The organism is Rhizobium sp. S96 (assembly GCF_030382195.1).
Lineage (GTDB): Bacteria > Pseudomonadota > Alphaproteobacteria > Rhizobiales > Rhizobiaceae > Rhizobium.
In genome coordinates, this window is the sequence record NZ_JAUDRY010000030.1 from 114,653 (window position 1) to 229,995 (window position 115,343).

Consider the following 115,343-nt stretch of genomic DNA (forward strand, 5'->3'; position numbering starts at 1 on the left):
GATCGAGCGCGTCAACGCCGCCCGCTCGCTCGGTGCAAGGCCCTGGCAACTGCTCGTCAGCATCGTACTACCGTCCGCCCTGCCTGAAATCCTGACCGGTCTCAGGATTGCACTTGGTGTCGGGTGGGGGACCCTTGTCGCTGCCGAGCTCATCGCCTCCACACGCGGCATCGGTTACATGATCATGTCGGCGTCGCAGTTTCTGGCAACCGACGTGGTGTTCGTCGGCATCGGCATCATCGCAGCCTGCGCATTTGCGTTCAGCGCCGCCGTTCGGATACTGGAAACCGTGCTCGTTCCGTGGAAAGGAAAGAGCTAGCGGGGAGTTTTTTCCCGCAAGGGGAGCCTCCGATGAAGCAGATGCAGATCTACGCCTTCGACATGAACTGCGTCGGGCACATCAATCACGGCATGTGGACGCATCCGCGCGATGCGTCAATTCACTATACCGACCTCGAATACTGGGCGGATTTTGCCCGGACCGCCGAACGCGGCAAGCTGGACGGGATCTTCCTTGCCGATATCGTGGGCGTCTATGACGTCTACAAGGGCAGCGCGGGCCCTGTCATAGAGACCGGAGCGCAGATCCCGGTCAACGATCCGCTGATGCCGATCTCGGCGATGGCCTATGTCACCAAGCATCTGGGCTTCGGCGTCACGGTCAATACGACCTACGAGCCGCCTTTCCTGCTGGCACGTCGCATGTCGACGCTTGATCATCTGACCAAGGGGCGGATCGGCTGGAACATCGTCACGGGCTACCTCGATAGCGCGGCCCGTAGCATGGGTTTCGACAAGCTGCCCGAACACGACGCTCGCTATGACGCCGCCGAAGACTATCTGGAAATCCTCTACAAACTCTGGGAGGGCAGTTGGGACGACGGGGCCGTAGTGCGTGACAAGGCGCGCGGCGTGTTCGCCGACGCCTCGAAGGTGCGCGCCGTCGGCCATCAGGGCAAGTACTACAAGATGGAAGGCATTCATCTGGCGGAGCCGTCGCCGCAGCGCACGCCCCTGTTGTTCCAGGCCGGCGCTTCGGCGCGCGGGCAGGACTTTGCGGCCCGTCATGCCGAGTGTATTTTCCTCGCCACGCCGACACCGCAGGCAGCGAAGCCGACAGTCGATGCGCTGCGTCGCAAGGCCGTACAGATGGGGCGCGGAGCGGATGCGCTGCGGGTGCTCAGTCTGCTTACCGTCGTCGTTGGGCGCACGGAAAAGGAAGCACAAGACAAGCTTGAGGATTATCGCCGCCATGCCAGCGTCGAGGCCTCGCTTGCCCACTACTCGTCATCGATCGGTATCGATCTCTCGAGATACGGCCTGGATGATCCGATCCAGCAAGCCTCCACCAACGCCAATCAGTCGGCGCTGTCGGCTATCACCAAGGAGGCGCCGAAGCCTGTCACCCTTCGCCAGATCATCGACCAGATGGTGCTCGGCAGCCGCATGAAGCCGATCGTCGGCTCCGCCGAGCAGGTCTCTGATCGTCTGGCATTGTGGATGTCAGAGGGGAACATCGACGGCTTCAATCTGGCGCGCACGGTCGCGCCAGAAAGCCTGCGCGATTTCGTCGATCTCGTCGTTCCCGTCCTGCAGGAACGCGGGCTGTTCAAGGAGGATTATGCCGAGGGACCGCTACGCCAGAAACTGTTCGGCGGCAACGGCAGGCTGCCTTCATCGCACCCTGCCGCGCAGTTCCGCCGCTGATTATTTGTGGTCCAGCCTGTGGACCAACCGGTCGCCGAGCCACTGCATGCCACAGACGAGCACGATGAGGACTGCGACGACGGCAACCATGATGGCCGTTTCGAAGCGCTGGTAGCCGTAGCGGATCGCAAGGTCGCCGAGCCCCCCAGCGCCGATCGCGCCAGCCATGGCCGATGCACCGATCAGGGTTACCAGCGTCACGGTAAAGCCGGCAACGATGCCGGGCAGCGCCTCGGGCACCAGCACTTCCCGAACGATCGTCCAACGATTGCCGCCCATGGCGCGCACCGCATCGATCAGACCGCGATCGACTTCGCGCAGCGACACTTCCGCAATGCGGGCGTAATAGGGGGTCGCGGCAATAGCCAGCGGGACGATCGCAGCCCAGGTGCCGAGCGCGGTGCCGACGATCAGGCGCGTCAGCGGGATCAACGCCACGAGCAGGATGATGAACGGGACGGCCCGGAAACCGTTGACGATGGCGCCGAGGATGCTGTTGATCCAGAGATTTTCGGCAATGCCCCCCTTGTTGGTCAGCACCAGCGCCAGTCCGAGCGGCAGGCCGAAAACCAGTGAGATCAGGCCCGAAGCACCGGTCATCAGGATCGTCTCCCAGAGGGAGCGAAGCAGAAGATTAAACATGATCGGTGTCATAACCAAGCACCTCCACCCGCGCCGAGCGGGCTTTCAGAAATTGCACGACCTTGTCCTCGAGCGCTGGATCGCGCGTCGGGACGGCCACGAAGAACCGCGCCACGGGCTGGTTCTGGATGTGATCGATACCGCCGTGAACCAGGCGGCTGGAGTGCGGCAGGGCCGCGGAGAGATCGGCAAACAAAGCGCCCTGCGCCTCCGGTCCGGCCAGATCGATGCTGAGGATCGCTTCGGTTCCAGTGTCGGGAGACAGACGAGCCGCGATATGCTCCGGTAGCTGCGGGCGGCTGCCGGCAAGCAGGCTCTTCGTGATGGGCGCCTTCGGATCGGCAAACACCGACCACACCTGGCCCTCCTCGACGATGCGCCCGGCATCGATCACCGCCACGCGATCGGCGATGTTGCGTACGACTTCCATCTCATGGGTGATGAGAAGGATGGTCAGCCCAAGCTTACGATTGATGTCCTTGAGTAGCGCGAGGATCGAGCGTGTCGTCTCGGGATCGAGAGCGGACGTTGCCTCGTCGGAAAGAAGCAGGGCCGGTCGCGCTGACAGGGCGCGCGCAATGCCGACGCGCTGCTTCTGCCCGCCCGAAAGGGAGGAAGGATAGGCTTTGGCCTTGTCTGCGAGCCCAACAAGCTCCAGCAGTTCGTGCGCGCGCTTCAGCCGTTCGGCCTTGCCGATGCCGGCGATCTTCAGCGGCAATGCGACATTGTCTTCGACGGTCTTTGCCGACAGAAGGTTGAAGTGCTGGAAAATCATCCCGACACGACGGCGCAGCGGCTGCAGCTCCTTTTCATCGAGACCGGTGATACTGCGGCCCTCGATCTCGATCTCGCCGCTATCGGGCCGTTCAAGACCGTTCAGGCAGCGGATCAGCGTGGATTTCCCGGCGCCGCTGCGACCGATGATGCCAACAATCTCTCCCTTTCGCACCGTAAGCGAGATGCCATCGAGCGCGGCGGTCTTGCCAAAATGCCGTTGCACATTGACGAGCCGAACCACCTCCTCTGGCGCGCTCTGCGGTGGCGCCTCGATCGTGGAGGCGGAGACAAACGAATTCATGGTCCTTCCCTTCGGAAATGCCCAAGGCGGCCCAGGCAAGGAACGCCCGGACCGCCTTGTTCAACGCGCCTAACCCCTCGGCGCGAAATGTTATGATCAGTAGGCGCTGACGCCCGTACCCTTATACACCTTGTCGAACTCGGCTTTAACCGTGTCGTTCTGGTAGGCCGAAACAAGCGTCTTGACCCAGGCTTCCTTCTCGCTGCCCTGCTTGACTGCGATGAAGTTGCGGTAGGGGTTGTCGGCGATCGGCTCCTGGGCGATGCGGTCGGAAGCGGAAAGGCCGCTCTTCAGGGCCCAGTCGGTGTTGACCACAGCGCCGTCGAGGTCGTCGATGGCTCGGCCAACGACGCCGGCGTCGAGTTCCTTGATTTCCACATTCTTCGGGTTCTCGACGATATCGGTCACGGTCGCCAGGATGCCTGTGCCGTCCTTGAGCTTGATGATGCCCTCGTTCTGCAGGACGCGCAGGGCACGGCCTTCGTTCGACGGGTCATTCGGAACGCCGATGGAAGCACCTTCCGGGATTTCGGAAACGGACTTGTACTTCTTCGTGTAGAGGCCGATCGGCCAAACGCCGGTAAAGCCGACATTGACGATATGATAGCCGTGCTGGGCGATCTGGTTGTCGAGGTAGGGCTGATGCTGGAACGCGTTGGCGTCAATTTCGCCGCGCTCAAGCGCTTCGTTCGGCTGTGTATAGTCGTTGAAGACGACAGCTTCGATCTTCAGCCCATTCTTTGCCGCCTGCTCGGCGACGACGCGCCAGACGTCTTCGTCTTCGCCGCTCATGATGCCGACCTTGATCGACTTGTCTTCGGCAAACGAGGCGGCAGGCGCTGCAAACGTGGCCAGCGCGGCTGCCGAGGCGGCGATGGCAACAAGGCTCGCGCGGCGCGTCAGGCTAAGGTTGGAGGACGTCTTCTTGTTCATTGTGGTGTTTCCCGTCTTGTATTGGTGAGGCGAGCCTCGAACGGCGTGATAATTTCAAAAAGGAGCCGGAGAAACCAAGTATGCCGATCTCTATTGCACCGCAGCGTGGAAATACTCTTCCGACGAGTGCGTATATTCACGGCATAAAATTCTAGTTTTTTTGTAGAATATTGCCGTTGCGGGTCCTAGCGCACCGTCTTAGATTATAACCGTTTCCGCCCGAAGCATAATATGCGCATGGATTGCCATCGTGACCGATAATGACATCCCTACCCGAACTGACGCGCCCTTTGCGACCAACGCGGGTATCGGACACCGCCGGCCGGTCGTGGCGATTATCGGAGGCGGCGTTTCGGGCGCCGGGGTGGCTTACCATCTAGCGCTCGGTTTGGCCGATACGCCACCGGCGATCATCGTATTCGAGCCGCGCCGCGAAATCGGGCGCGGCCTCGCCTATGACACGCTCGATCCCGCCCATCGGATCAATGTGCCTGCTGCCCGCATGAGCCTGCTGCCGGACCATCCGGAGGATTTCCTCGAATGGGTCGCGCGCAACGATGCCGTCGCCGATGACCCGGCAGCGCATCGACCGGATGGTAGTCTTTTTCCGCGACGCCATCTCTTCGGTGCTTACGTGGCGGCCGCCTTGCTGCCGCTCGTCCAAAGTGGCGCGGTCCGCCATCGCCGCGCGCTTGTCACCGATGTGACGCGTGACGGTCGGCTCTGGCGAATATCCGACAGCCAGGGTGGCCAGACCTTTGCCGATTTCCTTGTCGTCGCCACCAGCCACCCTTCACCCCTCACCCCGCGCAACCTGGCCGTGCTCAAGGACCATCCACGGTTCGTCGCGGATTCGACGGTGCCTGCGTCGCTCGACGTGATCGGCAAGGACGATCGCCTGCTGATCGTCGGCAACGGCCTGACCGCAGCCGATATTGTCGCCTCGCTTGCACGCAATGGCCATCGCGGGCAGATCACCTCGATTTCCAGGCGCGGGCTCAGATCACGCGGCCATGCGCCGTTTCCGCAGGATCCTTTCGGAGATTTCGAGGCGGCGCCGGCGCACAGTGCCACGGCGCTTCTCCGAAATGTGCGCCAGACGATTGCCGATGCTTCCAACGCGGGGCTGACGTGGCATGCCGTGATCGACCAAGTGCGGGGGCATGGTCACGCAATCTGGCAAAACCTTCCTGTCAGCGAACGCCAGCGGCTTGTCCGGCATCTTCGACCCTTCTGGGACGTACACCGCTTTCGTATCGCGCCGCAGGTGGAAGATGTGCTGAACGAGGCAGTCGACGAAGGCCGTATGGACGTTCTTGCCGCCTCCGTCGGACAGGTCCGGCTTGAGGGCGATGCCATCCATGTGAGCCTGCGCAGGCGCCACGCCGCGCCGGTCGATCGTACCTTCGACGCCGTGGTCGTCACCACGGGACCAGCTCATGGCGGCATTCTCGACAGTCAGCCATGGCTGACGTCCCTGCGTGACAGCGGGCACCTGCAGCTCGATCCGACGGGGCTGGGTATTGCCTGCAATGAGCGGTCGGAAGCACTGGCAGACGGGACGGGTGCAGATGCTTCGCTGCTGATCTCAGGACCGTTGGCGCGCGGTACATTCGGCGAGCTCATGGGCTTGCCGCAGATTACCGAGCACGCGGCCTTCGTCGCCGGCGAGCTTGCCGCCAAGGTGAACGCTGTGAGCCGCGTTCGTTCGTCCAGCTGACCAAACGGTATCATTGCAATCAACCCGGTTCAGGCCACCCGATTCTGGTCGGCGGGCTCACCGCAGCGATGGCGGCGGTTGCCAACTCGGTTGAGGCCCCTATTTCAGGGAATCCGCAACAGGGGATGGAAATGAATAATCGGAATGGTCTTTACTTCTTGGTCGGCGCCTTGCTCGTGGTGGTGATTGGCATGGGGATTTACATCTTTCGCGAGGAGACGAAACCCGCGGGCGTCGATATTTCGATCGGAGAGAAAGGCATTTCGGTTCAGGAGAAATAGCGGAGGCGACCGATCACGATCGCGCACCTTCGCTGAGGCAGGTCACTCGATGTAGTAGTCCTGCCCGCTTCTCTGATAGGTGAGCTTCAGCGTTCCATCGGGCTGAACGACGTAGCGTTCCGATATGCGGTAACCGAACTTGCCGAGGAAGGTGTTGTCAATGACCGTTCCCGGCTTGTAAGGCGAATGTATCACCTTGCCGCCATATGTCAGGCTGCCCTTGATCGGCTGCGGTTCGTTTGCCGTGGTGCAGGCCGCCAAAGGAACCGCTGCCAGCAACGCCACGATCACTGAAACGATGCGCATGTTGAGCTCCCTGAAACGGACGCTGAAATCATTATAATCCAAGTTTGGACCGGGCCATTATTGTTTGCGGTCACGCGACCGATAATCCCACGACGGCAGGAGAAAGGTCGCGGTAACACGCGCCACCCGGTTTCAAGAAATCCGGTCAGGGGTTTGGTTCGGCGAACGCTTCGAGCTCGGGATCGAAATCGACCTCGACGACGTTGTTGAAGACTGCGGTGGCAATCATGATGCCTGCGAAGGCGACGAGATCGACAAGTGTCTTGCTATCGTAGCGCGCCTTCAGTTTCGTCCATATCTCGGCCGGGATGGCATTTGAATTGGCCACGATCGCCTTGCCGAAAGCGTCGAGCAGCGCTTCTTCCTCCGACAGTTCCAGCGCGTCCGGATTGAAGCCGGCATTGATCAGGGCACGGCGAAAGAAGGTGATGGCGATCCTGGAGTTGGTGGCCTTGGAGATGGCGTGAGAGAAGATCCAGATCGGCCGATCCTTGATCGCGGCAAGCTCGCCGCGAAGCGTGAACCATTCGGCGTAGATGCGGTGCGCGGCTGGTGAATGCAGCAGCGTTCGCTTCATGTTGGTCATGCGCCCACGCACGCGGACTTCCTCGTCGTGCGCTGTGCGGATCTCTTCCGAGGCTGTATCGTAATCGATCTGGGGGATCTGGCTCATGCTGTCTCATCTCTGAATGTGCGGCAAAACGGTTGCTCCACATAAGGAGCATCGGTGCGATCTACGCCATTCTATAGGAGGTTCGTCGCCGGTCGGCTAGACCGCGATCGGGAGGATGGAGGGTGGCCTCAGCGCATGGAGGAGCGCTTGGTCGTCTTGCTGGCGGGCGCACTCTGCTCATCGGCCGCACGCATTAGCCGTCCCATCGTCTTCAGGCGCTCGATCAGCTCGCTGCCATCGACGGACGCCCGCGTCTTTTCCAGCATCTCATACTCGCGTGCTGCCTGCTGCCAGTGTTCGCTCCCGTGTCCCTGCGGCCGACCGGCCGCCTCCCAGATCGCATAGGCGCGCTGGTTGATCCAATCGTCTTTGCTGCGAAACATGAATGACCTCGACAACGCAAGAATGAAAATCGATGGATCGAGGTTGGCAAATCGAACTTATCAAGTCGTTACTTCGACAGCATCGATCTCATCTGATTTTCTTCGTAGTTGCTACGAGATCTTCTTCAGCCGACGGCCTGTCGCTGTCCCTCCGGAAGCCACGAACGATAAAGCGGGTGATCGGCAAGGATCGGCAGCGGCGTGGGGCGGCCGGTGCGCTGTGAGTGATAGGCGGCTGTTACCAGTTCAAGCGAATTTCGGGCATCGCCAAGCGTCACCGGCGGTTCCCGGCCGGCGAGAAGGCTCTCATGGAACAATTCGAACTGGCGCGTGTAGCCGTCTTCCTTCGGCTCGTAGCCTGCCAGCGCCTCATCCACGCGCTTCTGGTGTTCCTCGTCGCCGGCGATGAAGGTCCACGGATCGCGGCCCATCGTATAGGGATCGAGGATGCTTTCGGCGACGAGGTCGTTGAAGCAGAAGCGAAGGCGAGAGATCTCCTTGCGGGAGCCAAGCGTCATCGACAGGCTTGCCAGCGAACCGTTCTTCATCTTCACCGAAACTGCGGCCGTATCTTCGACCTCGATCGGATTCACCAGCGTGGTCCCATAGGAGAAGATTTCGGCGCAGGCTCCATGCACATAATTCAGCATGTCGTGCGCGTGGATCGCGTGACCGAGCAGGCCGCCGCCGAGTTCCGTCGCCCATTTGCCACGCCACGGCACCGCATAGTAGTCGGGGCCGCGCCACCAGTGGGTTTCGATCGTCGTCAGGAACGGTGCACCGGTGAGGCCGAGCTCCATCAGCAGCTTCAGCTTCTGCAGGCCCGAGCCGTAACGGTACTGGAAGATCGGCATAAGCCGCGGACCCGCGGCCTTGGCGACGATCTGGCCCATCTCGTCTACTTCGGCGATGGAACCGAACAGCGGCTTCTCGCAGATCACGTGCTTGCCGGCTTCGATTGCCTTGCGGCAAAGCGCGAAATGCGAGCTTGGCGGAGTGCAGATGTCGATGATGTCGAGATCGGCTCTCGCAATCATCGCTTCGACGTCCTGTGTATAATCTGGAATGTTGAACTCCTCGCAGAGCGCCCTTCCCCGATCTTCGTCAAGCGAGCAGAGAACCACAACCTCGTAGAGGTCCTTGTTCCAGGCGAAGCCTGTCAGATGGCGGGCGGCAATGCCTGCTCCGATGATGCCAACGCGAAATTTCCTGGTCATGCTCAGGCCCTCACCTTGCACCCAGCCGTGCGGCTCTCGACTGCGCTTCGAGCGACAGGCGGCAGACCTCGTAGACGTGCTCCTGCGACATCGCCGTTTGCGTGCGATCACGCACGTCTGCAGCGAAGGCGTCGAAATAGTCGAGCTTCTCGCTGCTGCAATCGATGTGCGTCATCTCGGTCCCGTTGACCAGGAACAGGTGATCCTTGCCCGGCCGGCCTGTTATATCGATGTACTTGCGCAGTTCGATATAGCCCTTGGTGCCGAGGATCGTCAGGCGCCCGTCGCCCCAGGTCGGCAGGGCTTCTGGCGTGAACCAGTCGACACGCACATAGCCGGACGCTCTGTCGGAGCGAAGCAGCACTTCGCCGAAATCCTGGAAGGCCGGCTTTTCAGGCATGCCGAAATTACCGATCGAGCTTGCGACCACCTCGCCCGTTGCCGAGCCGGTGTAGAAGAGAAACTGATCGACCTGATGCGAGGCGATATCCACGATGATGCCACCGAATTTCTCAGGGTCGAAGAACCACTCTGGCCGCGTCGGCAGTTGCAGCCGATGGGGCCCCATGCCGATCGTCTGGATGACGGTCCCGATCGCACCGTCCCGGATCAGCTTTCCGGCCTTGACCGCTGAGCGGACGCAGTGGCGCTCGGAAAAGCAGATCGAAAAGATGCGCCCGGTTTCCGCAACGGTTTTCTTGACCTCCTCAAGCTGGGCAAACGTCGTCACCCCCGGCTTGTCGGTCATCACATCCTTGCCGGCTCTCATGGCTCGGACAGCGAGACCTGCCCGATCGCAGGGGATCGCGGCGATACAGATCACGTCGATCGATGGATCGGCAAACAGTGTATCGCGGTCGATCTGCGGTATCTCGGGGTAGGTTTTCTCGAAGTTCTCGCGCAGCGCCGGAACGGATGTCTGCGGGCAATAGCCGACGAACTCGGCGCCGGACGCAAGCAGGCCCTTAACGTGATCAAACGTATGCCCATGGTCGATTCCGACGACGGCAAATCTCAACATGGCAGCAATTTCCTCCTCGAAATCTCCTCACGTCAGGCGCTCCGTCCCGACATCCTCCATGATCAAGACAGACAGCGAAAGGTCGGGTCTGTCAAGGCAGGATTTGGTGACGAGAGGTTGCGGAAATATTGTAAGCCATTGAAAATAAATATTAAAAACTTGTATCTAAATAGTTATTTATTTTGGCGTGCATCGGATTTTGACTAGGCGCCTCATCAACCTTTGACAGTGGCCATATTTCCCATTTTCCGATTGGCAACTCTCAGCGGTCTATGGCGCCCTTACGTGAGTTGGAGTTTGTGGCAACCGATCTACCTGCGTCGAGGGCGCTTGGCCTTTCCTCGCAGTGCCAGAGCACCGAGGACGACAAGTATCGCGGCAGCAAGATAGCCCCCGTGACTTTGCGAACTTTCCGACTTGCCAATGTCTGTCGACTGGGCCAAATCCAAAGGCGCTTCAGAGGATGGTTCTTGTGGTCGTTCGGCAACGTCCGCCGGCTCATCGGCCTTAGCGGTGACAGACGAGGATAGCGGCTCCGCGGATGGAAGTGTCGCAACTTCCGAGGATCGGCCAGCATCTGGGAAGAGCGCCCGCAATGATTCTTGTGTTACGATGCCCGATGGCGTCATGCCGTGCGCGCGTTGGAACCCTTTTAGTGCGGCGACGGACTTCGCACCCCACAGCCCGTCAGGCGCGCCTGCTTCGAATCCTTGCTCGGAAAGTGCCGTTTGGACGTCCCTCACCGGTCGGATTTCGGCGAGCGTAGAGGGCGACCAAAGCGCCCAAACGGCGCAAGATAACAGTCCGGCCGCAAATCTGGTCTGGAATGCCATATTGTTTTCCCACCCTAGCAGCCGCTGACTATACACAGACAACTTCGCGCGCCAATTGTTGGGCCGTTGCTTGCTTAGCTTTGTCAACAATCTGAAGCACACTGACAAAAATCTGTGGATCAACTTCAGCGTTTATATGCTGAAGCTGTAGCAACCGATCTATAGTCACTCTTCCTGGTTGCCCTTCAGGATGACGTTCGTGACTATTATGATTGCGCCGATGTTCCGGCCTTACCTCGACGAAGCACTTGCGCGCTTCTCTTACCTGCACCCTCATGTGACAGTTGCCGTCACGGAGGACGGCGTCGTCCTGGACGGCGCTGATCCAACCGTGGTCGCGGAATTGCGATACACGCTCTATCGGCAGAAGATTCACCGCGAAACAGATGCGTTACGACGATCAGTGATCCAGAGATTGCTGCGATGAATATTGTGCCATTGAAGTTCCGGCAGACTGGTGCCGGGGAATTGATCTTTTGCGACGACGCCGGCGGTTACTTTCGCTCAACGGATGATTTCCTGGAACGTTACGCCACCGACGATCTCAATCCTGCGGATCGAACGTTTCTGAAGGCGAATGGGCATGCGTTCGAGAAGGCCGGCGACCTAGCACATAGTGCGTTCAGCTATCGATGGGCAAAACGCCTGCACGCGCCGGCCGATTTGAACTATGTCATCCTGGTCCCAACCCTCCGATGCAATCTCGCCTGCTCCTATTGCCAGGTCAGTCGGGTCAACCAGAACGCTTCCGGCCACGATTGGGATGAGCAGACGCTTAATGCCGTAATAAGATGGCTTGGTGGACTGACCAGCGAAACCATCAAGATCGAATTTCAAGGTGGCGAGCCACTTCTTCGCTTGGATGTCCTGGAGCGAGTGCGCGCTTTTGCTCGCCAAAGGTTCGAACGAGCGGAATTCGTCGTCTGCACGAACCTTCAAGAAGTGAGCGATGAAGCCTGGGAGTTCCTGGCCCCCCAGGACACCTTCATCAGTACTTCTCTTGATCCGACTATGGCGCTGCACGAGCGTAATCGAACCGGCGGCGGGAAAATTACAGGGCAGTTCGTGCATAACCTAAATCGCGCGCTGGGCAACTCCCCTACCCGCGTCTCTGCATTGCCGACGTTCGACATAGACGCCTTGCCAGAACCCCGCGACGTTATCGAGACATACGCGGCAATTGGATTCCGGTCGATCTACCTACGTCCGGTCAATCACCAAGGATTCGCGCGCAAGCGATTTCGAACACAGAACATCAGTTCCACCTGGAATGACTAGGTACGCCGCTTTGTAATGGCCCTCATCGAACACAACGCAAACGCCGAGGTGCCGTTGGAGGAGTTTTATTTCTCCCACTGCCTGCGGCGCGTCCTGCGCGGAGGCCACGATAATCACGTCGACCTCAGGAATCCCAACATCGTTGGAAGCAGCTATGTGGTGATCGACCACGATGGCGCCTTCTATCCCACGGACGAAGCACGGATGGTCACCCGGTTGGGGCAAATCGATCTCCGCATGGGCAACGTCACTACCGACATCGATCGATCGATCATCGACGTCTTGAACGCTGAAGCAATAAACCTGTTCGACCCGGATTGCGTCCACTGTCCGTACCAAGCCTTCTGCGGCGTAGACGTTATCGACGAGCTCTCACGCTACGGACGGATCGACTTGCCTCGCCACCTCACTGACTTCTGTCAGAGGCATTTGGCCATCTTCGACCTGGTATTCGAACTTCTCTACTCGGAAGACGTGAAAGTGCGCGCTGCGATAGCACTATGGTCGGGTCTGAACTCGGTCGACCCCGAGCTTGCGAAGGTTCACCGATGATCGATCTCCGTATCAAGGTCGAGCCGTTGCCATTCACGGAGCCTCTCGTTGTCAGGCTTCGAGAAAGCTATGCCGCTGATCTTGGCCCCGACGACGCCATCCTGATGGGCGTCGAGGGATCGAGACGGGAGTACGACTATCGTGGCTTCTCGATCACCTTGCATGCGGATAGCAGCCTGAAGCTCGACAACGATGTCATGATGATCATGCCGGGGAAAGGCAGTGCCCGACGGCTGATCAGGGCCGACTCGGCACACAATACGCTACTGATCACCGAGCAGTGCGACCAGTTGTGCGTAATGTGCTCGCAGCCTCCGAAAAAGCAGCACGTCGATCTGTTTGAAGAGCTCGAGACCGCGGCATCTCTTGCTCCTCGCAACGCCTACATCGGACTGTCGGGAGGCGAGCCGCTGCTACACAAGCGCAAGCTCTTCGACATGCTGATGATGCTGTCGCGTGTGCGGCCCGATCTTAAGTTTCATATTCTTTCGAACGGCCAGCATTTCGAAGAAGAGGACGTCGAGCTCTTACAGGAGATCGGCGCTGCGCGAATCCTTTGGGGCATCCCATTGTACGCGCCGACTGCGGTCGCGCACGACGCTCTCGTCAAGAAGGACGGCGCTTTCGATCGACTGCTGGAATCCTTTGCGATCTTGTTCGAGGCTGGTTCTTCGATCGAACTGCGGACCGTGGTCATGCGACAAAATTATCCGGTTCTGCCAGAGCTTGCGTCGTTTGTTGGCATCCACCTGCCCTTTGTCGAACGCTGGGCGCTCATGCAGCTCGAGAACATCGGCTTTGGCCGCATGAACTGGGATACGAGCTTCAAGGATACGTCTGCAGAATTCGAGAATGTCGCGCGTGCGGTCGACATTGCTGCGGCGAAGGATTTGGCTATTCAGCTCTACAACTTCCCGCATTGCTCGATGCCGGAAAGGTATCGACATCTCGCTCCGGCGGCCATCTCGGACTGGAAGAACAAGTTTGAATCCTTCTGCAAGGATTGCTCTTCGAGGCAGAGCTGCGGAGGGTTCTTCGAATGGTACAATCATAGCAGGGGGTTCAAGGGGTTGGGGCCGATATGAAGCGACGCGTATTTCTCATTCCGTCATTGATTGCAGCAGGCTTTCTGCCAGCAAAGACGGACGCAATGCCACTGGATACCATTGTAAAGAAGCCCGATCCGAACTCGATCTTGGAGCGGCTTAAGATCAAACACCTGTATTCGCTGGCCGGACATCGTTCCCATTCGAGCCACAGTTCCCATAGTTCGCATTCAAGTCATCGATCCGGGAGTAGCGGCGGCTATTTTCCGAGTACCACTTACACCAGCCCATCCTATAGTGATCCCGCGCCAGCGCCTCGCTACACCGCTCCCACGTATGCGCCGCCGGCGGCTTTAGCCTCGCCCCGCCCCGCTCCTGCCCCAGCCCCAGCCCCACTAGCTAAAATAAAGCCGCTGCCCGGTACGTCGAACAAGTTCAGGCAGATCGTCATCTTGGTGCAGTCCGGCCTGACGGCGTACGGATACTATGCGGGTGCTCTCACGGGTGTCATCGACGACGACACAAGGGCTGCGTTGAGTCAGATGCAACAGGATAACAATCTAAAAGTGACGGGCACCGTTACGACCGAGGTGTTGGATGCCTTCGGAATCGCGGCGAAATAGGAACCTCAGCCCTCCACTAGCGGTCGCGGTCCGCTTGCTTACCACTCTTCGCAGGACGACCTGTCTCGGAAGCCGTGGCAACCCAACAAATTGGACCGCCGCGGCGATTTCGGGGCGATAAGGTGTCCCGTAGCCGAGGCTAGAATTGCCAATATGGTAATCGCGAACGGGCGCATTGTTCTTCTCCTCAGTATCCGCCTGGGCGAGACATAGCACTGCGGTTTCCGCACAGCGTGCCGTCCGCAGCCCTGTCATAGTAGGAATAGCAATTTCCGGGATAGGGCCGATAGGGCGCGTAGCCGCCGCCACAGTTGTTGTTGGCGCATACAGCAACGGCAGTTCCGACGACAGCCAGTGCGACCAGCGCGGCCGCAGCTTGGTTCTGCTCTTGCACCATCTTGTAGCAGTCGAGCGGGTCAATTTGGCGGCGGGCAAGCTCTTTAAGCAGGTTTTGGTAAAATGCCTGATCCTTTGTCTCCATGAGGGTGCGACAGAGCGCCGCCTTGCTCACTGCCTCTGGCTTCTTGCTAAATTCTGCCTGTGTTGTCGTGCAGCTCGCCAATGCGAACGCGATCGCCGCGACACCAATGCGTCGCGTCCAAATGCCAAATGTCACGGTATAACCCCTCAGTTTCCCGAGGCGAACATCGCAGAATCCAATACGACGTCAAATTGCATCGTAATACATCGTTAATACACGCATTGTTTGAAAAACGCTGTGGGATACTCGCCCTACATCCACATTGCCGCCTTCTTTTGCTCAACGACCGAGAAATCAACGAAGGCCGCTCGAGCCTTGGACGAATTTACCTCGCCGAGGTCCTTTGACAGCCGCGCAATCTGCGCGCTGTTCCTCTTAGACCTCTCGCCGGCGATAATCTCTGGTAACTCCAAGCCACGAATTTCATCAGCGACAGCCGATCATAGTCCCCGTCCGTCATTGAGGTCCGGCCTGCGACATGGTCGGGCCACGCCGTAGCCGTTCGTTGGACGGCTATCGGTTCTTCAACGTGGCTACTTCAGCTTCGAGATCCTTCACCCGAGCGGTCAACGCGTCGATTTGCTGTTGCCGTTCATCGACCAACGGCTGATCCACTGGAAGCACCAGCGTCCGCGTCAGGTTCGTTAACTGGGGCACCCTCACCGTTATCGCCATTGTTATGGTTTCGATTGGCGACACGCTCCGTAGGCTGATGAACTGGGTAAAACTGATGAAGGCTCGCATTTGATCTTCGTCATTCTGGCCCGTTGAAAACTACCTCGCGTCGCTGGAGGCGGTTGGATCAGCTTGATGGCTATCGATGACGAGTTGCCGTGCCCGATCGATCGGCCAAGCATTCGGAAGCTTGCATTCTTCTCCGCCTTTGAACTATCGTGCCGGTGTTCTCAGGGCGGGGTGAAATTCCCCACCGGCGGTATCAGGCCACAGCCTGGAGCCCGCGAGCGCTTCTGGCGTTGCCGGAAGGTCAGCAGATCCGGTGAGATGCCGGAGCCGACGGTATAGTCCGGATGGAAGAGGACATGGCAGGCGCATCACCTTTCGTTGTGAGAGGGTGCGCGTCCTGTCTGTTCGCTCAAGGGATCAGGCCCTCCGGGGCTATGTCGTCACTGCCGGCCCCCGCCGGCAAAACCCTTGAAAGGCATTTCAATGCTTCAAACTGCAACAACCACCCAAAAGCGCATCGCGGTCATCCGGGCTCGCTGGCATGCCGACATCGTGGACAACGCCGTGAATTCGTTTGTCGACGAATGGGGCGTTCTCGGTCGCTTCCCCTCGGACGTTGAGATTATCGACGTTCCCGGCGCCTTGGAGATACCACTCCACGCCCAGGCACTGATCGGCACCGGCAAATATGATGCCGTGATCGCTTGTGCATTTGTTGTCGACGGCGGAATCTATCGCCATGACTTCGTCGCCGGAACCGTCTTAGACGGGTTGATGCGCGTTCAGCTCGACACCGGCACACCGGTCCTCTCGGTGGTACTCACTCCCCACCATTTCCAGGAGTCGGAAGCTCAAATCGACTTCTTCAAGCGGCACTTCGTGATGAAGGGTAAGGAAGCTGCCAATGCCTGCGCGGCAATCCTTGGGGCCCGCGCGAAGCTGCTCGCCAGCGTGGAGTAAAAAGCATCGAACGGCGGCCGCCGCCTGGCCGTCGTTCTCATTCTGGGCAACAGACGTTGTTACAACAAGTCGTTCGACGGAACTGCCACACCACTCAAAATGAATTCCGTGTCCCCCTCTCGGACGGTCGAAACGCCAATCTTCTGAGATTTTAGATCTCCAGGTGTGAGGGGCTTCCACTTCACCCACGTCGGGCGAAACGAGACGGAGCCATCGCGATTCTGACGATCAGGTATCACCAGGATCGCCGAGTTGCGATTGATGATATGCTTTCCAGAAGAATACAGCGCGTCTATCTGGCGGATCAGCGACTGTCCAGCATCGGACTGTGGGCCCTTCGATGCAGCAAAAGCAGTCGCCTCTGCAGATAGGAAGATGATAAACGCCGTTGCCGTGCGCGCAGCCAACGGAGCAAGTGGTGCAGCGGCGGGTCCGAGCATCATTAAGCCGCGTCCACCGACGATGGCAGCAACGGCGGCAAGCCCAATAACGTTTGCAACAAACACGAACTGGGCGCCTAACTTTATTACATTAAGCGCCGATATCTCGCTGAGCATGGTTAGGGTCTGCGCGGTTGAAAATCCAATCTGACCCGGTCTAGGTCGCACTGACAGATAGTCGATGGTATTCGACGTCTGCCCGGTCAGGGCTGCAAACGCGCCGCTCTCGAGATATACCCCGACCGCGCTCCCCTCGAGAATTTGGCGGGCGCATTCGGTTCTCAAAACGTTAAGCAGGTGCGTCGCGACACTCTGCAAAGCGGCGATCAACGCTCCTCCCTGGAACGTTGGCGAAGTCCACTTCAGTGGGGGATGGCGCAGCACGCGGAGATCCGGAATCGAATACGCATATGCTCCTTTCGGCTTGTCGGGATACAGGAGATCCTCTGCGACTCCCAGAAAGAGCGTATCAACTAGATGACCTCTGAGGCCCCAGCCAAATTGGCGGTAGACTTCGTAGCCCTCCTGTCCATTGATTTTCCAATAGTAGTAGATCGATCCGGGCTCTTTTTCCACCGCGTGCAACTCCGCAGTGTTATTGTTCGCGGAAGCTCGCCACACGACCCCCGTTCCATCAAAGGTAGTGTAACCCTGACCCGCTCGCCAGCTCGGCGAACCACAACCAACTTGGGCCATCTTCGCATAGAATTTCGCTTCAGCTCCGGCCTGGCCCATAGGCATGTAAGAATCCGACTTAATCTCCCAGATTTCCTGCGTCGCCAACGCAACGACGTCTGCAAATCCAATGCCTCCAGGAATTGTCTTGCTCGCGCCAGGTATCGAGAACTCCGCGCGTGGCAAGCGAGCGACCTGAGCCATGAAATCCATTTGTACTAGCAGATGCTCGATCGCCCCGTACCGTGTGCGCAGGGCATTTAAGTCGAGCCCCCTCCACCAAGCAATTGTCCCGCAACTCGCTACATTGGCTTGAGCCGGTGAGTTCACCATGATCGCGCCTCAGGCAATCGTTGCGAGATTGCTTGTCACAGCTATGTCGATAGCTGACGTGGGCGTGTATTCTGCCCATTCGGCGATCAGTGCACCCTTCTCGCCCGGAAGGCGTATCACATACCGGCTTCCATTCATTCCATGCTTGTATTTCAGCATGTCGAGCTTGATGGTCGCTGAATCGAGCACTTCCGTTATCGTTGCTTGTTCTTGCCGCCCGTCCCGCAGGGTTGGGTCGTCAGAAACGACGGAATCCACGACCACCTTAGCCCCGACGGAGAGCATGTCGGTTGTATCGACCTGCACGGCCACGTTTGATAGGCCGCCATCTGGTGGATTTACTGCGGTTGTTGAGGTTACGTATACGTCTTCTTCCAGACGGGCCGCCGTCGCCATTGGGTTTGCAGGAGGAATTCCCGGATAATTTCGATCGTCGTACGCAGCGATTTCTTTTGCGATCGTCAAGTACGGCGTTGTGGTAAAACCGTTAGGATCCAGCGTCTCCTGGAAACGAACCCAGCTTTCCTCCCAGCCCTTGCGGATTGTAAGTACGACCCTCGCGCTGCCGGCGCGTAAGAAAGCTTGCCGCGTCGAATCCGGATGGCGGAGCTGTCGAATGAAATCCCAGCTTGAGGGGATATCCCAGAAGTAAGAGTAAAGGAACGTGGTCACGTTCTCCCATTCGATCGCTTGGTTTATGAACCGAACGATGTCTTCATACTGACTGATCGTCGAGATTTCCGAGGCGGATATGCCAAGTTCGTTGCTATCAAACAGCGAACCGGTCTTAACACCGCCGCCGGTCTTAGCCAGTGCGTCGACCACTGCCTGGGGCATGAAAGAGAAGTTGACCCCGAGTAGAAATCGAAGGACGGCCTTCATTATCTCGTCGCTCTCTTCCCGCCGGAGAGTCAGAGTATCGACACCCGTCAGCTTCGCTTCCAGATCGACGATCCGGGTTTGGATCTCTTGTTGCTCGCGATAGAAATCGAGCTGGGCGGCATTTACGAGGATGTTCCATACGTCGGACTTCCATTTCGCAATTAGCGACGCTGAAGGTCTCGTTCGGACTGTAAGGCCGACCCATCCTTTGTCCCCGTTGTGAAAGAAAAGCGGGACCAGGACGCGACCAACCGTACCCTCAAGGAACTTTGTGCCGTCCACGTTGACCAGGAGGATATTTGCGACCCCCAGCGGTCCGGCGCCTTGCCAGTAATACGCCGATCCCATCACTGAAAAGTTCAACTGTGGGCCGGGAATATCTCCAACCTTCGCATCTAGAAGGATTTCTGAGATCTCGTATCCGTCCGGAACATCAAACGCTACCTCACCGAACATCCAGTTCACGTTGGGAAGGTCGAATTTTGCGGAGGGTCTGAGGACCGGTCCACTGCTTGGATAGTCCGGCACCAGCACATGAAACTTGGCCGCAAGCTGCTTAAAGAGCGGCGGATCCAAAGGGTTCTGATACTTATTGTCGAGAATGGTCTCGGAATATGGGAAAACGAACGGGACGAGCCTAGATTGTAGCTCATCAAGTTCCGCATACATTGCCCGCATTGCCGAGGCAGGCTCAGGAATGACGATATCGTAAGTAAGGCGTAAGCCATATCGGTAAAGGCGCACGTTCCAACGGCGCATGAGACTGAAATAGTCGATCCGCATAGGATCGGTCAGGCTGTTGTTTTTCAGTTTTCTCGTGGTGACATTCGCCTGACCGGTCACAGCGACTGTTGAGATTGTCACCTTGTGCTCGGACGTTGAGCGAGACGAAGCCTTCCTCGTTATGCTCGATGCAAACTTACGGCTGTCGGTGGCGGACTTAGACTCACTGCCTTGATCCGTAAAACTGGTTGTAGAAGAACCGTTAATGATCGGAATCCCACCGGTAACCGTCCCCGTGATATTGAACTGGTTTCCGTGCTGGACTTGGCTGGTCACCGACTGCGATAGCTCGGTATTATCAGTCACTCCGGTTTCACTGACGTTTTCGAGGTAGTCCGTTACAATTGAGGTGAATTCCTTCGTAGTCACAGACCACTCGGACTGCGTAACCGATGTCTCCTCGAGAGGCGCGAGGGGAATACTGGCAACAAGCCCTCCCCGCTCGATCCCGGCTGGTGTCATCTCCAAGCGTTCCAGATTGAGCATTCCGATTGGCGCGGCGGTTCCCTGCTTCTGCAGTATGAGGCCGCCAACAATGGCCGAGTTCAACGCCGTTACTAGCTTTCCAACAAGGCCTGCGTCTTGGTTGTGCTTTCGGAGTTCCCCCATCAGAGCGTTCTTTCGTGTGGCCTGAAGAGCGTTCGCGAAAGCCACCAACTCTTCCTTGGGTGCAATCGAAATCGCGTCGGGCCTGGGTCTGACGGCGGGTAACGCAGTTCGCTCGAACGCCGTCAGAAGCTTGACGGTCCGTTGTGAGATAGGAGACTTTTGCTTCTCGGCGTTGTCGGTCGACTTTCCCTTTAGCCGATCCGATACGATCTGGACCTCCCCTGGCGCTAGAGCCAAGTGTTGCATGAACAGTGCCTTAAGAAGTCCGTCGCCGGCCTTCTGTACGCGGACATTGGCCTCAGGCGCTTTTGGCCGCGATTGAAGGGGAACTAGAGTGGCCTTCTCAATGGTTCGTGCCGAGGTCTTTCGCTCAACGGTTTGTGTCGATGCGATCGACGACGGGCCAACTATCGTCTGGCTGAACTCACCAGGATTTCCGAGCCGAGTTTGAAACCGGAGGTTCTTTCGATCCTCTCCAGCTACCGGCCCGCAGCAGAGCCCAACGGCCATATTTGGATCTGGTTGCGCGTCGGCCACGAACGCAAAGATTATTTCATTCTCCTGCTGGTTAATGGCGGCGCGCTTCAGCAACTGAGGTAGTCCAGAAGCGCGCTCAATGTGCGTTTCCTTAACATTGGCGTCGTTGACAGGTAGATTGTCCAGAGTGACGCTCGCGGGTATCGATAGCGCGATCCAGAGATCGCCATCTGCGCCTTCAAACGGGGATGGGCCAGCATCTGGCCAACTAAGCAGATAAGACCAGATCGCCAACTGACGACCATTCTTCTGTTCAAATAGAGGCTGCACACTCAAAAGCTGCAGAAGACATTCTTCCATCATCACTACTCCGCATAGTCAGTGATCGTTGAATGGAAATTTCGCTTGGTCCTTATTAACTCGGACACACTACATCTTCGACGCACGTAATGGTAGTAGGTTGTTGAAGTTTCCGATAATGCAACCCGTGCGATATGGTCGGTTCAAACGCGGCCTCTGCCTGTTTCACAAGCGTTGCGTTTCTTTCTTTGCGTCAGTCAACTTGGCGGCTGAAAGCGACTGTGGCTCCATCAATTCATAATCACCACTCAATACACAAGCGAAGAGCTCCGGATTTGTTTGCGATGACGGTTTCCGGTCGACGCAAGAAGTTTGCCATTGGGCCCCTCAATCAGACGCGTGTGCTTGCCTACGGGAGCGGATGCGTGATCGAGAACTGGCGCGATTTTCATTGGACCGCATGCAGCGATATCAATAACTTAATTGTTCTTGCGGGGACATTGTTAGAGGGCACCAGCAAGGCGCCTCAACGCAGGCGCCAGCCAGTTAGTAAGCCCACAAAAGAGCTGAGTGGCGCAACCGGCCGGTGAAGCCACGCCCCGATAGCTCCACTACACGGTCAGATATCCATCGCATCGGCGCCCTTCTGTGGAGCGGTTACGAGCAGCTTGTCCACGCGGCGCCCGTCGAGATCGATAACCTCGAACTTCCAGCCTGATTTCTCGAAGGTTTCTCCCAACTCCGGAAGGTGCTTTAGTTCCTCCAGAACCAGGCCCGCGACGGTCTGATATTCGATGTCGTCGTCCTTTGGGAAGTTCATGAACTCGACGAATTCATCGATCGGGGTCCACCCTGAGACGAGATAGGAACCGTCATCTCTTCTCTTGATCGCCTGTTCATCTCCTACGCCGTCGTCGCCGAGGACGCCCATTACGGATTCCAGAATGTCGCCGGAGGTTACGATGCCTTCGAAGTGGCCGTACTCGTCGTATACCAGAACCATGTGTTGCGACGACCTGCGCAATGCCTCGATCACGATTGTGGCCGGCGCGAGATCTGACACAACCGGCACTTCCCTAACGAGCGACACGACGTCAACTTGGCCGGATGCGAGCGCGTTGTAGTAATCCTTGACCGAGATGACGCCCACGATCTCGTCTGAGCTTCCACGCCTCGCGGGAAGGCGTGACCTTGCACTCTTCTGGACGACGGCCCGGACCTTTTCGGGGGTGTCCTCGACGTCGACCAGATCGACATCCCTTCTGGGCGTCATGAGCGCACGGGCCGTACGGTCGGCAAGACGCATCACGCCCGTGATCATGGCGGATTCCTCGCTCTCGATCACGCCGGCGCTCTGGGCTTCGGCCAGCACTGTTTTGATCTCCTCGTCTGTGACGCTCCCCGATCCCTTACCCGTTTGACCAAGCAGGCCGAGAACCAGCTTGCCTGACTTGTCGAGGAGCCACACGAGGGGAAGCGCGAACCTCGAAAGGTAGGTCATTGTCGGTGCTACCTTCGCGGCAACTGCTTCGGGAGCGCGTAGCGCCATCTGCTTGGGAACAAGCTCGCCGACGATGAGCGACAGATAGGTAATAAGCACTACGACCGAACCAACGCCCAAGGCATCCGCCCATGCTGCCGACAGGCCTTGTGCCAGGAGCCAGGAGGACAACCGCGCACCGAGCGTTGCTCCTGAGAAGGCGCCAGAGAGAACGCCGACGAGCGTGATGCCGATCTGAACCGTCGAAAGGAAGCGGCCAGGATCCTCCGCCAGGCGGATTGCCAGCCGGGCTCCACGGCTTCCTTGGTCGGCAAGAACCTTGAGGCGGGCCTGGCGTGCGGAGACGACGGCCAACTCCGACATGGCGAGGACGCCGTTGAGGACGGTCAAGAAGATGACGATTGCGATTTCGGTGTACAAGTCGACCCTGTTTGGTTGATGACGATGGTTGAAGGTAGCTGCTCGGCACAAAGAAGCAAACTGCGCCATGAGTTATGACGGTTTTGTGTAATGTCAGTGCGAGCGTTGTCCGTCGACAGGGCCGGCGATGTGCTCGCTGTGGTACTCTGGGTTCGCATGGGATATTTGAGGACCCCGCGGCTCGCGCTCCTGGTTATGGCTTTGCTCGTCACACCCGGGAAATGAATTCTGGTACCGAACCACTCAGGATTGGAGTGCGATGAGACTACGACCCATGACGTCGATGATGTTTTGGCTGCCGGTGGCGACAAGTCTGCTTGCCCCCGCCGCCATGGCGGACGACACATCCTCCCCGTTTGACCTATTCGCCGAAAGGTGCCTGGATCAAGGTCCACGGTACGACCGGACTGTAGCATTCGCCAAGGAGCGTGAATGGGCTGCCCTGGCCGAGGACATCACACTGGGCATCGTGCCCCTCAACGAGCCGACTGCCTTCGATGGCTGGATCGTGCAGACAGGCGGCGACAAGCCGTTCGAGGCGCTGGTCGTCGCGAAGGCTAGCGTCGGCAAGAAGGCGGTCGAGAGCTGCAGCATGGCCTTCGCGGGGATCGGCGCAGAGCAATTCGAGCTATTCCTGACCACGACCAGACATGCCATTCCATCCGGGCAGCAAAGCGGTGCGGTTCGCTCGCGGAAGTTCTTCACCATTGTCCGGGACGGCTCCAAGGAGGCGGTGACTCTCGATCTCCCCCTCTATCCGAACGGCGCCGATGAGGTGGTGGCAAGCATAGTTGCTGAGCAGCAGATCGAGAACTAACCCTGCCGCTCTGGATCTGCGGCCGGTCCGCTTTCGTCCACCAACTCCAGCGCGAAATACGCGTGCGGCATGTCTCGGCTCAACGTCTGGTGTGTTCCCGACCACACGTCCCAACGACTGGGTTTGCAGAATCGGCGGGCCTATCGAACTCACTCAGGCTCTTGGGAGGCAGGATGTCATTGCCGCCCGCCCGCCGGTCTGCCGCGTATTGAATTGCTTCAACGAGCTCTAGATCGAGAACGGGCTTCCGCATTACTCCCAATGTGCCGGGAACTCCGGCCCTTATCGCTCCCGGATCGTTCGTCATGAAAATCACGGCGACATCGGCCTCGGCTAAAGTTCGGCCCACGATGGGTCCGGTCGGGCCGTCTTCAAGGTTTACATCGACCAAGGCCACGTCCACGCCGTTGGTAGCGAGCAGCAGGGCCTGATACATGTTGCTTGCAATACCGACGGAGTGATGCCCCAATTCCTCCACCGCGTCTTGGATGTTGAGAGCTATCAACGGCTGGTCTTCGACTATCAAGACATTGAACGACATGGGATATCTCCTTCTTTTCCCGGTTAGAGCTTAACCCGTGCGCGCGCGATGCGTTCCTTGAAGGTGGGTTCAGTCTTTCCGCTGAGGAATGACACCCTTACTTGCCTGTGCTTTCCCTTCGGTCTATCACTAGGGTCCCAAGAATCTAGACCAACGGAGAAGCTCGTGGCGAACGGGACTGTGAAGTTTTTCAATCAGGACAAGGGCTTCGGCTTCATCACGCCGGACAACGGCGGCCCGGATGTCTTCGTGCATATCTCTGCTGTTCAAAGTGGATCGCTGCGTGACGGCCAGAATGTAAGCTATGATGTGGGCCAGGATCGCAAGACCGGGAAGTCCAAGGCCGAGAACGTACGTCCGGCCTAATCGCGACGACAACAAAAAAAGGTCGGTGCGAAATCGCACCGACCTTTGGTTTGTCTTCCTACCCTTTGCCAGCACGTCCGTGGTCAAAAGGTAGTAGATGTGACATTGCGAGCGGCACTATTTCCAGCGCTCAAAAAGATGCCTCTGTTGAAATCAAGGCAGTCAGACACCGTCCTCGTTGGCGACTTTAAGGTCGCGCCCACCGACCTCGACGTACAAGCCAGAGCGTTGGGAGAACGACGCGCTATTCCATCCGGAAGTCCGCAAGGCCTATGGGAAGCTCGTCGCGCAGGGGTGGCGGACGCCGTTCGCCATCTTCATCCTGACGAGCGCAGCTATACGTTCTGGAAATACTGGCGGAATTCCTTTGAGCGGGATGCTGGCTTGCGGATCGATCATGTCCTGTTATCGCCAAGCGCCGCACTGATGCTTCATAGCGCAAGCGTCCGTCGGGAGCCGCGAAGCTGGGTGCACACGAGCGATCATGCCCCAGTCATGATAGAACTCGACCTTGCGAGCGGGGATGCGGCTCGAATGTGAATAGATTGAGCCGTAAGGTGGCAGGAGCAACGAGGCGGAAATGACGCAACTGAAGCTATCCCTGCAACTCTTCTCGATGAGGGAACTCGGTCCGCTTGATCATCAGCTCCGTGCAGCCGCATCTGCCGGTTTTCACTTCGTCGAGCCACTCGAAAACCACCTGCTGGACAAGGGCGCACTAGCCGACGGGTTGCGCCGCTACGGGCTTGAGGCTCCAACGGCCCACGTCTCTCTCGAGTCCCTCCAGGTGAAGCCCCAAGAACTCATCCATGCGTGCGACGAGTGCGGCATTGAAACGCTCTTCGCACCCCACCCCTCGCGAACGTTCCATGGCCAGGGAGAGCTCGCCTGGAGGAAATTGGGCGTCGACCTTGCCGCGGTTGCAGAGTTGCTGGGAGCCAAGGGAATTGGGTTTGGTTACCACAACAAATCCGCGGGGCTGACCGCAAAGCCTGGCGCGCGTTGCGGGATCGACGTACTGTTTGACGCCGCGCGAGGAAGCCGGCTGCTTTGGCAGGCGGACATCGGCTGGATTCATAACGCGGGTGCCAGTCCTTCGGAATGGCTCCGACGCTATCAGGGCCTTCTTGCCTCCGCTCACGTCAAGGACAGAGCGCCCGAAGGAGCCAACGTTGATCAGGATGGGTGGTCCGACGTCGGCGCCGGAGTGCTTATCTGGCCAAGCTTGTGGCGGGAGGCCATACGTTACGGGGCCCGGACGCTCGTTGTGGAGCACGACAACCCAAAGGATCCTGCGGATTTCGCCAAGCGCAGCTTCGAGTATCTCAGCCGCTTCCTGGTTCCGTGATCGCACAGAGCGACAACCCGGCTGGGGGCTGTGCGGTTGAACTGTCTCCATGGACAATACCTGACTAATTGTGATTATCCGGTCACCGGAGAACCCGAAGGGGACGCCGAACGATGAGACTTGAAGAGGTGGACAGCTCTGCCTGGTTGGCCCTTGAAGACGCGCCGAAGGACCCGCAATCGGCGTTCAGGTTCATCAATCTGTGTTCTGTCGACCGGCGTGGCCGTCCGCAGGCACGCGTCGTTGTACTCCGACAGGTTGATAGGCTAGAGCGCCTTCTCGAAGTTCATACGGATACGCGCAGCCAGAAGTGGTTCGAGCTATCCAATAATCCCATTGCCACGATTCTGGGATTCTGTGCGTCAGCCCGTGTTCAGCTTCGGCTCTCCGGGACCGTTCGTCTACATCCCCCAGGCAGCGATCTTGCTAACTACGCATGGAGCAAACTCTCCTCCTGGACGAGAAGCACATATGCCGGCGGTCCGCCGGGGGACGAACCCAACCGCGATGAGATGAATTCCTTCACGTCGGGCGCAGACGCAGACGGAAAGGCATTCTTCGGCGTCGTACTTTTTCAGGCCGAGTGCTTGGACTGGTTTGAATTGGGGAAGCCCACTAACCGCCGTGCTATCTTCGATTATGACAATGCCGGCGTTCTAACTGCCTCCCGCTGGGTCAACCCTTGATGGCAGCGGGAACCGCACGGCAGCGACGTCGAGGTCTCCACTCCGGAGGGTGGCGGATATTCTTTGGGTGCGACATGACCATGAGTGATCCTCGTATGGCCCGCAGCCCGGTATATGCATAGCACTTATCGCCACCAGCGCCGCGAGGTCGCAGCGACGCGGCCAAGCGCCGCATGAGAAACGGGCTTCTTCGTTCTTATTTTTCATCGTATGGACCAGAAACACTCAACCGCAATCGCCGTGACCGTCGCAATCGGGATGATGTGTCTGTTGCTTGTCACCATTTCAGTCCTGGTTGTATCGCCGGTGTGATGTCAGATCACCAAGACCTTAATCCATCGAGGTCAAAACCTGGTTCAGCACAAAACCGGTGCAGAACGATTCCCGATATGGCTATCTGATGGGACATTCGCGCTCTCGGCGGTATCATCGGGCTCGACACTTCGCTCTTCTTCCCGTTAGGACGTCCTGGTGACATACCCGCAACTTCGATCCGAAGATCCAGAACTTGAGATTGAAACCCGAAGCGGGTTGCCATCGCTGGTGCTGGCGGCTCTTGGTGTCGTATACGGCGACATCGGGACCAGCCCGCTCTATGCGTTCCGCGAAGCTCTACACGCAACGGCGGGATCAGGATCACACCGCGAGAACGTGCTCGGCATCCTTTCGTTGATCGTGTGGGCCCTGACGATCGTCGTCACCGTGAAATACGTGACGTTCGTTCTCAAAGCGGACAATCGCGGCGAAGGCGGGACGCTTTCCTTGATGACGCTTGCGCGTCAAAGTTTCGTCGGGAAACCAACGTGGATTCTCGTTTTGGGTGTAGCAGGCGCTTCGCTTTTCCTCGGGGACGCAATCATTACTCCCGCGATCTCCGTCCTTTCGGCGGTGGAAGGAATACAAGTTGTCGCTCCGGCACTTTCCGCCTGGATTGTGCCGATCACCGTTACCATCATTGCCGTTTTGTTTTTTGTTCAACGGTTCGGCACAGGCGGCGTTGCATCCGTGTTCGGGCCCGTCATGGCGCTATGGTTTGTGGTTCTCGGGGTAAGCGGCGCCGTTCACATTCTAGATGATCTCGAGATATTCAGCGCCATCAATCCACTCCACGGATTGCTTTATGCGTCGCATAACGTTGGACACGCAATTGCCGTTCTTGGTGCGGTATTCCTAGCCGTCACGGGAGCCGAGGCGCTCTACGTCGATCTGGGTCACTTTGGTCGACGACCGATCGTAGCGGCGTGGTTCTTGCTCGTATTCCCATGCCTGCTTCTCAACTACTTTGGCCAAGGGGCGTTCGTGCTTGCGAACCCCGACATGGCCGGTCATCCATTTTTCGGCATGCATCCCGAATGGGCACGCGTGCCGATCGTATGTCTTGCGACTGCCGCTACCGTGATCGCCAGTCAGGCGGTCATCTCTGGCGCCTATTCCCTGGTGCGTCAGGCGATGCATCTCAACTTGTTGCCCCGCCTCCAGATCCTGCATACGTCTGAAAAGCACTCCGGCCAGATCTTCATGCCGCAGGTGAACGCGATGCTTTTCGTATTCGTCGTGGCGCTGGTTCTGAATTTCAGGAACTCCAGTGGATTGTCGGCGGCCTACGGGATCGCTGTTACCGGTGAGATGCTAATCACCAGCGTGCTGCTGTACGTGGTGATGAGAAAGGTCTGGAAATGGCGAGCCGCGAGCACCGCAGTGGTGATTGCCCCGCTCTTTCTGATAGACGCAGGCTTTTTCGTGGCAAATATCGCCAAGTTTCCGGACGGTGGCTGGGTTCCGGTCACCGTCGCATGCGCCATGGGCCTCATCATGCAGACGTGGATGGCAGGACGACGACTGTTGTCCGCTCGAACGCGGGCCGACGAAGTTCCGCTCGAGGGCATTATTCACCGGCTGGCCAAAAAACCGCCTTTGACTGTTCCCGGAACGGCCGTTTTTCTCACGAGCGACGTTGAAGGTGCGCCTACCGCACTGTTGCACAGCCTAAAGCACTACAAGGTCCTTCACGAGCACAACATAATCCTGAGCGTGGTGACTGCAACGGAGCCATTTGTCCCCGATGAAGAGAAGATCTTCCTCGAAAGCTTCAGTCCGCTGTTCAGCCGATTGGTGATCACGTTCGGCTATATGGAAACTCCGAACATACCGCGCGCGTTGGTGCTCGGTCGCAAGCTTGGACTGAAGTTCGATATCATGTCGACCTCATTCTTTCTGTCGCGACGGACCATCCTTCCCTCGAAGAAGGGTGGGATGCCTTTCTGGCAGGACCGTCTATTCATCGTGCTTGCACAGAACGCCGGCAACGCCACAGACTACTTCGGGCTTCCCACCGGGAGAGTCGTCGAACTCGGTCTTCAGACCGCCATCTAGCGATCGTGAGATCCGGCTATCAGCGCTTCCAGATTGCCATTCACCTAAATGGGCCTGACCCCACGATTCCAGCACGTCTTGACAAGACCCATTCGGAAACTCGATGTCAAAGTAAATAGCACTTGGACTTACTGAACAGCTTGAGTTGTCGTTGGCTCATTTCCGGCAATAGCCAAGCTCCTCTTGGCGCCAAAAAATTACGAGTTCCCACCTCCGAGGCTTCCATTCTGGCTGCCTCCCCACGACGGAAACGCAACTCATCGCTCACTCCAATAATCAACTATCTACAAAGCGAGCGGCGGAACGGCTCAAAGTGAGCAGGCTCATCTGCCACGCCGAAAGTTGTTGGCCGCGAGAACGTGATGGTCTGCAATGTCCGGGATCGCCATCAGTTTGGCACGAGGCATGCATGGTAACTTGAGTAGTTCCATTCGTTTGGAGGGGAAAATGACAGTCTTGATCAACGACATCGTCAGTGCCGCCGGACAACTCGAAGCGGCTATCCGCGATGCTACCGTTACCCGCTCGGACATATTGCTCAGTGCCAAGTCCATGAAGGCAAAAGCAAAAATCCTTCCTCAGGTTCTTGTGGAGCAATATCCGGAACTCTCGTCGCTTGAGCGGGAGTTGCGCGGTGTGTTCGAGGCCTGCTCCGACGCAATCGATCGCAAATCGATTAATCCTGTGGTCGCAAAAGCGGCAATTTCGATCGCTGCCGAATATCAGGGCGTCATCGAGGGCCTGAAGCGTTAGCGCACTTGGAAACGGCTGCTAGAGCCGTTTCCAGACCAGAGATACGCAGAACACCTTCATGGTGCAGCCCTTCATCCGCACGGTATCGCCGGAGACGGCCAGAACGCCCGTGAAGGTCTTCTTGCTGTCGGGCTCGACGATGGTGCCGGTAAAGCTGCCGTTCTTGCCCTGGAACGTGCCGATCTGCTGGCCCGCGTGATCGCCTGTCTTCATGGTGATGCAGAAGCCTTGCGCGCACTCATCGATTGCCGCGGTGGTCCCCACCTGCGTCTTCCATATGCCGATGACAGGCTCCTGGGCCACGGCGATGTGCGCGATCAACGCAAGGGGTATTGCGATCGATGCCAGTCGTTGCATGGTTTGCTTCCCCTTCTTGATAGCAGGGTGAAGGCCGCGACCCGACCTGAAGCGCTGCACTATACGCCTCAAGCCCCCCTTACTCCACACAGTGCGCTCTCCCGGCGCGCGGGAATGAAAAACGGGCCCACGATTGTCGTGGACCCGTTCTGCCGTTTGGTTGCTCTCAGCTGAGAGAAGGCGTCAGGCTTCGAGCCATTTCACCTGTTCGGGTGTCAGCTTGATGTCGAGCGCCGAGAGGCTGTCCTCGAGCTCGGCGATGGTCCGCGGACCGATCAGCGGAATGACCGGGAAAGGCTGGGCGATGACATAGGCAAGCGCGATATGGATCGGGCTACGGCCGAGCTTGTTCGCAAGCTCGATGGCGCGGTCACGGCGCTCGAAGTTGCGCTCGGAGTACCAGCAACGCACGATTTCCTCGTCGTCATGCTTGTCGCGTCCGGCGCGGTCGGTGAAGAAGCCGCGGCCCTGGCTGGACCATGCGAAGTTCGGCACCTGCCGTTCGGCCAGCCAGCGCTTCCACTCGTCGGTGGAGGACGTCACGCATCCGGCCCAGATGGGGTCGAGCATTTCGGCCAGCGAGTAGTTGTTCGACAATGCTGCCGGTGCCTGCTTGCCATTCTTGGCAGCGTAGGCCGCAGCCTCGTCCATGCGCTCGCGTGTCCAGTTGGAGCCACCGAAGATGCCCCGGATACGTCCGCGCTTGACTTCGGCGTCCATCGCATCGACGAATTCGCCGACCGGGACATCAGTGTTGTCGCGATGCATGAAATAGATATCGACATAGTCGGTCTTCAGGCGGTTCAGCGACTGGTCGAGCTGCTTGGCGATCACGTCCGGATAGCAAAGCGGCGAATGCGCGCCCTTGCCGATCAGCACGATCTCTTCGCGCGGCACGTTGCGGCTGGTGTGCCAGTCGCCGAAGATGCTCTCCGTCTTGCCGCCCCCATAGACGAAGGCCGTGTCGAAGACATTGCCGCCGGCCTCATAGAAGGCGTCAAGCGTAAGCGAGGCAGCTGCAAAGTTCGGGAAGAACTCGAAGCCGAGGGTCACGACCGAGGCCGGCTTTGAAATGCCGGGGATCTGGCGCTGGGGAATGCTGTTGCCCCGGCGCACGGCGCCGCCAGCAAGATTGCTGGTGCGTTTGGCCGATTTCTCAACGCTGTATTCCAGGCCGATCGACGCACGCCACTGGTCGAGGACACGAAGGTTGCCGATCGAATCCGCCCAGCTCATGCCGGGTGCTGCGAATTCCTTCTGGCCGGCGCGGATGGCATCGCCCGCCGCATCGACTTCGAAGGAATAGAGCCAACGATCTTCCTTGATCTCGATGGTCTGCTGCTCGTTGCCCTTGAAAATCTCGATCTTGCCGACGCCGCCCTTGTGGCCGGAGGCAAACCAGAAGTCCTTGACCTCGATGCGGCCTTCCGAGCCGATGATGCGCAGGGTGTTGTCCTGGTTCGCCATGATCGAGCACGACACTTCGGCCACGATGCCGTTCGGGAATTTCAGAACGGCGGAAGCCCATTCATCGACGCCGGACTGGCCGAGGTGGCCGACGCCTGCAACCTTTTCCGGTTCCAGGAAGGGCTTGTTCTCAGCAGCACCCGCAATCAGTCGCGCCATCGAAACCGGATAGCCGCCGACGTCGAGGATGCCGCCGCCAGCCGTTTCGTTGGCAAACAGCCGGTGTTCGGGCTTGAAGCCGCCCATGTTGAAGCCGAAGCTCGAGCGGATGATCCGCACCGTGCCGATGGCGCCGCTTTTCACCAGCTCGACGATCTTTGCCGTCTGCGGGTGGACGCGATACATGAAGGCCTCGCCGGCAAAGACGCCAGCTTTCTTGGCTTCATGGTAGATGGCGTCGGCATCGAAGGCGGAAAGCGCGATCGGCTTTTCGACGAGCACATGCTTGCCCGCACGAATGGCCTTGATGGCCCACTCGGCATGGCCGGTATGCGGCGTCGAGATATAGATCGCGTCGACTTCCGCGTCGGTCAGCAGTGCCTCATAGCCATTGACGATGCGGGCACCCGGAAAGTTCTCGGCGAGGCCGGCCTTGCCAGGATTGCGAGTGGCGATCGCGACGAGCTTGCCGGTGCGCGAATGGGCGATGCCGTCGGCGAAGGTGCGCGCGATGGTGCCTGGGCCGATAATGCCCCAGCGGATCGGTTGATCTGAGCTCATGGTTAGTCCTCTTTCATTGCTCTGTCTTGGGAAGGGATCTGCGATCAGCGCAGCCGATTGCCGGCGCTGTCGAATACGAAAATGCGTTGGGCCGAGAGGCCTACGGTGAGTTGATCGCGATTGCCCGCTATGCGCGATTCCGGTCGCTCGATAATCAGCTGCTCGCCGCCTGACGTCGTGGCATAGATGTAGCTCGTGTTGCCGAGGTGCTCGGCGACGTCGATGCTGACGGTGAGGTCCGTGTCTCCCTGGCCGGCGTCGAGGAAATGCTCTGGCCGGATGCCGAGCGTGACCCGCATGCCCGCCTCGACATTGCTGGTGAGCGGAAGCTGAACGCGAACCGCCTTGTCTTCGGCAAGGGCGATTGTTGCGGTCGTCGCATCCTTGCCGACGACTTCAGCTTTCAGGAAGTTCATTTTCGGCGAGCCGACAAAGCCGGCAACGAACTGGTTGGCCGGATTGTCGTAGAGATCGAGCGGCGCGCCGATCTGCTCGATGTTACCCGCCCGCAGCACGACGATCTTGTCGGCAAGCGTCATTGCCTCGGTCTGGTCGTGGGTGACGTAGATCATCGTCGTGCCGAGCTGCTTGTGCAGCCGTGAAATTTCGACACGCATCTGCACGCGCAGTTCGGCGTCGAGGTTGGAGAGTGGCTCGTCAAACAGGAAGACCTGCGGCTCGCGCACGATGGCGCGGCCGATTGCGACGCGCTGTCTCTGACCGCCGGAGAGCTGCTTCGGGCGACGCTGCATCAATTCGTTGATCTGCAGGATGTTGGCGGCGTGCTTGACGCGCTTTTCGGTATCCTCCTTCGGATTGCCATTCATGCGCAGGCCGAAGCTCAGGTTTTCCTCGACGGTCATGTGCGGGTAAAGCGCATAGGATTGGAAGACCATGGCGATGCCGCGATCCGCCGGCTCGACGTCATTGACCACCTTGCCGCCGATGTTGATCTCGCCGCCGGAGATGTCTTCCAGGCCCGCGATCATTCTCAGGAGCGTGGATTTGCCGCATCCGGACGGTCCGACGAAGACGACGAATTCGCCGTCCTTGACCTCGAGGTTCGCACCATGGACGATTTCCAGGGCACCGAAGCGCTTGACGACATTTTTAAGTGAAAGTTCAGACATCAGGCGTTCCCCGATTATTTGATTGCGCCGGCCGAAATGCCGGCGATGAAGTGACGTTGCAGGAACACGAAGACGACCAGGATCGGCGCGGTCAGGAGCAGTGCGCCCGCCATGATGCCGCCCCAGGAGACCTTGGTGAGGCCGATCAGCGTTCCAAGCGCCACCGGTGCCGTCATCATTCCGGGTTTGGAGCTGATGAGCAGCGGCCACAGGTAGTTGTTCCAGGATGCGAGAAACAGGATGATCGCGAGCGCCGCCATCGTTGGACGCGACAATGGCAGCGCGATGCGCAGGAAGATCTGCCATTCCTTGACACCTTCAACGCGCGCGGCATCGAAGAGGTCATTCGGCATCATGGAGAAGGCCTGACGCATGAAGAGGACGCCGAGCGAATTGAACAGCGGCGGCACGATCAGCGCGATCCAGGTGTTGGCGAGCTTGAATTCTCGGGCCACCATGATGAACTGCGGGATAACGACAACGGCAAAGGGAAGCGTGATCGTGCCGAGGATGATGCCGATGACGATCGAGCGACCGACGAAGCGGTAGCGAGCCAGCGCCCAGCCGGCCATCGAGGTCAAGAGCACCGAGAGGAACGTGTAGATGGCCGCCACGCCGACCGAGATCGTCATCGCCCGCACGAAGTCAGTGTCGGCCTGCAGGTTCTTGAAGTTCTCAATCAGGTTGGTTGACGGTAGAAGCACGATCTCCGGGCTGAAGATGCCGTAATCAGGCATCGTCGCGAAGACGAACATCATCCACAGCGGAAACAGCCAGATGATGGCCAGCGGCGTCAACACCGCATGAAGCGCAATGGTCTTGATCAGCAGCGCTTGGGACTTGGATCTCATTTCTGCTCCCTCCCGATCCACAGATTGAGAAGCGAGATGACCACGGCGATCACTGCCATCGTGTAGGCGATGGCCGAGGCATAACCGAAGTTCAGCGACAGGAAGCCCTGGCGATAAAGCAGCAGTCCGAGTGTCTCCGTGCCGCCTCCCGGTCCACCGCGGTTGGTGATCAGGAAGGGCTCGGTAAAGAGCTGCATGGTGCCGATCACGGAAAGGACGACGCAAAAGAGAATGATCGGTTTCAGAAGAGGCAAGGTGATGTGGAAGAACTGCTGCGTCGGTGAGACCTTGTCGAGCGTTGCAGCCTCGTAAACATCGCCGGGAATGGATTGGAGACCCGCCAGGATGATGATCGCGTTATAGCCAGCCCAGCGCCAGGTGACCGCGATGATGACCAGCGCCATGGCGGCCGTCGCGTTGTCGAACCAGGAGACCGCAGGCAGACCGACGGCGGTGATCAGCTTGTTGATGATGCCGAAGTCGATCGAAAACATCAGGCGGAAGACAGCGGCGTAGGCGACTTCGCCCACGACGACGGGCGCGAAGAAGGCAAACCGGAATAGGGGGCGTGCTTTCAAGAGCGGCGAATTCAGGAATACGGCCATCACGGTCGCGATCGCGATCATGACCGGAACCTGGATGACCAAAATGATCATCGTGTTGTAAAGCGCGTTGTAGAAGGCCGGGTCGCCGATCAGGCGTCCCCAGTTGACCGACGCGCTGAACTTCCACGGATTGACGCGTGTGTTCTGAAACGAGATCAGAAACGAATTGATGATAGGCCAGACCCAAAAGGTGGCAAAGACAAGCAGATAGGGCGCGAGAAATATGTACGCGCTCCGGTTCCGGATCGGCATTTCATTCTCCTCATAAACGAAACGAGCATCCCGAGGGATGGAGGCCGGGCGCGGCTTTGGCGCCCGGCGTCGTTACTCATTCCGCGACGGGAAGACCTGTGGCCGTGGCGATCTGCTTGGCAGCGTCATCAAGCGCTGCCTTCGCGTCCGGATAGCCACCAGCGAAGTACTTGGTCTGCGTTGCCTTGTAGATCGCGTCGGCATCCGTCTGGAACGGCGTACCGCGGCTCGGCTCGATCTTGGGCAGGGTCGACAGGATATCGGCCCAGACCTTCTGGCCACCCCAATAGGGCTGTGCCTCGTTGACGAAAGGATCCTGAACGGCAGACAGAAGCGACGGCACGAGACCGAAGGACTTCAGCATGCTGACCTGGCCCTCATTGGTACCGAGCGCGTAGTTGACGTAGGTCCAGGCCGCTTCCTTGTTGGCCGAGTTTGCCGCGATCGCAAGCGACGAGCCGCCGAGGTTTGCAGCGTGCGGGCCATCCTTTGTCAGGCTTGGCATCAGGTAGACGCCCCATTTGCCGGACAGATCAGGAGAACCGGAGCGTACGGTGCCTTCGTACCAGCCGCCATACATCTGGCTGGCAGCCTTGCCGGCCGTGTTTGCCTGGATCTTTTCATCCCAGCTTGCAGCTGTCAGCGTTCCGGCGTCCTTCATTTCCTTGACTTTTTCAAGGGTAGCGACGCATGCGGGCTTGTTGATGGTGATCGTCTGTCCGTCGGTCGAGAAGTAGCCGCAGCCCTGCTCGTTCGAGATCATACGGAACCATTCGCTATCGCCGTTGAAGTCGGCCTGAGCCATGACGACACCGGGATTGGCGGCAGAGATCTTCTTGCCGGCCGCGATGAAATCATCCCAGCTCTTGATGGATGCCGGATCGACGCCAGCCTTTTCGTAGAAGTCACGGCGATAGAAGACGGCGACCGGGCCGGAATCCCACGGCATGGCATAGGCGACATCGCCGACTTCAAGCTCGGTGCGCTTGAAGTCCGGGAATTTTGCCTGGATGTCTGCGTTGTAGCCGAGGTCCTTCAGGTTGGCGAAGCAGTCGGGGAATCGGTTCCAGAAGATTTCGGCTTCGAAGTTTTCGACAGTGACGATATCAGGAAGACCTTCGCCACCAGCGGCGCAGGCCGCCAGCATCTTGTCGAAGACCTGCTGGTTTCCAAGGTCTTCCACCGTGACCTTGATATCCGGATGCTGCTTGTTGAAGCCTTCGAGCGTGGACTTCAGCGCCGATGCGGCGACGTTCCAGCTCCAGATGGTGAGATTGGCAGACTCCGCATAAGCGGAGCCGGATGCAAGCAGTGCGAGTGCGGCAGTCGCACCGATAAGTTTGAAGCGCATTGAAAATCCTCCCTTTTCAATTGCCGTCCCTAAGCGAACACGGCTAGACTATCTGGAAGGGAGCCGCTGTCTCCTAAAAAGGGAATGTGGATTTGGCGGAAAGTAAGATCGAAAGAAGGGCTGTCTACCAGCCGGGAGCGAGCAGCATCGAAGGATTGCCGACGGCGCTCCAGATGTTTCACAATCATCCACCGCGGATGTTGATGCCGCATTGGCATGTGCAGGTCGAACTGAACTATATCATCCGCGGCAACGTGCATTACCGGATGAACGGGCACGATATCAGCATGAAGGCCGGCGACATGTGCTTGTTCTGGGGCGGGCAGCCGCACCAGATGGACCAGAGCAGCGACGATGCGATCTATGCTGGCGGCCATTTGCCACTCGTCTATTTCTTCCGCATGCGCTTGCCGATCAATATTTCCAGCCGGCTGATGAAGGGCGAAATCCTCTTCACCTCGGCAACCGACGCCGCGGACATCCAGAATTTTCAGCGTTGGGTGGCATACGCCAAGTCGGGCGATGCCGCGAAGGCTCAGCATGCCGTTGAGGAAATGCTGCTCCGCATCGAACGCATCGTGCTGGAGCCCTATTCCATGTTGGCGCCCAACGGCATGTCGGCGACCGATGATGTTGAGCAGGCTTATCCCCAGTCGTCGCGAAGCGTGGCACGCATGTGCGACTTCATCGCCGCCAACTTCCTGCAGGAAATCGATTCGGTGGATATCGCCCGGGCCGCCGACCTGCATCCGAAATATGCGATGAACCTCTTCAAGAAGACGACGGGCATGACGCTCAGCAAGTATGTGAACCTGCTTCGGCTGTCGCGCGCACAGGCCATGCTGATGAATGATGGGGCCAACGTCCTGCAGGTGGCGATGGATAGCGGGTTCGGTTCGATCAGCGCCTTCAATAAGTCATTCCGTCACATCGCCGGCATGTCGCCGTCCGACTTCCGCCGGGACGCGCGCATCGTATCGCAATATGTTCCGGCGCCGTGAGCCTCTCACGCTGATTCGAAGAGCTTGTAGAGCAATTCCGCGGATGCCGACAATTCGCGGTCCTTGAGCTTCACCAGCCCGAAATCCGGGACGGAGATATCGCCTGCGATCGACAGCACGCGCAGCAGGCCATGCTTTTCCAGGAGCCGGGCAACGGGCTCGGCCAGGATCCCCAGGCGTTGGCTCTGCAGCATCAGGAGCATCGTCAACAGCGCATCGGAGGTGGAGACCACGCTGGCGGGGACGATGCCATGGCGGCGAATGAAATCGTCGACGACATGTCGCAGGAAGGAACCGTGCGGCTGCAAGACCCAGCTTTGTTGACGCAGGTCGTTCTCAGTGATCTCGGCCTTGTCCGCCAGCGGATGGTTGACGGCCACCACGACCCGCAGCGTTTCCTTTCCAAGGGGGATGTGGTCGAACCATAGCGGGTTCATGCCGCTCGGTATGCGGCAGACCGCGAAATCCAGGCGGCGGCTGAGAACGTCTTCAAGCAAGACGTCGCTGCTGCCGACCGTGATGCTGACGTCGATGGTTGGATGGGTCTCGAACAGGCGCTTCAGCGCAGGCGCCACGTAGTCGGATGCCGGGGTCATGATCGTTCCGAACGCGACGCTGCCGCCCTGCCCGGCTGCCGCCACGACCATTTCGTATTCCGCCCGCTGCGCCTCCGCCAGAAGCATCTTGGCGTGGCGAACGATCACCTCGCCCTGTGCCGTCGCTATCAGGCCGCGGTTGTGGCGCTCGAAAAGCTGATGGCCGGACATGTGCTCGAGTTCGTTCAAGGTCCGCGACAAGGCCGGCTGCGATACGCCGAACATTTCCGCGACGACGCCGAGCTTACCGTGCTCGTTCAATGCCACGAGCATCCTCAGATGCCTTAGTTTGAATCCATCCAGTCCCATACGTTCCTCGCTTGATATAAGAGATATGCATACCAAGATACGAAAGACTGATTATACAATCCAGTATCGATCAGCTAAATGCATGACAACAGCGACGTCAACGCAAGGAAACACATCGTGGTTGAGAAGCCCCCCGTCCCGCAAAATCCCAATGCAATTCAGGAAAAGACCGAGGCGCCGCAGCTTCGCTCCAAGGCCTGGTTCGACAATCTCGCGAACCCCGACATGACCGCGCTGTACCTGGAGCGCTACATGAACTTCGGCCTGAGCCAGGAGGAACTGCAGTCGGGACGCCCGATCATCGGGATTGCGCAGACGGGATCGGACCTGTCGCCGTGCAACCGCCACCATCTGGAACTGGCCAAGCGCGTTCGCGAAGGCATTCGTGATGCCGGTGGTATTGCCATCGAATTCCCGGTTCATCCGATCCAGGAAACCGGCAAGCGCCCGACGGCCGGTCTTGACCGAAACCTGTCCTATCTCGGCCTCGTCGAGGTGCTCTACGGCTATCCGCTGGACGGCGTTGTCCTGACCATCGGTTGCGACAAGACGACGCCCGCCTGTCTTATGGCCGCGGCAACCGTGAACATTCCTGCCATCGCGTTGTCCGTCGGCCCGATGTTGAACGGCTGGTTCCGCGGCGAACGTACGGGCTCCGGCACGATCGTGTGGAAGGCCCGCGAAATGATGGCGAAAGGCGAGATCGACTATCAGGGCTTCGTCAAGCTCGTCGCTTCGTCGGCCCCGTCGACCGGCTATTGCAACACCATGGGGACGGCGACGACGATGAACTCGCTGGCCGAAGCTCTTGGCATGCAGTTGCCGGGTGCCGCCGCCATTCCGGCTCCTTACCGTGACCGGCAGGAAATCTCCTATGAGACCGGCCTGCGGATCGTCGAGATGGTTCGCGAGGATCTCAAGCCATCCGATATCCTGACCAAGGAAGCCTTCATCAATGCGATCCGCGTGAACTCTGCCATCGGCGGTTCAACCAATGCGCCGATCCACCTCAACGCGCTTGCGCGCCACGTCGGGGTCGAGCTCACGGTGGATGACTGGCAGACCTATGGCGAGGAAATTCCGCTCCTCGTCAACCTGCAGCCCGCCGGCGAGTATCTTGGCGAAGACTATTACCATGCAGGTGGGGTGCCCGCCGTCATCGGCGAGTTGATCAAGCACGACCTGATCAACACCAGCGCCATCACGGCAAACGGCAAGACGGTCGGCGAAAACTACACCTCATCGATGATCGAAGACGAAAAGGTCATCCGCCCGTTCGAAAAGCCGCTCAAGGAGCGCGCCGGATTCCGCGTGCTGAAGGGCAACCTTTTCTCCTCGGCCATCATGAAGACGAGCGTGATCTCGCCGGAATTCCGCAATCGCTATCTGTCGGACCCGAAGGATCCGGAAGCCTTCACCGGCCGCGCCGTCGTCTTCGATGGTCCGGAAGATTACCATCATCGCATCGACGACCCGTCACTCGCGATCGATGAGAAGACGATCCTGTTCATGCGCGGTGCTGGTCCGATCGGCTATCCTGGTGCCGCCGAGGTCGTCAACATGCGTGCCCCGGACTATCTCTTGAAGCAGGGCATCTCATCGCTTCCCTGCGTCGGCGACGGCCGCCAGTCGGGCACCTCGGGATCTCCGTCGATCCTGAATGCCTCGCCGGAAGCCGCGGCAGGAGGCGGTCTCGCCATCCTGCAAACCGGCGACCAGGTGCGCATCGATCTGAAGAAGGGCACCGCCAATATCCTGATCAGCGACGAAGAACTTGCGTCGCGTCGCGCGGCACTCCAGGCAGCCGGGGGCTATGTCTACCCCGAGAGCCAGACGCCGTGGCAGGAAATCCAGCGCAACTATGTGGGCCAGATGGAGACAGGCGCGGTCCTCGAGCCGGCCGTCAAGTACCAGCGAATTGCCCAGACCAAGGGCATTCCGCGCGACAACCACTAGGAAGAAACCACACGTGCAGTGCGCGCCGGCAAACAGTGTTGGCGCGCACTATGCCCTCCTTCTCTTCGTTGCCCTCTTGATCGCCGGCGGTTGGGAGGCCATCGAGGCTGTTCCGCCCGATCGTCAGAGGTGACCGCTTTTTGATGTTACGACCTTGCCGTGGCGCAGCGAATGTGATCGATTTCGGCGCCGCTGGGTTGGAGGGCGGCAATCCCTTTCATTTGAGAGCGCGTCCATCGCTCGCGTGACGGAATATGCCGATGTCTGATACCCTTCTGGATGCTGCCGCCTCCGGCGCCCTTTTTGTCGGTCGTGCCTGGAGCCCGGAGGCTCGAGGTCCAAGCGTCGTTACCATCCGCGACGGTCAGTTGATCGACATTACAGCCCATGAGGCACCGACCCTCAGCGCACTTCTGGAAATGCCCGATCCGGCCGCCTATGTGCGCTCGGCTGCGGGCCAGCCGCTGGGAGCGCTAACGGCGATCCTGGCCAACAGCACCGGCAACCCGGACACCGGCCTTCCCTACCTGCTCGCGCCGGCGGACCTGCAAGCGATCAAGGCCTGCGGCGTGACATTTGCCCAGTCGATGATCGAACGCGTGATCGAGGAAAAGGCAGCCGGCAATCCGGATCGCGCGGCGGCCCTTCGTCAGCGGGTCGGCACGCTGATTGGCGGCAGCCTCAACAACATCAAGGCCGGCTCACCGGAAGCTGCCAAGGTCAAGCAGGCCCTGATCGACGAGGGCATGTGGTCGCAATATCTCGAGGTGGGGATCGGGCCCGACGCCGAAGTCTTCACCAAGGCGCCGGTGCTGTCATCCGTCGGCTGGGGCGCCGATGTCGGCCTGCATCCGATTTCGACCTGGAACAATCCGGAGCCGGAAATCGTCCTCGCGGTCAACAGTCGCGGCGAGATCAGGGGGGCGACGCTCGGCAACGACGTCAATCTGCGCGATGTCGAGGGCCGCTCGGCGCTGCTTCTCGGCAAGGCCAAGGACAACAACGCGTCCTGCTCGATCGGGCCGTTCATCCGGCTGTTCGCCGATGGCTACACGCTCGACAACGTCCGCAATGCCGAACTTGATCTGAAGGTCACCGGCCTCGACGGCTTCGTCCTGGATGGCAAGAGTTCCATGTCGAAGATCAGCCGCGACCCGACCGATCTCGTCAAGCAGACATGCGGTGCGCATCACCAGTATCCGGATGGCTTCATGCTGTTTCTCGGAACGCTTTTTGCCCCGACACAGGACCGTGACGCGCCGAACCAGGGCTTTACCCACAAGGTAGGGGACGTTGTCGAAATCTCGTCGCCGGGTCTCGGCGCATTGGTCAACACCGTGCGGCTATCGACGCAATGTGCACCCTGGACTTTCGGTATCTCGGCGCTCATGGCCAATCTGGCGAAGCGCGGGCTGCTCTAAGCCCGCAACTGAACTAGCGGGCGGACCGGCGACAAAATTTTATCGCGGCCAGGCGTTGCATCTGTCTGCGCCGCTGTTCTCCCATATATCTATTTCTATAGACGCGGACAGAGTGGAACGCCCATGAAGATGAAAGCTGCAGTGCTGATCGGTGCCATGATTCTCGCCGGATGCACGACGGGCATTGATTACTCTTCGCCCGGCCTCGATCCGATACCGGGAAGCATCATCTATCACGGCCAGCCGAAAACGAAGCTGGCGAAGTCGCCGCCTGGCTCCACATTCCCGCATGATTTTATCGATCAATACGGGCAGCAGGTCGAGGAAACCTACATGATCCTGCCGGACAGGACGCTGAAGATCGTGCATCGCGTGGTCCGTCCGATCCGCTTCGGCATGGATTAGGTGATCACGCTTTTTTTGGGAAGATAGCGCTGGAACGAGAAAAAGGAGCGTTGAATTTAATAAGCTGCTAAGACACAGTGGGCTGCGGCGGTTTGCCGGGAAGACCGTTTCGCTTACTTCCGGCACATGGACACTTGGAATGAACGCAAAGACACCGAACGCTATCGACAGCTATGTAGGCTCTCGTATCAGGACACGCCGGCAATTGCTGGGACTTAGTCAGGAAAGGCTAGCCGAACAGATCGGCGTGACCTTCCAGCAGGTTCAGAAATACGAAAAAGGAATGAATCGCGTCGGCGCAAGTCGACTGCAACGGATCGCCGAAGTACTGGGCGTATCGCCGAGTTTCTTCTTTCAGCAGGGCGAATCCGAGTTCTCGGTCAATTTCGACACGCCTGCGATGGTTGATCCCGTGGCCGAGTTCCTGCACTCGAAAGAAGGGCTGGCACTCAATCGCGCCTTCATGAAGATCAATGACGTGCAGTTGCGCGAAAAGATCGTCGCCCTGGTGAAAGCCATGGCGCAAGCCCAGGATCTCGCACAGGTCGCGTCATCCGACCACACGGCTCCTTCAGCGGATCAGTAGTGGTCTTGCAGGGGCAGGTCTCTGCTCCTGCCCTCACTCGTGCGGTTTTCCATACAAGGCGCTCGAGCGTTCAAGATGCTTGAGGATCGCACTCTCCGAGCCATCGACATCGTGTTCCGCGAGGCGGTTCAGGATTTCCTCATGCTCGACGAGGGTGAACTTTTCCTTGCCGGTCCAGATCAGCATGTCGGTGTGATATTCCCTTAGCCAGGCGAGCATTGCTTCGCTGACCGCAACAAAGAGCGGGTTTCCCGAGATCTGCGCAATACGCGTATGAAACTCCATGTCCGCGCTGATGAACCTTTCGGCGTCCCCCAGCGAATTGCGCTGGCGCTCAATAATTTGGCGCAAATCCTCGATGTCGGTCTCGGTAGCGCGCTGCGCTGCCTCCCGTGCCATCCCCCGTTCGAAGAATATGCGGGCGCTCTTCAGATGCTCCAGGGTGTCGGTGGACCGCGACAGCATGATCTTGGCGGTCAGATCGACCTGTCGGAAGATCGACTGGGCGGTCAGGTTGAGTACCTTTGCCCGCTCTCCATGAGAAATGCTGACCAGCCCCTTGCTGGCAAGTGCCTGCATGGCTTCACGAATCGCCGGCCTGCCAACGCCGAAGCGTTCCATCAGTACCCTCTCGGACGGCATGTCGTCCCCAGGGGCAAGCTCACCGGAGGTGATCATCCGCTCGAGGCGGTCGAACACCTCGTCTGACAACTTGCGGCGAACAATCTGGTCGATGGGTTGGGTCATAGCATCTCGCTGGCTCAAATATCTCCTCCTATCATTTTCCGTGCCGAGGACAAAGCGCCCGAAAATTACGGCAAAGCAAAATTTCGCTTTTCATCATATGGGATACTCATTATACCAGATCATGAGTTGACGCCATGACAATATCACATGGCGAGAGGAGCAACTGGCAGTTCCATGATGATCACACTGACTTATCGCATCGAAACGCCCGGCAGCGTGGAGGCGATGGCTGAAAAGATTGCGAGCGACCAATCCACGGGCACCTTCGTGCCGGTTCCAGGCGAGACCGAGGAGCTGAAGTCGCGCGTGGCGGCGCGGGTTGTGGCGATCCGCCCGTTGGAGGAAACGCACCAGCCGACTTGGCCGGAAGTGGCGCCGGGAACCCGCCTCAACCGGGCCGACGTCGATATTGCCTTTCCGGTGGACGCGATCGGTACGGATCTTTCGGCGCTGATGACCATCACCATTGGTGGCGTCTTCTCCATCAAGGGCATGACCGGCATTCGCATCGTCGACATGAAGCTGCCCGATGCTTTCAAGGATGCGCATCCGGGGCCGCAATTCGGCATTCCCGGCAGCCGTCGGCTTACGGGCGTCGAGGGGCGTCCGATCATCGGAACAATCGTGAAGCCGGCGCTCGGGCTGCGTCCGCACGAGACCGCCGAACTCGTCGGCGAACTGATCGAGTCCGGCGTCGACTTCATCAAGGATGACGAGAAGCTCATGAGCCCGGCCTATTCGCCGCTCAAGGAGCGCGTCGCTGCGATCATGCCGCGGATTCTCGATCATGAGCAGAAGACCGGCAAGAAGGTGATGTATGCCTTTGGCATTTCGCATGCCGATCCCGACGAGATGATGCGCAACCATGACATCGTCGCCAAGGCGGGGGGCAACTGCGCCGTCGTCAACATCAATTCAATCGGCTTCGGCGGCATGAGTTTCCTGCGCAAGCGCTCCAGTCTGGTTTTGCATGCCCATCGAAACGGCTGGGACGTGCTGACACGGGACCCCGGCGCGGGCATGGACTTCAAGGTTTACCAGCAGTTCTGGCGGTTGCTCGGGGTCGACCAGTTCCAGATCAATGGCATCAGGGTCAAATACTGGGAGCCGGACGAAAGCTTCGTCTCGTCCTTCAAGGCTGTGAGCACGCCGCTCTTCGACGCCTCCGACTGCCCTCTTCCGGTCGCCGGATCGGGCCAGTGGGGCGGCCAGGCGCCGGACACCTATCAGCGAACGGGGCGCACTACCGATCTTCTCTATCTGTGCGGCGGCGGCATCGTCAGCCATCCCGGTGGCCCGGCGGCAGGCGTCCGTGCCGTGCAGCAGGCCTGGCAGGCCGCCGTGGCGGACATTCCATTGGAAACCTACGCCAGGGAGCATCCTGAACTTGCTGCCTCGATTGCCAAGTTCAGCGGCGGCAAGGGCGCGTGACAGCGATGGGCAATCTGCTTCTCAGCTATTATGGCGACGACTTCACTGGCTCGACCGACGTCATGGAGGCGCTGGCGTCGAACGGTATCGAGACCGTGCTCTTCCTCGACATTCCCTCGCCGGAGATGCGTGCCCGGTTTAAGGGCGCCAGGGCGATCGGCATTGCCGGGACGAGCCGGAGCGAGACGCCGGAGTGGATGCAGGCAAACCTGACACCTGCTTTCGAATGGCTGAAGTCACTCGATGCCAGGATTTGCCACTACAAGGTCTGCTCGACCTTCGATTCCAGCCCCGGGGTTGGAAACATCGGAAAAGCGATCGAGATCGGTCGCGACATCTTCCGTCAATCCGCTGTGCCCGTCGTGGTCGGCTCGCCGCAGCTGAAGCGCTACACGGCCTTCGGCAATTTGTTTGCGGCTTATCAGGGGCGCATCTACCGGATCGACCGCCATCCGGTCATGAGCTGTCATCCGGTGACGCCGATGGGCGAAGCCGATCTGACCGTCCATTTGTCGAGGCAGACAGCGGTCCCCGTCAGCCTGATCGGTATTCCCACCATCCTATCGAGCGACGCCGATGCCTTGGTTGACAAGGTCGTGGACGCACACCCCGGCATTCTCCTCATCGATGTGGATTCCGACGCGACACAGGCTGCCGCCGGTCGGCAGTTGGTTCGGCTTTCGCACCAGTCGGGACCTTTCGTCGCCGGCTCCTCCGGGGTTCAATACGCACTCGTCAATGCCTGGCGAAGTGAAGGCCTGGTTGCAGGCGAGGCACAGTTTCCCGAGGTTCGTTCCGTTGACCGGCTTGCAGCAGTGTCCGGTAGCGTGTCGCCCACGACCGAGCGTCAGATCCGGAGGGCGCGGGACGACGGCTTTGCGGATGTCGCGCTCGATCCCCTCGCACTTGTGTCCGACGACAGCGAACGCGCGATCGACACGGCTGTCCAGCAAGGGGTCGAGAAATTGAAGGTGGGGCGAAGCGTTATACTCCACACGGCGCTCGGGCCTTCGGCAGATATAGGTGATCACATCGACAAGATAGCCGGCGCCCGGCACAAGCTCGGACGGGCGTTGGGCACGATCCTGCGCCAACTGGTCGAACGGGAGGGGCTTTCGCGCGCGGTCATCGCCGGCGGCGACACGTCAAGTCATGCGCTGCGACAGCTGAAGGTCGATGCGCTCACCACCCTTCTCCCGCTTCCACAAACACCAGGCTCGCCGCTTTGTCTCGCCCACGGCAGCTACCAGCCGACCGATGGCATGCAGATCGCCCTCAAGGGCGGTCAGATCGGAACGGACAGTTATTTCGCCCAGATACGCGACGGAAGGACCAGCTGACATGGCCCCATGGATCGGCACCAGCTTCAAGATGAACAAGACGCTCGATGAGGCGCTTGCCTTCGCCCGACGTCTCGCCGAGACGGATGATGAGCGCGATCCGGGCATACAGCGGTTTGTCATTCCGTCATTCACCGCTGTTCGCGAGGTCAAGCGCGTGCTTGCCCAGACCTCGGTCAAGGTCGGCGCGCAAAACATGCATTGGGACGATTCGGGCGCATGGACCGGCGAGGTTTCGGCGCCAATGCTTAAGGATTGCCAGCTCGATATCGTGGAGCTCGGCCATTCCGAGCGCCGCGCGCATTTTGGGGAAACCGATGAAACCGTCGGCCTGAAGGTCGTATCGGCCGTTCGGCACGGTCTGACGCCACTCATCTGCATCGGAGAAACCTTGCAGGAGCGTCAGGCCGGCCACGCCGACACGGTCTTGCGACGGCAGGTCGAGGCGGCCTTGGCGCGTGTCACCACCCAGCCAGATCCTTCTCCTATTCTTCTCGCCTATGAGCCGGTCTGGGCGATCGGCGTCAATGGTATTCCGGCGACCGCATCCTACGCCTGCGAGCGGCACGGCAAGATCGCCGAAGTGGCCAGGGACGTCCTCGGCCGGTCAGTGCCGGTTCTCTACGGTGGAAGCGTCAACCCGCAAAACTGCGAAGAACTCATCTCCCAAGCTCATATCGATGGCCTGTTCATCGGTCGATCGGCCTGGGCTGTCGAAGGATACCTCGAAATCCTGCGCCGGGCGTCTGCCGCGGCCAAAACCGCTGTGCCTGAAAGCCTGTGAAAGGAAGCTCTCATGAAGATTGCAATAGGCGCTGACAGCGCCGGAAAACCGCTGCTGGATGTGATTGCTGCTCACCTCGCAGGCCGGACGGATCTTGAAGTGCATGATCTCAGCCAAGCCGGCTTCTACGCCGACCTGTCGCAGAAACTCGCACAGACGATTGTCGATGGGGAACACCAGCGCGGAATCCTGATCTGCGGGACCGGCATTGGGGTGTGCATCTCCGCAAACAAGGTGCCCGGTATCCGCGCGGCGCTGACGCATGACACCTATTCGGCCGAACGCGCCGCCAAGTCGAACAACGCGCAGATCATCACCATGGGTGCGCGCGTGATTGGGCCGGAACTCGCCAAGTCGATCGTGGACGTCTGGCTTGCCTCGGAATTCGACCCGCTGGGGTCTTCAGCCGGCAATGTTGGCGCGATCGATCGACTCGATGCGGGAAAACGGGTCTCCTAACTCAAATAGTTGATGATATGGTGATTGACTCATCATACCAGTTTATGCTCCTATCCAGACTGAGAAAAGGTGAGGAAACATGACTACAATTGCCCTCTTCGGCGCAGGTGGCAAAATGGGCTACCGGCTTGCTAAGAACCTCAAGGGGTCACGCTTCGACGTTCGTCATATCGAGGTCAGCGAAGCCGGCAAGGCGCGCCTGAAGAACGACCTCGGACTTGACTGCGTCAGCCCGGATGCCGGTCTCGAAGGTGCCGAGGTTGTCATCCTTGCTGTCCCAGACACTGCAATCGGCAAGGTAGCCGCTGGAATTGTCGACAAGCTGAAGCCTGGCACCATGGTCGTGGCTCTGGACGCCGCTGCCCCCTTCGCCGACCACTTGCCCAAGCGCGACGACCTTACCTATTTCGTCACCCATCCCTGCCATCCGCCGATCTTCAACGACGAGACTGACATGCAGGCGAAGAAGGACCATTTCGGTGGCCTGTTTGCGAAGCAGCACATCGTCTCGGCCCTCATGCAGGGACCGGAAAGCGCTTATGCGCTCGGAGAAGAGATCGCCAAGATCATCTGGGCCCCGGTCATGCGCTCGCACCGGGTGACGGTCGAGCAACTGGCCATGCTCGAGCCTGGCTTGTCTGAAACGGTCTGCGCCTCGTTGCTCGTCGTCATGCGCCAGGCAATGGACGAATGCGTGGCGCGCGGCGTGCCGGCGGAAGCCGCCCGCGACTTTCTGCTGGGCCACATGAACGTGCTTGGCGCGGTCATCTTCAAGCAAGTCGACGGCGTATTTTCCGATGCCTGCAACAAGGCCATCGAGTTCGGCATCCCCGCCCTGATGCGCGACGACTGGAAAAAGGTATTCGAACCGCAGGAGATCGCCGAAAGCATCCGGCGCATCACCTGAACCGGCTTGGCGAGGCAAAAAGCCTCGCCCTTCACCGCCCCAAGGGAGACGGGGCTTATTCACACTCGGGAGGAAACATGACACTGACACGCAAACTGACCCTGGCGGCCTTTGCCGGCGCGCTGGCACTCGGCACGGCCATCCCGGCCTTCTCGGCGGATCTGATCGCCATCATCACGCCGGCCCACGACAACCCCTTCTTCAAGGCTGAAGCCGTCGGCGCCGAAGCCAAGGCCAAGGAACTCGGCTACGAGGCCCTCGTCATGACCCATGACGACGACGCCAACAAGCAGTCCGAAATGATCGACACCGCGATCGGTCGCGGCGCCAAGGCGATCATTCTCGACAACGCCGGCGCCGATGCATCGGTCGCAGCCGTGAAGAAGGCCAAGGACGCAGGCATCCCCTCCTTCCTCATCGACCGTGAAATCAATGCCTCCGGCGTCGCCGTGGCCCAGATCGTTTCGAATAACTACCAGGGCGCCCAGCTCGGCGCGCAGGAGTTCGTCAAGCTGATGGGCGAAAAGGGCAACTATGTCGAACTGGTCGGCAAGGAATCCGATACCAATGCCGGCATCCGCTCGCAGGGCTACAACGACGTCATCGGCGACTATCCGGAGCTGAAGAGCGTCGCCAAGCAGTCGGCCAACTGGAGCCAGACCGAAGCCTACGCGAAAATGGAGACCATCCTGCAGGCCAACCCGGACATCAAGGGCGTGATCTCTGGCAACGACACGATGGCCATGGGTGCGATCGCGGCTCTCCAGGCTGCCGGCCGCAAGGACGTGATCGTCGTCGGCTTTGACGGCTCCAACGATGTGCGTGACTCGATCAAGTCCAGCGGCATCAAGGCAACCGTACTCCAGCCGGCCTACGCCCAGGCGCAGATGGCTGTCGAACAGGCTGACGCCTACATCAAGAACAAGACCTCGCCGAAGGAAGAAAAGCAGCTGATGGATTGCGTCCTCATCAACACTGACAACGCTTCCAAGCTCGAGACCTTCGCGCTGGCGAAGTAATCGGCAGAGAACAGCCGCAGAGGGTTCGGGAAACCGCGCCCTCTGCGGTCTATTTCACATAACTTCGAGGTTCATCGCATGTTGAGGATCAGGGGCGCCCTGATCGCCGCACTCGTGGCGGCGGCTTTGCCTGGCTGCAAGATCATCAAGACGCCGACTGCCGAGGAAAAGGCACAGGCGGCTGCAAAGGACGCATTCGATCCGAATGCGAAGGTCGAGGCGATCTGGCAATCGCAGGCTGTCCCCTATTTCGAAAAGCGCGCCGGCGAGCTCAAGGACGTCGCCGCACTGGCCGCGTCGAGCCCCGACCAGGCTGGAGAAAAATACGGAAATCCAAAGAAGCAGGCGAGCTCGCCCTGGACCTATGCCGTGAAATTCACCGGCAAGGTTGTCGCGGCCGATACGCAATCGCGCGCGGCAACACTCGATGTCGACGCCGATGGCGACGGCAAGGCCGATGCCAAGGTGCAGATCGGCCCGGCTCTGCGCGGCACCGCGCTGCGCGATACGCTCGACTTCGTCAACTTCAACGAATTCAAAAACCAGATCGAATGGGCCCAGTTCGGCAAGGCCTTCAATGAGAAGGCAAACAACGCCTTCCTTTCGGCTGTACCGCGCGATGGACTTGTCAGCAAGACCGTAACCGTTGTCGGCGCCTTCCCGGTGCCAAGCGGCGGCCAGCTGCCGTTGGTCACTCCATCCGAACTGACGGTGGGGCAATAGTCATGAGCAACTCCCCCAACAACGACATCATCCTGCGTCTCGACGATGTTTCGAAGGTCTATTCGGGCATCATCGCGGTCAAGCGCGCCGATCTCGAATTGCGGCGCGGCGCGGTGAACGTGCTTGTCGGCGAAAACGGAGCTGGCAAATCGACGCTGATGAAGATCATCGCGGGCGTCGAACGGCCAACGCTTGGCAAGATCATCCTCGACGGCGAGCCGGTCTCCTTCGACAGCCCGGCTGATGCGCAGGCGCACGGCATCGGCATGATCTTCCAGGAACTCAATCTCTTCTCCAACATGTCGGTGGCCGAGAACATCTTCGCCACACGGGAGATCACCCGCGGTTTGCGCGGCATCGACCACAAGGCGCAGGTCGAAAAGGCCAATGCATTCCTGAAGCGGCTGGATGCCGGGATCGACGCCGGGACGATGGTGGAGGACCTTCCCATCGGCCAGCAGCAGCTGGTGGAGATCGCCAAGGCGATGTCGCTCAACGCACGCATCCTGATCATGGATGAGCCGACGTCTGCGCTTTCGGTGGCCGAAGTGGAGATCCTGTTCAAGGTGATCGCCGAGCTGAAGGCGCAGGGCGTCGCCATCGTCTACATCTCGCATCGCCTGGAAGAGTTGATGCGGATCGGCGACTACATCACCGTCCTGCGCGACGGCCAGATCACCGGCCAGGCACTGGTCCGCGACATCGACACGCGCTGGATCGTGCGCTCGATGATTGGCTCCGATGCCAAGGACTTCGCCAAGTCGGTGGACCATGCTGTCGGCAAGGAAATGTTTCGCGCGGAAGACATCAGTCTTCCCCGTTCGACTGGCGGCCTAGCGGTAGACCATGTCTCCCTGTCGGTCAAGTCAGGCGAGATCCTCGGCATCTATGGCCTGATGGGCGCCGGACGCAGCGAATTCTTCGAATGCGTGATGGGGCGCCACGGGCACTCCACCGGCAAGATCTTCATCGATGGCAAGGAGGTCGCTGCGCGCGACGTTACCCGTCGGATCCGCCGGGGCCTAGCGCTGATCCCTGAGGACAGGCAACGGGAAGGACTGGTCCAGGTTCTTTCGATCGCCAGCAACCTGTCGCTGGCAAGCCTGAACCGCTTCGCCCGGTTCTTCCATATCAATGCGGCGGCGGAGAAGACGGCTATTCGCGACGCCATCAAGGATCTCGCGATCAAGGCACCCAATCCCGATTTCGAAGTCACGTCGATGTCGGGCGGCAATCAGCAGAAGGTGGTGATTGGCAAGGCGCTGATGACCAATCCGAAGGTTCTGCTGATGGACGAGCCGAGCCGCGGGATCGATGTCGGCGCCAAGGCCGACGTCTTCCGCACCATGCGGCGGCTGGCTGCAAACGGCCTCGCCATTCTGTTTTCGACTTCTGACCTCGAAGAGGTCATGGCGCTTTCCGATCGCATCGCGGTTTTGAGCAACGGCCAGCTGGTCGCTGTTTTCAACCGGGACGAGGCGACGGAAGACGCCATCATCGCGGCTTCGGCCAAGGGACACGGACATCAAGGGAAACTCGCGTCATGACGGCGGCTACCACAACCACTTCCTCGCCGACGAGCACGAACGGCTCCGTCCTCCTGACGCTGATGAAGCTCAGGACCTTTATCGCGCTTTTCGCCGTGATCATCTTCTTTGCGATCTTCGCCCCGAACTTCACATCGACGGCGAACATGATCCTGATGTCGAAGCATGTGGCGCTCAATGCCTTCCTTGCCATGGGCATGACATTCGTCATCATTACGGGCGGCATCGATCTCTCGGTCGGCTCTATCGTCGGGCTTTGCGGCATGGTGGCCGGTGGCCTGATCCTCTACGGGATCGAACTGCCCGTTGGCTACACCATTTACTTCAACCTGTTTGAGATCGTGCTCATCACCCTGGCGATTGGCCTGTTCATCGGTCTGATCAACGGCCTTTTGATCACCAAGCTCAACGTGGCGCCCTTCATCGCCACGCTCGGCACGCTCTATGTCGCGCGTGGCCTGGCGCTGCTTTCCTCGGATGGGCAGACCTTCCCGAACCTTGTCGGCCGTCCTGAGTATGCGACGACCGGCTTCGATTTCTTCGGTGCGGGGCGCATCCTCGGACTACCGGTTTCGATCTGGATCCTGATCGCGCTCGCGCTGCTCGCCGCCTATGTCGCACGTTCGACGCCGATCGGACGCCACATCTTTGCCGTCGGCGGCAATGAGCGCGCGGCGCGCATGTCCGGCATCCGCGTCGATATCGTGAAGATCTTCGTCTACATGTTCTCCGGTCTTTGCGCAGCGATCGTCGGCGTCATCATCTCGTCGGAACTGATGGCTGCGCATCCTGCAACAGGCGAGAGCTTTGAACTCAACGCGATCGCGGCAGCCGTCCTCGGCGGCACGTCGATGTCGGGCGGTCGCGGAACGATCGGCGGGACGATCATCGGCGCCTTCGTGATCGGCATCCTCTCGGACGGGCTGGTGATGATGGGCGTCTCGTCCTTCTGGCAGATGGTCATCAAGGGGTTGGTGATTATCATCGCGGTTGTTGTCGATCAGGCGCAGCGCCGTCTGCAGCAGCGCGTTACTTTGATGCAGATGGCAAGGGCAGGTTGAAATGACTGAATTGAAAGGTGCATTGATCGGTTGCGGCTTCTTCGCGGTCAACCAGATGCATGCTTGGAACGATGTCGAAGGTGCGAAGATCGTTGCGATCTGTGATCGCGATGCTGAACGCCTGAAGATCGTGGGCGATCAGTTTGGCATTGAGCGGCGATACAGTGATGCCGAAGCACTCCTTGCAGACGGCGGCTTCGATTTCGTCGACATCGCAACAACCGTCCAGAGCCACCGGCCACTCGTGGAGATGGCCGCGCGGCACAAGGTTCCTGTCATCTGCCAGAAGCCCTTCGCCAAGACGCTTGCCGATGCCAAGGCGATGGTGCAGGCCTGCCGCGAGGCCGGTATTCCGCTGATGATCCATGAGAACTTCCGCTGGCAGACGCCCATTCAGGCGGTTCGCAAGGTTCTCGACGCGGCAGCGATCGGCACGCCTTTCTGGGGCCGTTTTTCCTTCCGCTCCGGCTACGACGTCTTCTCCGGCCAGCCATATCTGGCCGAAGGCGAGCGCTTCATCATCGAGGATCTTGGCATTCATACGCTCGATATCGCCCGCTACATCCTGGGTGACGTAAAGGCGCTGACGGCACGAACCAAGCGAGTCAATCCGAAGATCAAGGGCGAGGATGTGGCGACGATCCTGCTCGACCACGACAGCGGTGCGACGTCCGTCGTCGACGTCAGCTATGCCACGAAGCTGTCGAATGAGCCCTTCCCCGAGACCTTGATAGAACTGGATGGGTGCGATGGAAGCATCCGGCTCAGCCAGGGCTACCAACTCGAGGTCACCAACGCCGACGGCACACGCACGATCGACGTCTCGCCGCGGCTCCTGTCTTGGGCATCGCGGCCCTGGCACAATATCCAGGAAAGCGTCTACGCCATCCAGCAGCATTGGGTCGACCAGTTAAGCCAGGGTGGTGAACACTCTACGTCGGGAGCCGACAATCTGAAGACCTTTGCCCTCGTCGAGGGAGCTTATGAAAGCGCTGCTACCGGACAACGCGTGGATGTCGGAGCCTTGCTGCGATGACGGTTGATCCCTTCGTCCTCTATGGCACGCATCTCGTCGAAACGCCTGCGGTCCGGCTCAGTGCCGGAAAGCTGGAAGCCGATCTGGTCGAGGGCAATCTTCGAACAATCCGTTACGATGGGACCGAGGTGCTGAGGGCGATCTCGTACCTCGTTCGCGATCGGGACTGGGGGACCTACAGCCCCGAAATTTCCGGGCTTCGGATCACCCAGGACAAGGATCGGTTCGAAGTCGTCTATCGTGCGGGCTGCGAAGGGCCGGACAATACCAAACTCGCGATCGATGTCGGGATCGTCGGAACCTCGGATCGCCTGGATTTTGTCGCCGACGCCGTCTCGCACACCGGCTTCGAGACCAACCGCTGTGGCTTCTGCATTCTTCACCCGATCGTTGGGGTCGCTGGCACGCCCGCGACTGTCGAGCGTGTCGATGGCACTCTCCGAGCAACGGAGTTTCCCGAGCTGATCGATCCTTGGCAGCCCTTCAAGGACATGCGTGCGATCACGCACACGGTCGTGCCTGGGGTGACGGCCGAGTGCCGCATGGAGGGCGATACGTTCGAGATGGAGGACCAGCGCAACTGGTCGGACGCATCGTACAAGACCTACGTTCGGCCGCTCGCCCTGCCCTGGCCATATCAGATCCCAGCGGGCGACCGCATTCGGCAACGCACGTCCCTCGTTATCAGGGGCGAGCGTTACAGCCGTCCGGCGGCAATCGCTTCCGATGGTTCCATCCCGCTCGAACTCGGGACGCGCACAGGCACGATGCCCGGCATCGGCGTCGTCGTCACTCCCGAGGAAGCCGGAGCGGTGCTCGCTGCGAAGTCGCTGCTATCGGAGATCGCTCCGCAGGAGATCATCTTTCATTTCGACGCGAATGCCGGCCACGGCATGGAGGCAATCGAACGGTTCAAAGCCATTGCGGATGGCCAGCGCAATCGCTCGACACTGGAACTCGCCCTGCCGTGCAGGCGTTCGCCGGCCGTGGAGACGGCGGAAATCGCCGATATTCTGCGATCGGCCTCGTTCAGGCCCGATGCGATCATGATCTCGCCATCCGTAGACCGCCAGTCGACACCCCCAGGCAGCAAGTGGCCGGACTGCCCACCCCTCGAAGAGGTCTATGGCGCGGCTCATTCGGCCTTTCCCGGCATCCGCATTGGCGGGGGTATGCTGAGCTATTTTACCGAACTCAACCGGAAGCGGGTTCCCGCGGACGATCTTGGTTTCGTCAGCCACTGCACCAATCCGATCGTGCATGCGGCCGACGACCTCAGCGTCATGCAAACGCTGGAGACCCTACCCTTCATTACCCGCTCGGTTCGCGCGATCTATGGCGAGAAGCCCTACCGGATCGGGCCATCATCGATCCCGATGCGCCAGAATCCCTATGGGAGCCGAACGATGGAAAACCTGTCCGGCAATCGCATTCCGATGGCCAACTTGGACCCTCGGCATAGCGGGCGTTTTGCGGAAGCCTTCGCGCTTGGCTATGCGATACGCGTGCTTGATGCCGGGCTGGAGTGCTTGACGCTCTCGGCGCTGACCGGTCCATTTGGACTGGTGGCGGGCCCAGGCGAACCAACAAGACAAGGGGATTGGCGCCCCTTGTTCAATACGGTGCGCACATTGTCGATGCTATCAGGATCCCGCTGGCAGGAATGCGTCTCATCCGCGCCTTCGAAGGTTCTGGCCTTCGCCGTGACGGGTGCGTCGGGGCGAAAACTTCACATTGTCAATGTGACAGCGGAAGAGCAAACGCTCGATTGCGGATCGAGCATCGTCGCTCCAGCCGCTGCGGGCGTGACGATAGGGCCTTACGGCGTGGCGGTTTTGCCGCTTGCGCATTGACCGCCACGGCCCGGCTTGCATCTGGGGTGCCGGAGTTCGAAGGGGAGAATCGGCGTGAAAACCAAGAAGCTCATCAATTCCGGGGCGGATGCCGTCGACGAGATGCTGGAAGGCATATTGGCGGCTTATCCGGAACACCTGTATGCGGTCGACGATGTGCCGCGTGCGATCATCGCCAGGAACGGCCCGCGCCAGGGCAAGGTAGGGTTGGTGATCGGAGGAGGTTCGGGGCACGAGCCGACGTTTCTTGGCTTTGTCGGCAAGGGACTGGCTGACGCGGCCGCGGTGGGGAACGTCTTTGCATCGCCGCCCCCCGATCCAATCATCGCATGCGCGAAGGCAGCTGATGGCGGCTCGGGCGTGCTCTTCATGTACGGGAACTACGCCGGCGACGTCATGAATTTTGACATGGCCGCCGAAATGCTCGCGCTTGATGACATTGAGGCGCGAACCGTCCTGACCACCGACGACATTGCTTCGGCGCCGGCTGACCAGATCGAGAAGCGACGCGGGGTCGCGGGCAACGTCTTCATCTTCAAGGCCGCCGGAGCGGCATGCGATCTCATGTATCCGCTGGACGAGGTCGAGCGGGCCGCCCGTCACGCCAATGCACGAACCTACACCATGGGGGTGGCGCTTTCACCATGCTCACTCCCCCAGACCCTCCGGCCGAACTTCACCATCGGCGAAGAGGAGATGGAAATCGGCATGGGCATCCATGGCGAACCCGGCGTGGCACGCGGACCGCTTCGATCCGCGGATGCAGTGACCGACGAACTGATGGACGGTATTCTGCAGGAGATGAAGTCTCCAGCCGGCGACCGTCTGGCGGTTCTGGTGAACTCGCTTGGTTCGACGCCCCTGATGGAGCTGTACATCATGATGCGCCGGGTCAAGTCACGGCTCGATGACGCCGGGCTCCTGATCCACACCTCCCTCGTCGGGAACTATTGCACCTCGCTTGAAATGGCAGGCGCGTCGATCACCATCATGCATCTCGATGACGAGTTACAACGTCTGATCGATCATCCCTGCGACTGTGCGATGTTTCGGAGGTGATAGATGCCGATCAATACCGATGACCTGCAACGGCTGTTTTCGCTCATCGCAGACGAGATCGCGAAAAAGCGGGACTGGTTGTGCGAGCTGGACGGCGTCATCGGCGATGGGGATCACGGTCTTGCCATGGAAGGTGGTTGGCACGCCGCTGCCACGGCGCTCGTTTCGCTCGATGGCGCCCAGACCCTGCCGACGGCCGCGTTCAACGCTGCTGCAAAGGCATTTCTGAACGCGATCGGTGCCTCGTCCGGCCCCTTGTATGCCACTGCCTTCATGCGCGCAGGCGCCGCCGTCAAGGGCAAGGAGGAATTGTCGGACGACGACTTCCTGACCGCTTTCTGCGCACTATCCCAAGGCATCCAGGATCGCGGCAAGGCCGAGATCGGAGAAAAAACGATGGTCGACGCCTGGAAGCCGGCCGCAGAGGCAGCCCTTCAGGCGCGAGCCAACGGAGAAGCCCTTGCGTCGTGCCTAGACGCAGCCGTCCGCGCCGCCCGTGATGGCTGCGAGGCGACGAAAGGCATGGTGGCGGCCAAAGGGCGGTCCTCCCGGCTTGGTGATCGCTCGCTCGGTCATGTCGACCCGGGTGCGGCGTCAGCGGTAATCGTCATCGAGGCAATCTCGTCGTTTGCCGGTCCGTGACGACGAGTGCCCCATGTAATCGAAGTGTGAACCGCGGCGACAGGCGGCCGTGCAGCGAACAGACGCCGCACGGCTGCTCGCCTACCTCGCAACCGAGCTTCGCGGCGCCGGCAGGAAGGCATTTCGGTCGCGTTCAAGTGAGCGGAATGAACTGCGCAGGGCCAGGAGGTCCTTTCTTGCGATCAAGCCGACCAAGCGCCCTGACAGTGGTTCGAGGATCGGGATGCGTCCGCTGTCGGAGCTGATCATCAGGTCAGCGATAAAGCCGACGGTGTCTTCAGGGTGGCCGGTGGGAAGCGAGCCGTCGAGTGCCACGTCTGCGAGACGCTGCTCCTGAAATTCCTCGTCTATCTGCCAGCGAAGTGCATCCGAGCGTGACATCAATCCCAGGAAGATGCCCTGGTGGTCGATGATGGGGTAGCTGCGATGCTGTGCTCCACCGGCGAAGAAGGCGCAGGCCTCTGCCACGGTCATGCTCGCCTGCAGCGTGTCCACTTTCCGGATCATGATCTCTTGGGCTCGGGTCAGTTCGTAGGGATCGACGCCATATTCGCGGGAAATATGCTGGCCGCGGCGGGCAATCTTTTCGGTGAGGATGGAGCGGCGCAGCAGAAGAACCGTGACGGCATAGGCGACCACCGTTGCGGTGAGCAGCGGCACGAGGGCATTGACGTCGCCAGTAATCTCGACGGCGAAAAAGGTCCCCGTGAGCGGCGCGCGCATTGTGCCGCCCATCATTGCGGCCATTCCGAGCAGTGCCCAGAACCCGGGATTGCCCACGGGCATGACGAGGCCAACGAGCCAGCCCAGCGCCCCGCCGAAAATGAGAAGGGGTGCAAGAACACCGCCTGACGTTCCTGATGACAAGGCAAAAAGCCAGATGACGGTCTTAACGATCAGGATGGAGACAACCACCGAAACGGCAAGCTGGTTGTGCAGCAATCCGTCGATAATGTCGTAGCCGACCCCGAGGGCGCGTGGTTCAATCAACCCGCCGAGCCCGACGACCAAGCCGCCGATTGCCGGCCAAGTCATCCAATGGAAGGGCAATTTCTCGAACAAGTCCTCGATCTTGTAGAGAAGCGTCGTCAAGAGACCGGACTGCAATCCGGACACGATGCCCATCGCCGCGCAAAGGAGAATGCCCCACCACGGCAATGACGACGCGACGTTGGCAGGAAACAGAGGCCCCGCACCGAACAAGAGAGGGCGCCAGCACACGGCAACGCAGGCCGACACGGCCACGGGAATGAAGCTCCTCGGCTTCCATTCGAACAGCAGGAGTTCGACCGCCAGCATCACGGCGGCAATCGGCGTGCCGAAGATCGCCGTCATGCCCGCTGCGGCACCCGCCACCAGCAGCGTCTTTCGTTCAGCGGCAGACATGTGGAAGAACTGGGCAAACAAGGATCCTATGGCGCCGCCGGTCATGATGATCGGTCCTTCCGCACCGAAGGGGCCGCCCGTTCCGATCGAGATTGCCGACGATAGCGGCTTCAGGACCGCAACTTTCGCCGACATGCGGCTGCCGCCAAGAAGGATCGCCTCGATGGCCTCGGGGATGCCATGTCCCCTGATCTTCTCGGAACCGAAGCGCGCCATGAGGCCGATGACGATACCACCCAATACGGGCGCCATCACGGTCCAGACGGACCGCGGCGCCTGCCATGGAGGTATCATCTCAGTAGCGAAATGGCCGAACCAGACGAGGTTGGAGACGATCGCGATCAGACTGACCAGAATATCTGCAGCAAAGGCGCCAGCGGTTCCGACGACGATCGCCATGGCGATGAGGATCAGGACGCGACGATCGGTGGTGAAATCGCCGGCTTGCCTGCGGTCGACGCCGGCGGTGAAGTCCCTTTGCTTCGACAGCTTCCCCTTCGAGGGCTGCGGGTGGGGCATGGTTTCTCCGTGAGAATGAGTTTGGCCGTTGCGGATGAATTCGGACCGCCTATTATATCGTAGTACGATATAAATCAAGCGTGACGGAGATATCGATGAAAAATGGGATCCATGATGAGACAGTGGATTGGGACGCGCTGGCGAACCTGCGCTACAGGATCAGGAAGTTTCGGCATTTCAGCGCGAGGGAGGCGCTGAAGCTTGGATTGGCGCCACAGGAGCACCAGGCACTCCTTGCAATAAAGGGGCATGGAAAGGCGATGACGCTTGCGGTGCTTGGTGAGCGCCTGCTCCTGGATCGCCAGGCGGTCGGTGCGCTGGTCGGCGGGCTGGCAGCCAGGGAGTTCGTCTTCGTTGAAACGCATGGCAGGCAGAGATTGCTCAGCCTATGCAATGCTGCGGAAACTTTGCTGGACCGGCTCTCGCAAGCTCATCTATATGAAATCAGGGAGATGGCACCGGACCTGATGCATGCTCTGCGCGTGCTGCAGGACCGGCGGAAGCTGAGCAGAATCGTATGGATGCAGTGAAAGCGAACAAGAGATGAAGACCGACGCCGAGCTCAGTCACGCCGACTATCAGGCTCTCTCCAATTTGCGGTTCACGCTTCGCCGCTTCATGGATTTCAGCGCCTCGGCTGCCCAGGAAGCGGGGCTTCCGGCGCAGCAGCACCAAGCTCTTTTGGCCATCAAGGGGCATCCTGATCATGAGCGCATGACCGTCGGGATGCTGGCGGAGAGGCTGCTGATAGCACCCCACTCTGCCACCGAACTCGTTGGACGATTGTTCAAGGCAGACCTGGTCGATCGCCGCCAGGACGAAGCCGACCGCCGGAAACAGACGCTCGAGCTGACGGCAAAGGCCGACATGATCCTTCAGCAGCTAAGCCAGGTGCACTTGAGGGAAGTTCGAGAACTTGCACCCCAACTGATCGAGCTTTTGACACGGCTACAAACCTCCGCCGACGAAGCGAAGACGTCGTGACTGCCGGGCGGCTCGACATCATTCCAAGCCCTGAGCGGCGGCGCCAGAGGCTGGAGAGAAGAAGGCCGCGGAGGGGCTAGTAGAAGTTGTTGTTGCCGCCGCGAACGGGTCCGATTCCTGCCGGAGTCGCGTAGGTCGTATTTCCTGCCGACCCTGCCGTCGCGCATCCCGATAGGGACAGAACAGACAATGCGACTACGGCCAACAAAACTTTTACAGGCATGGGTCGTCCTATCGTTGGGGGCAGCTTCAGCGAGGATGATCTCGCAACTTGTGGCTCCTTGCAAGTCTCAGGCTGCAATCCATCGCCGAATACAATTCTGAGGAGCTGCTGAGGGGAGCACCGGCATAAAAGCGATCCGGTGCGGTTTCTCGCCGGCGGGCTTGTTGTCCATCGGCCTCGGGAAATAAAATAGAGTGGCATGCTCGCGCTGCCACTCTAGGGCGTCGTAGCTTACTGTCAGCCAAGTACCTTCGTAAGCGCCCGCAGGAACTGGTCGTTTTCGGCCGGTGAGCCGATGCTGACGCGGATGAAGTTCTCATAGCCCTTCTGTTTCCAGGGTTTGACGATGACGCCGTCGGCAAGGAGCTTTTCGGCAGCGTCTACCGCGTTGGTGCCGCAATCGAAAAACAGGAAATTCCCCTTCGAGGGCGCGACTTTGAGATTGAGGGCAACGAGGCTGGTGGCTAGGCGCTCGCGTTCGTTTCGTGCCAATTCGACCGACCGCTGCAGATGCTCATTGTCCGCGAGCGCGGCGAGCGCTGCGTGTTGGGCAATGGCATTGGTGTTGAATGGCGTACGTACTCGGTCGAAAACCTCGCGCAGCGCGGCGTTGGAGGTGATGCCGAAGCCGATCCTCAGGCCCGCAAGGCCGAAGGCCTTCGAGAAAGTCCTGAGCACCACCCAGTTCTTGTCGGTTCCTGCCAGGTGATCGACCGCCGAGATATAATCGTCGCCGCTCGCATATTCGGCATAGGCTTCGTCCACGACGAGCAAAGTCTCGCTATCGACTGCATCGAGGAAATCGCGAAATGCGCCGGCGCCAATCCAGCTGCCGACCGGGTTCATCGGGTTGGCGAACATGATCATCTTCGGTTTGCGCCTTGCCGCCTCGATCAAGGCCGGCACATCCACGGTGAGATCGCGCAGGACCTCGATGCGCTCCAGCTTGCCACCCATCAGGGCGGCGTAATCCTCGTGCAGCGGGAAGGATGGATAGAGCGTCGTGACCGTATCCGCGGGGCGGACGACGGCGCGGCATATGACGCCGATCAGGTCTTCCGACCCGTTTCCGAGGATGACCTGGGGGCTCGTGACGTTCAAGGCGTCGGCAATCGCCTGGCAAAGCTCCCTTCCCTTCGGGTCGGGGTAGAGGCGCACCAGATCATGGAGCCCGCCGTCGAACCGTAACGCGCCGTCGGGGGCACCGAGCGGATTTTCGTTCGAGCCGAGTTTTGCAATCGACACCGGCTGATAGCGCTGACGGACCTCCTCGAGGGTGAGGCCTGCATTGTACGGCGGTATGCCAACCACCTCTTCACGAATCAGCTTCCGCATATCAGACATTTTCGATCTCCAGGTTGGAACGCCACGCCGACCATAGGAGCAATCGTCCGGCTTGTCGATAATGTATAGACATAAAATCGAAAAGCTGTTTCTATTCGTGAAAATGCCGCAGGAGAGCACGATGACCGGGAATATCTTCAGCCTTGAGGGAAGAGTTGCAGTTGTCACAGGCGCCAGCCGAGGGCTTGGTCAGGCGATCGCGCTGGCGCTCGCCGATGCCGGGGCTGATCTATGCATCACGGCGCGCGATGAAGGCTCGCTGGCCGAGACGCGGCAGTTGATCGAGGCGCGGGGACGCAAGTGCTTCGCCGCCTCGCAAGACGTCAATGACGTGCCCTCCATCGAGCGGGTTCTTGATCAGTTCGCGGCGCTTTCCGGTCGGATCGACATTCTGGTCAACAATGCCGGAATGGAGCAGGTCTCGCCTTCGCTCGATGTCGACGAGGCGCTCTGGGACCAGATTATCGGCACGAACCTGAAAGGCGCCTTCTTCTGGGCGCAGGCGGCCGCCAGGCGGATGTCGACGCAGGCCAACGGCGGCAGCATCGTCAATCTTTGCTCCCTCACCTCCTTTGTCGGCATTCCCACCGCCGTCCCTTACGGCTCGTCGAAGTCGGGGCTTCTGGGCATGACGAGAGCGCTTGCGGCCGAATGGGCATCGTCCGGGATACGCGTCAATGCAGTGGCGCCAGGCTATTTCCGCACGGCGATGACGGAAGGTTTCTACCAGGACAGCGCCTGGCAGGCGCGCATGCTCGAGAAGATCCCCCAACGGCGGTTTGGCGAGGCGACCGACATCGGCGGTGCCGTCGTCTTCCTTGTCAGTGACGCTGCTGGCTATATCAATGGTCATTGCCTTCCCGTCGATGGCGGTTTTTTGGCCTCTATATAAAAAATAGGCAGCAGTGCAAAAAGCGTTTGACATGAATGCACATGTATATACATCTAAAGACAAGCAATAAAAGCGGAACAACAAAGCCATAGCCTGACTCGCAAGGCGGCTGATGGCGCCTTGACATTTAATGCGTGAAAACGAACCGGGACGACCTTGCCCACGCCTCGCGGCTGCGCAATAGGAACCGGATTCCAATATGGTTTACCGCTTGGGCTGAAGGCCTTGGCGATTGCCTCAGTGTGCCTGCCATTCTGCCTCGCCAGTGGCCTCAAAAAGGGTATGTGAAATGACTGAAGTGTCCTTCTGCGAATATTCGAAACTCAGCCCGGAAGAGAAAGGCGCCCTTCTGCGCCGTTCGGAAACCGATATTTCGAGCTTCATAGAAAAAGTCAGGCCGATCCTCGAGGGCGTCCGTACTGAAGGCGATCGGGCCGTTGCACGCTTTGGCCGCGAACTTGACAAGGCAGACCTTTCGGAAGCGAACATCAAGGTCACCGAGGCCGAATTCGATGCCGCATTCAAGCTTGTCAGCGACGATGTGATCGATGCCATCAAATTCGGGATCGAGAATATCCGCGTCTTCCACGAGGAGCAGAAGCCAGAGGCCATGTGGCTGAAGGAAGTGCGCCCCGGCGCCTTTGCCGGCGACCGCTTCACGCCGATCCAGTCGGTGGCGCTTTATGTGCCGCGTGGCAAGGGGTCCTTCCCGTCGGTCACGATGATGACCTCGGTTCCGGCCGTTGTCGCTGGTGTTCCGCACCTCGCGATCGTCACGCCGCCGGCTCCCGATGGCAGTGTCGATGCGGCAACGCTCGTCGCCGCGCGTCTGGCGGGCGTAGACACCGTCTACAAGGTTGGCGGTGCACAGGCCGTCGCCGCCGTTGCCTACGGCACGGAGACAATCAAGCCGGCGCTGAAGATCGTCGGCCCCGGTAGCCCATGGGTCGTGGCCGCCAAGCGCAGTCTGGCCGGCGTCATCGACACCGGACTTCCAGCTGGTCCCTCCGAAGCGATGATCTTCGCAGATGACACGGTTCACGGCGGTCTTGCTGCGCTCGATCTCCTGATCGAAGCCGAACACGGCCCGGATTCATCGGCCTATCTCGTCACCCACAGCCGCCGCGTCGCTGAGGAAGCCCTGGCAGCGCTGCCGGAACATTGGGCCCGCATGACCGAACAGCGGGTGAATTTCTCGAGGACGGTGCTCTCCGGCAAGTGCGGCGGCGTCGTCCTGACCTCGTCGGTCGAGGAAAGCTACGCTTTCGTCAATGCCTATGCCCCCGAGCACCTGGAAATCCTGTCCCGCGACCCCTTCTCCCATCTCGGCCACATCACCGAGGCGGCCGAGATCCTCATGGGACCGTATACGCCTGTCAGCATCGGCAACTTCTGCCTGGGGCCGAATGCCGTTCTTCCGACCAGCCGCTGGGCACGCACATTCGGTCCGCTTTCGGTCACCGACTTCGTCAAGCGCAGCTCGATCGGTTACGTCACTGCCCCTGCCTACCCGCTGTTTGCCGAGAACGCGCACAAGCTGGCTGTCTACGAAGGCTTCTCCTCGCATGCCAACGCGGTCTCGCCGGTGCGCGATGCCTACCTGAAGTTCGGAGGCTGATCGATGAAGGCGGTTCGCCTTTACGATGCAATGGACCTGCGCGTCGAGGAGGTCGAACGGCCCTCTCAACCGCGGGCCGGCCACGTGAACATCGAGGTAAGGGCCGCAGGGATCTGCGGCTCCGACCTCCACAATTTCCGCACGGGACAGTGGATCTCGCGACGCCCGTCGACGGCGGGACACGAGTTCTGTGGTCGGATCTCGGCGGTCGGCGACGGCGTGGAAGGTCTTGCTGTCGGAGACAGCGTCGCGGTTGACTCGCGCGTCTATTGCGGCACCTGCCCGGCATGCGCCTCCGGCCGGACGAATGTCTGCGAACATCTGGGTTTCGTCGGAGAAGTGTGCGACGGCGGCTTTGCCGAAGCCGTCCAGCTTCCCGCCCGGCTTGTGATCAAGCATGAGCCGTCGCTGGACCCGAGGGTGGCCGCCATGGCCGAGCCACTGGCTGTCGCGCTGCACGCCGTTCGCCGATTGAACGCGCCGGCTGGCGAGCCTGTGCTGTTGGTCGGTTGTGGGACGATCGGTGGTCTGAGCGGCCTGCTGCTGTCTCGCCTCCACGAAGGCGAATTGCTGTTTGCCGACTTGAAGGCTGATCGGGCCCGCATGGTTGCCGACATCTGCGGCGGGAGCGTCGTTGATCTGGAACCCACCGGAATTGAAGCAAGGTTGAAGGGCAAAAGGCTGCGCTATGCGCTCGATGCCACCGGCAGTACCCGCGCGATCGGCGAGGCCCTGGGCCTGCTTTCCGGCGGCGGCGTGCTGGCGCTCGTCGGCATCAGCCACGGACGCCTCGACCTCGATCCCAATATTCTGGTGGAGCGCGAAATCGCGATGCTGGGATGTCATGCCTACGAGAACGAGCTTGCCGAGGCCGTTTCCCTCCTGCCGCAGCTGGAAGCTGAACTCCAGCAGTTCAGCGATGTCCTGTCGTCGCTCGATGAGGTGCCGGGCGCCTACCAACAACTGCTCGACGGACAGACCGACAAGCTGAAGACCATCGTTCGGATCGCCGAATGACGTATCGACCGCCTGTAGTTGGGTCTTTTGAGATGGAGCCAAGATTTTGAGTGCACTTTCCGACACTGCCTCTCCGCTCTACGAGAAGGTCAAGGACTTCGTGCTCGGCAATATCGGCAGTGGCAAGTGGGCGCATAACAGCCGGCTTCCCTCGGAAAACGAGCTCGTCTCATCGCTTGGCGTCTCGCGCATGACCGTCCACCGGGCGCTTCGAGAGCTGACATCGGAAGGCTACCTACACCGGGTGCAGGGGGTCGGAACCTTTGTCGCTCCGCCGAGAGCGCAATCGACCCTGATCGAGATCAGCAACATCATCACCGAGATCAAGGCGCGCGGCAGCCGTCATCGGGCCGAGATGATCCTGCTCGAACGCATCGAGCGGCCGGAACCGGAGCTGCTTCTGGCATTCGAGTTCAACAAGAAGCAGTCCGTCGATCATTCCCTCGTCGTTCACTATGAAAACGACGTGCCGGTGCAACTGGAGGAACGCTACGTCAATACGGCGCTGGTGCCGGACTATCTGGCGCAGGATTTCACATCGATCGCCACCTACGAGTATCTCCAGCGCTGCACGCCGATGACGGAAGTCGAGCACCTGATCAGCGCTCTGCCGGCAACGGCCGAACATGCCCGGTTGCTGCGCATGCGCGAGGGCGACAGCTGTCTCGTTCTCTATCGAAAGACCTGGACGGGCCCGACGATCGCCACCGTCAATACATTCACGCATGTCGGCAGCCGCTATTCGCTCGGCAGCCGATATATGGCCCCCGCCAAGAAGAACCCCTGACACCAAGACGTAACGCCCATTCCCATTGAAGAGCAGAGTTCATGACCGACAATACAAGCCGAACCGCGACAATCAGGGATCACGCCAAGAAGCGCGATGGCGTCGCCGAAAAGCTGCTCGCCGGGCTTCTCCATGACCTGTTCCAGGTGAACGCCACCAACGTGGCGATCAACTACGACCAATATAGCCTGAACTCCCTGAACGGCTTTTTCGACGACGCAGACCAGCAATACTTCTTCAAGTTCCATCAGGAAGAGGGCGAAGAGGCGATGAGCGGCGAATACTATCGCGCCGACATCATCGCTCGGGCCGGGCTTCCCGTCGATCAGCCGCTGATGATGTCGACGCTCCCCGGCGAACAGATACTCGTCTACAAGCGAAGGTCGGACCCACGCTTTTCAGACGTGCTGCGCGCGCTCGATGTCGAGCATGACGACCAGACGGCAGAGCAGGCGGTTGCTGCCGAGGAGCGGCTGAACCAGACCGTGCTTTCCGTCTACCTCAAGACGCTGCAACCCGTCACCGAGGTGCAGGTCGCCGGCGAGCCCGTGCACCGGCTGTTCCATGATCGCCTGATCACGGCACCGAACGCCGTCTATCCCGGCGGACGCCTCGCCAGCTTCTACGTGGGGAAGGAGTTCGAGTTTCCCGGCGAAAAGCTCTCCTGGGAGGAATTCTCCGCGGCACGCTTCGTGATCGGCGGCGTCGAATACGAACGGACGATCGGCGAGCTTTTCGACGCGGCCAACAATAGGCTAGCGCCGTCGCGATTGGCCGACGCCGGTGGCGTCACCGCTCATGGCGATGCCCATAATGCCAATGTCTGGTACTCCCGTCACGGCGATCAGGCCGACCTGTCGTTCTTTGATCCTGCCTTTGCCGGCGAGCACATCCCGCCCCTTCTCGCCGAGGTGAAGACGACATTTCACAACATCCTCGCCCATCCCTTCTGGCTTTATGACCCCACGGTCGCCGAGCAAACCTTCAAGGCTACGGCACGCTATGAGAACGGACGGCTGTTTGCCGATTTCGACTGGCGCCTCAGCCCGGTTCGCAAGGCCTTGCTCGACGTGAAGGCTAGCGCCATGTGGAAGCCCCTGCTGCAGGACCTCAAGGCGAGAGGGATGCTGCCCGCCGATTGGCGTGAGGTCGTGCGACTTGGCCTCTTCCTGTGCCCGACACTGGTGATGAACCTGCGCGCTGGCGCCACCACGCACAATCCGACCTCATCGCTGATCGGTTTTTCCGTTGCCGTGATGACCGGCAGCGCGCCTGTTGCCGGCGAGGATGTGATGACCCGCTTCTTTGACATGATCGATCCGGAGCGGAACTGAGATGGCCATCGTCAATATCGATGATCTTCGTGTCGCTGCCGGCCGCCGGCTGCCGAAGATCTTTTTCGACTACATCGACGGAGGCTCCTTCGCGGAGGAGACACACTCGCGCAACCGGACGGATTTTTCAGCGCTCAGGCTGCGGCAAAGCGTTCTGGGAGAGCATGGCGAGCCAGACCTGTTGACATCCTATCTTGGTCGCGACTATCCCCTCCCCTTCATGTTCGGCCCGGTTGGCTTCCTAGGGCTTTATGCGCGTGATGGCGAACAGAAGGCCGCCAAGGCTGCCCATGCCGCCGGCATCCCCTTTGCGTTGTCGACATTTTCCATTGCGTCGCTCGCTGACATCCGGCGCGCGACGAACGGTCCCCTGCATTTCCAGCTCTATGTCCTCGAGGATCGGTCGCTCTGCGACGAGCTGATCGCAAGTGCAATCGAAGCCGGCGTAGACACCCTCTATGTCACCGTCGATACCGCCATTACTGCCATTCGCGAGCGCGATGTTCGCAACGGATTCCGCTCACTCACCCGCGTCACGCCCTGCATGTTCCTCAATCTTGCGAGGAAACCGGGCTGGCTTCTGGATGTCGCGGCGCGCGGCATGCCGGGCGTGCGGGCCGTGGAGCATCGTCCTGAGTTCGGCAAGGGGGCGCTGGAACAGGCGGCCAACCTGTCGCGCGGGATCGACAAGAAACTGTCGTGGAAGGACATCGCCTGGCTGCGCGAGCGCTGGATGGGCAAGCTCGTCATAAAGGGCGTCCTCAGCGGCGAGGACGCAGTTAAGGCACGTGAGGTCGGCGCTGATGGCGTCGTCATCTCCAATCATGGCGGCCGGCAGCTGGATGGGGCGAGCAGCACCATTGCTGCGCTGCCCGGCATCCGCGCCGCTGTCGGCACCGACTTCACGTTGATGCTCGATGGCGGCATCCGAAGAGGAACCGACATCATCAAGGCGATCGGGCAAGGTGCAGACGGCGTGATGCTCGGCCGCGCCTATACCTACGGCCTGGCCGCCAACGGCGAACAAGGTGCTGCCGAGGCCATATCGATCCTTGCGCGCGAAATGTCGATCAGCATGAGCCTGATGGGGGTGAACTCGATCAGGGAATTGAAGGAGAAGGGAGCGGAGTTCGTCTTCAGGGAGTGAAATATCCATCACTTCGGTCGCGCAACGACCGCGATTGGAATAGGGATGTTCCGCCCAAGTCGGCCCGCCACGACAATTTGTGGCAGTGACGGCATTAAGGGTTTGCAACGTCTAGGGAAAATACCGCAATACAAACACGCGTCCGGGAGCTTTTCTTCACGTCCGGGCGCAATAAAAAGACGCGAATGAAGTTGCTGCTTACGCAGCCAGCCAACGTTAATCGTCAGAAAGGGGTTTCCATGAAATACTCGTCGATCAAGAGCAAAATCTCCCGCGCCGCCATCGCCTTTGGTGTCATTGGCGCTCTCGCCCATGCCGTTCCGGCAAGTGCCGCAGATACCATCCCGACCCAGCCGGAAGCGGGCACGTTCAAGCTCGGTATCGAGCCATGGCTCGGCTATGGCCAGTGGCACGTCGCTGCTGCCAAGGACCTGTTCAAGGCCGCAAAGCTGGAAGACGTTCAACTGGTCAACTTCACCGAAGACAAGGACCTGAATGCGGCCCTCGCCAGCGGCCAGCTCGACGGTGCCAATATCGCGACCCACACCGCCATGGCCATGGTTGCGGCCGGTCTTCCGGTCAAGATCGTCTCGCTTCTCGACTTCAGCTTGTCCGCCGATGCGATCATCGCCGGTAGCGATATCAAGAGCGTTGCCGATCTCAAGGGCAAGAACGTTGCCTACGAAGAAGGCACGACGAGCGACATCCTGCTCAACTACGCGCTCGCCAGCCAGGGCATGACGATTGACGATATCACCAAGGTACCGATGCCGGCTGCCGACGCAGGCTCTGCGCTGATTGCAGGACGCGTTCCCGTCGCCGTGACATACGAGCCCTACATTTCCTCTGCGCGTGCCCAGGACAAGAACGTCCAGCTGCTGTTTGCGGCAGGTGAGGATCCGGGTCTCGTCTCCGACGTCTTCGTCGTTCGTGACGACGTGCTGAAGTCCAAGCCGGGCCAGGTTCTTGCCATGTTGAAGGCCTGGGATTTGGCGCTTGCCGAGTACAAGGCAAATACGGCGGACTCCCGCGCGATCATCGCGAAGGCTGTCGGCGCTTCGCCTGAGGACCTCGCAACCGCATTCGATGGCGTCCAGTATTACACCACGGCTGAAGCCAACAAGGCGTTTGCCGGCGACTTCAAGACCAAGACCTTCGTCGACGTCCAGAAAGCCGCCAAGACCGCTGGCATCCTGACCCAGGACGTTTCCGTCGAGCAGATGCTGGATCCTTCGTTCGTCGACGCTGCGAACAAGTAACCACCGCCCCAGGGGAATACCGAATGTCTGCCTCCCAAGGACTGACCTCATCCACCAAGGGACCCCGCGCGCAGTCGCGCGCGGGCGTCGGGAGACCACCGAGCGCATTTCGCATTGGTGACCCGCTCAACGGTCGCACCTATGTCTTGATCGCGCTCACCGTCTTTCTTCTGCTGTTCGTTGTCTGGTGGCTGTCGACCACGACCGGTTGGGTCAAGCCGATCTTCCTGCCTAGCCCGGCCGCGGTCTGGGACAAGATGGTCGAACTGACGCTCAACGGAACGCTTCTGAGCGATGCAGGCATCAGCATCTACCGCATGCTGATCGGCTTTGCGATCGCCTCGGCCCTGGCAATCCCGATCGGCATCATGATCGGATGCTTCAAGACCTGGGAAGCGGCGATCGAGCCATTCGTCGACTTCGTCCGCTACATGCCCGTCGTCGCATTCGTGCCCTTGACCATCCTGTGGGCCGGAACGAGCGACATCCAGAAATTCGTCATCATCTTCATCGGGACCTTCTTCCAGCAGGTGCTGATGGTGATGGACAGCGTGAAGCGGGTACCGCCGGACTTTGTCGGTCTTGGCCGCACACTGGGCCTGTCCGAAACGCAGATTCTGCGCCGGATCGTGTTGCCATCCTCTCTCCCGGGCATCTGGGACACCCTGCGCATCAGCCTTGGATGGGCCTGGACCTGGCTTGTTCTGGCCGAACTCGTCGCCGCAACCTCGGGACTGGGATATCGCATCGTCGTATCGCAGCGCTATTTCCAGACACAGACGATCATCGGTTACATCCTGCTTCTTGGCGTGCTTGGTCTCTTGACCGACCAGAGCATGAAAGCCCTCGAGCGCGTCTTCTTCCGCTATTCGTCGAGACATTGAAAATGATCCAGGAAATGATCGAGCCGAAACTCAAAATCGAGTCGTTGAACAAGTGGTATGTCGGTTCGAAGAGCCGTGTCCATGCGCTCAGCGATATCAATCTGGAGCTCGCCGACAACGAGTTCGTGTCGCTGGTGGGCGCGTCTGGATGCGGCAAGAGCACGCTGCTGTCGATCGTGGCAGGCCTGCAGGGGTTCGATAACGGCGTGCTGCTCACGGATGGCGCGCCGATCGTCGGCCCCGGACTGGATCGCGGCGTTGTCTTCCAGTCCTATACGCTGCTGCCCTGGCTGACGGCGCTACAGAATGTCGAGTTCGCCCTTCAGGCGGCCGGCCATTCAAGTGCCGAATGCCGGGAGATTGCCCGCCATCACATCAACCTCGTAAAGCTCGATCGTTTCGCCGATGCCTTCCCGTCGCAGCTTTCCGGTGGCATGAAACAGCGCGTCGCGATCGCGCGCGCCCTCTCCTATCGACCGAAGATGCTGTTGATGGACGAGCCCTTCGGCGCTCTGGACGCGCTGACGCGCCACCAGATGCAGGAATTGCTGACGCAAATCTGGGAAGAGCACCGGCTGACCGTCCTCTTCGTCACCCATGATGTGGAAGAGGCCGTCTATCTCTCCGATCGCATCATCGCGATGAGCATCAATCCCGGCCGCATCAACACGACCTTCCATGTGGGCCTCGGGCGCCCGCGCAATCAGGACATGATCGCCTCGTCCGAGTTCATCGCCTTGCAGAAGGATGTGCTGGCCGCAATCCGCGCCGGTTCGCAGGGGGCCGACGAGCACTAGTTCGATCCGGGGCAGATCCGTGGGAGGTTGCTCACGGATCTGCCCCGGGCCAAATTGCCGTCTGGCGTCAAGCCTTGAACTTGCCGATCAGGTTTTTCATGATCTGTCCGACATCGTTCTCCTCTCCCGGCCTAGGCAGGGCACCGAGCCATGCAACCGAGCTTGCGGAAAAGACGAAGCCGCCCGCCTCGTGACGATAGACCGTCATGTCGGATCGGCGAAGTGCCGCACGCTCGCTCTCGCCATCGGCCACCCAGAGATCCGGCCTGACCTGGAAGCTTGCATCGAATTCGTCTGCAACAGCCAATCTTACGAGATTTTCCGGCGTGCGCGCCGATCGCAGAATTGCATCGACCTCATAGCCTGCAGCCCCACCGAGAACGCTTCCCTGCTGCCCGAACACGTCGGATGTGACGCCATCAAAGATCCAGGCGAAGTCGGAATGGTAGCTGCCTTCAAGGCGCCGATAAGGGCGTGAGGGGCCGAAGCTCATGATCACATAGGTGACGCCGAAGAGCTGCTGCGGATGATGGCGTCCGCGGTCTTCCCAATTGCCGCCGGGCTCACCGGTGATCGCCATATGGATTTCGCCCGGCCGCCCGGTCCAGATATCGTTCTTGCCACGTCGCAATTCCATCTTGTCGTCCTGGAACGCGACAACCCAGTAAAATCCGTTGCCCCCGAGATAGCCCACGCTCCCGCCCGACTGAACGTAGCGATCAAGCCCCGCCATCATGTCCGACGACCAGTATTCCGGATGGCTGCCGGTCAAGAGCAGCTGATATCTCTCGAGGCTCCCAAATCCTTCCGTGTGCAGGTCATGGTCGGTCAGGATGTCGACGTCGATCGCATGGCGCCCGCAGAATTTCAGGAGCTGGAGATCGACGGGAAGCAGATGCGGGCAATTCGACAGGGGGTAGTGATAGTCGTCGCGCAGTGTCGCGCGCGGCCGCCGGCTCGATGTCAGGCTGACACCGCTGAGGTCGCTATGGGTGTCGTAAAGGCTGAGGAAGTTGTTATCGATGGCAAAGAGATGGCCGCGGTCGCTTCCGTGCCACGGGTAGCGTTGCGGAGGCAGTTGCTCGTCGGCATAGGCGAGATAGGTGGCGGTGGGCAGCAGTACCGCGACCGTCGAGCGGGGCTCGTTGGGCCGGACGAAGAACGGCAACTTCTCGACGCTGTCGCTGGTCGTGATGGCGAGCGCGTAGACGCCCGAACGGGCGTCTGGCGGGATGCTGATGGTGCAATCCGGTGCCCAGTCGAAACCACCGAAATCATCGTCATGGAGAGCGATCGCGTCGAAGTGATCTGGTGCAAGCCTCGGATCGTGGACGTCGCCCGTGAATCGGGCGGAGGCGACTGCGAATGTCGGGGCATTATGGATGGTAAGCGCGGCGTCACCGTTGACGGGGTTCTCGCCCCTTATGGGCGCTAGGGAGGTGACAATGCCTCTGGTCGGGAAATGCCACTCCAGCGTGGTCTCGTCGGTCTCGACAAGAAGACGTCCCAGTCTTGCGTTGAGCGTAGCCTTGTCTTGGCCAGGGGCTGCCCCGATCCTTACATTTCCAGGCTGCGCTTCATCGAAGATCGTGCAGCTGCCGACATTGTCGCCGTCATGGAGCCTGACGGTACAGGAAATGTTCGCCGGGGTTTGCGAGACGGTAATCCTGTACCAACGCTCCTGCCTGATTTTCGCGAGCAGATAGTCGTTTGCGAGCAGGGTGCCGTCCGGCTCGAGACTGAGCAGGAATGTGCCGAAGGAGATAACCGGCTTCGCCTTGGCATTCGCACTGAACGATATCTCGATCGTCAGATCCATTCTCGACGCGCTGCTGATGCAAGGCGGCAATTCGATCCAGGATCCCAGGCTGTAAGCTTGAACTGACAAGGCCGGCTTATGCCGCTCGATCGGCCAGTCGACAACGACTTCCTCGTCGCAATCGAGTGTCACGACCGCAATTGCCGCGTCTGGATCACGGGAGGAGATGAAGGCCCGCGTGTCGGACCCCGCCTTCGCGCTCCAGGGCTCCATGTAGCCCACGGCCGCCATGGCGTTATGGTTCAGGGAGGTCTTCATATCCATGGGCTCACTCTATGACGGTTACGCCTGTGCGGCTCAGCCGTCGATCGCAAACCGCTCCGTATCGAATTCGTCGTCGACAAGATCCAAGTCTTCGTCGTCGGCATCAGGGTCCGCGTCGACGCCGACACCATGCAGGCGAGGCGCCGTCATTTCCATCGCCGTACCCGGCGCACGCAAAGCCCAGGCAAGGAGTGCCTTTGTGGACGTTGCGCCAACGCCGGCCGAAAGCTGCGGCAACGTCGTAGCAAGTGGGCTCGGGGCCGGTGCCATCGGCGCCAGCTGGCTTGTGGCTATACCCCTGCCCTGGCTGGTGATCTGCAGCGCTCCGGTGGCGCTCTTGCCGATGACGAGGCTTGCCAGCATGACCGGTGGTGCCTTGGGCGGCACTGATGCGACCGTCATGCTGTCCACCTGTGGACGAAATGTCGGCAATGGGATTGCCAGAGCGGCAAGGTCAGGCATCTTCGATTTGCCGGTGTCTACCAGCGTTGGTTTCGCTTCAAGCTGCATCGCCAACCCTTCGCGGGCGCGGCTGCGTGGCGTCGGCAACATGGCGGTGACGAGGCGGCTGGGGAGATCGACAGACGGGGTATCAGTACCCACTTCGTCGTCTTCGCCGGTGTTGCGCGCAATCGCGATGGGGCGCGTACGGACGCGCTTCTTCTGGTCCGCGAGAGCAAGGTCATAGCCCGGCAAAGCCCGGCCGTCAGCAGGCACATGCAGCGTGCGACCGTCAGGAAACAAGCGCGCCAGTTCCTGGCGCGACATGCGTGGCCATGCGCGCACATTGCCGACATCGAGATGGACGAATGGCGAGCCCGAGGTGGGGTAGTAGCCGACGCCACCAGCCTGGATCTGCATGGCCAGGCCGCGCAATGTCGCAAGCTTCACGCCCGGAATGTAGAAATCCATCGCCTTGCCGAGCATGTGCTGGCTGCGCTTGGCGACGCCGGTGTTGCGCGACCGATTCCGGAGCATGTTGTTGGTCGAAGGCGAGCGATAGGCCGATACCACATGGATCGACTCCTTCGCACCGCTGCGCTGGTAGACCTCCCAGACGAGATCGAGCAGCTTTGGATCCATCTTGGTCGGTTCGTTCTTTCGCCAGTCGCGCAGGAAGCGATTGATCTGGGCAAGGCCTTTCGGGTCGAACTTTCCATTGCGCTTGAATACGATCGTCGCCTTCTCGCCGGTGTGGGTGAAGAAGAGCTTCAGCGCCCGGTCCTCGGCTGCGGCCTGTGTTGTTCCCGCGATCCCGGCGAAAATCAGCAAGCCGATCAGCGCCATACGATGAGCGATGAGCGAAAGGATGAAGGCCACGGCATTGGCCGGGATCGACAAAAAGGCATGATGCAGGAACACGAGACTCGTCCAGGGTAAAGTGAAATCAGGACGCGCATTGGCAACGCCGGCTTGGCGATAATTATGGTCAACAGTGTCTTAACGGATGGTTTATGGTCGCGGGAATGTGAATTGGGCAGGTCGGCACGCTTGTGATTCCGTAACAGTGGCACAACCGCTGAGGCGTGCTCGATCAACTGCTGCGCGTTGCGGTCGCGACAGGTCCACAAGAAAACAGCTTGGCGCATAACGGCCACAAGTAGCCAGGTAACTGTATGATTAAATGAGATAAAAGGAGAGAGCGGTGCGCGGTGTCGGTCGATTTTGCCGTCAACCTGCTAACTATCGGTTAACTCTAAACTTCTGGACGCTTTTTGCGAATCATGTTCTAGCTTTGGCGGGCAATGACCGGCAAACCGGTGGTGGACCGCTAAGAGGGATGGATGGCGATAGCAAATCGAGTCGAGACAGTCGTTACCGCGAAAGAGGATGCTGGCAGCAAGATCCTGCGCCATGCAAGCATTCTTTCTGGTCAGCTGCAGCAGCTCAGAACGCGCATGTATCCCCCGAAGTCGGAAAAGATGCTGCGGCCGTTCCTGACCAATGAAGTATCGAAGCTGACCTCCATTCCGGATTCGACGCTGAAGCTGATGTCCTCGGAAGGGCGTGGGCCGGTTCCGAGCAGGCTCGAAAACAATCACCGCGTCTATACGCTGGCGCAGATCAACGAACTGCGAGAACTGTTCGCAGCACAGAAGCCTGCTGACGCCTTGCGCTTTTTGCCGCGGCGGCGTCCGGGCGAGCACCTCCAGGTTCTCGCGATCGCGAACTTCAAGGGCGGCAGCGCGAAGACGACCACCTGCGTGCATCTCGCCCATTATCTTGCCATGCATGGCTACCGCGTACTGGCACTCGACCTTGATCCGCAGGCCTCGCTATCGGCGCTGTTTGGCGCCCAGCCCGAGGTCGATGTCGGTGCAAACGAAACGATCTACGCGGCATTGCGCTATGACGAAAATGAGCGTCGCCCGATACGCGATATCATTCGCAAGACCTATTTCGACGGTATCGATCTCATCCCCGGCAACCTCGAGGTGATGGAATACGAACATGAAACCCCTCGGGTTCTGGCGCAGAAGTCGAGCGCCGGCGCGATCTTCTTCGAGCGCCTGAAGCTCGCTCTGTCTGAAGTCGAGAACGACTACGATGTCGTTATTCTGGATACGCCCCCGTCGCTCGGCTTTCTGACGCTGAGCGCGATCTATGCTGCGACCAGCATGATCATCACCGTGCATCCCGCCATGCTCGATGTCGCATCGATGAGCCAGTTCCTGCTGATGATGGGAGACCTGATCAGTGTCCTCAACGAGAACGGCGCCCAGCTTGATCAGGATTTCATCCGCTACCTCGTGACCCGCCATGACCCAAACGATGCCCCGCAATCGCAAATCGTTGCGATGCTGCGTCATCTCTTCGGCTCCGACGTCCTCCTGCCCACCGCAATCGAAAGCACCGCTGTCGAGGCCGCGGGACTGGCGAAGCGCTCGATCTACGAGCTCGAAATGGGACAGATTGGTCGTGACACGCATCGACGCGCCCGCGAGGCGGTCGATGCGGTCAACGAGGGGATCATGCGGCTGATCAACGATAGCTGGGGGCGTCCATGACAAAACCGCAACGCAAATCCCTTGTCGCGAGTTTCGGACTGATTTCGGCGGAACTCGGCGCCGACCAGCCGCCGGCAGCCGACCACCCGCCGGCAGCCGAGCAGCCCGCGACGCCCGCCCCTGCCCCGGCAGCGCGCGTGGGTGCAGGCGTGATCGGTGCGGCGCACCGCGCCATCGATGACATCCGGTCCGAACGGGATCGCCTGAAGGCACTGGTCGAGTCGGGCGGCCTGTCCGTTCGCGAGATCGACACGTCGCTGATCGATCCCTCGCCTTACCCGGACCGTCTTCCCGATGATGACGCCACGAGCTTCGAGGCGTTCAAGCGCTCGATCGAGACCGATGGCCAGAAGGTTCCGATCCAGGTTCGAAAACACCCAGTGTCGCCTGGTCGCTATCAGGTCGTCTATGGTCACCGCCGCTGGCAGGCACTGGCAGCGCTTGGCCGCCCTGCTCTTGCTGTTGAGGTCGAGATTTCCGACACCGACCTTATCCTGGCGCAAGGCATCGAAAACGCCAGCCGCCAAGACCTTACCTGGATCGAGCGGGCGCTGTTTGCGGCGCGTCTCGACGAAGCAGGCATCAAGCCTCGTGACATCAAGGCTGCGCTTTCAATCGACGACGCCGAAATGGCGCGGATGCGCAGCGTCTATCGATCGATTCCGATCGACGTGATCGAGGCGATCGGCCGTGCTCCCAAGATCGGCAGACCGCGATGGGTCGAGTTCGCCAAGACCCTGGCTGACGATGCGACCAGTCTGGCAGCCATCAAGGCGGCCTTGGCTGACAACGATGGCCGCCCCGAGGGGTCGGACCAACGCTTTATCAGGGCCTTGCAGGCCGGCAAGCCTGCAGCGAGCCCGCGTCGCGAACCGACATCGATTGCTGGTGGTAACGGAGCGCCTCTGGGCGCCTATGTTGCATCGGCAAAAGAGGTTCGGATCACGGCCGACGGTGCGCTGGGACCAGAGTTCCTGAAGTTTATCGAGGCGGAACTGCCGGCGCTTGCCGAGCGCTTTGCCCGCCAACGCGGTTAAGAAGATTTACAGGCAGAGCCGTCAGGCTTTGCGCTTTGAAGAAAGGAAGAGCTGCAAAAGAAAAAGGCCCCCTAAACGTTGCCGTCGTGGAAGCCTCTCTCTCTGTGTGACAACTAGAGAATCGCATTTCCCCGAATCCCAGTCAAGCGTTTTTGGCACCGTTTCTGGTGAGCGGATTTCTTTTGCCTTTTGAGGGTGAGAGAAATGCAAGGTGGACATGTGACGACGCCCTTCGGGCGGCGGCCAGTGACGCTTGCCGTGGTAAAACGGCAAACGGCCGTTGCTGAGATCCAGCAGGGCAAGTCGGCAGACAAATGGAAGGTTTTTCGCGACGCCTCCGAGGCCCGCGAAGTGCTTGGCCTGCAAGATCGCAGCCTGGCGGTCCTCGACGCGCTGCTTAGCTTCTATCCGGAGAATGAACTTCGCCAGGATGAGAAGCTCGTGGTGTTTCCGTCAAACGCGCAGCTGGCGCTTCGTGCCCACGGTATCGCCGGCGCAACGCTGCGTCGGCATCTGGCATTGCTTGTCGAGGCGGGATTGATCCTGCGACGCGACAGCGCGAATGGAAAGCGCTACGCGCGCAAGGACAAATCCGGCGCTATCGAGAATGCCTTTGGTTTCGATCTCTCGCCAATGCTGATGCGGGCCGAGGAACTGGCGCTGTTGGCGCAGGATGTGGTCGCTGAACGCATGGCGCTCCGACGGGCCAAGGAGAACCTCACCATCTGCCGTCGCGACGTCCGCAAGCTGATTTCGGCTGCAATGGAGGAGGGGGCACCTGGCGACTGGGGGTCGATCGAGGCCGTCTATATCACGCTCGTTGCTCGTATCCCGCGTTCCCCATCGCTGGTTCAGGTCACCGAAATTCTCGACGAGCTGACGCTGCTTCGCGAAGAAATCCTCAACAGATTGGAATTTCAGGAAAAAACTCAAAATAATAGCACCAATGGTGCTCAAAATGAGTGCCACATACAGAATTCAAAACCCGAATCCATCAATGAACTTGAACCCCGCTCTGACAAAGAGCAGGAGGCGAAGCCGAGCAAGAAGCCGCAGCCACACAGCGAGCCGATAAAGTCGTTCCCCTTGGGATTGGTGCTTCGGGCCTGCCATGAAATCGTGCCCTATGGTCCCGGCGGTTCGATCGGAAGCTGGCGCGACATGATGAACGCGGCCGTCGTTGCAAGATCGATGCTTGGTATCAGCGCCTCGGCCTATCAGCAGGCCTGCGAGGTTATGGGACAGGAGAACGCGGCGGCCGTTGTCGCCTGCATTCTCGAACGTGGCGGCCACATCAATTCCGCGGGAGCCTACCTGCGAGATTTGACGGCACGGGCAAGCCGCGGTGAGTTTTCGCTTGGTCCGATGCTGATGGCGCTTGTGCGCGCTGCCGATGGGGCTGGCCGAAAAATGGGGTGAGGTCGGGATGCTCCGGCCAACGGCCGGGCATTTGTTGACATGGTGCCGCGGATTGGAATGGCGTGCAACAAAGCGACAGGATGCATTGACCTCAGTGGGAAGACTGCTGTTTTGCTCTTGCGACGATCTGAGTCGGGTTGGCGAATTGTAGCGCGATGATGAGCCAGAAGAGCGTGGTGACCATGTAGACGACTGCCATCGCGTCGATGGATTGGCCGGCGCGCACGCCCGATGCGAAGACTGCATAGTAGAGCGAGACGACAAGCGTCTGCGTTTGCGGTCCAGCGATCAGGAAGGTCAGCTCGAACATCGCAAGCGTCCGCACAAGAACGAGGAGCAGCGCCGCCAGCATCCCAGGAAGCAGCAGCGGCATAAGGATACGCACGAAGAGGCTCGTTGTTCCTGCCCCGAATACTCGGGCGGCCGCCTCGATGCGCGGATCAATCTGCTCGATGAACGGTATCATGACCAGGACGACGAAGGGGAAGGACGGCACGAGATTGATCAACACCACTCCCCAGAACGTCCCGCCTAGTCCCAGTTGATAGAGCACTGTCGCAAGCGGGATGCCGTAGGTCAGAGGGGGAATAAGCAATGGCAAGAGAAAGAGAAGAATGATCAGCCGTTTGCCGGGAAAATCTCGTCGTGCTAATGCGTAGGCGGTCATAACACCCAGCAGGCCCGCGATAATGACGACCACGAAGGCGATCTCGAAAGTGACGAGAACGACGTTCGACAGCTGAAACTCCTTCCAGGCGCTGGAATACCAGCGCGTCGTCCATCCTGCAGGCATCCAGGTCCCAAGCCATCGCGTGGAAAACGAGTTGATGATCACGACGCAAATCACAGCAAGCAGATTAAGGATGAAGAGCGCGGAAACGGCCCAGACGGCAAAACGCCAGATCTTGGATGCAAACCCTTGGTCGCGGATCATTTGTTCAGCCTTTCGTGCCACCGGCAGGGCCGCGATAAAACAAGGACCGGCCCGCGAGGACGGCGAGGACAACGACCAGCTCTACGCCACCCATGACGAGGGCTATCGCGGAACCCAGGGAATGATCATATTGCTCAAAAGCGGCCTGATATGCGGCGATCGAAATGACGCGAGTGGGTCCGGCCGGCGCCCCGAGCAGCACTGCTGAGGGGAACACTGCGAACGCCTGCACGAAGGCGAGGCAAAAGGTGACCGCGAGCCCGGGCACAAGGAGTGGAAGAAAAACATTGAAGAACCGCTTACGCGGACCGGCACCCAACGTGGCGGCAGCCTGTTCGATCGCCGGATCGATGCCTGTGATGTAGGACAAGGTGAGCAGGAAAGCGAACGGAAAGCCGGTAATCAGCAGCGAGGCAAAAACACCCCAATAGTTGTTGGTGAGCTTGACAGGGGAATCCAAGATCCCGAGCAGCAACAGGGTGTGGTTGAACCAGCCGCGTGGGCCGAGGAACGTCAGGAGGCCATCGGCGACAAAGACCGTGCCAAGCGTAATCGGCAAAACGAGAATGGTCGTCAGCAGTCGTTGGCGCCGCATCAGGCGGACGCGGAAGGCGATCGGAACGGCGAGTGCCAGGTTGAGGATCGTTACCGGCAGCGCCAGCCACATCGTCGCGCTGATGGTGTTATACTGGAATGGGTCGCTGAAAAACCTGGTATAGTTCGCATACCACGCTCCTTCCTTCGGCGCCAGCGAATCGACGACCCCATAGAGAAAGGGGTAGACGAACAGCGCGATCATGAAGATCAGGCCCGGGAGCACAAGCATGGTGGTGCCGTCGAGGCCGCGAACAGCAAGCCGGGTGCGCAGCGACGGCCCGTTCACGGCGCGGTCCCCTTGAAAACAAGCGAGCGCTCTGCGACCGGTTGCAAGACAGCGACGGCTCCGCGCGGCAAGGCTTCGTCGGCTCGAAAATAGAGGTCGGATCCGTCAGGCGACTTGGCCAGGCCAAAGAACGCACGGCCGCGATATTCCATGCTGCTCACACTTGCAGGGATGCCTTCGCCGCTTACCGCGACCAGGTCTTCGGGGCGAACGCAAAGCACGGCGGCCTCGCCCACCTCAACTGGGGTGCGCATCCTGCCGGTCAGTCTGGCGCCGGCAGCCTCGATCTGTGCCTCGTCGCCTTTAACGGCAACGACTCGGCCCGGAATGCGTGTGCGAAAGCCCATGAAATCCGCAACGTTGAGGTTGACAGGACGCTGGTAGAGCTCCTTCGGCGATCCAATCTGCTCAATGTGCCCCTGGCTCATGACGACGATGCGGTCGGCAAGCGACAGGGCCTCATCCTGGTCGTGGGTGACGTAAATGGTGGTCGAGCCTATCTGATCGTGGATGCCGCGGATTTCAGCACGCATCTCCAGACGCAGCTTGGCATCGAGATTGGAGAGCGGCTCGTCCATCAGCACGACAGGCGGGCGGATGACGACGGCGCGCGCAATCGCCACGCGCTGCTGCTGCCCGCCCGAAAGCTGTCCTGGAAGCTTGTCGGCCTGACTTTCAAGACGTACGAGCGCCAAAGCATCGTTGATCCGCTTGTCGGCTTCGGCACCCTTGATGCCCTGCATGGCAAGCCCGAAGCCGACATTCTTGCGTACGCTCATATGGGGGAACAGAGCATAACTCTGGAAAACCATGCCGAAGCCGCGCTTTTCGGGCTCCAATTGATCGATGCGGTTGCCGCCGAGGCGAATTTCGCCGCCCGAAAGCGCAAGCAGACCTGCGATGCAATTCAATGCCGTCGATTTACCGCAGCCAGATGGGCCAAGCAGTGCGATGAACTCGCCAGGGTCGATCGCAAGATCAATCCCGTCGAGTGCATTGTAAGCACCGAAGGTGCGGCGAAGACCGACGAGCTCTAGACGGGCGTTGTTGCGCGGCGACGGCGCTGCGTTCTGGACGGGCGCGTTCAATGCAAGACTCCATGTATCGAGGCGATCTGTCGTTGAGATTGCAAGGCGCCGGGCGGCGGCCGGCGCCCCTAGTCAATCAGCCCTTCATGGCGCCGATCTTCTCGTCCCAGATACGGAACGCCTCAACGAGCTGCTTTGGTTCGAGCGGCACCTCTAAAGGATTGTTGGCAATCCAGTCGGCATATTCCGCGCGGCCGAACTCCTTGATGACGTCCTGGCTTTCCTGCGGTGCCATGTCGATGGTGACGTCTTTGACGGCCGGGCCCGGATAGAAATAGCCCGCGTCATAGGCGATCGCCTGCTGCTTGGGCTGCAGGATGTAGTTCAGGACATCCATGAGAACCGCAATTTTCTCTTCCGAAACGCCCTTCGGAATGACAGCGTAGTGAGCATCGGTAACCCAATGGAAACCATCGAGCTTCTGGACCTTGGCTTCCGCAGGAACGATGCCCAGCGCACGCGGATTGATGTCCCAACCGGTCGTGGTCGCAACGATGTCGCGGGTCCCTTCACCAAGCTCCTTCATCACCTGGCCCGTTCCGGTCGGGTAGTATTCGATGTTTTCGCCAAGTGCAGCGAGATATTCCCAGGTCTTTGTCCAGCCCTTTGCGGGATCGCGCGGATCGCTGTCGCCAAGCAAATAGGGCAACCCCATAAGCAAAGTGCGGCCCGGTCCCGAGTTGGCCGGGCGAGCATAGAGGAACTTGTTCTTGTTCTGCTTCGCCCAATCGAGCAGTTCCTGGGCGGTCTTCGGCGGGTTCGCCACCTTGTCCGGCATGTATTCGATCAGTGGCCCTGATGGATAATAGGTGATTACGACGCCCTGGTTCTTGGCAAGCCCCTGCATCTTGAATGCCTGCGGCTGAAGGATGCTTTCAAGGTTCGGCAAATCGGATTTGTGGGCGGAGAGATCGACCCAGAGCCCCTGGTCGAAACCGGCCGACAGTGCGTCGGTACCGGTCAATACCAAGTCGATATCGACCTTGCCGGCAGCCTGTTGCGCCTTGATCTTGCCGGGCAGTTCCGGCGCCGGCGCCTTGGTAAAGGCAAAGCTCGACACCCAGTCAGCCTTCTCGGACGCATAGGCCTCGAACATACCTTGGCTCAGTGCCAGGTTGCCCGCAACGTCGGCGATGGTGATGGTAACCGGGCTTGCGGGCTTCTTCGCCTGTGCAAACAGACGGCCGGGCATCAGGCCGGCCACAGCGACGCCTGCCGCAGTACCAACGAATGTTCTGCGCGTAATGTTCATAACGTCTCCTCCCTTTTCGTGTTCGTTTGTCAACGACCATCTCCTCCTGGTCGTAAGCGGTTCGAACAAACCGTCGTCGCAGATAAGGCATCGCTTCATCAACGACGCTTGGCAACCGCCGCAAATTGATATACTAGTATGGTCAAAAGTGTCAACATAGGGATCGGGATGCGTGAGCGCAGTGCCAGTGCAGCTAGGCTTTCAGAGGGTGTCAGAACGCTGCCGGCACGGCTTCCAAAGGTGCGGCGGGTAACCACGGCAGACGCCGTCTTTCACCGTCTCTACGACGACATCCTCGCTCTGCGGATGCCGCCGGGCATGGCCTTGCAAGAAAAGAAGATCGCCGAGGAATTCGGGGTGAGCCGGACGCCGGTACGCGAGGCGTTACTGCGACTTTCCGAAGGTGGCCTGGTCGACATTTACCCGCAAGCCGGAACCGTCGTCTCTCGCATTCCGGTTTCCGCCATCCCAGAGGCGGTGGTTGTCAGGAAAGCCCTCGAAGCAGCCACGGTTGAAAAGGCCGCACGGATCGCGACGGATCAAGATGTCGAACGGCTAGACGCGATCATCGCCCGCCAGAAGGCTCTGGCCGCACTTGGCGACACGTCAAGCTTTCACGAAATGGACGAGGCATTCCACGAAGCAATCACTCAGATCGCCGGCTATCCTGGCATCTGGGCAATTTTGAAGACGGTGAAGGTACAGATCGACCGGGCACGCCGCCTTACGCTGCCAGCCTTGGGCCGGATGGACCATGTCGTTCTGGAACATATCCTGATTCGCAACGCCATCGCAGAACATGAGGTCGAAGGCGCGCACCGGGCGATGATGCATCATCTCGGCGCCGTCATTCCAGACGTTGAGGAGCTTCGCACGCGCTACCCCGATTACTTCTGCTGAACCAGCCAGCCGACCGCGCAGACAGACAATATAACAGACCAGAAGGAAACCGATGCGTAGGGATGGAGGCCCGTTAACGCTTGGCGATGTACGCCGGATGGGCGCGACAACGATTGTCTCCTCGGTGCACCAGGCGGCGATCGGCCGTGCTGGACAGAACACGAGATAGCCAATCGCAAGTCGATGATCGAAGCCACGCCTGCGGACCCGCCGCCACTGACATGGTCGGTCGTTGAAAGCATTCTGGTCCCCCGCCCGCCTCTGCCTCGAGGACACCTACCCATCGCAATGATGAAGTAGACCGGACGGTGGCAGAGGTCGCCCTCGGATAGCTTTTCGAGCAAGAAAACAGGCGAAGTGACTGGAGGGACCGGGCCGTTCCATGGTCATTGCGGTTGGCCACGCGATCTTCGCCGCCGAACGGTCGGATCAGGACTAGGATCACGGCGCTGGCGGGCGGGATCTGAGTAAGAGCTCTTAGGGCTTTCCCGTTGAAAATCCCTCGACGCTGTGAGAGGCTAGAATGGGGATCACGCGTCGCGTTGTCGTCAGACGCATTATTATGTTGTCGGGAAAATTGGAGTGCTTTCGGTCACCTACAAGATGACCGGAAATCCGGCAGGCGTTGCGTCTGGCGTTTCTATATCGGTTCGGAAGCTGTGCAGCTTGGTAAAAACAAGGAGGCAAGCATGCGAATAATGATGAACGTTCTCGGGTTTGTTGTCTCTGTTCCTCTGCTCTCAAGTCAAGGCGTTGCCGGATCTGAAGTTCCAACAAGCAGATCAATTGCGGCTCCACTCGGTTTCAGCTCAGCTTGCGCGAGATATGATTGGTTGTGCCATGGCAGGCGCAGCGGGAAGCTCGACGACGGCCAAGCGCTGCGCGTGTTGCAACAAGTCAATCGCTATGTAAACGCCAGCGTAACCCCGGCCGAAGAGCCCGGAAAATCCTTCTATTGGTCAGCCGGCAACATAGGCGACTGCAAGAATTATGCACTGCTCAAGATGAGGACGCTCATCGGAATGGGTTTCCCATCCAACAAACTTGCCCTGTCTGTCGTTCTCGATCGCAGCGGGAGCAACCACATGGTCTTGTTGGCTCGCTTGAACTCCGGGGATTACGTTCTGGACAATCTCAGCGGCGGCGTCAAACCATGGCACCGCACGGGGTATACCTTCCTCGTCAGTCAAAATTTCAAGCGAAAGGGAAGCTGGCAAGTCACGCTTGCAGGCCCGCGAGCGGGCCAGTTCTACGAAGACTGAATTCACGCGCTCCCTATGCCAAGGCATCGGCTCGAGGAGCGCCGCGATGCAGCGCGCGGCCAAGGAAGCTATACGGGTTTGATGGAGTTGGTGTTGATCTGGGAGCGACTTCGAGCTCCAAAGCAGGTCGATCTCTTAGGCAAAGCGAATGAGAGTCAACCTCGGACTGAAATCCGCCTATGTGCCGGTTTTATCGTATATAAAGTATTGATTTTACATGTGTTTTACACGTCTTCGCTTGTGGAGCGGAAGCGACCTATCGTGACCTGCTCTGAACGAAACAATGAGGAAAAACCACACGTCTCGCAAACCGCACGCAGGGAAAACGACATTGGAACGAACGGTTGACCTCCGCTATCAGATACGTCTTTATCTGCCGCACGTTTGATTATTGCAGTGCCGAGAAGCAATGCGGGCTTCCCCTGAACAGCCCGGAATCGTTCTCGGATAGTTTTTGCCTCGAGAAAGGCAGGGGATCATTAGCACCTATTTCATTGGCATCGACGCCGGTTCATCACTTTGCAAAGCAGCCATTTTTGATCTTTCTGGACGGCAGTTTGCCGAGGCGACGCGGCGCACGCCAATCAGCAGGCCAAAACCAGGCTGGTGCGAGCTTGACCCGGAGATGTGCTGGACGGCTGTCGTTGACGTGATCCGTGACGCGCTCCGATCAAGTGGCCTAGAGCCGCAGCAGATTGGCGGAATAGGCATCTCGGCGGCAATGGTTGGTGCTTGGCTTGTTGATTCCGCAGGCCAAGCAGTCAGACCCGGCATCAATTGGGAAGACAGCCGAAGCCAGGAGATCATTGACCGGCTGACGGCCGCCGACCCGGACGTCGGTTCGCGAATATTCCAGTCCTCCGGCTCGGTCCTGCAGCAGGGATGTACGTTGCCCGTGCTGGCCTGGCTCGTGGAGAATGAGCCCCAAACAATCGCCCAGACTGCTTATGTCCTGAGTTACAAGGACTTCATCCGCATGAGACTGACCGGCTTTGCGGCGACCGACCGCAGCGAGGCCTCCGTTATTCCCGGCAGCGCGCGTGAAAGGCAGCGTAGTGAGGCAATGATCGCTTTATTCGGACTGGAGGAGCACTCCCACTTGCTGCCACCGGTCTTCGATTCCGAAACGGTGCAAAGTTTCCTCAGCAGTGAAGCCGCTGCTCTCACCGGACTTCCACAGGGCCTGCCGGTGGGCATTGGCGCAGGCGATGTCGCTGCGACGGTCATCGGGGCCGGCGGATTGGATGCAAACGGCGCGACGGCCGTCCTTGGAACGACCTGCATGGTCGGCGTTTGCCATGAAAAACCGGTTTTCACGCCGCCGGATGTGGGACTATTGTTCTCGCTGCCTGGCGATGTCTGGTACCGCTCCATGGTCAATGTCGCGGGTACACTCAACCTCGACTGGGCAATCGGCGCATTGGCACCCGACTTGGCCTCCAACCCTGATCGCTATCAACTGCTCACCGCAATGGTCGAGGATGTCCCGATCGGAGCACGGGAACTGACATATCTGCCGTACCTCAGCGAAAGCGGCATTATTGCACCTGTCGTCTCGCTTGATGCCCGCGCGCAGTTTGCCGGCCTGACATCACGGCACGGCCGGCCCGAACTGTTTCGCGCGGTGTTCGAAGGCGTTGCGCTGGCCATGCGCGACCTCCTCGACATGCTGAACTTCGCAGGAAGCGAAGTCGTGCTGACGGGGGGAGGAAGCCAGAGCCCATTCTGGAGCCAGATGATTGCCGACATCCTGCAACGCGACGTCGTCGTGCCCCACGGCACACAATTCGGCGCGCGGGGCGCCGCACTTCTGGTTGCTACCGCGCTTGGCCATTTCCCGGATATCCGGACGGCGTCGCGAGCGGTTGCCGGCAATGCCAAGCGCTACCGATCCAACCCAGCGATGCGCTCCGAATACGAATCCGCGCTGCAACGCTATCGCGGTCATCGGGATCGCTTACTCTCCAAAAACTGAGGCGCCCAGCAAAATTCCGAGTAGGCGCTTGCATTTTCAAAATTGGTCTATACCATTCATTCCTGCGGACTATACCGGAGGGATTGGCTGTGATCGATCAAGAGGCACCTCTCTACATCAAGATTGCAACCCAGCTTGCGAATGACATCCAGGCGGGACGCCTGAAGGCAGGCGAGAAGATCGATTCAGAACGTGTGCTGGCTGCCGATCTCGGGGTCAGCCGCATGACGGCCCGCCAGGCCATCCAACACCTCACCACGCGTGGGCTCGTCGAAACACGGGTTGGCCAGGGCACGTTCGTGACGCATCCCGTTATCGAACAGAAACTCTCGACGTTGTCGGGCTTTACCGAGGAAATGGCGCGCCAGGGCCACAAAACCTCCAGCCTCGTGGTCCTTGCTGAGACCCGTGCAGCGGACAGCTTCGCCATCGAAGCACTGCATCTTCCAAGCAACGCCCAGGTTCACCGGCTGGTTCGCGTCCGTCTCGTTGACGGCGAACCGGTGGCGATCGAAACGACGGACGTCAGCGCGTCCCTGGCGCCGGGATTGATCGAACTGGCTGATTTCAGCCGCGAGTCCCTCTACGGGATCTTACGGGATCATTTCGGGATCATTCCGACAACCGGTGAACAGACCATGATGGCGGCAACTGCCGACGCATCGACGGCTCGTTCCCTGAGCCTCATCGAGGGCAGCCCGGTCCTCAAGCTGACGCGTCTGACGTTCGACAGCAAAGGCCATCCATTTGAATTTGTAAGATCTTTCTATCGCGGCGATTCATTCGTCATGAAGGTGGATCTCAATCTCGGAGCATTAGACGGACAATGACACTGCTGACGGATCAATATTTCGACGCGCTGATTTCGCGCCTGGGCCAGGTTCGGACGGAACTCGCGCCAGCCATGGAAAAAGCCGTAGAGGCGATCGTCGATGCCGCACGAACCGATCATCGCGTCTATATTTTCGGAACGGGTCACTCCCACGTCTTGGCAGAGGAAGCTCACTACCGCGCCGGTGGGCTGGCAATCACGGTTCCCATCCTTGCCGGTCCGACGATGCTGCATGAGGGAGCGGTCGCTGGCACCGCCTATGAGCGCATGCCGGGCATCGTCGCCCCCATCTTCGCCCGCTATGGCATCCGTGCGGGAGACGTTCTCTTCGTGATCTCGAATTCCGGGACCAATGCCGCTCCCATCGAGGCCGCAAACATCGGGCGAGACCTCGGCGCCAAGGTAATCGCCATTACCTCTGTAGCCTATTCCACGGCTTCGGCTAAAGGCGGAACGCGCCTTGCCGACCTTGCCGATATCGTCCTCGACAACGGTTCACCGCCCGGCGATGCCATCCTGGACGTTCCCGGTAGTGATCTGAAAGTCGGACCGATTTCGACGGCAATCGGGGTCTCGATCCTGAATGCCATCCTGGCCGAAGTTGCCGCGCGGCTTTCGGCGGATGGCAACGCTCCCATCTACCTGAGCGCCAACATGCCGGGTGCAAAGGAGATCAACGAGAAGCTGGTCGAGCGGTTCCGCCCGCGCAATCCGCATCTCTGAGACAAGTTCACTGTCAACGAGCAACGTAAAAAAGAGGGAACTGACATGAAGAACAGAATCTTGGGCCTCCTCGCCGGCGCCTGCCTGCTGATGCCGCTCAACGCCATTGCCGCACCCGTGGAGGTTACGTTGTGGCACATGGAACAGCCGCCACACCGCGTCGCGCGAATCCAGGAAATCATTGATGCCTTCAACGCGGCTCATCCTGACATCAAGGTCAAGCAGGAGCCCCAGAACTGGGGTGAGGTTTACGCGAAGGCGCCCGCTGCACTGGCTGCCGGCGCCGGCCCGGACATGCTGTTTGCGATTCCCGACTTCACACCCATTCTCAAGAACATCGGCGCCCTGACCTCGGTTTCCGATTTCGTCGGCGAGCTCGACAAGGAGCACCACTTCGTCAAGAGCGCTGTCCAGTCCTACAGCTATGACGGCGGCATCTGGGCCGTACCGCTTTACAACATGGCGATGAACCTCTGGTACAGAAAGAGTGTGCTCGATGCGGCGGGCCTGAAGGTTCCGGAGAACTGGAGCGACTGGAAGGCGGCTTCTGAAAAGCTCAGCACAAATGGCGTCTTCGGGATTGGATTGCCGGCCAACAAGCAGCTCTACACCGATCAGACGATCTACAGCGTCATGGTCAACGGCGGCGCCACCGAGATCTTCAATGAGGACGGAAGCTTCCGCTTCAACAATCCTCAGACGGTCGCCGCGCTCGACTATTACTCCAGCCTCCAGAAGCTGTCCCCGCCGGACAGTACCTCGTGGACCTGGGGCGAAGCCGAGGCCTGCTTCGTGTCCAAGAGCTGCGGCATGATCATGCAATTCTCCGTGATTTCGAGCTACGACACCCAGGGCGGCGGTGAACCGGCAGACCTCGGCGTAGCCGCGATCCCGCATGCAGACGGCGAAAGCGATCACAACACGATTGCCTATGCAAACGCCGTCATGTTGCTGTCGAAGGACGATGCCAAGCGCAAGGCGTCCGAGGAGTTCGTTCGCTACCTGCTTCAGCCGGAAACCTACGGCAAGTTTCTCAACATGGAACCTGGCCTGTTCATGCCCGTGACGGAAGATGGTGCCAAGTCTGAGAGCTTCTGGAGCGATCCCATGGTCCAGAAGTACAAGTCGCAGGTCGAGACGATCATCGCAAACTCTCAGAACGGGAAGCTGTTCGGTTTCACCAGCGGTCGAACCTTCCCTTCGATTGCGGCCGTCTCCGCACAGAACGTGATTGCCGAAACCCTGCAGATGATCGTGGTTGGGGGCAAGACCGCGGCTGACGCTGTCGCGGCTGGCCAGGACAGAATGATCGAAGTCGCCAAGTAGCAGCTGGGAGGAGCGCCGGATGCAAAAGTCGCGGTTACTCGCCATTGTCTTTGTGGCACCGGCGCTCATCGTCCTGGGAGGCATTCTCGGTTGGCCGTTGGTCTCTGCAATCCTGTTGAGCATACAGGACGTCAGAACCATCGGCTCGACCGGACAATGGGTAGGCCTGCAGAACTACTCGGTCGTCCTGTTCAACCAGAGCTTCTGGATGGCTGTGGTCATGAGCATCATCTGGGTCGTCGCAAATGCCATGGTCCAGACGGTCCTCGCGCTGATCACCGCACTGACCCTCAACCAGAATTTCCCAGGTGTGCGCATTGCCCGCACCTGGGTCATTCTCACCTGGATCGTGCCAACAGTCGTTGTCGTGATCATCTGGCGATGGCTGTTTTCGACATCAGGCGGAATGATCAATCCGCTCCTGACGCAGGCAGGACTGATTGATCGTCCGATCGGCTTCTTCAGCATGCCATGGACGGCGATGGCGACGTTGATCTTCATCAATTCCTGGCGCTGGTTTCCGTTCATAGCGCTTATGATGCTTGCCGGGCTCACACGCATTCCCTCTGATCTTTACGAAGCTGCGCGGATCGATGGCGCCAATGGTTGGCGAAGCTTCACGCGTATCACATGGCCTCTCCTCGCACCGACGCTTGGGGTGCTGACCGTGGTCGGAACGCTCCTGTCATTCAATGTGTTCGACATCATATGGCTGATGACGGCAGGGGGACCTGCGGGCGGCACCCGTACGCTTCCCGTCATCATTTATGAGACTGCCTTCAAGGGCTACAAGCTCAGCGAAGCGGCAACCATGTCTGTGTTGGCGACAATTCTCCTGATGGCTTTTGCACTCTTGGCAAGCCGAACCTTGATGCGGGAAGACGATCGATGAAGCGCCCTTTCACCTCGTCCCTGTTACTCTGCCTTTCGCTGATCGTCTTGACCCTGTTGATCGGACTGCCCTTCTGGTGGGTGCTGTCAGGTGCGTTCAAGCTGCCCCAGGAAATTATCGCCCGCGTGCCGACGATGGTGCCGCACTCGTTCACCTTGCAGCATTTCACGAAGCTGTTGAGCGGGTCGGACTATCCGACCTACATGGTCAATAGCCTGATCGTTGCGACCCTCTCGACCGCCCTGACGCTGGCTCTGGCAGTTCCTGCTGCCTACGCGTTTTTCCGCCTCGCGTTTCCGGGCCGCGAGACGCTCTATCGCATCATTCTGCTTGCCTACGCCTTTCCGAGCATCGTCGTGCTCATCCCACTGTTTGGCATGTTTGCAAAAGTGGGGCTCATCGATACGCTCGCCGCCCTGATCATCGTCAACGTGACCTTTGCGCTTCCCTTCTCCATCTGGATGTTGCGCTCGTTCTTCGCCTCCGTCCCCAAGGAGATCGAGGAGGCTGCCGTCATGGACGGAACTCCGCCCGCCGTCATCCTGCGCAGGATCATGATCCCGCTGATCGCTCCCGGCATCGCGTCGGTCGGCATCTTCGCATTCATCTGCGCGTGGACCGAGTATGTTTTCGCCTCCGTGCTTATTCTTTCCGATGCAAAGCGAACGGTCCCGGTCGGGTTTTCGGGCATCATCGGCCAGTATCAGATCGATTGGGGCCTTCTGTTGGCCGGCGCGAGCCTCGCTGTCCTGCCTGTCGTCATTCTTTTTGCCTTGGTCGGGCGCTGGTTTGTCAGCGGCCTCACCGAAGGCGCCGTGAAATAAAGGACCGAACCTTGGGAAAACTCCAACTCAAGAGCATGAAGAAATCCTTCGGCGATACCGAGGTGATCCGCAATGTCGACCTGATGGTCGAGGATGGTGAGTTTATCGTTTTCGTCGGCCCATCTGGCTGCGGCAAGTCTACCCTGCTTCGCATGATTGCCGGACTGGAAACCGCCGACAGCGGGGCAATCGAAATTGATGGCACCGATGTGTCGAAATCCGATCCCAGCAAGCGTGGGATCGCCATGGTCTTTCAAACCTACGCCCTCTACCCGCACATGACTGTAGAAGAGAACATGGCGTTCGGCCTCGAAATGGCGGGTATGCCTCAGGCGGAGCGTAAGCAACTGGTCGAGAAGACGGCTCGCACACTGCATCTCGAGCCCTATCTCAAACGGAAGCCGAAGCAGCTTTCCGGTGGCCAGCGTCAGCGTGTGGCAATCGGTCGGGCCATCGTGCGCGATCCGAAGATATTCCTTTTCGACGAGCCGCTTTCCAATCTCGACGCAGAGCTGCGGGTGCGGATGCGCATCGAGATCGCCAAGCTCCATGCCGACCTTGGTGCGACGATGATCTATGTCACCCATGACCAAGTCGAAGCGATGACCCTCGCCAGCCGTATCGTCGTCTTGCGCGACGGACGTATCGAGCAGGTCGGAACGCCGCTCGAGCTATACAGCGATCCGGACAACGCATTTGTCGCCGGGTTTATCGGTTCGCCGAAGATGAACTTCGTTCCGGCTACGATGACAGGGCGAACGGAGGCTGGCGGCGTAATCCTGAACGCCCCTGATCTCGGCATTGCGGGTATCGTGGTGATGCCCCGCGATGCCAACTCGGAAATGCCGCAGCAAATGGTGGTCGGTATCCGTCCAGAACACTTTCTGGAGCCCGATACGGCCGGCAGCGTGAACGTTAGCCTGACACCTGAAGTAATCGAACATCTGGGTGGCGTTTCCTACGTTTACACGGACGCCGGGCGCGACACCTCGCTCATTGCCGAAGTCCGCGGCAAGCCGAACCTTAAGGTCGCAAGCGAACTGCAGCTCAGCATACGACCCGCAGATTGCTTGCTGTTCGACGGCCAAGGCAGGCGTCTTTAGTGGCGGATCAGCGGTATCGACGCAATTCGTGACGAGCGAGACGACTGCCTCAGCACCGTGAAGCGCATCGCTACTGCACTAAAGGGACGCGGAGTGAACGGCTTGCGATGTGACGGGGACGATCGTCCCGACACATCGAGCTTATATCCTTAGATGCCATGCCCTACTCGACACCGCGCGATGTAGGGCACCACGACTGGCGAAGGGCTCATTGGCCTACCAATTCGTCACCGAACCATCGCGACGCTTCAGGTGTGGCGCCTCCCAGTACTCGAAGCTTTGCCTGGCGATCAGCGCCTCGTTCACTTCGACCCCCAGACCGGGTGCATCCGGCACCGGATACCATGCGCCGTCAAGACGGGGCTGGACCGGGAAGAAGTCGGAATTGTCGAAGCCTAGATGGGTCTCTGCGGGGCTTGCCCGGGTCTCCAGCCACGCAAAATTCGCGACGGCGGCAGAGAAGTGAATGGTCGCCGCCGTGCAGATCGGACCCAGCGGATTATGCGGCATCATGTCGACATAATGGGCCTCGCTCCAGCCGGCCACCTTCATCGATTCCGTCAGGCCACCCACATTGCAAACGTCGAGGCGATTGAACTGATGGATGTCCCGTTCGATATAGGGGAGGAACTGCCATTTGGATGAGAACTCCTCGCCAATCGCGAAGGGCACATCAGTCATGCGGCGCAGGGCCTCGTAGGCGCCGGGCGTCTCGTCTCGGATCGGTTCCTCCAGGAAATCGAGCGTACCCTTCGGCATCTTCTGGCAGAAACTTGCGGCTTCCGCGACCGTCAGGCGGTGGTGATAGTCGATACCAAGTACAACATCCTCGCCCAATGCTTCCCGGGCTTTGGTGCACCATTTGGCTGACGTTGCGATATGCTCTCTGGGCTCGTAAATCTCCTTGTGCTCATGGCCTGAGGGTGAAAGACGCATGGCTGTCCATCCACGCTCGACAAGCATCTGTGCTTGCTCGACCATTGCTGGCCCCGGTTCCGCGAAGGTCGTCGCAAAGGTCGGGATGCGATCGCGCTGCTTCCCGCCGAGCAGTTCGTAGACCGGGACACCAAGGGCCTTACCCTTGATGTCATGCAGCGCGATGTCGATCGCCGAGATCGCCGCCTGTAGCACGCGACCACCCTCGAAATACTGGCTTCGGTACATTTCCTGCCAGAGCGCACCGATCTTGAATGGATCGCGGCCGCGCAGGAACTCCGCATAATGCTCAAGGGCGCCGACGACGGCCTTCTCGCGACCGGAAAGACCACTCTCCCCCCAGCCGAAAATCCCATCGTCGGTCTCGACCTTCACCAGAAGCTGGTTGCGGATGCCGACTTTGACGGCGTAGCTTTTGATTGCTGCAATCTTCATCTCTAGGTCCTTCCTACCAATGCCAGAGCGTGCCGTCTTCCAGACGGTTTACCGGCAGATAGGCGCGCTGATATGGATATTTCTCGGCAAGCTTCTCATCGATATCGACCCCATGGCCAATGGCCTCACCAGGATGCAGATAGCCATCGTCTAGGCTCCAGGCGCTGGGGAAGACTTCAAGGATCTCGGGCAGGTAGCCCGAATATTCCTGGATGCCGAAGTTCGGAACCCAGAGGTCAAGATGCAAGTTGGCGCCAAGGCAGATCGGCGACATGTCCATGGCGCCGTGGCAGGCGGTGCGCACATTGTAGACGCTGGCATAGTCCATGATGCGGCGAAGAGCCGTGATGCCGCCGGCATGCACCGTCGTCGTGCGAATGTAGTCGATCAGCTGTTCCTCGATCAGCAGACGCGCATCCCAGATGGTGTTGAACACTTCGCCGACGGCAAGCGGCGTTGTCGTGTGTTTGCGGATCAGGCGGAAACCTTCCTGATGTTCGGCGGCGACCGTATCCTCGAGCCAGAAGAGCCGGGCAAACTCCAGATCTTTCCCAAGACGGGCTGCCTCGATTGGCGTCAGGCGATGATGTGTGTCATGCAGAAGTTCGATGTCAGGACCGTGGGCCTCGCGAACGGCTTCGAAGAGTTTCGGGACATGGCGCAGGTATTTCGAGGTCGACCAGACTTCCTCATGCGGAACCGCGTCGTCGGCTGCATTGTTGGTGACGGATTTTTTGCCTGTGCCATAGACATCAGGAAGGCCCGGAATGCCAACCTGCACGCGGATTGCCTTGTAGCCCTGCTCGATGCGGCGACCGACCGCCTCGACTGCCTCCGCGATATCGGTCCCCTGCGCGTGGGTATAGCAAAGCACCTTTTCGCGGCTTGCACCGCCAAGCAGCTGGTAGAGCGGCATGTTGGCTGCCTTCGCCTTGATATCCCAGAGCGCCGTGTCGATGCCGGCTATAGCGGCCATCGTCACCGGACCACGGCGCCAGTAGGCACCTTTATAGAAATACTGCCAGATATCCTCGATGCGGCTCGGGTCTCGGCCGATCAGAAGCGGCGCGAGATGGTCCTTGAGATAGGCGACCACGGCTTTTTCGCGTCCGTTCAGCGTGGCGTCGCCGACACCAGTCAGGCCCTCGTCCGTGAAGATCTTGACCGTGACGAAATTGCGGCCCGGCGAGCAGACAATGATTTTGACGTCTGTAATTTTCATGACTTATCCGTTGGCTGAAACTGTGCGTGTGGGGTCGTAGCGGAACCGGTTATGAATACGCCGGTCGCGTGGATCGGGATGGGGAATGGCGGAGAGGAGCGCACGCGTATAGTCATGCGCCGGATTGTTGACGACCTGGTCGGTCTCGCCGGCTTCAACGATCTTGCCGCGATACATGACTGCCACGCGATCGCACATATAGCGGATGACCGACATGTCGTGGGAGATGAAGACATAGGAGAGCCCAAGCTCGTCCTGCAGCTTCATCATCAGGTCCAGCATCTGCGAGCGAAGAGAGACGTCGAGTGCCGAGGTTGCCTCGTCCGCGATGATCAACCGCGGCTTGACGGCGATGGCGCGGGCAATCCCGATACGCTGGCGCTGTCCGCCGGAAAAAGCATGCGGATAGCGTTCCCGCCAGGCGGGTTCCAGGCCGACCTGCTGCATGAGTTCTGCGACGCGCTCGTCGAGCAGCCTACCCTTCATGCCAGCAAGTTTCAAAGGTTCGGCGATAATCTGGCCGACGGTCTTGCGGGGGCTCAGTGATCCGACCGGATCCTGGAAGATCATGCGGATATCGCGGCGGACATCCTTGAGTGTCGCCTTGTCGGTTGTGCGCAGTTCGACCGTGCTGCCGTCGTTGCGACGATAATCCATGGCGCCGGACTGCGGATCGTAAATGCGCAGCAGGCAACGACCCATCGTCGTCTTGCCGGATCCAGACTCGCCGACGATGCCGAGCGTTTCGCCCGCACGGACGATCAGCGACACATCGTCGACGGCGCGAAGTCCGGAGGGGAAGGTCAGCGATAAGTTCTTTACCTCGAGGAGCGGCGGCGCTTCAACAGGGATCGGCGGACGCGACAGGCGCACTTCCGCCTTGCGCTCCAGCTTGACGACTGAACCGATCAGCCGGCGCGTGTAGTCATCCTGCGGGGCGTGGAAGATCTGCTCGACCGGTCCCTTCTCCATGACCTTGCCGCGATACATGACGAGGACCTCGTCGGCGATCTCGGCAACGACGCCCATGTCGTGTGTAATGAACAGCACGGCCATTCCATGGCTTTGCTGCAGCTTGCGAATGAGGTCGAGAATTTCGGCCTGCGTGGTCACGTCGAGCGCCGTTGTCGGCTCGTCGGCAATTAGGACCGAGGGATTGCATGCGAGTGCCATGGCGATCATCACGCGCTGGCGCATGCCGCCCGAGAACTCGAACGTGTAACGGTCGATGGCGGTTTCCGGGCGCGGAATTTCCACCTGCCGCAGAAGTTCCAGGACACGTTCGCGTTGCTTCTCGCCTCGAATGCCGAAATGGATGCGCAGCGCCTCACCGATCTGCGTACCGATGCGGTGTACTGGCGAGAGCGAGCTCATCGGTTCCTGGAAGATCATGGCGATCTCCTTGCCGCGGACGCTGCGGATCTCCTTGCCGCGCGGATCGAGCGTGGCAAGGTCAGTCTGCGAACCGGCGGGCCGCGTCAGGACGATCGAGCCACCTTCGATGCGGCCGGGTCGATCGACGATCTGCAGGATGGAGCGTGCCGTCACTGACTTTCCGGAACCGGATTCGCCCACGACGCAGAGCGTCTTGCCGCGCTTCAGCTCGAACGAAACGCCATCGACCGCCTTGAATACGCCCGTGCGGGTCGGAAAATAGGTCTTGAGGTCGTCGACCTTGAGGATCGTATCATCAGTCATGGTCATGACACCGACTCGTAGGGATCTGCGGCATCGCGGAGACCGTCGCCGAGGAAGTTGAGGGAAAGCACCGAGATGACGATCGCAGCTGCCGGCGTAAACAGAAGCCACGGGGCCTGCGCCACGGCGCGGATGTTCTGCGCCTCCTGCAGCAACACCCCCCAGGAAATGATCGGCGGCTGCAAGCCGATGCCGAGGAACGACAGTGCGGTTTCCGCCAGGATCATCGAGGGGATGGCGAGCGTCAGCGTTGCGATGATGTGGCTCATGAAGGACGGCACCAGATGGTGGAAGATGATGCCGATCTCGCTCATGCCGTCGAGACGGGCAGCGATGACGAAATCCTCGTTACGCAGGGAGAGGAACTTGCCACGCACCTCGCGCGCCAGGCTCGTCCAGCCGATCAGCGAAACGATCAAGGTGATGACGAAATAGGTCCTGAGAGGCGGCCAGCCGACGGGGATGGCGGCAGCAAGTCCCATCCATAACGGGATCGTCGGAATTGAGCGCAGGAGCTCAATCATACGTTGGATGGCGAGATCGATCCATCCGCCGAAGAAGCCTGAGATGCCACCAATGGTCACGCCCAGCACGAGGCTCATGAAGACGCCGACGAGGCCGATCGAGAGCGAGATCTTGGCGCCGTGAACGACACGCGAGAAGATATCGCGGCCGAGACGATCAGCGCCGAAAATATACATGCTGTCGCCCGGCATCGGGTTCTTCAGGCCGAAAAGCTTGGTCTGCATCGGGACGAAGCCCAGCAGATGATAGGGCTGTGGCGCGGTGACGAAGAAGCCGACATCAACTGGCTTTGTCGGATCGGGTGCGAATTCACGCCGCATGGATTCGGTGTTCAACGTCATTTTGAGCTGGCTGACATGCGGCCGGAAGGCGCCGTCGACGAGCAGTGCGATGCTCTGCGGCGGCGCGTAGGTGAACCGCGCATTCGTGGCATTCGGGTCGAAGGGTGCGACGAAGTCGGCAAATGCTGCGACAAGATACATGAAGACGATGACGACGAGGCTCGCCAGCGCGATCTTGTGTTTCTTGAACTTCAGCCAGAAAAGCTGCCACTGGCCGGCAACGGCCATGTCCCGGCCACTGAGGTTGATCGATGGGCCGGTATCCGGCGGGAGATGTGTAATGTCTGTCATTGGAACCGGATCCGCGGGTCAGTGATGGCGAGCAGGATGTCGGAAATCAGTGTGCCGATGATCGTCAGCACCGAAATCAGCAGGATGAGCGAGCCGGCGAGATACATGTCCTGCGCGAGCAATGCCCGGAGCAGTAGCGGCCCTGTCGTCGGCAGGCTCATGACGACGGAGACGATGATCTCGCCCGATATGACCGCCGGCAGGATCCAGCCGAGCGTCGAGATCAGCGGATTGAGCGCAAGACGGACCGGATAACGGATCAGCAGCTCGAACTCGGACATGCCCTTGGCACGCGCCGTCGTCACATAGGGCTTTGAAAGTTCATCGAGCAGGTTGGCGCGCATGATGCGGACAAGGGCCGCAAGCGAACCAAGACCGATGACGATGACGGGCAGCCAGACGTGCTGGGCGAAATCGATGAGCTTGCCGAAGCTCCAGGGCGCATCGACGTAAGCAGGCGAGAAGAGCCCGCCGACGCTTTGACCGAAATAGGCCGACATGACGTACATGGCCGACAGCGCCATCAGGAAGTCGGGCACGGCGAGAAAGAAGAAGGCGAGGAAGGTCGCGGAATAGTCCGAGATGGAATACTGCCGAACCGCAGACAGGATTCCGATCGGAATGGCGACTGCCCAGACGAAGCAAAGCGTCAGGAAGGACAGGAGCAAAGAGAAGCCAAGGCGAGACCAGATGAGCGCCGTGACGGGCTTTCCTAGCTCGAAGGAAATTCCGAAATCGCCATGCAGGAGGATGCCCGCGATCCATTTGTAGTATTGGAAGTACATCGGCTGATCGAGGCCGTATCGCTCGCGCATCGCGGCGACTGTCCCCTCTTCCACAGCGCCGCCCTGGCTCGCCCAATCGGCCATCAAGGTCGTCAGATAATCCCCAGGCGGCAGCTGGATGATGATGAAGGCAATAATGGAAACGGCAAAGAGTGTCGGGATCGCGAACACCAGCCGCTTGGCGATATAACGGAGCATCTTTTCAGACCGTTCGATTGAATCGAAGGAACGGACCGGCGGGACGACCCACCGGTCCTTGGGAGGACCTCAGTTGGCCGGCTTATCAAAATACCATTGGCTCAGCGTCGGCGCCGGATGCCAGAGGTTGCCGGTGATCGGGATACCGTTGACGACATTCTTCAGGTTCTTCGACACCATCATGTACTTCGGCATGGGGCGCGAGATGCCGATGTTGAGGAAGTTGTCGGCCGACAGATTGAGGAACTCCTTCATCTTGTCGCGCCGGTCGTCATCGGTGACCGCTGCGTTAACCTTGTCATAGGCCGCCATCAGCGCCTTGATTTCGGCCGGGGGCTCTTCACCCGTGGCGTGGTTTGAATACCATTCGCTCCACTTCATCGCGAAGAAGATATCGGCCTTCTGGAAAGGCATGTAGCAGCGCGGATCGGTGTAGACTTCAGATAGGCCACCGACGCAGTTCCAGATATAGGCGTCCTGCTCGTTGGCAGACCACATGGTATTCAGGCGGGCCCGGTCCGTCGTCCGCAGCTGGATGTCGATACCGACATCCTTGGCGTATTTCTGCACCATCTGCATGACGTCGGGATAGGAGAGACCGAAGACGTCCGCGACCATGAAGTTGATGGTAAAGCGCTTGCCACTCTCGTCGAGGCGGAAGCCTTCGGCATCCTTCTTCGGCATAATCTTGTCGAGCATCTCGTTGGAGAGCTTCGGATCGAACTCGGTGTACTGTGTTGCCTCGCGCTCGTTGAAGAGTTCGTGCTCAGGCTGTGTCGCCACCTGCGCCGGAGCTCCCTGCCCGACATAGACGAGATCGATAATCTCCTGTCGGTTGATGGCATGACTGAGCGCTATGCGGAAGTCCTTGTTCTGGAAGAGCTTGCGCTTGACGTCGTCGGTCGAGTTGAGGTTGAGCAGGATGACTGCGTCGTTGGCCGGCAGATCCTTGACGTCGACGAAACGATAGTTGCCGGTTTCCTGGCCATCGAATAGCACCGACTTGAAGGTCGAGTTGTTGATGTGGCGGAAGGCAAAGTCGAATTCGCCGGAGGTCATCTTCAGCGCCATCAGCTGTGGATCATCCAGCTTGGCCCAGGTGATCCCGTCGATATAGGGAAGCTGGTTGCCGTCGGGATCGACCTTCCAGTAGTAGGGATTGCGGGTTGCCACGACCCGATCGCTATCTGCATAGGGAACCGTAAGAACCCACGGGTTCATTGTCGGCAGTTCGAGATTCTGCCAGTAGGGCGGCTGGAAGGTCAGCGAAACTTTCGAATTGAAGAGTGCCACCCAATCGCCAGCCGCCGGATTGGCCTTCAGCAGTGCCGGGATGCCGTCCTTGTTATACTTCTCGTGGAACTGCTGCAGATAATGCTTTGGGTAGATCACCGGAAGATGACCCTGACCATACGCAAGTTGCTGCAGGAAGAGGCCGTACGGGCTATCGAATTTGAACTCGACTGTCAGGTCGTCGATCTTGCGCACCTTTACCGGCTTGCCGGCAACGGTGAACGTCGGATTCTTGGCGGGTGAAAGCGCGTCGTTCATGAACACGTCTTCGTACCAGAACATGATGTCGTCAGCCGTGAACGGTTGGCCGTCGCTCCACTTCAGGCCCTTGCGCAGCTTGAAGGTGTAGGTGGTCGCGTCTTCAGATGCAGTGAACTCCTCGGCCAGGGATGGAACGACCTTCTGCCAGGCCGGATCCCAGCGAACCAGGAGTTCGTTTGCGATGGTGCGGGTCAGGTTATACTGGTCGCCATTGGCGAGGATCGTTGTGCGCAGCGTGCCGCCGTACTTGCCGATACCATCAACCATGGCTTCGACATATGGATGTTCCGGAAGACGGGCGGCAACGGCCGGCAACTTGCCGCCCTTCACCTGCTCATCAAACATCGGTGCCTGTTTGAAATCGACCGCCCAGGCAGGGACCATCGATCCCAGAATGGCAGCACCCAACAGCCCCGTCGACACGACGAAGCCACGCAGCGTTTGCTGGTAACCCATATTTTCTCCTCCTGATTGCCCGGCCCTCTCCGCCGGTTTTCATCCCTAGAGAATGCCTGAAAGCAGCATTCTTGTTGCATGAAAACTTTCAGATCGTACATTATTTGTCAATATGAGTGTATAAATCAATTCGGATCACTCTTGGCAAACGCAGGGAAAGTGCATTAAATGCAGAGTTATGAGGACTATCAGCAGCATCACAGAGCACCCATCCACCGAAAGCGAGGACCTCGTCGATGACGGAGGCAGCTCCATCTATGAACGGCTGCGCGACGACATCATTCATGGCCGAATGAAGGCAAACGAGCGTCTCAAGGTTGCCGAGCTTGCCGCACGCATGGGGACATCCACCAATCCGGTGCGGGAGGCATTACAACAGCTGCGCGGTGAAGGTTTCGTGATCATGATGCCCAACCGCGGCGCGCGGGTACGGCCTATCGACGAGGATTTCGTAAGGGATATCTGCGAGATCGAAGTGCTGATCGAACCTGCCCTTACGCGCTGGTTCGTCGGCGTTGCCACTAAAGCCGATATCGAAGCCCTGGAGCGGATTCAGTCGGAAATCGAGGCTTTGAATTTTGGCGATGAGCTGAAACATTCCAGCCTCGACTTGGAATTCCACCAATTGATGTATGACCGTCACTACAACCGACACGCCGTCGATCTTTGGGTGCGCCATCGTCAGATTCTCTGGGCAATCAGCCGTCGCTTTCCGACATCGCTCAGCCGCCAGACAGGTGTGCTTACGGAACATCGCGAGTTGATCGCCTGCATCAAGGAACAAGACCCGGACGGAGCAGCACGCGCCATCGGTCGCCACGTCGAGGGTTCCGGGCGGCATATTATTGAGCGTATGCGCCTTAATAGGCGGCAATCCGAAACTGGCTAACTGCTCGAGGGGCGGTTCCAGCCTTACGTTGCGCACGTATTCGCAAAGGCGCGCGGCTTGAAACATCTGGTATGCAGCACAGACCCCGAAGGGAGTTGCAACGGGGGAATACGGCTCCGATACATTGAAGCAAAATGCAATGCGCGTCTTCGGATGCAACGGAGCTAGCCACGATGGAGCGAGGCGGATCCCGGATCGTAGCGGCGCTCGCCTGCGTTGGGAGATTTCCGACCGCGGTCGTATCTACACGTTCTAACTCGGCAGGGCGTAAAGTGGCCGACGACGGCAGACTTCACGCCGTTAAGGGAATTTAATGCCGACGACGTCACGTTCACCTTTGACCGGCTGATGAAACCGGCCAGGACTCCGAGTCCACGCGCCGGCTTCCATCACGAGCCTTCACAAAAAGGCATCTGAATTTGATCGGCATAAATATAAAAGCAATATCAATAACTTACGCAATGTGCATTCGCGCGAGGATCGGCAATTAACTTAATTTAATTATTAAAATCAGCACTTATTAGTAGAATCGAAAATGAGCTGGATTTCGCGGTGATGTCTGTGCCATTGCGACTCGACGAAATCGGACAGCTCAAATGAATGAGGCGAAATCGACTCGCCTCCTGCGTACTGGAGTCTGCCATGCGCTTTGTCATCTCGCACTTCGCGATTGCCCTGCTCTCCTTAGCCGTAAGCACGACGGGGGCATTGGCCGCATCCGCAGGTCATGGCCACGGCCATGGCCACAGTCATTCCCATAGTCATAGACCGTCATCTTTTCGAGATAATTCTTCTGGCGACGACAGTGCCAACTTCATTGCCGTCCCGATACTGACCTATCAGCGGCGGCTTTCTACCGTCCTGCAGGAGCTACAAGCCGACAATCAACGCTTGGACGCCGACCGCATGCGTGGCCGTATGCCCGCAGCTGAATACGAAAACCTAAAGAGTGAAGCGACGCAAATCCGTGACGAAGCGCTTGGTGTTGCGGATCGCAATGGCGGTATCGTTCCCGCGGGTCGATATGACGCCATACAACGCCAAGTTTTCGCACTGGGAAGAGCGGTATAGCTCGGCGGAGTGAGTCGCCTATCCGCTTGGCGATTTGGGCCGTGCTCGCATGATTTCCACCAGATGCTCGCTCGCCAGTGAGGGAGGTGTTTGCCGATTCCTCACGGTGAATCAGGCCGAGGTGTCGAAGTTCACTGGCTGGGCGGGGAGTTCCGAAACGTAGCATTTCCCGACTGCGAAGCAGCACATGCTGCAAGAACGATGCGAAGCGCGCCTCACCGTCAGGATTGTTTGGTTTGCACTATTGGCGTTGCCCGTAGCTGCCGCCCTCTTCCGGTGAGGGAGTGCCCGCCTGGCGGGCGCCTGATCGGACAGTTGTTTCGCAAGTGCGCTGTCACGCTGTCCACCGCGATCTCGTCTCTCTTTCTTCGTCTCGCTCACCGCCACGCCGATGATGTGCGCGAACCTCTGCGCAACGACGATCGCCGCGCACGCGGCCGGCTCTATCACAATTGCGAGCGCTTTTTCGACTGCCTGTTGTCCACTACGGCAGGTCGCTCTCCTAGGCACGCGAGGCTCCGCGGCGAACGACAGTTGATGCGGCCAACAACGCCGGCACCTATCCGACGGCGGCACATGGCGATCGTCTTCATTTTTAGCCCCACTAAAAAAGTCGCTTGACAATGCGTTGGCTGCCCATAGATTGAAGTAATACTAAAAAAGAGGGGTAGGGTTTGAAAGAGATCAAACCAGATGCCGCATCGTCAACGGCTGAGTTGGGCTTGGCGCCGCTGGGTGAGCGGCTGCGAGCTCGACGCAAGGAATTGAAGCTGACTTTGCAGGATGTAGCCGACAAGGCTGGCTTCTCTGTTGGCTTCATTTCGCAGATTGAACGCGGCATTACCGTCCCCTCGCTCGTATCCCTGGTCGCAGTCTGTCGCGCTCTTAATCTCGAGATCGGGAGCTTTTTCCAGCAGCCGAAGGGCAATCCGGTGACGCGTCATGACAACCGGCCGGTCTATGGCCTAGCAGGCGACGGACAACGGGCGGTCACTTATGAACGGCTGTCCGCCTCCTTCCCCGGCAACGTGTTGCACTCGACCCTTATCCACGAGCCGCCCGGCTTCCGAAGCGAGCCGATGAGCCACGAGGGTGAGGAGATTTTCTTCATAGTCTCGGGCGAACTGACGCTCGAGCTTGATGGCGATCGGATCATCCTGGAAGCAGGCGACACGGTCCATTTTCCCTCCACCCGCATCCACGCAACCTGGAACCACACGACCGAAACGACCACCATCTTCCACACATGCACAATGGATGTATTCGGCGATGGAGATCCACTGGGAGATCCGAAAACGAGCGTCGCCGTCACCCGTGCCGTCAATCGGCGCAGTGCACCAAAAAAACCTAAAAACAACATCGGGAACTAAAATGAGAACCAGACTTAAGCTACTCGCAACCGCTTTCCTCGCAGCCGCATCTATCCATTCATACGCATCAGCCGAAACCGTACTTCGTCTCGACGAAGTCGCCGTCGGCGAGATCGACCCAGCCAAGGCTTCGGACTACGCCGACTCGATCCTGATGTTCAATCTCTATGATACGCTGGTGCAGCCAAAGCCGGGCCAGTCGGGCTTCGACCCAATGCTTGCCAAGAGCTGGGAGACCGATGGCACGACCTACACGTTCAAGCTTGCCGACGGCGTGAAGTTCCAGAGCGGCAATGTCACCACGGCGGAAGACGTTGTCTTTTCTTTCGATCGCATGAAGGCGCTCGGTCAGGGTCTCTCCTACCTGTTCGGAAACGTCCAGAAGGTTGAGGCTGTCGATGCGACGACGGTCAAGTTTACCCTCGACAAGCCCTTCGCACCGTTCCTGTCGACGCTGACGCGCCTCCCGATCATCGACAAGAAGACCGTCATGGCCAATCTCGGTGATGGCAATGGCGAGATGAAGGATTGGGGCCAGGCCTATCTTTCCACTCATGCTGCCGGCACCGGTGCCTACAAGGTGGTCTCGCACAATCCGCAGGAAGAAACGGTCATGGCGAAAAACGCCGATTACTTCCTCAAGGTGCCGGCCAAAGCCCCCGATACCGTGCGTTTGCGCTATAGCCTGGAAGCCGCAACCGTCCGCACTCTGATCTCGCAGGGCGAGCACGACATTTCCTCGCAATGGCTGCCGCCGGAAGTCATGAAGTCGCTCGCCAGCGAAGGCGCGCAACTGCTGACCGAGCGGGGTGTGTCGGAATTCTATATCAAGCTGAACACCGCAAAGCCGCCCTTCGATGATCCGGAATGCCGCCTCGCCGTCACCTATGCCTTCGACTACGAGTCCGGCATCAAGATGGTCGCGGTGACAGATGCCGTTGCTCAGGGCAGCCCGGCGACCGGCGCACTGCCTGTCGGCATGCTCGGCTCCCTCCCGGCCGACCAGGCGATCAAGCGTGACCTCGACAAGGCGAAGCAACATCTCGCCAAGTGCAAGTACAAGCCGGAAGACATGAATGTCGAGATTTCGTGGATCGGCGAAGTTCCTATCGAGGAACGTTTCGCCCTGCTCATGCAGGCCAATTTCTCCGAGATCGGCATCAAGTCCGAAGTGAAGAAGGTGCCGTGGGCTCTGTTTACAGAGCAGGTCACCAAGCCCGAGAATACGCCAAGCATCAGCCAGGTCTTCGTCAATACCATGACAGGCGATCCCGACTCGCTGGTTTACAGCATGTATCACTCCTCGGCGGCCGGCACATGGATGTCGCCCGAACACCTGAAGGACGCCGATGTCGACGCTCTGCTCGACAAGGGCCGTGCTGCAACGGATACAGAGCGTGCGAAGATCTATGAAGATCTCAACAAGCGTCTGAAGGACATCGCGCCGTCGATCTTCGCCCAGGACCAGATCTCGGTCTTCGTCGCAAGCAAGCGCGTCTCGGCACCTGCCCTGTCCGATCCGTCAAAGGCTTATACCCTTTCCGGCTTCGGCTTCAGCTTCCGTCTTATGGAAATCAACGAATAAGCAGCCCTGTATGAACGATCTCTCCTCGCGCCAAGCGGGGAGAGGTGGATCGCAAAGCTTCAGCAACGCCCAAAACCATTGCGCCGCAGTTTGCAGTGTCTGGTCGGGTGGAGGCTATCTGCGTGCCCAGTGTCAGCCAATCTAACGAAAGAAAGACGCATGCCACCTGTTGTCCGCATGCTTGGAACACGAATTGGAACATCTTTGATTGTCCTGTTCGGTGTATCCCTCCTGATCTTTGCCATTGCCCGGGTGATCCCCGGCGACCCGGCGCGTATCGCGCTCGGGCCGAATGCGACCGTCGAGGCGGTGGCCGCGCTTCGCGACCGGCTGCATCTCAACGAGAATTTCCTGACGCAGTATGCCTATTTCCTGGGAGACCTGTTTCGCGGCGATCTCGGCGTCTCGCTCTATACCAACCGGCCTGTCATGCTCGACATTGCCCAGTTCCTGCCGGCCACGCTTGAACTGGTGATCGTCTCCGGCATCATGATGGTTGTGCTCGGCCTGCCGCTCGGGGTGATCGCCGCTCGCTATCGCGGCACTTGGGTCGATCATACCGTCCGGTTGATTACATTGCTGGGCGTTTCCGCACCCGGATTTGTCTGGGCGGTCATCCTGATGCTCGTCTTTGCCTATTACGTCAGGATTTTTCCGATCGCCGGACGTATCTCGGATGTGTTCGCCATCCCGCCCGTCACCGGGTTCATGCTGATCGATACGCTGGTTGCGGGCAATTTCAGAGCATTCGGTGACGCCGCCTGGCACCTTATCCTGCCGTCGTTTGCCCTGGCATTGTCAGGCATTGGCCAGGCAGCACGGCTCGTCCGTTCCAACATGGTCGAGACCTACGACAAACCCTACATCGAAATGGCCGAGGCTTACGGTTTTCCTGAAAAGCGCATCGCCAGACGCTATGCCTTCCGACCCTCGCTGATCCCGTCGCTGACCATCATCGGGCTCGATTTCGCCGCCATGCTGGGCAATGCCTTCCTTGTCGAAGCCGTCTATGCCTGGCCCGGTCTCTCCCGCTACGGCGTGGCCGTGATCCTGCGCAAGGATCTCAACGCCATCGTCGGCACCGTTCTCGTCATTTCCGCCATGTTCCTGATCATGAACCTGATCGTCGACCTTCTGGTCTCGGTGATCAATCCGCGCATCCGCCTGTCGCAGAGGGCATCGGCATGAAGACGCTCTCGATCCTCGCGCGCAATCCGCTTTCACTCATCGGCCTGGTGCTGGTCGCCATCGTGGTGCTCTCTGCCCTGTTCGCGGATTTCATCACTCCGTTCCCGACCCATGTCGGCGCGGTCGTCGACTTCGCCAATTTCAACAAGCCGCCACATTGGCCGAACATCTTCGGCACCGATCTTGTGGGGCGCGACCTCTTCACCCGCGTGATTTATGCCTATCGCATTTCGCTGATCCTCGGCGTGGTCGTCCTTGCGCTTGCCGTGCCGGTCGGTGTCGCGATCGGGCTCGCGGCCGGCTATCTCGGCGGCTGGACGGAATATGTGCTGATGCGCATCACCGACGTCTTCCTGTCGATCCCTCCTCTCGTGCTTGCCATGTCGATGATGGGCTTGCTCTCACCGACGCTGACGAATGGCATGATCGCGGTCACAGTCATGTGGTGGCCCTGGTATACGCGTCTCGTCTATAACATCGCCCGCTCGGAGAAGGAGGAAGGCTATGTGCTCGCGGCCGAGGTGATCGGCGCATCGAAGATGCACATCATGTTCCGCGAAATCCTCCCGAACTGCGTGCCGTCGATCGTAACCAAGATGACGCTCGACTTCGGCTTCGTCATCCTTATCGCCTCCTCGCTCTCATTTCTTGGCCTCGGCGTGCAGCCGCCAACGCCGGACCTGGGCTCCATGGTCGCGGAAGGTGCGAAATACCTGCCGGACAGCTGGTGGCTGACCGTTTTCCCTGGCTTCGCCATCCTCGTCGCCGTCTTCGGCTTCAACCTGATTGGCGATGCGCTGCGCGAAATCCTGGGAGCCGATCAATGAGCACACCGACACTCCGCATCGAAAACCTGAAGCTCGGGTTCAAGAGCCACCGCGGCCTGATCGAGGTCCTGCACGGCATCTCGCTCCATATCAAGAAGGGCGAGCGCGTGGCGCTGGTCGGCGAGTCCGGTTCCGGCAAGTCCGTTACTGCCCGCATCGTGCTCGGAATGCTGCAACAGCTGAAAAGCGCGCGCATCTCCGGCTCGGTGGAGTTCGAGGGCACCAATCTCGAAACATTGAGGCCTGCCTCGCGGCATGCCCTGCGCGGCACGCGAATGTCGATGATCTTCCAGGACCCAACCTCGTCGCTTAATCCTGTCTACCCTGTCTTCACGCAGTTCCACGAGGTACTCAAGCGCGCCGAACCCGGCATCTCCGCCGAGCAGGCCCGTCAGAAGGCAATCGCGGCGCTGGCCGATGTTGCCATCAACGAGCCGGACCGCGTGCTGGACTCCTATGCCTTCCAGCTTTCGGGCGGCATGAACCAGCGCGTGATGATCGCAATGGCGCTGGTGAACAACCCGGCGCTCCTGCTGGCCGACGAGCCGGGCACCGCCCTCGACGTGACCGTGCAGGCTCAGACCCTGAAGCTGATGTCCGAGCTGGTCGAGAAACACCATACCTCGGTGCTCTTCATCTCCCACAATCTCGGCGTCGTCCGCGAATTCGCCGACCGCGTCTATGTCATCTACAAGGGGAATGTCGTCGAACAGGGCCCAACGGAGACGCTGTTTGCCAACCCGCTCCATCCCTATACCCGCGCGCTGCTCTCGGCCGTGCCGCGTATCACCGGCGGCGGTATTCCCGATATCGACGATGACCCCGCCACCTTCCTGGCGCCCCTCGTCACACACCCCGGCGCCAGCGAGAAGGAGTTGCTCGCATGACCAAGCTTCTCTCCGTTTCCGATGTCTCCAAGGAATTTGCGGTCAATGGCCGCAAGGTCCAGGCACTGGACAAGATCTCGTTCGACGTCACCAAGGGCGAGTGTCTTGCAATCGTCGGAGAATCCGGTTCCGGAAAGTCGACGATCGCAAATATCATTCTTGGCATCTACGGCGCGACGTCTGGCAGTCTGACCTTCCAGGGCGATGCACTGCCGACGATGCGCTCGAAGCAGCATCGCCGCGCCATCCAGCTTGTACAGCAGAACCCGCTCTCCTCGCTCAATCCGCGGCGGTCGATCGGCGCCTCGCTTCGGCTGGCACTCGATGTCCACGATATCGGCAACAAGGCCGACCGCGCCCGCCGCACCGAGGAACTGCTCGAGGAAGTCGGCCTGCCGAAGGAGTTCCGGACACGGTCTCCCTCGGCGCTCTCGGGCGGGCAGCGACAGCGCGTGGCCATCGCGCGGGCACTGGCCTGCCAGTCGGAACTGGTCGTGCTCGACGAGCCGACCTCTGCGCTCGACGTGCTCGTTCAGGCTCGTGTGCTCAAGCTCCTCAAGGAGCTCAAGGACAAGCGTGGCCTGACTTACATCTTCATCACGCACGACCTCTCGGTGGTGCGCAACATTGCCGACCGGGTCGCCGTCTTCGAACGCGGCAAGCTGGTCGAAATCGGAGAGACGGAAGCGCTCTTCGCCAACCCTCAACATAGTTACACCCGCCGGCTGATCGGCGCGGTTCCGGTCGTGAGCCGGGAGGAAGCGGTCCTGCGTGACCGCATCATGGAGAATGGAAATGCCTGATTACCAGAATTTTGTCGCAGCCCTGGGAGAGAGCGGCGATCAGCCCGGAAAGGCCTTTGCGGCCCTCGAGGCGATGGCCCGTGAACTCATCGGCGTGAAGCTCTTTACCGTGATGACGAGTGATACCGACAAGGGAGAGTCCGAGCGTGTCTACTCGAGCATGCCGGACGTCTACCCGGTCTCCGGCAGCAAGCCCTATAACGAGACGCACTGGTCCGAGATCACCCTCAAGAACAAGCAGACCTTCGTCGCCAACACCATCGGCGACATCGCCGAGGTCTTCGACGATCACCCGCTCATCCTGTCGCTTGGGCTAGAGAGCGTCATCAATGTCCCGATCATCGTCGACGGCGCGGTCATCGGCACGATCAATTGCCTCCACGAGGAGGGTTACTTCACCGAGGAGCGCGTGAAGGCCGCCGACCAGCTGAAGCTGCCGGCGGCTGCCTGCATGATGCTGCATGAACGGATCAAGGGAGAGTTGCGGTCATGAGTTCAAAGACTATTCGTGTCGCCACCGATGTCGGCGGCACCTTCACCGATCTTGTCTGCTTCGAGACAGACACCGCGACGGGCGAATCCCGCGTGATCACCGCGAAATCCGACACGACGCCGCCGAATTTCGAGCAAGGCGTATTGAACGTGCTCGAAAAGGGCGGCGTGGAAGCAGCTACCGTCGACTTCCTAGCTCACGGCACGACCGTCGTGATCAACGCGCTGACCGAGCGCAAGGGCGTCAAGGTCGGCCTGCTCACCACCGAAGGTTTCCGGGACTCGCTCGAAATCGCTCGCGGCAACCGGCCCGATTTCTTCAACCTGCATTATAGGAAGCCCGAAGTCTTTGTGCCGCGCTACCTGCGCCGCGAACTACCCGGTCGTTTTACCTATCATGGCGAAGAGGTCAGGCCGCTCGACCTCTCCGGGTTGCCCGCGATCCTCGACGACTTCCGCGCCGAGGGCGTCAAGGCTGTCGCCATCTGCTTCCTGCACTCCTATGCCAACCCCGCGCATGAGCAGGCGACAATGGCCGAGGTGAACAGGCTTTGGCCTGACGTCTCCGTGGTCTCCTCGCACCAGATCACCCGCGAATGGCGCGAATACGAGCGCACGAGCACTGCGGTTCTTTCGGCCTATGTCCAGCCGGCTGCCGAGCGCTACCTCACCCGGCTCCAGGAGGGTCTGCAGCAGAAGGGTTTTGACGGAAACCTCTTCATCATGCAGTCCAACTGCGGTGTCGACTCTCTCGAGTCGGTCTCGAAGATCCCGATTACCATGGTCGAATCCGGCCCGGCTTCCGGTTTCTGGGGTGCGGCCGAACTCGGCAAGCTGATTGGCGAGAAGAACGTGCTGGCGCTCGACATCGGCGGTACCACGGCGAAATGCTCGCTGATCGAGGACGGCAAGGTCCGGATCATGACCGACTACTGGATCGAGCGTGACAAGGTGTCGGCCGGTTACCCGATCATGGTACCGGTCGTGGATCTGGTCGAGATCGGCAATGGCGGCGGCTCGATCGCCTGGGTCGATGATTTCGCCAAGCTGCATGTCGGCCCGCAATCGGCCGGCGCGATGCCCGGCCCGGCCGCTTATGGCCGCGGCGGCACCAGCGCCACGACGACGGACGCCAATCTATGGCTCGGCCGCATCAACCGCGACTACTTCTGCGGTGGTGCCGTCGTGGCCGACATGGCAGCGACCGAGAAGGCACTGTCGTCCGTCGGCGCAAAGCTCGGCGTTTCCAACGAAGACGTGGCGCGCGGCATCATCCGCATCGCCAACAACAACATGGTCAATGCCCTCAAACTGGTCTCGCTCAATCGTGGCCACGATCCGCGCGACTTCACGTTGGTCGCCTTCGGCGGCGGCGGCGCGATGCATGCGGCGGCACTCGGCGCCGAGCTCGGCGTCAAGAAGGTCGTCGTGCCGGCTGGTGCCTCGGTCTTCTCGGCCTGGGGCATGATGATGTCGGACCTGCGCCGTGACTATTTCGTTACCAAGCTCGCCGACCTCAATCCCGGCAACGCGACAGTTCTCGAGAATGTCTTTGCGGAAGCCGAAGCTCTGGCGACCTCGCAATTCGGCGCCGAAGGCGTCGAGCCCGCCAAGGTCAAGTTCCTGCGCTACGGCAAGTTCCGCTATCAGAACCAGGAGCACACGACCGAGGTGCTCGTGGAAGGCGCGATAACCGACCAGACATTGGCCGACATCGAGACCGCATTCCATGAGACCTATGAGCGCGAATACACCTATCGCCTCAAGGCACCCGTAGAGCTCGTCGGCATCCACCTCGTCGCGTCGGCAGAGGTCGGAAAGCTGACCATGCAGGAAAAGCCGCTGGGTTCTGAAGACGCCTCCTCTGCCGTCAAGGGCGAGCGCGACGTCGATTACGCACTCGAGGGCATCCACAAGGCGACCATCTACGACGGCGAGAAACTCGCGCCCGGCATGAAACTGGCCGGTCCGGCTGTCATCGAGGATCCGGGCACGACCATTGTTATCCATCCCGCAAACCGCGTCTCCGTCGACGGCTTCGGCAATATCCACATCCACCTCGGGGAGGCGTGACATGAGCACGGTAACACACGATCCGATCACGCTCGAAATCATCCAGAACTCGCTTCAGGCAACCGCCGACGAAATGTTCGCGGCGATGCGCAAGACGGCGATGAGCTCGATCATCTACGAAGTGCTCGACATGGGCACGGGCATTACCGACGCCGTGGGCCAGCTTGCCTCGTCCGGCGCCGGCATCCCGGGTTTCATCGGCGTACTCGACAAGTCTGTGAAGGTGCTCCTGGAAAAGTTTTCGAAGCCCGGCGATATCGAGCCCGGCGACGTCTTCATCACCAACGACCCCTATTATGGCGGCGTGACCCATCTCAACGACCTCGTCGTCTGCATGCCGGTCTTTGCCGAGGGCCGCATCATCGCCTGGACGGCCAATATCGCCCACAATTCGGATGTCGGCGGCAAGTCACCGGGTTCGCTCTCGGCCGATGCGACCGAAATCTTCCAGGAAGGCCTGCGTCTGCCGGCGATCAAGATGATCTCGCGTGGCAACGCAATCCCGGGTATTTTCGACATCATTACCGTCAATTCCCGCATGCCTGACTTCCTCGAAGGCGACCTCTGGGCGGCAATCGCCGCCGTTCGCATCGGTTCCAAGCGCCTCGTCGACCTCGCCACCAAGTATGGCGTGGCGACCTTCGAGGCCGCCATGGCCGGCTTCATGGATCACGGCGAGAAGATCGCACTCGCAGCACTCGCGACGTTGCCGCATGGCACCTTTGAACTGACGGAGGAGCAGGACGACGGTCGCTTCTTCAACGTCAAGGTGACCATTTCGGACACCGAGTTCATCATCGACCTGCGCGACAATCCCGAGCAGGACGATGGCCCGTCGAATGCCGGCTATGACGACACGCTGGTTTCGATGCAGGTCATCTTCAAGGCGCTGACCTCCCCGGATTCGCCGGCCAACGAAGGCTCGTTCCGTCCTCTCAAGGTACTGACAACCGAGGGCACCACCTTCCACGCCAGGGAACCGGCAGCGGTCGGCTTCTATTACGAGATCGGCATTCGCGGCAACGACCTGGTCTGGCGCTGCCTTGCGCCACATATTCCGGAGAAGCTGCCCGCCGGCCACTTCTCCTCGATCGCCGGCACCTTCATCGGCGGCATCCACCCCGATACCGGCCGTCAATATACGATCATCGAGCCACAGATCGGCGGTTGGGGAGCCAGCACCGGCCAGGACGGCAACAGCGCCATCTTCTCGGCGGTGCACGGCGAGACCTACAATTGCCCCGCGGAAATATCCGAAGCCCGCAACGGCCTCTTCGTCGATCGGATGGAACTCAACACGGATCCGGGTGGCGAAGGCCAGTGGCGCGGCGGCCGCGGCATCCGGATGGACTATCGCATCCGTCGTGACAATTCCTTCCTGACGCTCGGCTATACTCGGTCGAAGATCCTGCCCTGGTCGCTTGATGGCGGCAATGAAGGCTCGTCCAACCACGCGGTGGTGATGCGCACCGACGGCACATCGGAGCGCTATGCCTTCGGCTCCGGCATCCGCGTCGACAAGGATGACGTCATCCGGATCATGACCGGTGCCGGCGGCGGCATGGGCAATCCCAGGGATCGCGATCCCGCTCTGGTCCGCGAGGACGTGAAGAATGGCTATCTCACGGCCGAGCACGCCGCCGCGGTCTATGGCGTGAAGGCCTGACCGGCGCACGAAACAAGCACAACCCCGCTCAAACGGGCGGCCTCACTGGCCGCCGCGGGGTTGTCGTTCCCTTCATCGCCGGAGGAGTTGCGCGATGCCGAAAGTCGTTCATGTCGAAAAGCTGGGGGGCCCCGAACACCTGACGGTGCGCGACGTGCCGCTTGCCGAGCCAGGGCTCGGTGAGGTTCGTCTGAAAATTCAGGCCTTCGCGCTCAATCGCGCCGATATTCTCTACATCACCGGTCAGCATTATACGGAGCTGAAGCTCCCGTCGCGCATCGGTTCGGAGGCGTCCGGCATCATCGACGCCATCGGCCCCGGCGTTACGCGGGTCAAGGTCGGCGACCGCGCCTCGACCGTTCCCTTCTACACCACACAGTCCGAGCGGCACGGCGTGCAGGGAGAATTCGCCATCGTACCGGAAGGCTATCTCGCGCCCTGGCCCGGCAATTTCTCCGCCGAGGAGGCCTGTTCGGTCTGGATGCAATATCTCACCGCCTATTATGCGCTGGTGAGCGTGGGCAAACTTTCGACCGGCAAGTCGGCCGTCATCGTAGCCGCAGCCTCGAGCGCCGGTATCGGCGCGATCCACACCGCCAAGGCGGTCGGCGCGATGGCGATTGCCACGACGCGCCAGCCATCCAAGGTGGATTTCCTGCGCAGTGTCGGCGCCGACCATGTCATCGTCACCAAAAAAGGTGTCGACTTCTCGCCTGAGATCCGCGTCGCTACGGATGGCAAGGGCGCCGATCTCGTCTTTGATCCCGTCAGCGGGTCGTTCTCGCTCGATTATTGCAACGGGCTGAACTGGGAAGCGAAAGTCCTCAACTACGGGCAGCTCGAAGATCAGGATCCCATCATCCCCATCCTGCCGCTCACTCGAGTGAAGGCGACCTTCCATCCCTATTCGATGTTCAACCACGTGATGTTCCCCGGCGAGTTGGCTGAGGGTATCGCCTTCGTCATGCGCAATATTCGCGAA

105 protein-coding genes, 1 pseudogene and 1 riboswitch (2 of these 107 running past the window's edge) are annotated in these 115,343 nt (G+C 59.7%); of the genes and pseudogenes, 69 read left to right on the forward strand and 37 right to left on the reverse strand.

Translation table 11 applies throughout. From position 1 onward, the window contains the following. Positions 1 to 319: the final stretch of an ABC transporter permease subunit gene (locus QTL94_RS22615; RefSeq protein WP_065691799.1), read on the forward strand. It extends 536 nt beyond the left edge of the window; only the last 319 of its 855 coding nucleotides appear in the window; the start codon falls outside the window, past its left edge; it ends in the stop codon at positions 317 to 319. Between the two features lie 32 nt (positions 320 to 351). Then, entirely contained in the window at positions 352 to 1,707 is a 1,356-nt protein-coding gene (locus tag QTL94_RS22620; RefSeq protein ID WP_289803172.1) for an LLM class flavin-dependent oxidoreductase, read from the forward strand. On the opposite strand, the gene QTL94_RS22625 is transcribed toward QTL94_RS22620, so the two are convergent. The 3 genes from QTL94_RS22625 to QTL94_RS22635 form a co-directional block, all read right to left on the reverse strand. After that, positions 1,708 to 2,361 (reverse strand): methionine ABC transporter permease, encoded by a 654-nt coding sequence (locus tag QTL94_RS22625; protein WP_065691797.1) that lies wholly within the window; start codon positions 2,359 to 2,361, stop codon positions 1,708 to 1,710. Further along, positions 2,342 to 3,427: a methionine ABC transporter ATP-binding protein gene (locus tag QTL94_RS22630; protein WP_289803173.1), complete on the reverse strand. Its 1,086-nt coding sequence runs from the start codon at positions 3,425 to 3,427 to the stop codon at positions 2,342 to 2,344. The genes QTL94_RS22625 and QTL94_RS22630 overlap by 20 nt, the downstream gene beginning before the upstream one ends. 96 nt (positions 3,428 to 3,523) lie before the next feature. Beyond that, the gene (locus QTL94_RS22635; protein WP_065691795.1) at positions 3,524 to 4,360 is read right to left on the reverse strand and encodes a MetQ/NlpA family lipoprotein; all 837 of its coding nucleotides are present in this window, start codon (positions 4,358 to 4,360) and stop codon (positions 3,524 to 3,526) included. A gap of 328 nt (positions 4,361 to 4,688) precedes the next feature. On the opposite strand from QTL94_RS22635, the gene QTL94_RS22640 reads away from it, so the two are divergent. Both QTL94_RS22640 and QTL94_RS22645 read left to right on the forward strand, forming a co-directional pair. Further along, positions 4,689 to 6,080, forward strand: coding sequence for an FAD/NAD(P)-binding protein (locus QTL94_RS22640; protein WP_342587898.1), 1,392 nt, complete (start codon positions 4,689 to 4,691; stop codon positions 6,078 to 6,080). A 131-nt stretch (positions 6,081 to 6,211) separates the two neighbouring features. After that, positions 6,212 to 6,361 carry a hypothetical protein gene (locus QTL94_RS22645; protein ID WP_198928703.1) on the forward strand — a complete coding sequence of 50 codons (150 nt, stop codon included), beginning with the start codon at positions 6,212 to 6,214 and terminating at the stop codon, positions 6,359 to 6,361. Positions 6,362 to 6,403: 42 nt separating this feature from the next. Here the strand turns inward: QTL94_RS22645 and QTL94_RS22650 are convergent, their stop codons facing one another. From QTL94_RS22650 to QTL94_RS28385, 6 genes are all read right to left on the reverse strand, one after another. Beyond that, the gene (locus QTL94_RS22650) at positions 6,404 to 6,667 is read right to left on the reverse strand and encodes a hypothetical protein (RefSeq protein WP_289803174.1); all 264 of its coding nucleotides are present in this window, start codon (positions 6,665 to 6,667) and stop codon (positions 6,404 to 6,406) included. A gap of 145 nt (positions 6,668 to 6,812) precedes the next feature. Further along, entirely contained in the window at positions 6,813 to 7,340 is a 528-nt protein-coding gene (locus tag QTL94_RS22655; protein ID WP_289803175.1) for a carboxymuconolactone decarboxylase family protein, read from the reverse strand. A 128-nt stretch (positions 7,341 to 7,468) separates the two neighbouring features. After that, positions 7,469 to 7,723, reverse strand: a complete 255-nt coding sequence (locus QTL94_RS22660) for a DUF2934 domain-containing protein (protein ID WP_289803176.1) — start codon at positions 7,721 to 7,723, stop codon at positions 7,469 to 7,471. A 125-nt stretch (positions 7,724 to 7,848) separates the two neighbouring features. Continuing rightward, on the reverse strand, positions 7,849 to 8,940 hold the full coding sequence (locus QTL94_RS22665) for a Gfo/Idh/MocA family protein (RefSeq protein ID WP_289803177.1): 1,092 nt from the start codon (positions 8,938 to 8,940) through the stop codon (positions 7,849 to 7,851). Between the two features lie 10 nt (positions 8,941 to 8,950). Then, complete coding sequence (locus QTL94_RS22670; RefSeq protein ID WP_289803178.1) at positions 8,951 to 9,961, reverse strand: Gfo/Idh/MocA family protein; 1,011 nt, start codon at positions 9,959 to 9,961, stop codon at positions 8,951 to 8,953. 311 nt (positions 9,962 to 10,272) lie between these two features. Further along, positions 10,273 to 10,794, reverse strand: a complete 522-nt coding sequence (locus QTL94_RS28385; RefSeq protein ID WP_354666071.1) for a peptidoglycan-binding domain-containing protein — start codon at positions 10,792 to 10,794, stop codon at positions 10,273 to 10,275. A 208-nt stretch (positions 10,795 to 11,002) separates the two neighbouring features. Between QTL94_RS28385 and QTL94_RS22675 the strand changes: the two genes are divergently transcribed. The 4 genes and pseudogenes from QTL94_RS22675 (at position 11,003) to hxsA (ending at position 14,293) form a co-directional block, all read left to right on the forward strand. After that, positions 11,003 to 11,221 carry a hypothetical protein gene (locus QTL94_RS22675; protein WP_244499509.1) on the forward strand — a complete coding sequence of 73 codons (219 nt, stop codon included), beginning with the start codon at positions 11,003 to 11,005 and terminating at the stop codon, positions 11,219 to 11,221. Beyond that, positions 11,218 to 12,624: pseudogene (gene hxsB, locus QTL94_RS22680) on the forward strand (His-Xaa-Ser system radical SAM maturase HxsB). Before QTL94_RS22675 ends, hxsB begins: the two are co-directional and overlap by 4 nt. Beyond that, complete coding sequence (gene hxsC, locus QTL94_RS22685) at positions 12,621 to 13,709, forward strand: His-Xaa-Ser system radical SAM maturase HxsC (RefSeq protein ID WP_065691786.1); 1,089 nt, start codon at positions 12,621 to 12,623, stop codon at positions 13,707 to 13,709. The pseudogene hxsB and the gene hxsC overlap by 4 nt, the downstream one beginning before the upstream one ends. Then, on the forward strand, positions 13,706 to 14,293 hold the full coding sequence (gene hxsA / locus QTL94_RS22690) for a His-Xaa-Ser repeat protein HxsA (protein WP_289803179.1): 588 nt from the start codon (positions 13,706 to 13,708) through the stop codon (positions 14,291 to 14,293). Before hxsC ends, hxsA begins: the two co-directional genes overlap by 4 nt. Positions 14,294 to 14,480: 187 nt before the next feature. Here the strand turns inward: hxsA and QTL94_RS22695 are convergent, their stop codons facing one another. Both QTL94_RS22695 and QTL94_RS22700 read right to left on the reverse strand, forming a co-directional pair. Next, on the reverse strand, positions 14,481 to 14,909 hold the full coding sequence (locus tag QTL94_RS22695; RefSeq protein ID WP_065691784.1) for a hypothetical protein: 429 nt from the start codon (positions 14,907 to 14,909) through the stop codon (positions 14,481 to 14,483). Positions 14,910 to 15,287: 378 nt separating this feature from the next. Next, on the reverse strand, positions 15,288 to 15,518 hold the full coding sequence (locus QTL94_RS22700) for a hypothetical protein (RefSeq protein ID WP_289803180.1): 231 nt from the start codon (positions 15,516 to 15,518) through the stop codon (positions 15,288 to 15,290). Between the two features lie 153 nt (positions 15,519 to 15,671). Next, a riboswitch (FMN riboswitch) is annotated at positions 15,672 to 15,818 on the forward strand. 123 nt (positions 15,819 to 15,941) lie between these two features. Between QTL94_RS22700 and QTL94_RS22705 the strand changes: the two genes are divergently transcribed. After that, positions 15,942 to 16,418 (forward strand): 6,7-dimethyl-8-ribityllumazine synthase, encoded by a 477-nt coding sequence (locus tag QTL94_RS22705; protein ID WP_065691782.1) that lies wholly within the window; start codon positions 15,942 to 15,944, stop codon positions 16,416 to 16,418. Positions 16,419 to 16,477: 59 nt separating this feature from the next. On the opposite strand, the gene QTL94_RS22710 is transcribed toward QTL94_RS22705, so the two are convergent. The 3 genes from QTL94_RS22710 to QTL94_RS22720 all read right to left on the reverse strand — a co-directional run bounded on the left by QTL94_RS22710 (position 16,478) and on the right by QTL94_RS22720 (position 22,838). Next, entirely contained in the window at positions 16,478 to 17,866 is a 1,389-nt protein-coding gene (locus tag QTL94_RS22710; protein ID WP_289803181.1) for a hypothetical protein, read from the reverse strand. 9 nt (positions 17,867 to 17,875) lie between these two features. After that, positions 17,876 to 20,980 carry a hypothetical protein gene (locus tag QTL94_RS22715; protein WP_289803182.1) on the reverse strand — a complete coding sequence of 1,035 codons (3,105 nt, stop codon included), beginning with the start codon at positions 20,978 to 20,980 and terminating at the stop codon, positions 17,876 to 17,878. Positions 20,981 to 21,536: 556 nt separating this feature from the next. After that, entirely contained in the window at positions 21,537 to 22,838 is a 1,302-nt protein-coding gene (locus QTL94_RS22720) for a hemolysin family protein (RefSeq protein ID WP_289803183.1), read from the reverse strand. Positions 22,839 to 23,097: 259 nt separating this feature from the next. On the opposite strand from QTL94_RS22720, the gene QTL94_RS22725 reads away from it, so the two are divergent. Continuing rightward, a complete protein-coding gene (locus QTL94_RS22725) occupies positions 23,098 to 23,655 on the forward strand; it encodes a hypothetical protein (protein ID WP_289803184.1) in 558 nt (185 codons plus the stop codon). A 79-nt stretch (positions 23,656 to 23,734) separates the two neighbouring features. Here QTL94_RS22725 and QTL94_RS22730 read toward each other — a convergent pair whose 3' ends face one another. Continuing rightward, positions 23,735 to 24,196 (reverse strand): response regulator, encoded by a 462-nt coding sequence (locus QTL94_RS22730; RefSeq protein ID WP_065691779.1) that lies wholly within the window; start codon positions 24,194 to 24,196, stop codon positions 23,735 to 23,737. Positions 24,197 to 24,361: 165 nt separating this feature from the next. Here QTL94_RS22730 and QTL94_RS22735 point away from each other — a divergent pair, with 165 nt between their 5' ends. The 6 genes from QTL94_RS22735 to QTL94_RS22760 all read left to right on the forward strand — a co-directional run bounded on the left by QTL94_RS22735 (position 24,362) and on the right by QTL94_RS22760 (position 29,722). Next, positions 24,362 to 24,562, forward strand: coding sequence for a cold-shock protein (locus tag QTL94_RS22735; RefSeq protein ID WP_289803185.1), 201 nt, complete (start codon positions 24,362 to 24,364; stop codon positions 24,560 to 24,562). A gap of 138 nt (positions 24,563 to 24,700) precedes the next feature. Beyond that, positions 24,701 to 25,102: an endonuclease/exonuclease/phosphatase family protein gene (locus QTL94_RS22740; protein ID WP_354666072.1), complete on the forward strand. Its 402-nt coding sequence runs from the start codon at positions 24,701 to 24,703 to the stop codon at positions 25,100 to 25,102. A 40-nt stretch (positions 25,103 to 25,142) separates the two neighbouring features. After that, positions 25,143 to 25,910, forward strand: a complete 768-nt coding sequence (locus QTL94_RS22745) for a sugar phosphate isomerase/epimerase family protein (RefSeq protein WP_289803186.1) — start codon at positions 25,143 to 25,145, stop codon at positions 25,908 to 25,910. 113 nt (positions 25,911 to 26,023) lie between these two features. Further along, the gene (locus QTL94_RS22750; protein ID WP_289803187.1) at positions 26,024 to 26,596 is read left to right on the forward strand and encodes a pyridoxamine 5'-phosphate oxidase family protein; all 573 of its coding nucleotides are present in this window, start codon (positions 26,024 to 26,026) and stop codon (positions 26,594 to 26,596) included. 471 nt (positions 26,597 to 27,067) lie between these two features. Further along, positions 27,068 to 28,969, forward strand: a complete 1,902-nt coding sequence (locus QTL94_RS22755) for a potassium transporter Kup (RefSeq protein ID WP_065691775.1) — start codon at positions 27,068 to 27,070, stop codon at positions 28,967 to 28,969. A 447-nt stretch (positions 28,970 to 29,416) separates the two neighbouring features. Continuing rightward, positions 29,417 to 29,722 carry a hypothetical protein gene (locus tag QTL94_RS22760; RefSeq protein WP_065691774.1) on the forward strand — a complete coding sequence of 102 codons (306 nt, stop codon included), beginning with the start codon at positions 29,417 to 29,419 and terminating at the stop codon, positions 29,720 to 29,722. A gap of 18 nt (positions 29,723 to 29,740) precedes the next feature. Here QTL94_RS22760 and QTL94_RS22765 read toward each other — a convergent pair whose 3' ends face one another. The 6 genes from QTL94_RS22765 to QTL94_RS22790 all read right to left on the reverse strand — a co-directional run bounded on the left by QTL94_RS22765 (position 29,741) and on the right by QTL94_RS22790 (position 36,455). After that, positions 29,741 to 30,079 (reverse strand): DUF2147 domain-containing protein, encoded by a 339-nt coding sequence (locus QTL94_RS22765; protein WP_065691773.1) that lies wholly within the window; start codon positions 30,077 to 30,079, stop codon positions 29,741 to 29,743. A gap of 183 nt (positions 30,080 to 30,262) precedes the next feature. Beyond that, complete coding sequence (locus tag QTL94_RS22770; protein ID WP_289803188.1) at positions 30,263 to 32,266, reverse strand: aldo/keto reductase; 2,004 nt, start codon at positions 32,264 to 32,266, stop codon at positions 30,263 to 30,265. Positions 32,267 to 32,310: 44 nt separating this feature from the next. Next, positions 32,311 to 33,396 (reverse strand): ABC transporter ATP-binding protein, encoded by a 1,086-nt coding sequence (locus tag QTL94_RS22775; RefSeq protein ID WP_289803189.1) that lies wholly within the window; start codon positions 33,394 to 33,396, stop codon positions 32,311 to 32,313. Between the two features lie 14 nt (positions 33,397 to 33,410). Further along, positions 33,411 to 34,247: a carbohydrate ABC transporter permease gene (locus QTL94_RS22780; protein WP_065691770.1), complete on the reverse strand. Its 837-nt coding sequence runs from the start codon at positions 34,245 to 34,247 to the stop codon at positions 33,411 to 33,413. Then, positions 34,244 to 35,104 carry a carbohydrate ABC transporter permease gene (locus tag QTL94_RS22785; protein ID WP_065691769.1) on the reverse strand — a complete coding sequence of 287 codons (861 nt, stop codon included), beginning with the start codon at positions 35,102 to 35,104 and terminating at the stop codon, positions 34,244 to 34,246. The genes QTL94_RS22780 and QTL94_RS22785 overlap by 4 nt, the downstream gene beginning before the upstream one ends. A 76-nt stretch (positions 35,105 to 35,180) precedes the next feature. Further along, a complete protein-coding gene (locus QTL94_RS22790; protein ID WP_065691768.1) occupies positions 35,181 to 36,455 on the reverse strand; it encodes an extracellular solute-binding protein in 1,275 nt (424 codons plus the stop codon). 86 nt (positions 36,456 to 36,541) lie between these two features. Here QTL94_RS22790 and QTL94_RS22795 point away from each other — a divergent pair, with 86 nt between their 5' ends. Beyond that, positions 36,542 to 37,456, forward strand: coding sequence for a helix-turn-helix domain-containing protein (locus QTL94_RS22795; RefSeq protein ID WP_065691767.1), 915 nt, complete (start codon positions 36,542 to 36,544; stop codon positions 37,454 to 37,456). 5 nt (positions 37,457 to 37,461) lie between these two features. On the opposite strand, the gene QTL94_RS22800 is transcribed toward QTL94_RS22795, so the two are convergent. Further along, positions 37,462 to 38,361, reverse strand: coding sequence for a LysR family transcriptional regulator (locus tag QTL94_RS22800; protein ID WP_289803190.1), 900 nt, complete (start codon positions 38,359 to 38,361; stop codon positions 37,462 to 37,464). A 78-nt stretch (positions 38,362 to 38,439) separates the two neighbouring features. Between QTL94_RS22800 and QTL94_RS22805 the strand changes: the two genes are divergently transcribed. From QTL94_RS22805 to QTL94_RS22820, 4 genes are all read left to right on the forward strand, one after another. Then, the gene (locus QTL94_RS22805) at positions 38,440 to 40,317 is read left to right on the forward strand and encodes an IlvD/Edd family dehydratase (protein ID WP_289803191.1); all 1,878 of its coding nucleotides are present in this window, start codon (positions 38,440 to 38,442) and stop codon (positions 40,315 to 40,317) included. A 260-nt stretch (positions 40,318 to 40,577) separates the two neighbouring features. After that, on the forward strand, positions 40,578 to 41,738 hold the full coding sequence (locus tag QTL94_RS22810; RefSeq protein WP_289803192.1) for a fumarylacetoacetate hydrolase family protein: 1,161 nt from the start codon (positions 40,578 to 40,580) through the stop codon (positions 41,736 to 41,738). 129 nt (positions 41,739 to 41,867) lie between these two features. Further along, positions 41,868 to 42,143: a hypothetical protein gene (locus QTL94_RS22815; protein WP_065692205.1), complete on the forward strand. Its 276-nt coding sequence runs from the start codon at positions 41,868 to 41,870 to the stop codon at positions 42,141 to 42,143. A 139-nt stretch (positions 42,144 to 42,282) separates the two neighbouring features. After that, a complete protein-coding gene (locus QTL94_RS22820; RefSeq protein ID WP_065691764.1) occupies positions 42,283 to 42,729 on the forward strand; it encodes a helix-turn-helix domain-containing protein in 447 nt (148 codons plus the stop codon). Positions 42,730 to 42,762: 33 nt separating this feature from the next. Here the strand turns inward: QTL94_RS22820 and QTL94_RS22825 are convergent, their stop codons facing one another. After that, on the reverse strand, positions 42,763 to 43,476 hold the full coding sequence (locus QTL94_RS22825) for a transcriptional regulator NanR (protein WP_113524068.1): 714 nt from the start codon (positions 43,474 to 43,476) through the stop codon (positions 42,763 to 42,765). Positions 43,477 to 43,650: 174 nt separating this feature from the next. On the opposite strand from QTL94_RS22825, the gene oiaX reads away from it, so the two are divergent. The 13 genes from oiaX (at position 43,651) to dhaL (ending at position 57,337) form a co-directional block, all read left to right on the forward strand. Continuing rightward, the gene (gene oiaX / locus QTL94_RS22830; RefSeq protein WP_289803193.1) at positions 43,651 to 44,907 is read left to right on the forward strand and encodes a 3-oxo-isoapionate-4-phosphate decarboxylase OiaX; all 1,257 of its coding nucleotides are present in this window, start codon (positions 43,651 to 43,653) and stop codon (positions 44,905 to 44,907) included. A gap of 5 nt (positions 44,908 to 44,912) precedes the next feature. After that, the gene (locus QTL94_RS22835; RefSeq protein ID WP_289803262.1) at positions 44,913 to 46,247 is read left to right on the forward strand and encodes a four-carbon acid sugar kinase family protein; all 1,335 of its coding nucleotides are present in this window, start codon (positions 44,913 to 44,915) and stop codon (positions 46,245 to 46,247) included. 1 nt (position 46,248) lies between these two features. Further along, positions 46,249 to 47,031, forward strand: coding sequence for a triose-phosphate isomerase (locus tag QTL94_RS22840; RefSeq protein ID WP_289803194.1), 783 nt, complete (start codon positions 46,249 to 46,251; stop codon positions 47,029 to 47,031). A gap of 12 nt (positions 47,032 to 47,043) precedes the next feature. Next, positions 47,044 to 47,490: a D-erythrulose-4-phosphate isomerase gene (gene derI, locus QTL94_RS22845; protein WP_289803195.1), complete on the forward strand. Its 447-nt coding sequence runs from the start codon at positions 47,044 to 47,046 to the stop codon at positions 47,488 to 47,490. A 79-nt stretch (positions 47,491 to 47,569) separates the two neighbouring features. After that, positions 47,570 to 48,397 (forward strand): phosphogluconate dehydrogenase C-terminal domain-containing protein, encoded by an 828-nt coding sequence (locus tag QTL94_RS22850; protein ID WP_289803196.1) that lies wholly within the window; start codon positions 47,570 to 47,572, stop codon positions 48,395 to 48,397. A gap of 77 nt (positions 48,398 to 48,474) precedes the next feature. Beyond that, complete coding sequence (locus tag QTL94_RS22855) at positions 48,475 to 49,416, forward strand: D-ribose ABC transporter substrate-binding protein (protein WP_289803197.1); 942 nt, start codon at positions 48,475 to 48,477, stop codon at positions 49,414 to 49,416. 78 nt (positions 49,417 to 49,494) lie between these two features. Then, positions 49,495 to 50,139, forward strand: coding sequence for a DUF2291 family protein (locus QTL94_RS22860; protein ID WP_289803198.1), 645 nt, complete (start codon positions 49,495 to 49,497; stop codon positions 50,137 to 50,139). A gap of 2 nt (positions 50,140 to 50,141) precedes the next feature. Beyond that, a complete protein-coding gene (locus QTL94_RS22865; RefSeq protein ID WP_289803199.1) occupies positions 50,142 to 51,686 on the forward strand; it encodes a sugar ABC transporter ATP-binding protein in 1,545 nt (514 codons plus the stop codon). After that, positions 51,683 to 52,747, forward strand: coding sequence for an ABC transporter permease (locus QTL94_RS22870; RefSeq protein WP_289803200.1), 1,065 nt, complete (start codon positions 51,683 to 51,685; stop codon positions 52,745 to 52,747). Before QTL94_RS22865 ends, QTL94_RS22870 begins: the two co-directional genes overlap by 4 nt. 1 nt (position 52,748) lies before the next feature. Then, positions 52,749 to 53,783, forward strand: a complete 1,035-nt coding sequence (locus QTL94_RS22875; RefSeq protein ID WP_289803201.1) for a Gfo/Idh/MocA family protein — start codon at positions 52,749 to 52,751, stop codon at positions 53,781 to 53,783. Beyond that, entirely contained in the window at positions 53,780 to 55,636 is a 1,857-nt protein-coding gene (gene apnL, locus QTL94_RS22880; protein ID WP_289803202.1) for a D-apionate lactonase, read from the forward strand. Before QTL94_RS22875 ends, apnL begins: the two co-directional genes overlap by 4 nt. A gap of 54 nt (positions 55,637 to 55,690) precedes the next feature. Next, positions 55,691 to 56,695, forward strand: coding sequence for a dihydroxyacetone kinase subunit DhaK (locus QTL94_RS22885; protein ID WP_289803203.1), 1,005 nt, complete (start codon positions 55,691 to 55,693; stop codon positions 56,693 to 56,695). A 3-nt stretch (positions 56,696 to 56,698) separates the two neighbouring features. Continuing rightward, a complete protein-coding gene (gene dhaL, locus QTL94_RS22890; RefSeq protein ID WP_065691750.1) occupies positions 56,699 to 57,337 on the forward strand; it encodes a dihydroxyacetone kinase subunit DhaL in 639 nt (212 codons plus the stop codon). Between the two features lie 81 nt (positions 57,338 to 57,418). Here the strand turns inward: dhaL and QTL94_RS22895 are convergent, their stop codons facing one another. Further along, complete coding sequence (locus tag QTL94_RS22895; protein WP_289803204.1) at positions 57,419 to 59,242, reverse strand: chloride channel protein; 1,824 nt, start codon at positions 59,240 to 59,242, stop codon at positions 57,419 to 57,421. A gap of 95 nt (positions 59,243 to 59,337) precedes the next feature. Here QTL94_RS22895 and QTL94_RS22900 point away from each other — a divergent pair, with 95 nt between their 5' ends. Together QTL94_RS22900 and QTL94_RS22905 are read left to right on the forward strand one after the other, a co-directional pair. Continuing rightward, positions 59,338 to 59,772: a MarR family transcriptional regulator gene (locus QTL94_RS22900; protein ID WP_289803205.1), complete on the forward strand. Its 435-nt coding sequence runs from the start codon at positions 59,338 to 59,340 to the stop codon at positions 59,770 to 59,772. Between the two features lie 13 nt (positions 59,773 to 59,785). After that, a complete protein-coding gene (locus QTL94_RS22905) occupies positions 59,786 to 60,226 on the forward strand; it encodes a MarR family winged helix-turn-helix transcriptional regulator (protein ID WP_289803206.1) in 441 nt (146 codons plus the stop codon). Between the two features lie 460 nt (positions 60,227 to 60,686). Here QTL94_RS22905 and QTL94_RS22910 read toward each other — a convergent pair whose 3' ends face one another. Further along, positions 60,687 to 61,793 carry a histidinol-phosphate transaminase gene (locus QTL94_RS22910; protein ID WP_289803207.1) on the reverse strand — a complete coding sequence of 369 codons (1,107 nt, stop codon included), beginning with the start codon at positions 61,791 to 61,793 and terminating at the stop codon, positions 60,687 to 60,689. A 121-nt stretch (positions 61,794 to 61,914) separates the two neighbouring features. Here QTL94_RS22910 and QTL94_RS22915 point away from each other — a divergent pair, with 121 nt between their 5' ends. The 9 genes from QTL94_RS22915 to QTL94_RS22955 all read left to right on the forward strand — a co-directional run bounded on the left by QTL94_RS22915 (position 61,915) and on the right by QTL94_RS22955 (position 71,528). Further along, a complete protein-coding gene (locus QTL94_RS22915) occupies positions 61,915 to 62,685 on the forward strand; it encodes an SDR family NAD(P)-dependent oxidoreductase (protein ID WP_289803208.1) in 771 nt (256 codons plus the stop codon). Between the two features lie 289 nt (positions 62,686 to 62,974). Then, positions 62,975 to 64,303 carry a histidinol dehydrogenase gene (gene hisD, locus QTL94_RS22920; RefSeq protein WP_289803209.1) on the forward strand — a complete coding sequence of 443 codons (1,329 nt, stop codon included), beginning with the start codon at positions 62,975 to 62,977 and terminating at the stop codon, positions 64,301 to 64,303. Positions 64,304 to 64,306: 3 nt separating this feature from the next. Further along, on the forward strand, positions 64,307 to 65,320 hold the full coding sequence (locus tag QTL94_RS22925) for a zinc-dependent alcohol dehydrogenase (protein WP_289803210.1): 1,014 nt from the start codon (positions 64,307 to 64,309) through the stop codon (positions 65,318 to 65,320). 46 nt (positions 65,321 to 65,366) lie between these two features. After that, positions 65,367 to 66,107, forward strand: coding sequence for a histidine utilization transcriptional repressor HutC (gene hutC / locus QTL94_RS22930; protein WP_065691742.1), 741 nt, complete (start codon positions 65,367 to 65,369; stop codon positions 66,105 to 66,107). 41 nt (positions 66,108 to 66,148) lie between these two features. Continuing rightward, positions 66,149 to 67,441 (forward strand): hypothetical protein, encoded by a 1,293-nt coding sequence (locus QTL94_RS22935; protein WP_289803211.1) that lies wholly within the window; start codon positions 66,149 to 66,151, stop codon positions 67,439 to 67,441. A gap of 1 nt (position 67,442) precedes the next feature. Continuing rightward, positions 67,443 to 68,588 carry an alpha-hydroxy acid oxidase gene (locus QTL94_RS22940; protein ID WP_289803212.1) on the forward strand — a complete coding sequence of 382 codons (1,146 nt, stop codon included), beginning with the start codon at positions 67,443 to 67,445 and terminating at the stop codon, positions 68,586 to 68,588. Between the two features lie 239 nt (positions 68,589 to 68,827). Beyond that, positions 68,828 to 69,847, forward strand: a complete 1,020-nt coding sequence (locus QTL94_RS22945; RefSeq protein WP_289803263.1) for an ABC transporter substrate-binding protein — start codon at positions 68,828 to 68,830, stop codon at positions 69,845 to 69,847. Between the two features lie 23 nt (positions 69,848 to 69,870). Beyond that, positions 69,871 to 70,731 carry an ABC transporter permease gene (locus tag QTL94_RS22950; RefSeq protein WP_065691739.1) on the forward strand — a complete coding sequence of 287 codons (861 nt, stop codon included), beginning with the start codon at positions 69,871 to 69,873 and terminating at the stop codon, positions 70,729 to 70,731. 14 nt (positions 70,732 to 70,745) lie between these two features. Next, positions 70,746 to 71,528, forward strand: coding sequence for an ABC transporter ATP-binding protein (locus tag QTL94_RS22955; protein ID WP_065692202.1), 783 nt, complete (start codon positions 70,746 to 70,748; stop codon positions 71,526 to 71,528). A 67-nt stretch (positions 71,529 to 71,595) separates the two neighbouring features. Here QTL94_RS22955 and QTL94_RS22960 read toward each other — a convergent pair whose 3' ends face one another. Beyond that, positions 71,596 to 73,611 (reverse strand): N,N-dimethylformamidase beta subunit family domain-containing protein, encoded by a 2,016-nt coding sequence (locus QTL94_RS22960; RefSeq protein WP_289803213.1) that lies wholly within the window; start codon positions 73,609 to 73,611, stop codon positions 71,596 to 71,598. 33 nt (positions 73,612 to 73,644) lie between these two features. Next, positions 73,645 to 74,973, reverse strand: coding sequence for a peptidoglycan L,D-endopeptidase MepK (locus QTL94_RS22965; RefSeq protein ID WP_502944170.1), 1,329 nt, complete (start codon positions 74,971 to 74,973; stop codon positions 73,645 to 73,647). A 422-nt stretch (positions 74,974 to 75,395) separates the two neighbouring features. Between QTL94_RS22965 and repA the strand changes: the two genes are divergently transcribed. The 3 genes from repA (at position 75,396) to repC (ending at position 79,075) form a co-directional block, all read left to right on the forward strand. Further along, a complete protein-coding gene (gene repA, locus QTL94_RS22970) occupies positions 75,396 to 76,619 on the forward strand; it encodes a plasmid partitioning protein RepA (protein WP_065691738.1) in 1,224 nt (407 codons plus the stop codon). Then, positions 76,616 to 77,656, forward strand: a complete 1,041-nt coding sequence (gene repB, locus QTL94_RS22975; RefSeq protein ID WP_289803214.1) for a plasmid partitioning protein RepB — start codon at positions 76,616 to 76,618, stop codon at positions 77,654 to 77,656. The genes repA and repB overlap by 4 nt, the downstream gene beginning before the upstream one ends. A gap of 204 nt (positions 77,657 to 77,860) precedes the next feature. Then, the gene (gene repC, locus QTL94_RS22980; RefSeq protein WP_289803215.1) at positions 77,861 to 79,075 is read left to right on the forward strand and encodes a plasmid replication protein RepC; all 1,215 of its coding nucleotides are present in this window, start codon (positions 77,861 to 77,863) and stop codon (positions 79,073 to 79,075) included. 91 nt (positions 79,076 to 79,166) lie between these two features. On the opposite strand, the gene QTL94_RS22985 is transcribed toward repC, so the two are convergent. The 4 genes from QTL94_RS22985 to QTL94_RS23000 all read right to left on the reverse strand — a co-directional run bounded on the left by QTL94_RS22985 (position 79,167) and on the right by QTL94_RS23000 (position 83,232). Continuing rightward, entirely contained in the window at positions 79,167 to 80,009 is an 843-nt protein-coding gene (locus QTL94_RS22985; protein WP_289803216.1) for an ABC transporter permease, read from the reverse strand. Positions 80,010 to 80,013: 4 nt separating this feature from the next. Further along, positions 80,014 to 80,835: an ABC transporter permease gene (locus tag QTL94_RS22990; protein WP_289803265.1), complete on the reverse strand. Its 822-nt coding sequence runs from the start codon at positions 80,833 to 80,835 to the stop codon at positions 80,014 to 80,016. A 53-nt stretch (positions 80,836 to 80,888) separates the two neighbouring features. Further along, positions 80,889 to 81,980, reverse strand: a complete 1,092-nt coding sequence (locus QTL94_RS22995) for an ABC transporter ATP-binding protein (RefSeq protein WP_289803217.1) — start codon at positions 81,978 to 81,980, stop codon at positions 80,889 to 80,891. A 76-nt stretch (positions 81,981 to 82,056) separates the two neighbouring features. Next, positions 82,057 to 83,232 (reverse strand): ABC transporter substrate-binding protein, encoded by a 1,176-nt coding sequence (locus QTL94_RS23000; protein WP_289803218.1) that lies wholly within the window; start codon positions 83,230 to 83,232, stop codon positions 82,057 to 82,059. A 168-nt stretch (positions 83,233 to 83,400) separates the two neighbouring features. Here QTL94_RS23000 and QTL94_RS23005 point away from each other — a divergent pair, with 168 nt between their 5' ends. The 9 genes from QTL94_RS23005 (at position 83,401) to QTL94_RS23045 (ending at position 93,069) form a co-directional block, all read left to right on the forward strand. Further along, on the forward strand, positions 83,401 to 84,132 hold the full coding sequence (locus QTL94_RS23005; RefSeq protein WP_289803219.1) for a GntR family transcriptional regulator: 732 nt from the start codon (positions 83,401 to 83,403) through the stop codon (positions 84,130 to 84,132). 698 nt (positions 84,133 to 84,830) lie between these two features. Beyond that, the gene (locus QTL94_RS23010; protein ID WP_502944171.1) at positions 84,831 to 85,394 is read left to right on the forward strand and encodes a transglutaminase-like cysteine peptidase; all 564 of its coding nucleotides are present in this window, start codon (positions 84,831 to 84,833) and stop codon (positions 85,392 to 85,394) included. Between the two features lie 454 nt (positions 85,395 to 85,848). Then, positions 85,849 to 87,369: an FGGY-family carbohydrate kinase gene (locus QTL94_RS23015; RefSeq protein WP_289803221.1), complete on the forward strand. Its 1,521-nt coding sequence runs from the start codon at positions 85,849 to 85,851 to the stop codon at positions 87,367 to 87,369. Positions 87,370 to 87,458: 89 nt separating this feature from the next. Next, positions 87,459 to 88,199, forward strand: coding sequence for a GntR family transcriptional regulator (locus QTL94_RS23020; protein ID WP_065691729.1), 741 nt, complete (start codon positions 87,459 to 87,461; stop codon positions 88,197 to 88,199). Continuing rightward, positions 88,196 to 88,924 carry an SIS domain-containing protein gene (locus QTL94_RS23025; protein WP_289803222.1) on the forward strand — a complete coding sequence of 243 codons (729 nt, stop codon included), beginning with the start codon at positions 88,196 to 88,198 and terminating at the stop codon, positions 88,922 to 88,924. The genes QTL94_RS23020 and QTL94_RS23025 overlap by 4 nt, the downstream gene beginning before the upstream one ends. 45 nt (positions 88,925 to 88,969) lie before the next feature. Continuing rightward, entirely contained in the window at positions 88,970 to 90,250 is a 1,281-nt protein-coding gene (locus tag QTL94_RS23030; protein WP_065691727.1) for an ABC transporter substrate-binding protein, read from the forward strand. A 19-nt stretch (positions 90,251 to 90,269) separates the two neighbouring features. Beyond that, entirely contained in the window at positions 90,270 to 91,142 is an 873-nt protein-coding gene (locus QTL94_RS23035; RefSeq protein ID WP_289803223.1) for a carbohydrate ABC transporter permease, read from the forward strand. Further along, complete coding sequence (locus QTL94_RS23040) at positions 91,139 to 91,966, forward strand: carbohydrate ABC transporter permease (protein ID WP_065691725.1); 828 nt, start codon at positions 91,139 to 91,141, stop codon at positions 91,964 to 91,966. The genes QTL94_RS23035 and QTL94_RS23040 overlap by 4 nt, the downstream gene beginning before the upstream one ends. Positions 91,967 to 91,977: 11 nt before the next feature. Further along, positions 91,978 to 93,069: an ABC transporter ATP-binding protein gene (locus tag QTL94_RS23045; RefSeq protein WP_289803224.1), complete on the forward strand. Its 1,092-nt coding sequence runs from the start codon at positions 91,978 to 91,980 to the stop codon at positions 93,067 to 93,069. A 216-nt stretch (positions 93,070 to 93,285) separates the two neighbouring features. Here the strand turns inward: QTL94_RS23045 and QTL94_RS23050 are convergent, their stop codons facing one another. The 6 genes from QTL94_RS23050 to QTL94_RS23075 all read right to left on the reverse strand — a co-directional run bounded on the left by QTL94_RS23050 (position 93,286) and on the right by QTL94_RS23075 (position 101,510). Then, positions 93,286 to 94,440, reverse strand: coding sequence for a mandelate racemase/muconate lactonizing enzyme family protein (locus QTL94_RS23050; RefSeq protein ID WP_289803225.1), 1,155 nt, complete (start codon positions 94,438 to 94,440; stop codon positions 93,286 to 93,288). A gap of 13 nt (positions 94,441 to 94,453) precedes the next feature. Then, positions 94,454 to 95,662, reverse strand: coding sequence for a D-mannonate dehydratase ManD (manD, locus tag QTL94_RS23055; RefSeq protein WP_289803226.1), 1,209 nt, complete (start codon positions 95,660 to 95,662; stop codon positions 94,454 to 94,456). Between the two features lie 3 nt (positions 95,663 to 95,665). Then, positions 95,666 to 97,366 carry an ABC transporter ATP-binding protein gene (locus QTL94_RS23060; protein WP_289803227.1) on the reverse strand — a complete coding sequence of 567 codons (1,701 nt, stop codon included), beginning with the start codon at positions 97,364 to 97,366 and terminating at the stop codon, positions 95,666 to 95,668. Then, positions 97,363 to 98,517 (reverse strand): ABC transporter permease, encoded by a 1,155-nt coding sequence (locus tag QTL94_RS23065; protein ID WP_065691720.1) that lies wholly within the window; start codon positions 98,515 to 98,517, stop codon positions 97,363 to 97,365. The genes QTL94_RS23060 and QTL94_RS23065 overlap by 4 nt, the downstream gene beginning before the upstream one ends. Beyond that, the gene (locus QTL94_RS23070; protein ID WP_065691719.1) at positions 98,514 to 99,500 is read right to left on the reverse strand and encodes an ABC transporter permease; all 987 of its coding nucleotides are present in this window, start codon (positions 99,498 to 99,500) and stop codon (positions 98,514 to 98,516) included. The genes QTL94_RS23065 and QTL94_RS23070 overlap by 4 nt, the downstream gene beginning before the upstream one ends. A gap of 69 nt (positions 99,501 to 99,569) precedes the next feature. Continuing rightward, a complete protein-coding gene (locus QTL94_RS23075; protein ID WP_289803228.1) occupies positions 99,570 to 101,510 on the reverse strand; it encodes an ABC transporter substrate-binding protein in 1,941 nt (646 codons plus the stop codon). 178 nt (positions 101,511 to 101,688) lie between these two features. Here QTL94_RS23075 and QTL94_RS23080 point away from each other — a divergent pair, with 178 nt between their 5' ends. From QTL94_RS23080 to QTL94_RS23135, 12 genes are all read left to right on the forward strand, one after another. Then, a complete protein-coding gene (locus tag QTL94_RS23080; protein ID WP_065691717.1) occupies positions 101,689 to 102,399 on the forward strand; it encodes a GntR family transcriptional regulator in 711 nt (236 codons plus the stop codon). Between the two features lie 642 nt (positions 102,400 to 103,041). Beyond that, positions 103,042 to 103,470 carry a hypothetical protein gene (locus QTL94_RS23085; protein WP_289803229.1) on the forward strand — a complete coding sequence of 143 codons (429 nt, stop codon included), beginning with the start codon at positions 103,042 to 103,044 and terminating at the stop codon, positions 103,468 to 103,470. 674 nt (positions 103,471 to 104,144) lie between these two features. Continuing rightward, positions 104,145 to 104,840, forward strand: a complete 696-nt coding sequence (locus QTL94_RS23090; protein ID WP_065691716.1) for a helix-turn-helix domain-containing protein — start codon at positions 104,145 to 104,147, stop codon at positions 104,838 to 104,840. Position 104,841: 1 nt separating this feature from the next. After that, positions 104,842 to 106,425 (forward strand): ABC transporter substrate-binding protein, encoded by a 1,584-nt coding sequence (locus QTL94_RS23095; protein WP_289803230.1) that lies wholly within the window; start codon positions 104,842 to 104,844, stop codon positions 106,423 to 106,425. Between the two features lie 159 nt (positions 106,426 to 106,584). Beyond that, on the forward strand, positions 106,585 to 107,613 hold the full coding sequence (locus tag QTL94_RS23100; protein WP_065691714.1) for an ABC transporter permease: 1,029 nt from the start codon (positions 106,585 to 106,587) through the stop codon (positions 107,611 to 107,613). Beyond that, the gene (locus QTL94_RS23105) at positions 107,610 to 108,440 is read left to right on the forward strand and encodes an ABC transporter permease (protein WP_065691713.1); all 831 of its coding nucleotides are present in this window, start codon (positions 107,610 to 107,612) and stop codon (positions 108,438 to 108,440) included. The genes QTL94_RS23100 and QTL94_RS23105 overlap by 4 nt, the downstream gene beginning before the upstream one ends. Continuing rightward, positions 108,437 to 109,327, forward strand: coding sequence for an ABC transporter ATP-binding protein (locus QTL94_RS23110; RefSeq protein ID WP_065691712.1), 891 nt, complete (start codon positions 108,437 to 108,439; stop codon positions 109,325 to 109,327). The genes QTL94_RS23105 and QTL94_RS23110 overlap by 4 nt, the downstream gene beginning before the upstream one ends. After that, positions 109,324 to 110,130, forward strand: coding sequence for an ABC transporter ATP-binding protein (locus tag QTL94_RS23115; protein WP_065691711.1), 807 nt, complete (start codon positions 109,324 to 109,326; stop codon positions 110,128 to 110,130). The genes QTL94_RS23110 and QTL94_RS23115 overlap by 4 nt, the downstream gene beginning before the upstream one ends. Beyond that, positions 110,123 to 110,623: a GAF domain-containing protein gene (locus tag QTL94_RS23120; protein WP_065691710.1), complete on the forward strand. Its 501-nt coding sequence runs from the start codon at positions 110,123 to 110,125 to the stop codon at positions 110,621 to 110,623. The genes QTL94_RS23115 and QTL94_RS23120 overlap by 8 nt, the downstream gene beginning before the upstream one ends. Next, complete coding sequence (locus QTL94_RS23125) at positions 110,620 to 112,695, forward strand: hydantoinase/oxoprolinase family protein (RefSeq protein WP_289803231.1); 2,076 nt, start codon at positions 110,620 to 110,622, stop codon at positions 112,693 to 112,695. The genes QTL94_RS23120 and QTL94_RS23125 overlap by 4 nt, the downstream gene beginning before the upstream one ends. A gap of 1 nt (position 112,696) precedes the next feature. After that, positions 112,697 to 114,361: a hydantoinase B/oxoprolinase family protein gene (locus QTL94_RS23130; protein WP_065691708.1), complete on the forward strand. Its 1,665-nt coding sequence runs from the start codon at positions 112,697 to 112,699 to the stop codon at positions 114,359 to 114,361. 94 nt (positions 114,362 to 114,455) lie between these two features. After that, positions 114,456 to 115,343, forward strand: partial view of a zinc-binding dehydrogenase gene (locus QTL94_RS23135; protein WP_065691707.1) — the 5' portion only. 126 nt of this gene lie beyond the right edge of the window; the window shows 888 of its 1,014 coding nt (coding positions 1–888); it begins with the start codon at positions 114,456 to 114,458; the stop codon falls past the right edge of the window.

Coding starts and splice junctions, on each gene's coding strand:
- QTL94_RS22800 (WP_289803190.1), bottom strand. CDS start 38,361: ATGGGACTGGATGGATTCAAACTAAGGCATCTGAGGATGCTCGTGGCA.
- QTL94_RS22630 (WP_289803173.1), bottom strand. CDS start 3,427: ATGAATTCGTTTGTCTCCGCCTCCACGATCGAGGCGCCACCGCAGAGC.
- QTL94_RS22780 (WP_065691770.1), bottom strand. CDS start 34,247: ATGAGATCCAAGTCCCAAGCGCTGCTGATCAAGACCATTGCGCTTCAT.
- QTL94_RS22955 (WP_065692202.1), top strand. CDS start 70,746: ATGATCGAGCCGAAACTCAAAATCGAGTCGTTGAACAAGTGGTATGTC.
- QTL94_RS22945 (WP_289803263.1), top strand. CDS start 68,828: ATGAAATACTCGTCGATCAAGAGCAAAATCTCCCGCGCCGCCATCGCC.
- QTL94_RS22675 (WP_244499509.1), top strand. CDS start 11,003: ATGATTGCGCCGATGTTCCGGCCTTACCTCGACGAAGCACTTGCGCGC.
- QTL94_RS22620 (WP_289803172.1), top strand. CDS start 352: ATGAAGCAGATGCAGATCTACGCCTTCGACATGAACTGCGTCGGGCAC.
- QTL94_RS23035 (WP_289803223.1), top strand. CDS start 90,270: ATGCAAAAGTCGCGGTTACTCGCCATTGTCTTTGTGGCACCGGCGCTC.
- QTL94_RS23030 (WP_065691727.1), top strand. CDS start 88,970: ATGAAGAACAGAATCTTGGGCCTCCTCGCCGGCGCCTGCCTGCTGATG.
- QTL94_RS22900 (WP_289803205.1), top strand. CDS start 59,338: ATGAAAAATGGGATCCATGATGAGACAGTGGATTGGGACGCGCTGGCG.
- QTL94_RS22750 (WP_289803187.1), top strand. CDS start 26,024: ATGAGACTTGAAGAGGTGGACAGCTCTGCCTGGTTGGCCCTTGAAGAC.
- QTL94_RS22810 (WP_289803192.1), top strand. CDS start 40,578: ATGTCTGATACCCTTCTGGATGCTGCCGCCTCCGGCGCCCTTTTTGTC.
- QTL94_RS22705 (WP_065691782.1), top strand. CDS start 15,942: ATGCTTCAAACTGCAACAACCACCCAAAAGCGCATCGCGGTCATCCGG.
- QTL94_RS22730 (WP_065691779.1), bottom strand. CDS start 24,196: ATGTCGTTCAATGTCTTGATAGTCGAAGACCAGCCGTTGATAGCTCTC.
- QTL94_RS23040 (WP_065691725.1), top strand. CDS start 91,139: ATGAAGCGCCCTTTCACCTCGTCCCTGTTACTCTGCCTTTCGCTGATC.
- repB (WP_289803214.1), top strand. CDS start 76,616: ATGACAAAACCGCAACGCAAATCCCTTGTCGCGAGTTTCGGACTGATT.
- QTL94_RS22710 (WP_289803181.1), bottom strand. CDS start 17,866: ATGGTGAACTCACCGGCTCAAGCCAATGTAGCGAGTTGCGGGACAATT.
- derI (WP_289803195.1), top strand. CDS start 47,044: ATGAAGATTGCAATAGGCGCTGACAGCGCCGGAAAACCGCTGCTGGAT.
- oiaX (WP_289803193.1), top strand. CDS start 43,651: ATGATGATCACACTGACTTATCGCATCGAAACGCCCGGCAGCGTGGAG.
- QTL94_RS22745 (WP_289803186.1), top strand. CDS start 25,143: ATGACGCAACTGAAGCTATCCCTGCAACTCTTCTCGATGAGGGAACTC.
- QTL94_RS23085 (WP_289803229.1), top strand. CDS start 103,042: ATGCGCTTTGTCATCTCGCACTTCGCGATTGCCCTGCTCTCCTTAGCC.
- dhaL (WP_065691750.1), top strand. CDS start 56,699: ATGCCGATCAATACCGATGACCTGCAACGGCTGTTTTCGCTCATCGCA.
- repA (WP_065691738.1), top strand. CDS start 75,396: ATGGCGATAGCAAATCGAGTCGAGACAGTCGTTACCGCGAAAGAGGAT.
- QTL94_RS22860 (WP_289803198.1), top strand. CDS start 49,495: ATGTTGAGGATCAGGGGCGCCCTGATCGCCGCACTCGTGGCGGCGGCT.
- QTL94_RS23070 (WP_065691719.1), bottom strand. CDS start 99,500: ATGCTCCGTTATATCGCCAAGCGGCTGGTGTTCGCGATCCCGACACTC.
- QTL94_RS22805 (WP_289803191.1), top strand. CDS start 38,440: ATGCATGACAACAGCGACGTCAACGCAAGGAAACACATCGTGGTTGAG.
- QTL94_RS23120 (WP_065691710.1), top strand. CDS start 110,123: ATGCCTGATTACCAGAATTTTGTCGCAGCCCTGGGAGAGAGCGGCGAT.
- QTL94_RS22925 (WP_289803210.1), top strand. CDS start 64,307: ATGAAGGCGGTTCGCCTTTACGATGCAATGGACCTGCGCGTCGAGGAG.
- QTL94_RS22870 (WP_289803200.1), top strand. CDS start 51,683: ATGACGGCGGCTACCACAACCACTTCCTCGCCGACGAGCACGAACGGC.
- QTL94_RS23065 (WP_065691720.1), bottom strand. CDS start 98,517: ATGACAGACATTACACATCTCCCGCCGGATACCGGCCCATCGATCAAC.
- QTL94_RS23075 (WP_289803228.1), bottom strand. CDS start 101,510: ATGGGTTACCAGCAAACGCTGCGTGGCTTCGTCGTGTCGACGGGGCTG.
- QTL94_RS23105 (WP_065691713.1), top strand. CDS start 107,610: ATGAAGACGCTCTCGATCCTCGCGCGCAATCCGCTTTCACTCATCGGC.
- QTL94_RS22940 (WP_289803212.1), top strand. CDS start 67,443: ATGGCCATCGTCAATATCGATGATCTTCGTGTCGCTGCCGGCCGCCGG.
- QTL94_RS22840 (WP_289803194.1), top strand. CDS start 46,249: ATGGCCCCATGGATCGGCACCAGCTTCAAGATGAACAAGACGCTCGAT.
- QTL94_RS22785 (WP_065691769.1), bottom strand. CDS start 35,104: ATGCCGATCCGGAACCGGAGCGCGTACATATTTCTCGCGCCCTATCTG.
- QTL94_RS22700 (WP_289803180.1), bottom strand. CDS start 15,518: ATGCGAGCCTTCATCAGTTTTACCCAGTTCATCAGCCTACGGAGCGTG.
- QTL94_RS23115 (WP_065691711.1), top strand. CDS start 109,324: ATGACCAAGCTTCTCTCCGTTTCCGATGTCTCCAAGGAATTTGCGGTC.
- repC (WP_289803215.1), top strand. CDS start 77,861: ATGCAAGGTGGACATGTGACGACGCCCTTCGGGCGGCGGCCAGTGACG.
- QTL94_RS22740 (WP_354666072.1), top strand. CDS start 24,701: ATGCCTCTGTTGAAATCAAGGCAGTCAGACACCGTCCTCGTTGGCGAC.
- QTL94_RS22850 (WP_289803196.1), top strand. CDS start 47,570: ATGACTACAATTGCCCTCTTCGGCGCAGGTGGCAAAATGGGCTACCGG.
- QTL94_RS22770 (WP_289803188.1), bottom strand. CDS start 32,266: ATGAGCTCAGATCAACCGATCCGCTGGGGCATTATCGGCCCAGGCACC.
- QTL94_RS22665 (WP_289803177.1), bottom strand. CDS start 8,940: ATGACCAGGAAATTTCGCGTTGGCATCATCGGAGCAGGCATTGCCGCC.
- manD (WP_289803226.1), bottom strand. CDS start 95,662: ATGAAAATTACAGACGTCAAAATCATTGTCTGCTCGCCGGGCCGCAAT.
- QTL94_RS22635 (WP_065691795.1), bottom strand. CDS start 4,360: ATGAACAAGAAGACGTCCTCCAACCTTAGCCTGACGCGCCGCGCGAGC.
- apnL (WP_289803202.1), top strand. CDS start 53,780: ATGACGGTTGATCCCTTCGTCCTCTATGGCACGCATCTCGTCGAAACG.
- QTL94_RS23005 (WP_289803219.1), top strand. CDS start 83,401: ATGCGTGAGCGCAGTGCCAGTGCAGCTAGGCTTTCAGAGGGTGTCAGA.
- QTL94_RS22835 (WP_289803262.1), top strand. CDS start 44,913: ATGGGCAATCTGCTTCTCAGCTATTATGGCGACGACTTCACTGGCTCG.
- QTL94_RS22960 (WP_289803213.1), bottom strand. CDS start 73,611: ATGGATATGAAGACCTCCCTGAACCATAACGCCATGGCGGCCGTGGGC.
- QTL94_RS23000 (WP_289803218.1), bottom strand. CDS start 83,232: ATGAACATTACGCGCAGAACATTCGTTGGTACTGCGGCAGGCGTCGCT.
- hxsA (WP_289803179.1), top strand. CDS start 13,706: ATGAAGCGACGCGTATTTCTCATTCCGTCATTGATTGCAGCAGGCTTT.
- QTL94_RS22865 (WP_289803199.1), top strand. CDS start 50,142: ATGAGCAACTCCCCCAACAACGACATCATCCTGCGTCTCGACGATGTT.
- QTL94_RS23100 (WP_065691714.1), top strand. CDS start 106,585: ATGCCACCTGTTGTCCGCATGCTTGGAACACGAATTGGAACATCTTTG.
- QTL94_RS23095 (WP_289803230.1), top strand. CDS start 104,842: ATGAGAACCAGACTTAAGCTACTCGCAACCGCTTTCCTCGCAGCCGCA.
- QTL94_RS23130 (WP_065691708.1), top strand. CDS start 112,697: ATGAGCACGGTAACACACGATCCGATCACGCTCGAAATCATCCAGAAC.
- hxsC (WP_065691786.1), top strand. CDS start 12,621: ATGATCGATCTCCGTATCAAGGTCGAGCCGTTGCCATTCACGGAGCCT.
- QTL94_RS22670 (WP_289803178.1), bottom strand. CDS start 9,961: ATGTTGAGATTTGCCGTCGTCGGAATCGACCATGGGCATACGTTTGAT.
- QTL94_RS23010 (WP_502944171.1), top strand. CDS start 84,831: ATGATGAACGTTCTCGGGTTTGTTGTCTCTGTTCCTCTGCTCTCAAGT.
- QTL94_RS22660 (WP_289803176.1), bottom strand. CDS start 7,723: ATGTTTCGCAGCAAAGACGATTGGATCAACCAGCGCGCCTATGCGATC.
- QTL94_RS28385 (WP_354666071.1), bottom strand. CDS start 10,794: ATGGCATTCCAGACCAGATTTGCGGCCGGACTGTTATCTTGCGCCGTT.
- QTL94_RS23110 (WP_065691712.1), top strand. CDS start 108,437: ATGAGCACACCGACACTCCGCATCGAAAACCTGAAGCTCGGGTTCAAG.
- QTL94_RS22775 (WP_289803189.1), bottom strand. CDS start 33,396: ATGTCTGAACTTTCACTTAAAAATGTCGTCAAGCGCTTCGGTGCCCTG.
- QTL94_RS22655 (WP_289803175.1), bottom strand. CDS start 7,340: ATGAGCCAGATCCCCCAGATCGATTACGATACAGCCTCGGAAGAGATC.
- QTL94_RS22855 (WP_289803197.1), top strand. CDS start 48,475: ATGACACTGACACGCAAACTGACCCTGGCGGCCTTTGCCGGCGCGCTG.
- QTL94_RS22825 (WP_113524068.1), bottom strand. CDS start 43,476: ATGACCCAACCCATCGACCAGATTGTTCGCCGCAAGTTGTCAGACGAG.
- QTL94_RS22725 (WP_289803184.1), top strand. CDS start 23,098: ATGAGACTACGACCCATGACGTCGATGATGTTTTGGCTGCCGGTGGCG.
- QTL94_RS22760 (WP_065691774.1), top strand. CDS start 29,417: ATGACAGTCTTGATCAACGACATCGTCAGTGCCGCCGGACAACTCGAA.
- QTL94_RS22905 (WP_289803206.1), top strand. CDS start 59,786: ATGAAGACCGACGCCGAGCTCAGTCACGCCGACTATCAGGCTCTCTCC.
- QTL94_RS22915 (WP_289803208.1), top strand. CDS start 61,915: ATGACCGGGAATATCTTCAGCCTTGAGGGAAGAGTTGCAGTTGTCACA.
- QTL94_RS23025 (WP_289803222.1), top strand. CDS start 88,196: ATGACACTGCTGACGGATCAATATTTCGACGCGCTGATTTCGCGCCTG.
- QTL94_RS22645 (WP_198928703.1), top strand. CDS start 6,212: ATGAATAATCGGAATGGTCTTTACTTCTTGGTCGGCGCCTTGCTCGTG.
- QTL94_RS22950 (WP_065691739.1), top strand. CDS start 69,871: ATGTCTGCCTCCCAAGGACTGACCTCATCCACCAAGGGACCCCGCGCG.
- QTL94_RS22895 (WP_289803204.1), bottom strand. CDS start 59,242: ATGCCCCACCCGCAGCCCTCGAAGGGGAAGCTGTCGAAGCAAAGGGAC.
- QTL94_RS23125 (WP_289803231.1), top strand. CDS start 110,620: ATGAGTTCAAAGACTATTCGTGTCGCCACCGATGTCGGCGGCACCTTC.
- hisD (WP_289803209.1), top strand. CDS start 62,975: ATGACTGAAGTGTCCTTCTGCGAATATTCGAAACTCAGCCCGGAAGAG.
- QTL94_RS22790 (WP_065691768.1), bottom strand. CDS start 36,455: ATGCGCTTCAAACTTATCGGTGCGACTGCCGCACTCGCACTGCTTGCA.
- QTL94_RS23050 (WP_289803225.1), bottom strand. CDS start 94,440: ATGAAGATTGCAGCAATCAAAAGCTACGCCGTCAAAGTCGGCATCCGC.
- QTL94_RS22815 (WP_065692205.1), top strand. CDS start 41,868: ATGAAAGCTGCAGTGCTGATCGGTGCCATGATTCTCGCCGGATGCACG.
- QTL94_RS22990 (WP_289803265.1), bottom strand. CDS start 80,835: ATGCTTGTGCTCCCGGGCCTGATCTTCATGATCGCGCTGTTCGTCTAC.
- QTL94_RS22985 (WP_289803216.1), bottom strand. CDS start 80,009: ATGATCCGCGACCAAGGGTTTGCATCCAAGATCTGGCGTTTTGCCGTC.
- QTL94_RS23060 (WP_289803227.1), bottom strand. CDS start 97,366: ATGACCATGACTGATGATACGATCCTCAAGGTCGACGACCTCAAGACC.
- QTL94_RS22875 (WP_289803201.1), top strand. CDS start 52,749: ATGACTGAATTGAAAGGTGCATTGATCGGTTGCGGCTTCTTCGCGGTC.
- QTL94_RS23080 (WP_065691717.1), top strand. CDS start 101,689: ATGAGGACTATCAGCAGCATCACAGAGCACCCATCCACCGAAAGCGAG.
- QTL94_RS22820 (WP_065691764.1), top strand. CDS start 42,283: ATGAACGCAAAGACACCGAACGCTATCGACAGCTATGTAGGCTCTCGT.
- QTL94_RS22910 (WP_289803207.1), bottom strand. CDS start 61,793: ATGTCTGATATGCGGAAGCTGATTCGTGAAGAGGTGGTTGGCATACCG.
- QTL94_RS22650 (WP_289803174.1), bottom strand. CDS start 6,667: ATGCGCATCGTTTCAGTGATCGTGGCGTTGCTGGCAGCGGTTCCTTTG.
- QTL94_RS22715 (WP_289803182.1), bottom strand. CDS start 20,980: ATGATGGAAGAATGTCTTCTGCAGCTTTTGAGTGTGCAGCCTCTATTT.
- QTL94_RS22765 (WP_065691773.1), bottom strand. CDS start 30,079: ATGCAACGACTGGCATCGATCGCAATACCCCTTGCGTTGATCGCGCAC.
- QTL94_RS22625 (WP_065691797.1), bottom strand. CDS start 2,361: ATGACACCGATCATGTTTAATCTTCTGCTTCGCTCCCTCTGGGAGACG.
- QTL94_RS22935 (WP_289803211.1), top strand. CDS start 66,149: ATGACCGACAATACAAGCCGAACCGCGACAATCAGGGATCACGCCAAG.